This window comes from Thermomonospora echinospora (assembly GCF_900108175.1).
GTDB classification, from domain to species: Bacteria; Actinomycetota; Actinomycetes; order Streptosporangiales; family Streptosporangiaceae; genus Thermomonospora; species Thermomonospora echinospora.
Genome location: NZ_FNVO01000014.1, coordinates 55,950 through 169,275 on the forward strand (window position 1 = coordinate 55,950; position 113,326 = coordinate 169,275).

The 113,326-nt window shown below is 71.7% G+C and carries 102 protein-coding genes and 7 pseudogenes (1 of these 109 running past the window's edge); 54 read left to right on the forward strand and 55 right to left on the reverse strand.

Annotated elements, in window-relative coordinates:
* The 8 genes in view from C4U03_RS26805 to C4U03_RS26840 are tightly spaced (at most 9 nt apart) and all read right to left on the reverse strand, a layout consistent with a single transcriptional unit that may run on beyond the window.
* On the reverse strand, positions 1–1,141 hold the 5' portion of the coding sequence (locus C4U03_RS26805) for an MCE family protein (protein ID WP_103941356.1). Its footprint begins 203 nt before the window's first position; the window shows 1,141 of its 1,344 coding nt (coding positions 1–1,141); its start codon is at positions 1,139–1,141; its stop codon lies beyond the left edge, outside the window.
* Positions 1,142–1,150: 9 nt separating this feature from the next.
* Positions 1,151–2,143 (reverse strand): MCE family protein, encoded by a 993-nt coding sequence (locus C4U03_RS26810; protein WP_103941358.1) that lies wholly within the window; start codon positions 2,141–2,143, stop codon positions 1,151–1,153.
* Positions 2,140–3,186, reverse strand: coding sequence for an MCE family protein (locus C4U03_RS26815; protein WP_103941360.1), 1,047 nt, complete (start codon positions 3,184–3,186; stop codon positions 2,140–2,142). Before C4U03_RS26815 ends, C4U03_RS26810 begins: the two co-directional genes overlap by 4 nt.
* Positions 3,183–4,208, reverse strand: a complete 1,026-nt coding sequence (locus C4U03_RS26820; RefSeq protein WP_160147115.1) for an MCE family protein — start codon at positions 4,206–4,208, stop codon at positions 3,183–3,185. The genes C4U03_RS26815 and C4U03_RS26820 overlap by 4 nt, the downstream gene beginning before the upstream one ends.
* Positions 4,208–5,245 (reverse strand): MCE family protein, encoded by a 1,038-nt coding sequence (locus tag C4U03_RS26825; RefSeq protein ID WP_103941364.1) that lies wholly within the window; start codon positions 5,243–5,245, stop codon positions 4,208–4,210. The genes C4U03_RS26820 and C4U03_RS26825 overlap by 1 nt, the downstream gene beginning before the upstream one ends.
* A complete protein-coding gene (locus C4U03_RS26830) occupies positions 5,246–6,262 on the reverse strand; it encodes an MlaD family protein (RefSeq protein WP_103941366.1) in 1,017 nt (338 codons plus the stop codon). It lies immediately after the preceding gene.
* The gene (locus C4U03_RS26835; RefSeq protein WP_103941368.1) at positions 6,259–7,122 is read right to left on the reverse strand and encodes an ABC transporter permease; all 864 of its coding nucleotides are present in this window, start codon (positions 7,120–7,122) and stop codon (positions 6,259–6,261) included. Before C4U03_RS26835 ends, C4U03_RS26830 begins: the two co-directional genes overlap by 4 nt.
* A complete protein-coding gene (locus C4U03_RS26840; RefSeq protein ID WP_103941370.1) occupies positions 7,122–7,928 on the reverse strand; it encodes an MlaE family ABC transporter permease in 807 nt (268 codons plus the stop codon). The genes C4U03_RS26835 and C4U03_RS26840 overlap by 1 nt, the downstream gene beginning before the upstream one ends.
* Before the next feature lie 333 nt (positions 7,929–8,261).
* Between C4U03_RS26840 and C4U03_RS26845 the strand changes: the two genes are divergently transcribed.
* Positions 8,262–8,900, forward strand: a complete 639-nt coding sequence (locus tag C4U03_RS26845; RefSeq protein ID WP_103941372.1) for a TetR/AcrR family transcriptional regulator — start codon at positions 8,262–8,264, stop codon at positions 8,898–8,900.
* Positions 8,901–9,134: 234 nt separating this feature from the next.
* Positions 9,135–9,752, forward strand: coding sequence for a dihydrofolate reductase family protein (locus C4U03_RS26850; protein ID WP_103941374.1), 618 nt, complete (start codon positions 9,135–9,137; stop codon positions 9,750–9,752).
* Between the two features lie 114 nt (positions 9,753–9,866).
* Here C4U03_RS26850 and C4U03_RS26855 read toward each other — a convergent pair whose 3' ends face one another.
* The 3 genes from C4U03_RS26855 to C4U03_RS26865 form a co-directional block, all read right to left on the reverse strand.
* Positions 9,867–10,058, reverse strand: coding sequence for a hypothetical protein (locus C4U03_RS26855; protein ID WP_200827497.1), 192 nt, complete (start codon positions 10,056–10,058; stop codon positions 9,867–9,869).
* A gap of 93 nt (positions 10,059–10,151) precedes the next feature.
* A complete protein-coding gene (locus tag C4U03_RS26860) occupies positions 10,152–10,454 on the reverse strand; it encodes a hypothetical protein (RefSeq protein ID WP_103941376.1) in 303 nt (100 codons plus the stop codon).
* Between the two features lie 235 nt (positions 10,455–10,689).
* The gene (locus C4U03_RS26865; RefSeq protein ID WP_235018165.1) at positions 10,690–11,892 is read right to left on the reverse strand and encodes a vanadium-dependent haloperoxidase; all 1,203 of its coding nucleotides are present in this window, start codon (positions 11,890–11,892) and stop codon (positions 10,690–10,692) included.
* A gap of 507 nt (positions 11,893–12,399) precedes the next feature.
* Between C4U03_RS26865 and C4U03_RS26870 the strand changes: the two genes are divergently transcribed.
* Positions 12,400–12,861, forward strand: a complete 462-nt coding sequence (locus C4U03_RS26870; protein ID WP_146087542.1) for a hypothetical protein — start codon at positions 12,400–12,402, stop codon at positions 12,859–12,861.
* Between the two features lie 6 nt (positions 12,862–12,867).
* Here the strand turns inward: C4U03_RS26870 and C4U03_RS26875 are convergent, their stop codons facing one another.
* A complete protein-coding gene (locus C4U03_RS26875) occupies positions 12,868–13,434 on the reverse strand; it encodes a TetR/AcrR family transcriptional regulator C-terminal domain-containing protein (RefSeq protein WP_103941382.1) in 567 nt (188 codons plus the stop codon).
* A 141-nt stretch (positions 13,435–13,575) separates the two neighbouring features.
* Between C4U03_RS26875 and C4U03_RS26880 the strand changes: the two genes are divergently transcribed.
* From C4U03_RS26880 to C4U03_RS26890, 3 genes are all read left to right on the forward strand, one after another.
* Positions 13,576–14,004, forward strand: coding sequence for a plectin (locus C4U03_RS26880; RefSeq protein WP_103941384.1), 429 nt, complete (start codon positions 13,576–13,578; stop codon positions 14,002–14,004).
* A 305-nt stretch (positions 14,005–14,309) separates the two neighbouring features.
* Positions 14,310–14,972, forward strand: coding sequence for a maleylpyruvate isomerase N-terminal domain-containing protein (locus C4U03_RS26885; protein WP_103941386.1), 663 nt, complete (start codon positions 14,310–14,312; stop codon positions 14,970–14,972).
* A gap of 137 nt (positions 14,973–15,109) precedes the next feature.
* Positions 15,110–16,513, forward strand: coding sequence for an MFS transporter (locus tag C4U03_RS26890; RefSeq protein ID WP_103941388.1), 1,404 nt, complete (start codon positions 15,110–15,112; stop codon positions 16,511–16,513).
* Between the two features lie 181 nt (positions 16,514–16,694).
* On the opposite strand, the gene C4U03_RS26895 is transcribed toward C4U03_RS26890, so the two are convergent.
* Together C4U03_RS26895 and C4U03_RS26900 are read right to left on the reverse strand one after the other, a co-directional pair.
* On the reverse strand, positions 16,695–16,937 hold the full coding sequence (locus C4U03_RS26895; protein ID WP_103941390.1) for a hypothetical protein: 243 nt from the start codon (positions 16,935–16,937) through the stop codon (positions 16,695–16,697).
* 62 nt (positions 16,938–16,999) lie between these two features.
* Positions 17,000–17,500, reverse strand: coding sequence for an NUDIX domain-containing protein (locus C4U03_RS26900; protein ID WP_103941392.1), 501 nt, complete (start codon positions 17,498–17,500; stop codon positions 17,000–17,002).
* Between the two features lie 296 nt (positions 17,501–17,796).
* Between C4U03_RS26900 and C4U03_RS26905 the strand changes: the two genes are divergently transcribed.
* The 7 genes from C4U03_RS26905 (at position 17,797) to C4U03_RS42585 (ending at position 27,615) form a co-directional block, all read left to right on the forward strand.
* Complete coding sequence (locus tag C4U03_RS26905) at positions 17,797–19,935, forward strand: molybdopterin oxidoreductase family protein (protein WP_103941394.1); 2,139 nt, start codon at positions 17,797–17,799, stop codon at positions 19,933–19,935.
* Positions 19,932–21,488, forward strand: coding sequence for an FAD-dependent oxidoreductase (locus C4U03_RS26910; protein ID WP_235018167.1), 1,557 nt, complete (start codon positions 19,932–19,934; stop codon positions 21,486–21,488). Before C4U03_RS26905 ends, C4U03_RS26910 begins: the two co-directional genes overlap by 4 nt.
* A 211-nt stretch (positions 21,489–21,699) precedes the next feature.
* Positions 21,700–24,240: a nitrite reductase large subunit NirB gene (gene nirB / locus C4U03_RS26915; protein WP_103941398.1), complete on the forward strand. Its 2,541-nt coding sequence runs from the start codon at positions 21,700–21,702 to the stop codon at positions 24,238–24,240.
* The gene (gene nirD / locus C4U03_RS26920) at positions 24,237–24,614 is read left to right on the forward strand and encodes a nitrite reductase small subunit NirD (protein ID WP_103941400.1); all 378 of its coding nucleotides are present in this window, start codon (positions 24,237–24,239) and stop codon (positions 24,612–24,614) included. Before nirB ends, nirD begins: the two co-directional genes overlap by 4 nt.
* A 39-nt stretch (positions 24,615–24,653) precedes the next feature.
* Positions 24,654–25,829 (forward strand): uroporphyrinogen-III synthase, encoded by a 1,176-nt coding sequence (locus tag C4U03_RS26925; protein WP_103941402.1) that lies wholly within the window; start codon positions 24,654–24,656, stop codon positions 25,827–25,829.
* Positions 25,826–26,719 carry a sirohydrochlorin chelatase gene (locus tag C4U03_RS26930; protein WP_103941404.1) on the forward strand — a complete coding sequence of 298 codons (894 nt, stop codon included), beginning with the start codon at positions 25,826–25,828 and terminating at the stop codon, positions 26,717–26,719. Before C4U03_RS26925 ends, C4U03_RS26930 begins: the two co-directional genes overlap by 4 nt.
* Positions 26,720–26,835: 116 nt before the next feature.
* Complete coding sequence (locus C4U03_RS42585; RefSeq protein WP_103941406.1) at positions 26,836–27,615, forward strand: VOC family protein; 780 nt, start codon at positions 26,836–26,838, stop codon at positions 27,613–27,615.
* Here the strand turns inward: C4U03_RS42585 and C4U03_RS26940 are convergent.
* Positions 27,599–28,111 carry a MarR family winged helix-turn-helix transcriptional regulator gene (locus tag C4U03_RS26940; RefSeq protein WP_146087543.1) on the reverse strand — a complete coding sequence of 171 codons (513 nt, stop codon included), beginning with the start codon at positions 28,109–28,111 and terminating at the stop codon, positions 27,599–27,601. The genes C4U03_RS42585 and C4U03_RS26940 overlap by 17 nt on opposite strands.
* 98 nt (positions 28,112–28,209) lie before the next feature.
* On the opposite strand from C4U03_RS26940, the gene C4U03_RS26945 reads away from it, so the two are divergent.
* Positions 28,210–29,190, forward strand: a complete 981-nt coding sequence (locus C4U03_RS26945) for an ATP-binding cassette domain-containing protein (protein ID WP_103941410.1) — start codon at positions 28,210–28,212, stop codon at positions 29,188–29,190.
* 4 nt (positions 29,191–29,194) lie between these two features.
* A complete protein-coding gene (locus tag C4U03_RS26950; protein ID WP_103941412.1) occupies positions 29,195–30,061 on the forward strand; it encodes an ABC transporter permease in 867 nt (288 codons plus the stop codon).
* A 64-nt stretch (positions 30,062–30,125) separates the two neighbouring features.
* Here C4U03_RS26950 and C4U03_RS26955 read toward each other — a convergent pair whose 3' ends face one another.
* Entirely contained in the window at positions 30,126–31,481 is a 1,356-nt protein-coding gene (locus tag C4U03_RS26955) for an RNA polymerase sigma factor (protein ID WP_103941414.1), read from the reverse strand.
* Positions 31,482–31,756: 275 nt separating this feature from the next.
* On the opposite strand from C4U03_RS26955, the gene C4U03_RS26960 reads away from it, so the two are divergent.
* Both C4U03_RS26960 and C4U03_RS26965 read left to right on the forward strand, forming a co-directional pair.
* Positions 31,757–32,380 (forward strand): RNA polymerase sigma factor, encoded by a 624-nt coding sequence (locus C4U03_RS26960; protein ID WP_407701454.1) that lies wholly within the window; start codon positions 31,757–31,759, stop codon positions 32,378–32,380.
* Positions 32,377–33,408 (forward strand): CU044_5270 family protein, encoded by a 1,032-nt coding sequence (locus C4U03_RS26965; RefSeq protein WP_103941416.1) that lies wholly within the window; start codon positions 32,377–32,379, stop codon positions 33,406–33,408. Before C4U03_RS26960 ends, C4U03_RS26965 begins: the two co-directional genes overlap by 4 nt.
* A 123-nt stretch (positions 33,409–33,531) precedes the next feature.
* Here C4U03_RS26965 and C4U03_RS26970 read toward each other — a convergent pair whose 3' ends face one another.
* Entirely contained in the window at positions 33,532–34,695 is a 1,164-nt protein-coding gene (locus C4U03_RS26970) for an AMP-binding protein (protein ID WP_103941418.1), read from the reverse strand.
* Positions 34,696–34,792: 97 nt separating this feature from the next.
* Here C4U03_RS26970 and C4U03_RS26975 point away from each other — a divergent pair, with 97 nt between their 5' ends.
* From C4U03_RS26975 to menD, 3 genes are all read left to right on the forward strand, one after another.
* Positions 34,793–35,692 carry a 1,4-dihydroxy-2-naphthoyl-CoA synthase gene (locus C4U03_RS26975; RefSeq protein ID WP_103941420.1) on the forward strand — a complete coding sequence of 300 codons (900 nt, stop codon included), beginning with the start codon at positions 34,793–34,795 and terminating at the stop codon, positions 35,690–35,692.
* 94 nt (positions 35,693–35,786) lie between these two features.
* Positions 35,787–36,749 carry an o-succinylbenzoate synthase gene (locus C4U03_RS26980; RefSeq protein WP_235018171.1) on the forward strand — a complete coding sequence of 321 codons (963 nt, stop codon included), beginning with the start codon at positions 35,787–35,789 and terminating at the stop codon, positions 36,747–36,749.
* Positions 36,746–38,419 carry a 2-succinyl-5-enolpyruvyl-6-hydroxy-3-cyclohexene-1-carboxylic-acid synthase gene (gene menD, locus C4U03_RS26985; protein WP_103941424.1) on the forward strand — a complete coding sequence of 558 codons (1,674 nt, stop codon included), beginning with the start codon at positions 36,746–36,748 and terminating at the stop codon, positions 38,417–38,419. The genes C4U03_RS26980 and menD overlap by 4 nt, the downstream gene beginning before the upstream one ends.
* Positions 38,420–38,588: 169 nt before the next feature.
* Here the strand turns inward: menD and C4U03_RS26990 are convergent, their stop codons facing one another.
* The 7 genes from C4U03_RS26990 to C4U03_RS27025 all read right to left on the reverse strand — a co-directional run bounded on the left by C4U03_RS26990 (position 38,589) and on the right by C4U03_RS27025 (position 47,531).
* On the reverse strand, positions 38,589–39,407 hold the full coding sequence (locus C4U03_RS26990; RefSeq protein WP_103941426.1) for a tyrosine-protein phosphatase: 819 nt from the start codon (positions 39,405–39,407) through the stop codon (positions 38,589–38,591).
* A gap of 161 nt (positions 39,408–39,568) precedes the next feature.
* On the reverse strand, positions 39,569–41,629 hold the full coding sequence (locus C4U03_RS27000; RefSeq protein WP_103941430.1) for a catalase: 2,061 nt from the start codon (positions 41,627–41,629) through the stop codon (positions 39,569–39,571).
* 156 nt (positions 41,630–41,785) lie between these two features.
* Entirely contained in the window at positions 41,786–43,210 is a 1,425-nt protein-coding gene (pdxR, locus tag C4U03_RS27005) for a MocR-like pyridoxine biosynthesis transcription factor PdxR (protein WP_103941432.1), read from the reverse strand.
* A gap of 261 nt (positions 43,211–43,471) precedes the next feature.
* The gene (locus tag C4U03_RS27010; protein ID WP_103941434.1) at positions 43,472–44,518 is read right to left on the reverse strand and encodes a Gfo/Idh/MocA family oxidoreductase; all 1,047 of its coding nucleotides are present in this window, start codon (positions 44,516–44,518) and stop codon (positions 43,472–43,474) included.
* Positions 44,519–44,525: 7 nt separating this feature from the next.
* Positions 44,526–45,521: a helix-turn-helix transcriptional regulator gene (locus C4U03_RS27015; RefSeq protein WP_103941436.1), complete on the reverse strand. Its 996-nt coding sequence runs from the start codon at positions 45,519–45,521 to the stop codon at positions 44,526–44,528.
* Between the two features lie 24 nt (positions 45,522–45,545).
* Positions 45,546–46,799, reverse strand: a complete 1,254-nt coding sequence (locus tag C4U03_RS27020) for an isochorismate synthase (protein ID WP_103941568.1) — start codon at positions 46,797–46,799, stop codon at positions 45,546–45,548.
* 66 nt (positions 46,800–46,865) lie between these two features.
* On the reverse strand, positions 46,866–47,531 hold the full coding sequence (locus C4U03_RS27025; protein ID WP_146087544.1) for a spermine/spermidine synthase domain-containing protein: 666 nt from the start codon (positions 47,529–47,531) through the stop codon (positions 46,866–46,868).
* A gap of 373 nt (positions 47,532–47,904) precedes the next feature.
* Between C4U03_RS27025 and C4U03_RS27030 the strand changes: the two genes are divergently transcribed.
* From C4U03_RS27030 to C4U03_RS42075, 6 genes and pseudogenes are all read left to right on the forward strand, one after another.
* Positions 47,905–49,458, forward strand: coding sequence for a glycoside hydrolase family 10 protein (locus tag C4U03_RS27030; RefSeq protein WP_235018174.1), 1,554 nt, complete (start codon positions 47,905–47,907; stop codon positions 49,456–49,458).
* A gap of 54 nt (positions 49,459–49,512) precedes the next feature.
* Complete coding sequence (locus tag C4U03_RS27035) at positions 49,513–49,701, forward strand: DUF3040 domain-containing protein (RefSeq protein ID WP_103941442.1); 189 nt, start codon at positions 49,513–49,515, stop codon at positions 49,699–49,701.
* A gap of 672 nt (positions 49,702–50,373) precedes the next feature.
* Positions 50,374–50,985 carry an ATP-binding protein gene (locus C4U03_RS27040; protein WP_103941444.1) on the forward strand — a complete coding sequence of 204 codons (612 nt, stop codon included), beginning with the start codon at positions 50,374–50,376 and terminating at the stop codon, positions 50,983–50,985.
* 205 nt (positions 50,986–51,190) lie between these two features.
* Positions 51,191–51,847 carry a DedA family protein gene (locus C4U03_RS27045; RefSeq protein WP_103941446.1) on the forward strand — a complete coding sequence of 219 codons (657 nt, stop codon included), beginning with the start codon at positions 51,191–51,193 and terminating at the stop codon, positions 51,845–51,847.
* Positions 51,848–51,977: 130 nt separating this feature from the next.
* A pseudogene (locus C4U03_RS43035) lies at positions 51,978–52,573 on the forward strand (DUF4158 domain-containing protein).
* Positions 52,574–53,196: 623 nt separating this feature from the next.
* Positions 53,197–53,559, forward strand: a pseudogene (locus C4U03_RS42075) (Tn3 family transposase); the annotation flags it as partial.
* A 237-nt stretch (positions 53,560–53,796) separates the two neighbouring features.
* On the opposite strand, the gene C4U03_RS27070 reads toward C4U03_RS42075, so the two are convergent.
* Positions 53,797–54,492: a TetR/AcrR family transcriptional regulator gene (locus tag C4U03_RS27070; RefSeq protein WP_103941450.1), complete on the reverse strand. Its 696-nt coding sequence runs from the start codon at positions 54,490–54,492 to the stop codon at positions 53,797–53,799.
* Positions 54,493–54,691: 199 nt separating this feature from the next.
* Here C4U03_RS27070 and C4U03_RS27075 point away from each other — a divergent pair, with 199 nt between their 5' ends.
* A complete protein-coding gene (locus C4U03_RS27075) occupies positions 54,692–55,621 on the forward strand; it encodes an SDR family oxidoreductase (RefSeq protein ID WP_103941451.1) in 930 nt (309 codons plus the stop codon).
* Positions 55,622–55,709: 88 nt separating this feature from the next.
* Here C4U03_RS27075 and C4U03_RS43160 read toward each other — a convergent pair.
* Positions 55,710–56,604 (reverse strand): annotated as a pseudogene (locus C4U03_RS43160) (IS256 family transposase); the annotation flags it as partial.
* Here C4U03_RS43160 and C4U03_RS27090 point away from each other — a divergent pair.
* Positions 56,603–56,923, forward strand: a complete 321-nt coding sequence (locus tag C4U03_RS27090) for a cupin domain-containing protein (protein WP_103941453.1) — start codon at positions 56,603–56,605, stop codon at positions 56,921–56,923. The pseudogene C4U03_RS43160 and the gene C4U03_RS27090 sit on opposite strands and share 2 nt — an antisense overlap.
* Before the next feature lie 221 nt (positions 56,924–57,144).
* Here C4U03_RS27090 and C4U03_RS27095 read toward each other — a convergent pair whose 3' ends face one another.
* Positions 57,145–59,904 carry a hypothetical protein gene (locus tag C4U03_RS27095; protein WP_146087545.1) on the reverse strand — a complete coding sequence of 920 codons (2,760 nt, stop codon included), beginning with the start codon at positions 59,902–59,904 and terminating at the stop codon, positions 57,145–57,147.
* A gap of 131 nt (positions 59,905–60,035) precedes the next feature.
* On the opposite strand from C4U03_RS27095, the gene C4U03_RS27100 reads away from it, so the two are divergent.
* Both C4U03_RS27100 and C4U03_RS27105 read left to right on the forward strand, forming a co-directional pair.
* Complete coding sequence (locus tag C4U03_RS27100; protein WP_200827498.1) at positions 60,036–61,010, forward strand: EamA family transporter; 975 nt, start codon at positions 60,036–60,038, stop codon at positions 61,008–61,010.
* Positions 61,011–61,101: 91 nt separating this feature from the next.
* Positions 61,102–61,857 carry an SDR family NAD(P)-dependent oxidoreductase gene (locus C4U03_RS27105; RefSeq protein WP_103941457.1) on the forward strand — a complete coding sequence of 252 codons (756 nt, stop codon included), beginning with the start codon at positions 61,102–61,104 and terminating at the stop codon, positions 61,855–61,857.
* A gap of 45 nt (positions 61,858–61,902) precedes the next feature.
* Here C4U03_RS27105 and C4U03_RS27110 read toward each other — a convergent pair whose 3' ends face one another.
* Entirely contained in the window at positions 61,903–62,793 is an 891-nt protein-coding gene (locus C4U03_RS27110) for a hypothetical protein (protein ID WP_146087546.1), read from the reverse strand.
* Positions 62,794–63,022: 229 nt separating this feature from the next.
* Here C4U03_RS27110 and C4U03_RS27115 point away from each other — a divergent pair, with 229 nt between their 5' ends.
* A complete protein-coding gene (locus C4U03_RS27115) occupies positions 63,023–64,111 on the forward strand; it encodes an AI-2E family transporter (protein WP_235018176.1) in 1,089 nt (362 codons plus the stop codon).
* Between the two features lie 243 nt (positions 64,112–64,354).
* Here the strand turns inward: C4U03_RS27115 and C4U03_RS27120 are convergent, their stop codons facing one another.
* The 5 genes from C4U03_RS27120 to C4U03_RS41285 all read right to left on the reverse strand — a co-directional run bounded on the left by C4U03_RS27120 (position 64,355) and on the right by C4U03_RS41285 (position 71,696).
* Complete coding sequence (locus C4U03_RS27120) at positions 64,355–65,281, reverse strand: carbohydrate kinase family protein (RefSeq protein ID WP_103941463.1); 927 nt, start codon at positions 65,279–65,281, stop codon at positions 64,355–64,357.
* Positions 65,278–66,201: a pseudouridine-5'-phosphate glycosidase gene (locus C4U03_RS27125; protein WP_103941465.1), complete on the reverse strand. Its 924-nt coding sequence runs from the start codon at positions 66,199–66,201 to the stop codon at positions 65,278–65,280. The genes C4U03_RS27120 and C4U03_RS27125 overlap by 4 nt, the downstream gene beginning before the upstream one ends.
* Before the next feature lie 477 nt (positions 66,202–66,678).
* A complete protein-coding gene (locus C4U03_RS27130) occupies positions 66,679–68,394 on the reverse strand; it encodes an ABC transporter ATP-binding protein (RefSeq protein ID WP_103941467.1) in 1,716 nt (571 codons plus the stop codon).
* Positions 68,391–70,241, reverse strand: coding sequence for an ABC transporter ATP-binding protein (locus tag C4U03_RS41280; protein WP_200827499.1), 1,851 nt, complete (start codon positions 70,239–70,241; stop codon positions 68,391–68,393). Before C4U03_RS41280 ends, C4U03_RS27130 begins: the two co-directional genes overlap by 4 nt.
* A 57-nt stretch (positions 70,242–70,298) precedes the next feature.
* Entirely contained in the window at positions 70,299–71,696 is a 1,398-nt protein-coding gene (locus C4U03_RS41285) for an MFS transporter (RefSeq protein WP_235018177.1), read from the reverse strand.
* Between the two features lie 421 nt (positions 71,697–72,117).
* Here C4U03_RS41285 and C4U03_RS27140 point away from each other — a divergent pair, with 421 nt between their 5' ends.
* Positions 72,118–72,435 carry a hypothetical protein gene (locus C4U03_RS27140; protein ID WP_103941469.1) on the forward strand — a complete coding sequence of 106 codons (318 nt, stop codon included), beginning with the start codon at positions 72,118–72,120 and terminating at the stop codon, positions 72,433–72,435.
* A gap of 214 nt (positions 72,436–72,649) precedes the next feature.
* On the opposite strand, the gene C4U03_RS27145 is transcribed toward C4U03_RS27140, so the two are convergent.
* The 3 genes from C4U03_RS27145 to C4U03_RS27155 all read right to left on the reverse strand — a co-directional run bounded on the left by C4U03_RS27145 (position 72,650) and on the right by C4U03_RS27155 (position 74,392).
* Entirely contained in the window at positions 72,650–73,174 is a 525-nt protein-coding gene (locus C4U03_RS27145; protein WP_103941471.1) for an RICIN domain-containing protein, read from the reverse strand.
* Positions 73,175–73,237: 63 nt separating this feature from the next.
* Positions 73,238–73,543 carry a hypothetical protein gene (locus C4U03_RS42085; RefSeq protein WP_235018179.1) on the reverse strand — a complete coding sequence of 102 codons (306 nt, stop codon included), beginning with the start codon at positions 73,541–73,543 and terminating at the stop codon, positions 73,238–73,240.
* Between the two features lie 108 nt (positions 73,544–73,651).
* A complete protein-coding gene (locus tag C4U03_RS27155; RefSeq protein WP_103941473.1) occupies positions 73,652–74,392 on the reverse strand; it encodes an alpha/beta fold hydrolase in 741 nt (246 codons plus the stop codon).
* A gap of 93 nt (positions 74,393–74,485) precedes the next feature.
* Here C4U03_RS27155 and C4U03_RS27160 point away from each other — a divergent pair, with 93 nt between their 5' ends.
* Positions 74,486–75,442 (forward strand): helix-turn-helix transcriptional regulator, encoded by a 957-nt coding sequence (locus C4U03_RS27160; RefSeq protein ID WP_103941475.1) that lies wholly within the window; start codon positions 74,486–74,488, stop codon positions 75,440–75,442.
* 56 nt (positions 75,443–75,498) lie between these two features.
* Here C4U03_RS27160 and C4U03_RS27165 read toward each other — a convergent pair whose 3' ends face one another.
* Positions 75,499–76,149: a response regulator gene (locus C4U03_RS27165; RefSeq protein WP_103941572.1), complete on the reverse strand. Its 651-nt coding sequence runs from the start codon at positions 76,147–76,149 to the stop codon at positions 75,499–75,501.
* A gap of 32 nt (positions 76,150–76,181) precedes the next feature.
* Positions 76,182–78,320, reverse strand: coding sequence for a sensor histidine kinase (locus C4U03_RS42595; RefSeq protein WP_103941477.1), 2,139 nt, complete (start codon positions 78,318–78,320; stop codon positions 76,182–76,184).
* 317 nt (positions 78,321–78,637) lie between these two features.
* Between C4U03_RS42595 and C4U03_RS27175 the strand changes: the two genes are divergently transcribed.
* Positions 78,638–79,969 carry a sensor histidine kinase gene (locus C4U03_RS27175; RefSeq protein ID WP_160147118.1) on the forward strand — a complete coding sequence of 444 codons (1,332 nt, stop codon included), beginning with the start codon at positions 78,638–78,640 and terminating at the stop codon, positions 79,967–79,969.
* A gap of 71 nt (positions 79,970–80,040) precedes the next feature.
* Here C4U03_RS27175 and C4U03_RS27180 read toward each other — a convergent pair whose 3' ends face one another.
* From C4U03_RS27180 to C4U03_RS27190, 3 genes are all read right to left on the reverse strand, one after another.
* Positions 80,041–82,437: an NACHT domain-containing protein gene (locus C4U03_RS27180; protein WP_103941481.1), complete on the reverse strand. Its 2,397-nt coding sequence runs from the start codon at positions 82,435–82,437 to the stop codon at positions 80,041–80,043.
* 41 nt (positions 82,438–82,478) lie between these two features.
* Positions 82,479–82,946, reverse strand: coding sequence for a hypothetical protein (locus C4U03_RS27185; protein ID WP_103941483.1), 468 nt, complete (start codon positions 82,944–82,946; stop codon positions 82,479–82,481).
* Between the two features lie 284 nt (positions 82,947–83,230).
* Positions 83,231–83,728, reverse strand: a complete 498-nt coding sequence (locus tag C4U03_RS27190; RefSeq protein ID WP_103941486.1) for an FBP domain-containing protein — start codon at positions 83,726–83,728, stop codon at positions 83,231–83,233.
* Positions 83,729–83,797: 69 nt separating this feature from the next.
* Between C4U03_RS27190 and C4U03_RS27195 the strand changes: the two genes are divergently transcribed.
* From C4U03_RS27195 to C4U03_RS42095, 3 genes and pseudogenes are all read left to right on the forward strand, one after another.
* Complete coding sequence (locus C4U03_RS27195; RefSeq protein ID WP_103941487.1) at positions 83,798–84,367, forward strand: TetR/AcrR family transcriptional regulator; 570 nt, start codon at positions 83,798–83,800, stop codon at positions 84,365–84,367.
* Between the two features lie 225 nt (positions 84,368–84,592).
* The gene (locus C4U03_RS27200; protein WP_103941489.1) at positions 84,593–84,790 is read left to right on the forward strand and encodes a hypothetical protein; all 198 of its coding nucleotides are present in this window, start codon (positions 84,593–84,595) and stop codon (positions 84,788–84,790) included.
* Positions 84,791–84,988: 198 nt separating this feature from the next.
* A pseudogene (locus C4U03_RS42095) lies at positions 84,989–85,069 on the forward strand (TetR family transcriptional regulator); the annotation flags it as partial.
* Here the strand turns inward: C4U03_RS42095 and C4U03_RS27210 are convergent.
* Complete coding sequence (locus C4U03_RS27210) at positions 85,060–86,007, reverse strand: alpha/beta fold hydrolase (RefSeq protein ID WP_235018181.1); 948 nt, start codon at positions 86,005–86,007, stop codon at positions 85,060–85,062. The pseudogene C4U03_RS42095 and the gene C4U03_RS27210 sit on opposite strands and share 10 nt — an antisense overlap.
* A 59-nt stretch (positions 86,008–86,066) precedes the next feature.
* Between C4U03_RS27210 and C4U03_RS27215 the strand changes: the two genes are divergently transcribed.
* Entirely contained in the window at positions 86,067–86,459 is a 393-nt protein-coding gene (locus tag C4U03_RS27215) for a MerR family transcriptional regulator (protein WP_103941493.1), read from the forward strand.
* A 15-nt stretch (positions 86,460–86,474) separates the two neighbouring features.
* On the opposite strand, the gene C4U03_RS40650 is transcribed toward C4U03_RS27215, so the two are convergent.
* A complete protein-coding gene (locus C4U03_RS40650; RefSeq protein ID WP_160147119.1) occupies positions 86,475–86,651 on the reverse strand; it encodes a hypothetical protein in 177 nt (58 codons plus the stop codon).
* Positions 86,652–86,730: 79 nt separating this feature from the next.
* On the opposite strand from C4U03_RS40650, the gene C4U03_RS27220 reads away from it, so the two are divergent.
* Entirely contained in the window at positions 86,731–87,831 is a 1,101-nt protein-coding gene (locus tag C4U03_RS27220; RefSeq protein ID WP_146087547.1) for an IS630 family transposase, read from the forward strand.
* Positions 87,832–88,178: 347 nt separating this feature from the next.
* Positions 88,179–88,763 carry a dihydrofolate reductase family protein gene (locus tag C4U03_RS27225; RefSeq protein WP_103941497.1) on the forward strand — a complete coding sequence of 195 codons (585 nt, stop codon included), beginning with the start codon at positions 88,179–88,181 and terminating at the stop codon, positions 88,761–88,763.
* Between the two features lie 197 nt (positions 88,764–88,960).
* Here the strand turns inward: C4U03_RS27225 and C4U03_RS27230 are convergent, their stop codons facing one another.
* The gene (locus C4U03_RS27230) at positions 88,961–89,968 is read right to left on the reverse strand and encodes an RNA polymerase subunit sigma-70 (RefSeq protein WP_103941500.1); all 1,008 of its coding nucleotides are present in this window, start codon (positions 89,966–89,968) and stop codon (positions 88,961–88,963) included.
* Between the two features lie 441 nt (positions 89,969–90,409).
* On the opposite strand from C4U03_RS27230, the gene C4U03_RS27235 reads away from it, so the two are divergent.
* The gene (locus C4U03_RS27235) at positions 90,410–91,021 is read left to right on the forward strand and encodes a TetR/AcrR family transcriptional regulator (RefSeq protein ID WP_160147120.1); all 612 of its coding nucleotides are present in this window, start codon (positions 90,410–90,412) and stop codon (positions 91,019–91,021) included.
* Here the strand turns inward: C4U03_RS27235 and C4U03_RS27240 are convergent.
* Positions 90,948–91,727, reverse strand: coding sequence for a transposase (locus C4U03_RS27240; RefSeq protein WP_235018182.1), 780 nt, complete (start codon positions 91,725–91,727; stop codon positions 90,948–90,950). The genes C4U03_RS27235 and C4U03_RS27240 overlap by 74 nt on opposite strands.
* Before the next feature lie 254 nt (positions 91,728–91,981).
* Positions 91,982–93,232, reverse strand: coding sequence for a coiled-coil domain-containing protein (locus tag C4U03_RS27245; RefSeq protein WP_235018185.1), 1,251 nt, complete (start codon positions 93,230–93,232; stop codon positions 91,982–91,984).
* Positions 93,233–93,786: 554 nt separating this feature from the next.
* Here C4U03_RS27245 and C4U03_RS27250 point away from each other — a divergent pair.
* The 3 genes and pseudogenes from C4U03_RS27250 (at position 93,787) to C4U03_RS27260 (ending at position 99,750) form a co-directional block, all read left to right on the forward strand.
* Positions 93,787–94,884, forward strand: a complete 1,098-nt coding sequence (locus tag C4U03_RS27250; RefSeq protein WP_160147121.1) for a pentapeptide repeat-containing protein — start codon at positions 93,787–93,789, stop codon at positions 94,882–94,884.
* A 680-nt stretch (positions 94,885–95,564) separates the two neighbouring features.
* A complete protein-coding gene (locus tag C4U03_RS27255; protein ID WP_103941508.1) occupies positions 95,565–96,302 on the forward strand; it encodes a VOC family protein in 738 nt (245 codons plus the stop codon).
* A 315-nt stretch (positions 96,303–96,617) separates the two neighbouring features.
* Positions 96,618–99,750 (forward strand): annotated as a pseudogene (locus C4U03_RS27260) (Tn3 family transposase).
* Between the two features lie 49 nt (positions 99,751–99,799).
* On the opposite strand, the gene C4U03_RS27265 reads toward C4U03_RS27260, so the two are convergent.
* Positions 99,800–101,164: a tetratricopeptide repeat protein gene (locus C4U03_RS27265; protein ID WP_103941510.1), complete on the reverse strand. Its 1,365-nt coding sequence runs from the start codon at positions 101,162–101,164 to the stop codon at positions 99,800–99,802.
* Positions 101,165–101,357: 193 nt separating this feature from the next.
* Here C4U03_RS27265 and C4U03_RS27270 point away from each other — a divergent pair, with 193 nt between their 5' ends.
* Positions 101,358–102,590 (forward strand): PQQ-binding-like beta-propeller repeat protein, encoded by a 1,233-nt coding sequence (locus C4U03_RS27270; RefSeq protein ID WP_200827500.1) that lies wholly within the window; start codon positions 101,358–101,360, stop codon positions 102,588–102,590.
* A gap of 206 nt (positions 102,591–102,796) precedes the next feature.
* Here the strand turns inward: C4U03_RS27270 and C4U03_RS27275 are convergent, their stop codons facing one another.
* Positions 102,797–103,342: a hypothetical protein gene (locus tag C4U03_RS27275; protein WP_103941512.1), complete on the reverse strand. Its 546-nt coding sequence runs from the start codon at positions 103,340–103,342 to the stop codon at positions 102,797–102,799.
* 22 nt (positions 103,343–103,364) lie between these two features.
* Here C4U03_RS27275 and C4U03_RS27280 point away from each other — a divergent pair.
* A pseudogene (locus C4U03_RS27280) lies at positions 103,365–103,661 on the forward strand (Tn3 family transposase); the annotation flags it as partial.
* 113 nt (positions 103,662–103,774) lie between these two features.
* Here the strand turns inward: C4U03_RS27280 and C4U03_RS27285 are convergent.
* Positions 103,775–104,290, reverse strand: coding sequence for a putative immunity protein (locus tag C4U03_RS27285; protein ID WP_103941516.1), 516 nt, complete (start codon positions 104,288–104,290; stop codon positions 103,775–103,777).
* A 645-nt stretch (positions 104,291–104,935) separates the two neighbouring features.
* Here C4U03_RS27285 and C4U03_RS42600 point away from each other — a divergent pair.
* Together C4U03_RS42600 and C4U03_RS27295 are read left to right on the forward strand one after the other, a co-directional pair.
* A complete protein-coding gene (locus tag C4U03_RS42600; RefSeq protein WP_268817540.1) occupies positions 104,936–105,067 on the forward strand; it encodes a recombinase family protein in 132 nt (43 codons plus the stop codon).
* 95 nt (positions 105,068–105,162) lie between these two features.
* Positions 105,163–105,801, forward strand: coding sequence for a LysE family translocator (locus C4U03_RS27295; protein WP_103941517.1), 639 nt, complete (start codon positions 105,163–105,165; stop codon positions 105,799–105,801).
* A gap of 316 nt (positions 105,802–106,117) precedes the next feature.
* Here C4U03_RS27295 and C4U03_RS41290 read toward each other — a convergent pair whose 3' ends face one another.
* The 4 genes and pseudogenes from C4U03_RS41290 to C4U03_RS42610 form a co-directional block, all read right to left on the reverse strand.
* The gene (locus tag C4U03_RS41290) at positions 106,118–106,390 is read right to left on the reverse strand and encodes a hypothetical protein (RefSeq protein WP_200827501.1); all 273 of its coding nucleotides are present in this window, start codon (positions 106,388–106,390) and stop codon (positions 106,118–106,120) included.
* An 18-nt stretch (positions 106,391–106,408) separates the two neighbouring features.
* Positions 106,409–106,567: a hypothetical protein gene (locus tag C4U03_RS41295; RefSeq protein ID WP_200827502.1), complete on the reverse strand. Its 159-nt coding sequence runs from the start codon at positions 106,565–106,567 to the stop codon at positions 106,409–106,411.
* Positions 106,568–106,856: 289 nt separating this feature from the next.
* Positions 106,857–107,099 (reverse strand): DUF4158 domain-containing protein, encoded by a 243-nt coding sequence (locus tag C4U03_RS42605; protein WP_200827503.1) that lies wholly within the window; start codon positions 107,097–107,099, stop codon positions 106,857–106,859.
* A gap of 98 nt (positions 107,100–107,197) precedes the next feature.
* Positions 107,198–107,617: pseudogene (locus C4U03_RS42610) on the reverse strand (DUF4158 domain-containing protein); the annotation flags it as partial.
* Positions 107,618–107,632: 15 nt separating this feature from the next.
* On the opposite strand from C4U03_RS42610, the gene C4U03_RS27305 reads away from it, so the two are divergent.
* Positions 107,633–108,127, forward strand: coding sequence for a DUF1062 domain-containing protein (locus C4U03_RS27305; protein ID WP_235018195.1), 495 nt, complete (start codon positions 107,633–107,635; stop codon positions 108,125–108,127).
* 241 nt (positions 108,128–108,368) lie between these two features.
* On the opposite strand, the gene C4U03_RS27310 is transcribed toward C4U03_RS27305, so the two are convergent.
* Complete coding sequence (locus C4U03_RS27310; RefSeq protein ID WP_103941519.1) at positions 108,369–109,100, reverse strand: dienelactone hydrolase family protein; 732 nt, start codon at positions 109,098–109,100, stop codon at positions 108,369–108,371.
* An 801-nt stretch (positions 109,101–109,901) separates the two neighbouring features.
* On the opposite strand from C4U03_RS27310, the gene C4U03_RS27320 reads away from it, so the two are divergent.
* The 4 genes from C4U03_RS27320 to C4U03_RS40060 all read left to right on the forward strand — a co-directional run bounded on the left by C4U03_RS27320 (position 109,902) and on the right by C4U03_RS40060 (position 111,854).
* Complete coding sequence (locus C4U03_RS27320; RefSeq protein WP_103941523.1) at positions 109,902–110,654, forward strand: siderophore-interacting protein; 753 nt, start codon at positions 109,902–109,904, stop codon at positions 110,652–110,654.
* 79 nt (positions 110,655–110,733) lie between these two features.
* On the forward strand, positions 110,734–110,931 hold the full coding sequence (locus C4U03_RS41310; RefSeq protein ID WP_200827504.1) for an FAD-dependent monooxygenase: 198 nt from the start codon (positions 110,734–110,736) through the stop codon (positions 110,929–110,931).
* The gene (locus tag C4U03_RS41315) at positions 110,928–111,296 is read left to right on the forward strand and encodes a hypothetical protein (protein ID WP_200827505.1); all 369 of its coding nucleotides are present in this window, start codon (positions 110,928–110,930) and stop codon (positions 111,294–111,296) included. The genes C4U03_RS41310 and C4U03_RS41315 overlap by 4 nt, the downstream gene beginning before the upstream one ends.
* A gap of 213 nt (positions 111,297–111,509) precedes the next feature.
* Positions 111,510–111,854, forward strand: coding sequence for a Rossmann-fold NAD(P)-binding domain-containing protein (locus C4U03_RS40060; protein ID WP_146087548.1), 345 nt, complete (start codon positions 111,510–111,512; stop codon positions 111,852–111,854).
* Here the strand turns inward: C4U03_RS40060 and C4U03_RS27330 are convergent.
* Positions 111,814–112,425, reverse strand: a complete 612-nt coding sequence (locus C4U03_RS27330; protein WP_103941525.1) for a dihydrofolate reductase family protein — start codon at positions 112,423–112,425, stop codon at positions 111,814–111,816. The two genes, C4U03_RS40060 and C4U03_RS27330, sit on opposite strands and share 41 nt — an antisense overlap.
* 256 nt (positions 112,426–112,681) lie before the next feature.
* Here C4U03_RS27330 and C4U03_RS27335 point away from each other — a divergent pair, with 256 nt between their 5' ends.
* On the forward strand, positions 112,682–113,269 hold the full coding sequence (locus C4U03_RS27335; protein ID WP_103941526.1) for a TetR/AcrR family transcriptional regulator: 588 nt from the start codon (positions 112,682–112,684) through the stop codon (positions 113,267–113,269).
* Positions 113,270–113,326 lie beyond the last annotated feature (57 nt).

A 113,326-nucleotide genomic window follows, 5' to 3' on the forward strand; every position in this document is an offset into this window, starting at 1 on the left:
CGCCGGCCGGTTCCTCGGCCCGGCGGTCCGGGTTCCCGGAGCCGACCTCCCTGCTGTCCCGGCCGCTGTCCTGGCCCGTGTCCCGGGTGGTGGCCGCGTCGCGGCAGCGGTACAGCGGGGGCTCGTCGGGGCCGGTCAGGCGCTCGGGGTACTGCCGGGCGTTCGGGATCGGCCCCGCGGCGGTGATGACGGCCTTGAGCCGCAGGTAGGAGCCTTCGGGACGATCGGTGACAACGTCATCGATGATCGGGGGGAACGACCGGTCCAGGCGGTTCAGGATGTGGGTGACCTCCTGGGAGTTGCGTGCGGTGAAGACCGGTGCCCCCGGTGTGCCCAGCGCGGTGAACAGGCACCGCAGGCCGGGGCGTGACTCCTTCAGCAGCGCGTTCGTCTGGGCGAGGAACCCGGGCGCGCCGGCGAGGAGGCCGTCGATGCTCTTGCGGGAGTCGCGCAACGCGGCCGTGAAGGCCGCCAGGTCGTTGGTGCCGGAGGCGAGCTGCGGCCCCTTCGCGGAGAGGGTGCCGGCGAGGGCGGTCAGCTGGACCGACAGGGCGTCGAGCACGCCGGCCTCGTCGGCGATGGTCCTGGTGACCTGGTCGAGGTCGGCGAGGGTGTCGCGGAGATGGTGGCCCTGGCCGTTGAGGCCGATCGCCAGTTCCCGCGTGACCGTCTTCAGGTCGGCGGGGTCGGTCGCGCGCAGCATCCGCCCGGCGCGATCGAACAACCGCTGGTACTCCACGGTGGAGGTGGTGCGTGCGAGCGGGATGACGTCTCCGTCCGCCAGCGGCGGCGCCTCGGCGGCCGGGGACGGCGAGTTCAGTTCCACGTAGGGTTCGCCGACCGCGGATTTGCGGAGCACCTGGGCGGTCACGGTTCTGGGGACCTCGGTGCCGGCGTCCAGGAGCAGGGTGACGCTGACCCGGCCCGGACGCAGCCGCACCGTGTCGATGCGCCCGATCGACACGCCCAGGTAGTCGACCTCGAGGCCGGAGCGCAGGCCGGGCGAGGAGGCGAACTCGGCCTCGATCCGGATCGGCCGCTCGCCGAACCGGACCGGCAGCAGGGTCAGCGCCGCCCATGCGGTCATGACCGCGGCGACGGTGGCGAAGACGCCCAGGTTCAGCAGGATGCGAGGACTCATCACGGCCTCCTACTTCGGTGCCAGCAACCGTTCGAGCTGCTGCCCGAAGTCGCGACGGGGGGTGGTCCGGCCGGGCAGGAAACCGCCGATCCACGCGTAGGCCAGCGCCTGTCCCTCGTGGGTGATGCGGGGGGTCTTCAGGAGCTTGTTGAGGACGGCGCCGGTGGCGGCCTTGAGATCCTCCTTGCCGCGGATCATCGCGCCGAGCACGGCGTCGAGCCGCAGCAGCAGCTTCCGGAGCCGGGCGCCGTGCCGTTCCCCGATCACGGAGCCGGCCGACTCGGCGAGTTCGGTCAGCCCGGTCAGCGCCTGCTTCAGCTCGGCGCGGTCCTTGTCGACCCGTTCGGTCATCTCCAGCAGGGAGCCGGGCAGCCGGTCCAGGGCCGCCGAGTCCGCGGCCAGGTCCTCGCTCAGCCGCCCCATCCCGTCGAGCACCTCGCGCAGGTCCTCGCCGGCGGCGGCGTAGCCGGCGGAGATCTCCGCGGCCCGTTCGATGATCCGGTGCAGTCGCGGACCCGTCCCGCCGAGGCCGGAGGCGAGCCCGTCGATGATCTCGTTCAGGTTCTCCCCGCCGAGCGCGGCGAGCACCGGCCCGACCCGCTCGGTGATCCGCTCCAGGTCGGGCTGGACGCCCGTCCGGGTGATCTCCGAGCCGGCGGCCAGCAGGGGGGCGGTGCGCGGCGCGGAGCCGGGGGGCGGGGTCAGCCGGACGTAGTTCTCGCCGAGCAGGCTCGTCCTGGCGATGGTCGCGCCGGTTCCGGCCGGGACCCGCGTGCCGTCGACCAGGGAGAGCGTCACCCGCACGCGATAGCCCCGGAGCCGGATGCCGGTCACCGAGCCGACCCGGACGTCGTACATCTGGACGCCGTGCCCCACGACGAGGTTCTGCACGTCGTCGAAGACCGCGTACAGGGTCATGCCGCCCTTGGGGGCGCCCAGGGTCTGCAGGGAGCAGCCCGCCGTCGAGACGAGGGCGAGCAGCACAGCCAGAACGCCTCTCACCGTCGTGCCTTCCGCTCGATGGTCGTCGGGCAGCCGGGGACCGGCTGGTCCAGGCAGGGCACCCGGCCCCAGCCCATCTGGTCGAAGAGCGGCTGGAGCCAGATCCGCAGGGTCGCGTTCAGCTGGACCCGAGCGGTGATCGTGTGGGTTTCGGGGTCGTAGGAGTTCGTCACCAGGTCGCCGAAACGGGCCAGGCCGACCATCGCCTGCGCCATCGAGGCGCTGTTGGCCTTGAGGGTCATCACCAGCGACGAGGCCTGGGAGACCGTGCGGGGCAGCGTCTCGCGGTAGGCGGTGATGACCACCTGACCCTTGCGGATGAGCGTCTCCAGCCCGACGAGCAGGTTCTTCAGCCGGGTCCGCTCGTCGGCCAGTTGTGCGCTGGTCGTGCTGAACGCGTCGATGAGCCGGCGCAGGCCGGCGTCGTGCCGGTTCAGCGAGGTCGCCAGGTCGCGCAGCCCGGTCGCCGCCGCGACGATCTCCCTGTCCTGGGCGGCGAGGCCGTCGGCGAGGTCGGCGGTGGTCGTCAGCGCGTCGTTGAGGCTCTCGCCGCGGCCGTCCAGCAGCCGCGCCCCGGTGCGGACGAGCCCGCGCACCCTGGCCGGATCCAGGGACTCGGCCAGGGTGGTGAAGGAGCCCAGCACCTCGTCGATCTCGACGGGGGGCTCGGTGCGCTCGACCGGTACGACCGTGTCGGGGGCGGCCCGTGCCATCCCCGGTTTCCACGGCGGGTACAGGATGACGCTGCGTTCGCCGATCGCGCTCTCCGCGGCGATGGTGGCGCGCACGTCGGCCGGGACGGGCACGTGCTCGTCGATCAGCAGTTCCACCCGGACTCGGTGGTTTTCGACCCGGACGTCCTCCACGTCGCCGACGTCGGCTCCCATGACCTTCACCCGGGACTTCTCGTACAGCGACGGCGACTTGGCGAAGTACACGACGATCCGGTAGCCCCCGGAGGCGCCGAGGACGGAGCATCCTGTGGCGGACAGCGCCAGGCCGACGGCGAGCACGGCGGCCGTGATGACGCGCCGGGGCCTCATCGTCCCCCTCCGAGCTGCTCGGCGAGCCTGGCCAGGTCCTCTGGCGCCAGCGGGCCGATCTGGGTGCCGACCGCGTCGACCCAGGGGCCGTAGGAGTTGCTGCTGGCGAAGCCGCTCAGGGCCGGGCCCATCCAGGTCAGCATGGTGTTCATGTCGTCCAGCCGCGGGGTGAGCCGGGTGACGGTGGCGCTCAGGTCGTCCATCAGGTCGATCAGGCCCTGCTGCTGGGTGTCGATGAGATGGGAGATCCGGGTGACCGCGCTGCTGCCGCTGCCCAGCAGGACCGACAGCTCGGCCTGGCGGTCGCGCAGCCGGTCGAGGAGGGCCTGGATGGAGCGGGCGAGCCGGACCAGCTGGGCGTCCTTGGTACGGACCAGGGACAGCAGCCGGTTGCTGTTGGAGACGAGCTCGCGCAGCTGCGGGCCGGACTCCTGGACGGCGTCGGCCAGCCGCGCCAGGTCGTGCAGCGCCCGGGTGAGGCGCTGCCGGGTCTGCGGGGAGATCCCGCCGAGCTTGTCGATGACGTCCCCGACCAGCTTGGCGTCCAGTTGCCTGAGCGTGGTGGCGCCGGAGTTCACGACGTCGTTGGCGGTGACGGGCAGGCGGGTGCGCTGCTGCGGGATCCGGCGCCGTTCCTCGGGAAGGTCGGCCAGGTAGGGGCGGGCGACGGGGCCGCCGAGCCGCAGGTAGCGGCCGCCGAGGATGTTGGCGGTGGTGATCTCCGCACGGGTCTGGGGGCCCAGGTCGACGCCGTGGTCGACCTTCCAGGTGATCAGGACGATGCCGCGGGTGAAGTCGGGTTCGACCGCGGTGACCTCGCCGACCTTGACTCCGGCGACTCTGACCTCGTTGCCGGAGTGCAGCCCGCCCGTCCCGGCGAACACGCCGGTCACGGTGTACCGCTTCTCGAGCAGGCCCAGGCTGCCGGTGAGGAACACCGTGACCAGGGCCAGGGCGATGGCCGCCAGCGAGGCGACCCCGACCACCGCGGGGTTGCGGTCGCGGAAGGACTTCAGCGCCATCAGCCGCCCCCGACGACGAGGTCGGTGAGGGTGCGCTGTTCGGGCACCTTGGTCAGTCTCATGGGATAGGGGCAGGGGCCGGGCCCGGTGTTCATGCATACGAGGGCTCCGGTGACGAACTCACCCCTGTCGAACATGTGGAACATGTCCTGGAACTTCGGTCCGATGGTGGTCACGATGTCCTGCACTGTCGACAGGTTGCGGCGGGTGCCGCCCAGCACCACGGTCAGCCGGTCGAGCATCGCGTTCAGCTCGTCGGCGTTGTCACCGGCGACGAGGTCGGTGGTGCGCAGGGTGGCGGCCAGTTCGTCGATCGCCTCGTCGACGAGGGCGCTGTTGTCGTTGAAGGCCATGGTCAGGGTCGCCAGGTCGTCGGTGGCGGCGGCGATCTGCGCGTCGCGGCGGGCGAGGACGCCGGTGACGGTGGAGAAGTTGTCCAGCATCGTCTTGAAGGTCTGCCGGCGTCCGGCGATGGTGGACGACAGGTCGTCGATGTCGGCCAGCAGCCGCGACGCGTCGGCCTCGGTGCCGTCCAGGGCGGTGTAGACGGCGGTGAGGATGGTGTTGACCTGGGCCGGTTCCAGGCCCCGGGCCAGCGGTTCGAGCCGGTTGATCAGGTCGCCGATGTCGACGACCGCGCGGGTGCGGGCCACCCGGTCGCCGTCGTGCAGCATCGCCGGGTCGGTGCCGGGAATCAGGTAGACGACCCGCTGGCTGATGGCGTCGCGCCAGCGGATGGCCGCCTCGCTGTCGCGCGGCACCCGGTGCCCGGTGCCGACCCTCAGCTCGACCTCGGCCCGGCCGGCGCGGACGCGGATCTGGCCGACCTGGCCGACCGGAGCCCCGGCGATCTTCACCTTGTCGCCCTTGCGGAGCCCGCTGACGTCGGAGAACACCGCGACGAGCCGGTAGGTGTCCCCGAACCCGAGCCGCGCGATCTGGGCGGCGATGAAGAACGTGAGCGTTCCCGTCAGGGCCAGGAACGCCACCACCTGGACGGCCGAGGAGCGGGCGTTCTGGAACTGCGATCTGGCCATTCAACGGCCTCCGGAAGCGGGGGGACAGACGCCGACCAGCAACTGGCACGGGCTGGTCGGCAGCAGGACGTTGATCGCGAGCAGCCGCTTGTTCTGCGGACCCGGCACCCAGGCCATGGCCTGGTAGACGGGCATCAGCTCGACGACGCGGCGAACGCCCGGCCCGGCCAGGGGTAGTTGCGCGTGGAGGAAGGTGGCCGCGCCTTCCATGGAGTGGAAGGTCGCCCGCAGGTCGCCCTCGTACCCGCTCAGACCGCGCGCGAGCAGGGACGTGATCTCCGAGACGCCCTGCGCGGTCCGCAGCCCGCGCCCCCGCGGCCCGGCGGTGAGAGTGTCGAGCAGGGCGACGGACGAGGCGGCGGTGGTGCTCAGGTCGGCGCCCACACCGCGCAGCCGGGCGAGCCGCGCCAGGTCCGACAGCATCGTCCGCGCCCGTCCCCGCTGCCGGTGGGCGACGTCCACGAGGGTCCCGGTCTGGCGGACCAGACCGGCCAGGTTCGGGCCGGAGGACCCCAGCCCCTGTCCGAGCGCGTCCACGATCACCGCGACGTCCTGCGGATCGATCGCGGCCAGCACCGCCTCGGCGTCGCCGAGCATCGAGGTCAGATCGAGGCTTTCGGAGGTGCGTGCGATGTGGGCGCCGTCGGCGAGGAAGGGGCCGGTGGCCTCGTGCGGGCCGGGCAGCAGGTTGAGGAACTTGGGCCCGAACACCGACTCGGGCTCCAAGGACGCCGTCACGGTGTCGGGAATCCGGACGCCGTGGTCGATGCGCAACGTCAGCCGGGCGCCGCCGTCCGGGGCGAGTTCGATCCGGCTGATCCGGCCGACGGTGACGCCGCGCAGCTTGACCGGGGAGGCCGTGGTCAGGCTCTGGCCCGCGCCGGCGAAGTCGGCGGTCAGCCGCGTCCCGTCCGCGGCGAACGGCCTGGCGATCAGCAGGTGGCCGGCCGCGGCGAGCACCAGCGCGGTGAGCAGAACGACCGCGACCCGGCGGCCGGGGGACAGGGCCTGGTTCATCCGGCCAACCTCACCGTTCCGCCCTGTCCCCAGAACAGGTAGGACAGCAGCAGGTTCAGGGTGACGATCGTGACGATGGACAGCCGGATCGCCCGCCCGGCGGCCTGGCCCACCCCCGCCGGCCCGCCCGTGGCGTAGTAGCCGTAGTAGCAGTGGACGGTGATGACGGCGAAGGCGAACACCCCGACCTTCACGGCGCTGTAGAACAGGTCCCGGGGAGGCAGGTACAGGTAGAAGTAGTAGTCGTAGACGCCCGGCGCCAGGTTGAAGAACGAGGTGGAGATGAACCGGGTGGCGAAGAAGCTGGCGAACAGCGCGATCAGGTAGAGCGGCACCAGCGCGATCAGCGCCGCGACCACCCGGGTGCACACCAGGTAGACGAAGGAGTTGATGCCCATGACCTCCAGGGCGTCGATCTCCTCGCTGATGCGCATCGCGCCGAGTTCGGCGGTGAAGGACGAGCCGCACTGGGCGGCCAGGGCGATCGCGGCGATGATCGGCGTCGTCTCCCGGACGTTGATGAACGCGCCGATCAGGCCCATGAACGACTCGGCGCCGATGACCTCCAGCCCGGTGTAGGCCTGCAGGCCGACCTCGGTGCCTAGGAACAGCGACATGATGAAGATGACGAAGATCATGCCGCCGCCGACGACGGTCGCGCCGACGCCGATGACGATGTCGCTGACCTGCAGGGCGACCACCTTGGCGTAGCGCAGCCGCAGGACGATGTCGCGCACCGAGTGGAACAGGACCCGGCAGAGGAACACCGGCCACTCGGCCAGGTCGGCGGTGCGGGCGGCGGCCGCCGAGGAGATCCGGGCCAGCCGCGCCGACGCGGCGTGCGGGACGCTGATGTCCATCAGACCTCCGGCGGGAAGGCGAGGAAGTAGATGGTCGTGATCACGTAGTTGAAGGCGAAGACGAGCATGAACGCCACCACCGTGGACCGGTTGACCGCGCGGCCCACCCCGATCGGGCTCTGCGCGCAGTTCATGCCGGCGTGGCAGGCCACCAGCGCGGAGATCATCCCGAACAGCCAGGCCTTGAGCAGGGTCACCACCAGGTCCGAGACCCGCAGCAGGCCGAGCGCGCCGTCGAAGTAGGCGCCCGGGGTCACACCCTGCAGCAGCACGTTGAACACGAACCCGCCGACCGCCCCGGACACGATGACCAGGGAGGCGAGCATGGTGGACACCAGGCTCGCCGCCCACATGCGGGGGGTGACCAGCCGGTGCACCGGGTTGACGGCCATCACCTCCATCGCGGCCAGTTCGTCCCGGATCCGCCGGGCGCCCATGTCGGAGGTCATCGCCGAGCCCCCGGCCCCGGCGATGATCAGCGCCGCCGCCATCGGGGCGACCTCGCGGACGAGGCCGACGATCACGGCGCCGCCGGTGGCCGACTGGGCGCCCAGCTGACCTGCCAGGTCGCCGATCTGGAGCGCGACGGTGGCGCCGAGGGGAAGCGCGACCATGATGACCGGCAGGGTGGTGACGCGGGCCAGGAACGCGCACTGGTCGACGAACTCCCAGAACCAGGTCCGCACGTCCCAGGTGCGGCGCAGCGCCTCCAGGCCGATGGCGAACAGGTCGCCGAGGGAGACCAGGCCGCCGTACGCGCGGCGGGTGAACAGCCGGTCGCCGAGGGGTGAGACGGAGAAGGTCATGTCCGGGCCTCCTCTCCGGAGGAGGGGTCCACTGCGTCGAAGCCGCTCACTGCTGTCCTCCTCAGAGCATGGGCACGGCCCGCCCTGGCGATCGGCGCGGCGTCGGCCCAGGGACGGTGGCCATGGCCTCGCCGACCGATGCTGAGCATTTGCCCAGCATTGCTGGGCACATGCTTAGCATGGTGGAATCCTGTGGTCAAGGTCACACCAGAGGTCGATGGGGCGGGGCCGCCGCCCGCCGCACCGCCCGTTCGCGGCGTTTCCGAAGGTCATCGCCCGGCTACGATGAGCGGCGGGGGACAGAACGTCCTACGGTGTTGGGAGGCGAGCGGCATGGCAACGCGCCGTCGGATCGGTGCGCCGGACGCCAAGAACCGGGCCGTCCTCCTGGACGCGGCCGAGCGGCTCATGCTCGAAGAGGGCTACGCGGCGGTGAGCTCCCGCCGCGTCGCCCGGCAGGCCGGCCTGAAACCCCAGCTCGTCCACTACTACTTCCGCACGATGGACGAACTCTTCCTCGAGGTCTTCCGCCGCCGCGCCGAGGAGGGGCTGCGCGAACAGGCCCGGGCACTGGCCGGTGACCGGCCACTGCGGGCGCTGTGGGAGTTCGCCACCCAGCCGGAGGCCACCGGGCTGACGATGGAGTTCGCCGCCCTGGCCAACCATCGCAAGTCGGTCCGCGACGAGATCGCCCGCTACGCCGAACGGTTCCGCGCCCAGGAGATCCAGGCCCTGACCGGTGTGCTGGAACGCGCCGGCATCTCCGCCGACGACTGCCCGCCGGCCGCTGTGGCGATCTTCCTGACCAGCCTCTCCCGCGTGGTGGTGATGGAGAAGGCGCTCGGCATGTCCGCCGGACATGACGAGGCCTTCGCCTTCGTCGAACGGCGCATCCACGAGATCGAAAGCGGCCGGCAGTCGGTCGGCGCGCCCTCCGGCCGCACGGGAGCCCCGCCGCCGGCTTCCGGGTGAGGCTCCCGGCGTCTCCACCGCCGTGCACGCGGCCCGTCCACGGCCCTGACGGCCGCATCCTCCAGGAGCGGAGACCCGCGGAGCGCGTCCGTGGCAAGGCCGCCGTGACACCTCTCCGGTATGAGGGGAATCCCGAAGGAAGGCCGTAAACATTCCGTAAGGGGACTCGGCCAGGCTACAGACATCCGAAGACGACGGGGCCGGACGGACCCGCACCTGGATCGAGGAGCCACCATGAGGAAGATCGTCGCAGGCCTGTTCATCTCGCTCGACGGGGTCATCGAGGACCCGGCGGCGTGGCACTTCCCGTACTTCAACGACGAGATGGGCGTCGCTGTGACCGAGCAGTTGGCCACCGCCGACACCCTGCTGCTGGGGCGCCGGACCTATGACAGCTTCGCCGGGGCGTGGCCGGAGCGGGAGGCCGCCGGCGGCGAGGACGCCGGCATGGGCAAGGCGCTGGGCGACGCGCGGAAGATCGTCGTGTCGCGCCGGTCCCTGGAGTTCACCTGGCGGAACTCCGAGCAACTGCGCGGCGACCTGATCGAGGCCGTGACCGCGCTGAAGAACGAGCCGGGCGACACCCACATCGCCATGAGCGGCTCGGTCTCGATCGTTCGCCAGTTGCTGGCCGCGGGGCTGCTGGACGAGCTGCGCCTGCTGGTGCACCCGATCGCCGTCCGCAAGGGCGAGCGGCTGTTCGAGGAGGGGGAGCCCCCCATCCCGCTGACGCTGGTCTCGTCGGAGACCTTCAAGACGGGTGTGCTGCACCTGATCTACCGGCCTGCCGACGCCGTCGGCGAGGCCTCCTACGACGACGCCAAGGCCAACCTGCCCCAGGACGGGCAGTAGGGACGATCGGCGTTCCCTGGCCCGGCGGCCCTCGCCGTCACCGCGTTCCGCCAGGTCCGTCCCGGCGGCACGACCGACGGCGAGACGGCCCCGGCGGCCGCCCGGAATCCCGGGTCAGTCGCGGATCACGGCCTTGGTGCGCATCAGGAACTCGCCGAGGTAGGCGTCGTGCGGGACGCCCGGCGTCATCCAGTACGTCGGGTGGTCGCCGATGTACAGATTCTTGATGGTGGGCTCGGCGAGCAGGTCGTCCACCTGGTGCACGGCCGGCCGGAGCACGGCGCCGCCGGCGGCGAGTTCGTCCACCACTCCGTCGCCGCCGAGGTGGGGTGAGCCGCCGCATGCGGGTGAGGATGTGGCAACGGCATCCCTCCCGGCGTGCTCCCGCCGCAGGAACGGTCAGTGGTCGTCCCAGTGCCCATCGTGGAGCGCGTGGCGATGCCCGTCATGGAGATAGTCGACATGGTCGTCGTGCGGGACGGCGACGTGGCCGCAGCCGTGCCCGTGCTGGTGCTTGTGCTGCTCATGGATCACATGGCCCGTCTCGGCGCACTCGTACACATGGCCGTCGTGCACGTGGTGGATGTGGCCGTCGTGGAGATAGTCGACATGGCCGTCATGCGGGAACGCCACATGGCCGCAGGCCTCACCGTGGACGTGCGGATGGTTGCCGTGCGTGCGCTGCTGGGACGTGGTGGTCATCGCCGGACTCCTTGTCGTATCAGGGATTTTGTGTTCAATACGGAAGGCACCAGCGTGTTCCTGCCCGCAGGGGAACGGGACGTCCCCTGGCCGTACGTACTTAATGAGTAGCAATCTGTGCACGCTTTAGTGCGGCGGCCATGTCGCGGCGGGCGAGCTGCTGTTCGTGCGCCCCCACCGAGGAGCGGGGGCACACGAACGGCGCGTTCGGGTGCGGTGGGTGTCGTCCGCGGTGCTACCGGAACAGCCGGTCGGCGTGGCGAAGCGTGTGCCGGGCGACCTGGCGGCCGAGGTCGACGCCGACCGTGTCCGCGGATCGGGTGTGGATCCCCGACCAGACCCTTGCATCGACGTTTTCCTGGGTCAGTGTGCGCCAGTCGGTGTAGGTGCGGGTGACCCCGGGTGCGGTGGGGCTGGTGAGGGAGAACGGTGCGGTGCGGGGACCGACGAGGGCGGTCAGTATCTGCTCGGCCGCACCCGAGTAGGTGTTGTGGCCGCTCGGGTAGTCCGGATGTGCGGGCGTGGTGTGCAGCGGTGTCCAGTCCGGGTCGGGGGACGTGGCGGGGTCACCGTCGATGTCGGCCGACCGGATCGCGGTGACGGGCCGCCAGCGCAGATAGGCGTACTTGGTGTCGGAGGTGGCGATCTGGGTGTCCACCAGCGCGACATGGAACAGCGCCACGAGCGTCGCCCGCTCCGCCGCCGGCCGGTGCGACCGCGCCAGCGCGACGCGGAGCGGTCCGGTGTAGAGGGTCAGCGAGGAGCCCAGCCAGAAGGTGGCCGTCTCCGTCTGCCGCGGTGTCCGCGCCGTGCTGTCGGTGGAGCCGTAGGCGCGTACCTCGGCAAGGTCGGCCCGGTAACGACCGGAGCCGAGGGCGGGCGGCGGGCCGGGCCGGAACTGGTCGGCCCTCTCCAGCAGGAAGGGCCGCGCCGCCCGGTTGCCCGCCTGGACGGCCGGACTGTAGGTGGGCGGTGTGGGCTGCCAGATGCCGGGGCCGGGCTGGGGCGTCGGGTATGGGGAGTTGACCGAGGCCGGGTCGAGCCCGTCGCCCTCGCGGGACGCCAGCACCGTGCGGGCCCGACGTTGGCCGTCCGCGACACCTCGTTCCTCGGCTGGGCCGTCGGGAATCCGTTCCAGGGTGCGACGCAGGGCGGCGTCCAGCTCCTGGGCGCGGGCGGGAACCAGGGCGACCAGAGATGTGTGTACCGCACCGGCCAGCGCCGCGTCCTGGTAGTCGCGCCGGTTCACCCCCGCGGGCGCGGCACGCAGAGCGCGGGCGGCCGCCAGCCAGCTGATCGCCCAGGTGCGGCTGTTGGTGGACTGGGTCGGCGCTCCCGCGGCTGCGATCGTCGCGGCCGTGGTGTCGTACCACTCCAGGGCCGCGTCGACGCTCTCCCCGGCGGTCGCCGCCGGAGCGACCGCCACGGACAGCGCCATCAACGTCGCGGTGGAGGCCAGTGCGGCGGGGGTTCTTCGGACGTCCCGAAGGCGGCCCGCCCCGGGAACGGACCGGACCGGGTGTCGGGATCTCAATGCGGGCATGCTCGCTCCTTCGCAGGTCACAGGGGCACCGCCCGAAGGCCGGTGGGAGACGAGGGCACGCGAAGCCGCCGGACGTGCTCGTTCGCGTGCCGGGTGGGGCCGGAGAATGGATGGGCCGTGTGCGGCCGCTACCGACAGCGGGCGCTGCACACGCGCAGCAGGTCTATATGGCGGCGCGCCACGAGATCGCATCCCTGAGCCACGCGGTCATGCTCGCACGGGGTTAACTCTACTGTCCAGATAGATTAAGTGGACAAATGGGGAGAGGGTGCGCGATGCGGATCTGGTGGCGGTCGTCCTCGCCGGTGTCCCGGCCCTGCGGCCGGATCCGGCCATGCGCGGGGGAGCGCGTACATGATCGGCGCCGCTAGCGTTTGGGCCACCCGTCTCCAAGGAGTGGGCATGAGCAGACGACCGTTGGGCCCCCATCCCGGGATCGGATACGGACATCTGGTGTCCACGACCCCCGGCGCCTTCGTCACCAAGCGCGAGTGGCTGGTTCATCCCCTCCCGGTCGAGCGGCCGGAGCAGGGACGACAGGACCGGCAGGTGGGGTGCGCGACATGTGACCGGAAGATGACCGTGCGGGTGTCCTCCCTGGAGCGGGCGAGGCGACGGCAGCAGGTCTTGCGGATGCTGGTGGTGGCGGGGGCGGCGGTCGCGGTGCTGTGTGGGCTGTCGGCCGGCGTCACTGACGGCGAAGGGCTGAGACTGGCCTTGCTGTTCGGCATGGTGATCGCAGCCGTCGTCGCCTTCAACTTCTTCATGCGCCTGCGCCTGGAAGACGGGGTGACCATGCGCTGGCCGACCCTGACCCGCATGCACGGTCACATGCTCCGGTGGCCGCCCGACACCGGCGGGTGACCTGCGCTAGCGCCGGGACAGGCCGTTGATGACCAGGTCCACTCCGGCGGTGAAGCGGGTGTCCCAGTCCACGGCCTCCTCGGCGGCGGCCGAGCCCCGCACCTCCAGGGCAGCGTGGCCGATCACGTAGCCGAGTAGGGCGTGCGCGCCGTCGGCGGCGGCCTGTTCGGTCAGCCCGGCCTGCCGCAGGACCTCCCGCAGGGAGGCGGCGGTGCCGCCGAGCGCAGCCGGGTTGCGCCGGGTGACCACCAGTGGCAGCACCCCGGCGTGCGTGAGCAGCCGGGCCCGATAGTCGCCGGCCCAGCGGCGCAGCACGGCCTGCCAGTCCCCGGCGGCCCGGGTCGGGGCGGGATGCACCGCGACGTGGGCGACGAGGCCGTCCAGCAGTTCCTCCTTGCCGCGCGGTAGATGGTGGTAGATCGCCATCGCCTCGACCTCCAGGGCGTCACCGAGCCGGCGCATGGTGAGCCGGCCGAGGCCCTGGCCGTCGACGATGTGCAGTGCCGCCTCGATGATCCGGTCGCGGCTGAGCGGTTCCCGGTTCTGGGCCGCCACGCTGGGCTGTCTGACCATGCCTTGACCTTACTACGTAAAGGCGGTGGGCGGTGCGGTTCCCGGGCATCGGCCGCCGAATCGGGTGTCCAGTCCTCCCCCCACGCAGCGATCCGCGTACCCTGTCCTGCGGGATCGTCACAGCGAGAGGAAGGAACCGCCATGCCGCTGGGCCGCCGGGTGTCCAAGGACGTCATGGAGCGGTACGCCGCCGATCAGGAACTGGCCGGCACCTACCGTGCCAGGCTGGACGCGGCCGCCGAGGCGGAGGAGGCGTACCGGCGGGCGCGGGCCGCCGAGGCCGCGCACCCTGGCCAGGGGCTGCGCGACCTGGCGATCGCGCTGGACAAGGCGCTGACCGAGGCACTGCTGGCCGCCGAGGCCGCCGAGCGGGTGGCGATGGGGCCCAAGACGTACGCGCCCGAGGACGCCAAGGACAGCGGCAGGGCCCGGCGGGACGCCGAGATCGCCCGCCGCAAGGCCAAGGCCCGTCCGGCGGTGCGGCCCTGGACCGATGAGGTGGACCGGCTGCGCACCGCCCGCGAGGCGCACCGGCTCGGCCACCGGGTCGGCCCCGGCGTGGCGGCCTGACCGGCCCGGCCGACTTGGCCACTTGGTCAACTTGGCCGACCCGGCCGGGACGGCCGGCCCGGCCGGGACGGCCGGCCCGGCCGGGCCGTGCCGAGACGGGCCTGGAACGAGTCGTGACGCGCGGGTCGTGACGGCCCGGGCGGGCCGTCCGGCCGGCGGCGGCGCGATGCCCGGACCCCGACGCGACCGGACGGCGCCCGGGCCGGAGGCCGTTGAGGATCTACCCGCCCGGGGGTGCGCCGGGAGGCCGGGTGCAGGACGATGCTGTGACACGTCCGTGGACGATCGGGGGACGGGGAGGTCCATTGGAGTGCACGCCGCCTGACCGGCATCGCCTGCTGGAGTCCTACCAGGACGGGGTGCGGGCGATCCAGGGGCTGGCCGCCCGGGTCGAGGACTGGTCCGTGCCCACCCCCTGCGCCGAGTGGACGGCCCTGGACCTGGCCGGGCACCTGCGCTGCGTGGCCGAGAACCAGCTGGAGTACCTGCAGGACGCGCCCGACAGCCGGCTGGCCAAGCTGTTCGCGCAGAACGCGCCGTCGGCGGTGCTGATCCGCCAGCAGGCCCGGCAGAACGCCGCCGAGCTGGCGGTGCTGCCCGCCGAGTCCGGGCCGGAACGGATCATGACGTTCACCGTGTCGGCGGGCGCGTACGCCGACCTGGTGCCGGACGCCTGGGACCGCACCCATCTGATCTACCGGGGCACCAAGTACACCGTCGGCGATCACGTCGGCGCGACCTGCGTGGAATGGCACCTGCACGCCTGGGACCTGGCCCGCGCCCTCGGCCTGGACCACCGGCCCCGCGATCCGGAGGTGCTGGTGGCGGCCTGGCACTGGGGGGTGCCCCACCTGCCGCTGACCGGCGCCGACCCGTGGCGGTCGGTGCTGGGCTCGTCGGGCCGCTCGCCGCGGTGGCCCGCCGCCGACCGGGAACTGGGCAAGCGGCGGATCACCCGCGCGCGGTGACGGCCCCCGCCCGCCTTTCACAGGCGAATGTTTCGGCTGTGCGCAGGATGTATCACCACGGGCACACCGGCCGCGGCCGGCCGTAACGCGGCGTTCCTAACTTCCAGGTGTCCACTCAGACACCTGGAGGCAGAGCAATGACGGTTCTGACCGACCCTGGCAGGGGCCGGGCGGCCGCCGCGGCCACCCCCGAGACGAAGGGCGGCCGCTGGATCGACCACTGGGAGCCGGACGACGAGGGCTTCTGGGCACGGACCGGACGCCGGGTCGCCGCGCGCAACCTGGTCTTCTCCATCCTCACCGAGCACCTCGGGTTCTGCGTCTGGCTGCTGTGGAGCATCGCGGTGCTCAACCTGAACTCCGTCGGCATGCAACTGTCGGTGGGCCAGGTGCTGTGGCTGACCACGCTGCCCAACCTGGTCGGCGCGGCGATGCGCATCCCCTACACCTTCGCCCCGGCCCGGTTCGGCGGGCGCAACTGGACGATCGTCAGCGCCCTGCTGCTGGTGGTCCCGTGCGGGCTGTTCGTCTACGCGATCGAGAACCCCGACATCCCCTATTGGGCGCTGCTGGTGATCGCGGCGACCACCGGCCTGGGCGGCGGCAACTTCGCCTCCTCGATGGCCAACATCACCCACTTCTACCCGGCCGACAGGCAGGGCCTGCCGCTAGGGCTCAACGCGGCGGGTGGCAACCTGGGCACCAGCGTCACCCAACTGGCGATGCCGCCGCTGATCGTGGCGTTCGGCCTGGTGGCGGTCGGCTGGGTGTGGATGCCGTTCATCCTGCTGGCCGCCGTGTGCGCCTACTTCTTCATGAACAACCTGCGCCAGGCGACCTCCGCCTACACGCTGCGGGAGATGGGCGCGATCTGCCGGCAGCCGCAGACGGTCGTGATGTCGGTGCTCTACATCGGCACGTTCGGGTCGTTCATCGGCTACTCGTTCTCCTTCGGGGTGCTGATCAAGTCGCAGTTCCCCGACATCAAGGGGGCCGACTTCATCTGGCTGGGCGCGTTCGCCGGCTCGCTGGCCCGCCCGCTGGGCGGTTGGCTGGCCGACCGGTTCGGCGGGGCGCGGGTCACCGCGGTGGACTTCCTGCTGATGGCGGCGGGCATCGGCGCGGTGGCGGCGGCGGTGCGGGCCGGTAGCTGGCCGCTGTTCCTGGCGGCGTTCCTGCTGGTGTTCGTGACCACCGGCATCGGCAACGGCTCGACCTACAAGATGATCCCGGCGATCTTCAAGACCAAGGCGCTGGAGCGGGTGGACACCGCCGACCCCGCGGCGGTGGCACGGGCCATGGCCACGGCCCGGCGCAACGCGGCGGCGGCGATCGGCATCACCTCGTCGGTCGGCGCGTTCGGCGGGGTGCTCATCCAGCAGTCCTTCCGGATCTCGCTGGAGGAGACCTCGGGCATCGGCCCCGCCCTGGTCGGCCTGACGGTCTTCTACGGGCTGTGCATGCTGCTCACCTGGGCGGTCTACCTGCGCAAGGTCCGGGTCGGCGACACCAGGACGAGCCTGGCGCAGGCGGGGGTCTGACAGGCGGGCCCGGTTCCCGCGGCCGTCTCCGTCGCCGGGGCTCCCGACCCCCGCCGCGGTGGCGGGACGGCGGGACCGGGCGTGGGCGCGGCGCCGGTGACCTCACCGGCGCCGCGTCGCCGTGAACGGAGCGGACGAGCTTGAGGGGCCGAGGTCTGGGGGCGTTCCCGTGCGGAACGGGTCAGACGTGGTCGGCGACCAAGTCCGCGCTGTCGGGTTCGGCGGTGCGGGCACAGTGCGCGCAGCAGTAGAAGCGCCCGTTCACCTCCATGCCGTGGCCGAGGATCCGGCACGAGCAGTGCTCGCAGATCGGCGCCAGTTTGGTGACGGCACATTCGAACGAATCGAACGTGTGCACCGCTCCCTGCGCGTGCACTTCGAAGGACATCTCGTACTCGTTGCCGCAGACCTCGCACTCGGCCATGGCGTTCTCCCCCTGTTTCGCCTGTGGTGTACGCAGGCGACCTACCCGGCGGAGCCGCCTTACTACCGTGCGGAGCGCAGACCGGGGCCGAAGCTGGGCTCGTGGCCGTTCTCCAGGTAGATCGCCCGGCCCTCGGCGATGCCGCGCAGGCTGGGCTCCATGCGGCGGGCGATGTGCGGGGCGGCCAACTCGGGGATCTTCTCGGGGGAGACCAGCGTGTGGTCCGACAGCTCGTCGGCGGGCAGCCGGATGCCGGTGATCTCCTCGGCGGTGACGCTCCCGCCGAACACGAACACGTTGACCGCGTCGATCCCCTCCTGCGGCGGGCCCCAGTCCACGCAGGCCAGCCCGTCCAGCCGGGGTGTGAAGCCGAGCTCCTCCTGGCATTCGCGCAGGCAGGCGGCCAGCGGGGACTCGCCGTGTTCGATCACTCCGCCCGGCAGGAACCAGCCCTCCTTGTAGGTGGGCTTGACCAGCAGCACCCGGCCCAGGTCGTCCAGGAGCAGAGCCGCGGCGGCGCCTCGGGTGCGGGGGAGGGAGGCGTAGTAAGCAACGTCGGGCATGGGATGAGGCTAAGCCGTGCCCGGGACCCCCTTCCTAGGGGTCGGCCGCAATGATCCGCAGTGGCCGCCGGGGCCGTCGATCCGTTCGAGGCCGCTTTCCCGAGCGCCGAATGAAATTCTCACGCCGATGAGAACAGCGGACCCGCGACCGGTGTGCCGCCGCGGCGCCGCACCGGGGTGGAGCGTGCCAAAAGCAGGGCTCTGACCTCTGTGAACGCGGCCTCGTGAGCCGCTTTTAACACCAGGGACACCGGCGGGACCCACCCGCGAAACGCCCCCCGCACACGATCTGGGCCATGGCGGTGAGTGAACATCTGAGGGCGGACGGTCCCGCCGGCGCGCCGGCGACGGCCGACACGCCTACCCACTGCCCGTACTGCGCCCTGCAGTGCGGCATGACGGTGGGCGGCGGCCCGGTGCGGGTGGCGCCCCGCGAGGATGTCCCGGCCAACCGCGGCGGGCTGTGCCAGAAGGGCTGGACGGCCGCCGAGCTGCTGACCGTCCCCGACCGGCTGACCACGCCGCTGATGCGGGCGCACCTGGGCGCGCCGCTGGAGCCGTGTGGCTGGGACGAGGCGCTGGACCGGATCGCCGCCGAGATCGGCCGGCTGCAGGCCCGGCACGGCCGGGACGTGATCGGTGTCTTCGGCGGCGGCGGGCTCACCAACGAGAAGGCCTACCAGCTCGGCAAGTTCGCCCGGATCGCGCTGCGCACCTCGCAGATCGACTACAACGGCCGGTTCTGCATGTCCTCGGCCGCCGCCGCGCTGAACCGGGCGTTCGGGCTGGACCGGGGGTTGCCGGGGCCGATCACCGACGTGGCTCGGGCCGACGCGGTCATGCTGGTCGGCGGGAACGTGGCCGAGACCATGCCGCCGTTCATGCGGCACGTGACCGAGATGCGCGAGCGCGGCGGCGCGCTGATCGTCGTCGATCCGCGCCGCACCGCCACCGCCCGGCAGGCCGACCTGCACCTGCAGACGACGCCGGGTACCGACCTGGCGCTGGCCAACGGCATGCTGTACCTGGCCGTGGAGGAGGGCCTGCTCGACGAGACGTTCATCGCCGAGCGCACCGGCGGGTTCGAGGCGGTGCGCCGGTCGGTCAACACCTACTGGCCGGACCGGGTCGAGCGCATCACCGGGGTGCCGGTGCCGCAGCTGCGCGAGGCGGTCCGGCTGCTGGGGCGGGGCGTGCGGTCGCTGATCCTGACCGCGCGCGGCGCCGAGCAGCACGCCCGCGGCACCGACACCGTGACCGCCTTCATCAACCTGGCGCTGGCCCTAGGGCTGCCCGGCCGGGAAGGCGGCGGCTACGGCTGCCTGACCGGACAGGGCAACGGGCAGGGCGGGCGCGAGCACGGCCAGAAGGCCGACCAGCTGCCCGGCTACCGCCGGATCGACGACCCGGCGGCCCGCGCGCACGTCGCCGCCGTGTGGGGGGTGGATCCACAGATCATCCCCGGCCCCGGCCGTTCGGCCTACGAACTGCTGGACGCGCTCGGCACCGACGACGGGCCAAGGGCGCTGCTGCTGTTCGGCTCCAACCCGGTGGTGTCGGCGCCGCGCGCGGACCGGATCGAGGAACGGCTGAACGCGCTGGACCTGCTGGTGGTGTCGGACTTCGTGCTGTCGGAGACCGCGCGCCGCGCCGACGTCGTGCTGCCCACCATGCAGTGGGCCGAGGAGTCCGGGACGCTGACCAACCTGGAGGGCCGGGTGCTGCGGCGCCGGCGGGCGGTGCCGGCGCCGGCGGGGGTCCGCAGCGACCTGGAGATCCTCGCCGCGCTGGCCGGCCGGCTCGGCGCCCCGGGCACCTGGAGCACCGAGCCCGCCGAGGTGTTCGACGAGCTGCGGGCCGCCAGCGCCGGCGGGCCCGCCGACTACTCCGGCATCACCTACCAGCGGATCGAGAAGGAGGGCGGGGTGTTCTGGCCGTGCCCGGCCGAGGACCACCCCGGCACCCCCCGCCCGTTCCTAGACCGCTTCCACACCCCGGACGGGCGGGCCCGGTTCATCCCGGTCGAGCACGGCCGCGGCGCCGCCGAGGGCATCGATGAGGACTATCCCGTCTACCTGACGACGGGCCGGGTGCTGGCGCACTACCAGAGCGGCGCGCAGACCCGGCGGATCGGCCCGCTGGTGGAGGCCTCGCCCGAGCCGTTCGCCGAGATGCATCCCGATCTGGCCGACCGGCTCGGCGTGACCGACGGCATGGACGTGCGGGTGACCAGCAGGCGCGGCACCGTCGTCGTCCGGGCGCGGCTGGTGGAGTCGATCCGGCACGACACCGTGTTCATCCCCTTCCACTGGGCGGGGGAGGGCCGCGCCAACCTGCTGACCAACCCCGCGCTCGACCCGACGTCACGGATGCCGGAGTTCAAGGTGTGCGCCGTGCGGGTCGAGCCGCATGAGCCGAACGGAGCCGATCAGTGACCCAGCCATCGGGGAGCCAGGGGAACGAGGGAATCGTCGTCGTCGGGAACGGCATGGCCGGATCCCGGTTCGTCACCGAGATGCGCGAGCGCGACCCGCGCGTGCCGCTGACGGTGTTCGGCGCCGAGCCGCAGCAGCCCTACAACCGGGTGCTGCTGTCGAACGTGCTGGCGGGGGCGGCGCGGCCGGACCAGATCGGGCTGGTGGACCCGGCCTGGTACGCCGCCCACGACGTGGACGCCCGGCTCGGCGTCGAGGTCACCCGCATCGACCGGCGGGCCCGGCTGGTGTACTCCGGCGACGGCGGCGTCACCCCCTACGGGACGCTGGTGATCGCCACCGGCAGCACCGCGTTCGTGCCGCCGATCCCCGGCACCGGGGACGGACTGCCCGCCGGGGCGCTGGTCTTCCGCACCCTGGACGACTGCCGCCGGATCCTGGAGGCCGCCGGTACCACCGGGCGCGCCGTGGTGGTCGGCGGCGGCCTGCTGGGCATCGAGGCGGCCCGCGGGCTGGCCGGGCGCGGCCTGGCGGTGACGGTGGTGCACCTGGCCGGGCACCTCATGGAACGTCAGCTCGACCCCGGTGCCGGGAGGGTACTGGCGCGGACCCTCGCGCGCCTGGGCGTCCACACCCGCCTGGAGGCCCAGGTCTCCGCGCTGCGGACCGAGCCGGTCCCACAGGGCGACGACGTCGGCGGAGCGCGGACCCCGTCCCAGGGGCAGGCCGCCCGCTCCGGTGCGGACGGCGGGCCGGGGGCGCGGGTCACCGGGGTCGAACTGGCCACCGGCGAGTTCCTGCCGGGAGACCTGGTGATCCTGGCCTGCGGGGTGCGCCCGGACGTGGCGCTGGCGCGCGAGGCGGGGCTGGCCGTGGACCGCGGGATCGTGGTGGACGAGATGCTGCGTTCGGTCACCGACCCGTCGGTGCGGGCGATCGGCGAGTGCTCCCAGTACGGCGGGACGGTGTACGGGCTGGTGGCTCCGGCCTGGGAGCAGGCGGCCGTCCTCGCCGACCTGCTCGCCGGGACCGACGAGGCGGCCCGCTTCACCGGCGCCCGGCAGATCACCCGGCTCAAGGCCGCCAGCGTGGAACTGGCGGCGATGGGGGAGACCCAGCACGGCGACGAGGACCCGGAGGTGGAGGTGGTGCAGTTCGCCGACCCCGCCCGCGGCACCTACAAGAAGGTCGTCATCAAGGACGACCGGCTGATCGGCGCGATCCTGCTGGGGGAGACCGGCACCGCGGGCATGCTCACCCAGCTGTACGACCGGGCGGCGCCGCTGCCGTCGGACCGCCTCAGCCTGCTGTTCCCGGGCGTGAACGGCGCCGCGGTCAGCGACTCGCCGGTGCGGATGCCCGACGCGGCGACGGTCTGCCACTGCAACAACGTCTCCAAGGGGCAGATCCGCGCCTGCTGGGAGCAGGGCGCCCGCACCGCCGAGGAGGTGGCCGCGCGCACCCGGGCGAGCACGGGCTGCGGAAGCTGCCGCGACGCGGTGGAGGGCATCGTCTGCTGGCTGGACGAGCAGGAGGCGGCCCCCGCCGGGTGAGCCGCCGGCCACCGAACCCGTCATGTCGCCATGAAGGTCCCGAACCCGTCATGTCTCCATGAACGCCCCCGAACCCGCCGATTACCGGCGGGTTCTCTCTTTTGTGGCAGGTCACAGGATGACCACGAAAGGATTTCAAGGTGAGCGGCTTTTAACATGCCGGTGACAAAGGAGACGCAGCCGCGAAACGCCTCCTGCTGAGTATCGGCGCATGGACGTCGGAGGGGATACCCGCAGAAGACTGGTCGTGATCGGCCATGGCCCGGCCGGCCACCGGCTGGTGGAGGCCCTGCGCGAGCGGGACACCGCGGGCGCCTGGCAGATCACCGTGATCGGGGAGGAGACCCGTCCCGCCTATGACCGGGTGGCGCTGACCTCGTACCTGACCGAGGACGCCGAGCTGGCGTTCCCGGCCCACGGCCCCGGGGTGAGGCTGCACACCGGCGACCCGGTCACCGGGATCGACCGCGCCGCCCGCACCGTGACCACCGCCTCCGGGGCGGTCGTCGGCTACGACGCGCTGGTGCTGGCCACTGGCTCGTCCCCGTTCGTGCCACCGGTGCCGGGCCGCGACCTGCCCGGTGTGTTCGTCTACCGCACCATCGACGACCTGGACGCGCTGCGCGCCCATTGCGCCGCCCGGCCCGACGCCGGCGGCGTGGTCGTCGGCGGCGGCCTGCTGGGCCTGGAGGCGGCCCGCGCGCTGCAGGGCCTGGGCGTCGACACCCATGTGGTCGAGGTGGCGCCCTGGCTGATGCCGCGCCAGCTCGACGAGGGCGGCGGCGCCATGCTGCGCCGCCACATCGAGTCGCTGGGCCTGACGGTGCACGCGGGCACGCCGATGGCGGGTCTGGAGGCCGGCCCGGACGGCGGGGTCGCCCGGGTGAGGCTGAGCGACGGGTCGGCGATCGAGTCCTCAGTGGTGGTCTTCTCCGCCGGCATCCGGCCCCGCGACGAGCTGGCCCGCGGCTGTGGGCTGCCGGTCGGCGAGCGCGGCGGCATCGTCGTCGACGCGACCTGCCGCACCGCGGACCCGGCCGTGTGGGCCGTCGGCGAGTGCGCCCTGGTGGACGGCCAGGTCTACGGGCTGGTCGGGCCGTGCTTCACGATGGCCGAGGTGGTGGCCGACCGGCTGCTGGCCGAGGCGACCGGCGGCCCCGGGCAGGCCGCCTTCGGCGGCGCCGACACCTCTACCAAGCTCAAGCTGATGGGCGTGGACGTGGCCAGTTTCGGCGACCCGTTCGCCGACCGGGCCGAGGGGACCCTGGGCGTCACCTACACCGACCCGGTCGGCGGCGTCTACAAGAAGCTCGTCGTCAGTGACGACGCCCGCACCCTGCTGGGCGGCGTGCTGGTGGGCGACGCCACGACGTACCCGACGCTGCGCGCCTACGTCGGCGCCGAGCTGCCCGGCAGCCCCGAGCAGACGCTGTTCGGCGGCACCGAGCCGGCCGGCGGCGACCTGCCCGGCGCCACCGTCATCTGCAGTTGCAACAACGTCTCCGCCGAGACCATCCGCTGCTCGATCCGCGACGAGGGCCTCACCGACGTGGCCGCCGTCAAGGGCTGCACCCGGGCCGGCAGCTCGTGCGGCAGCTGCGTCCCGCTGGTCAAGAAGCTGCTGGACGCCGAGCTGGTCGCGGCCGGCATCGAGGTCAGCAAGGCGATCTGCGAGCACTTCGAGCACAGCCGCGCCGAGCTGTTCGACATCGTGCGGGTCCGCCGGATCACCACGTTCACCCAGCTGATCAACGAGCACGGGCGGGGCCGGGGCTGCGACATCTGCAAACCCGCGGTCGCCTCCATCCTGGCCAGTCTGGGCAACGGCCACATCCTGGACGGCGAGCAGGCCGCGCTGCAGGACACCAACGACCACTTCCTGGCGAACCTGCAAAAGAACGGCACCTACTCGGTGGTGCCGCGCATCCCCGGCGGGGAGATCACCCCAGACAAGCTGATCGTGATCGGCGAGGTGGCCCGCGACTTCGGCCTCTACACCAAGATCACCGGCGGGCAGCGGATCGACCTGTTCGGCGCCCGGGTCGACCAGCTCCCGCAGATCTGGAAGCGGCTGGTGGACGCCGGGTTCGAGTCCGGCCACGCCTACGGCAAGGCGCTGCGCACGGTCAAGTCGTGCGTCGGGTCCACCTGGTGCCGCTTCGGCGTGCAGGACTCGGTCGCCATGGCGATCCGGCTGGAGCTGCGCTACCGGGGGCTGCGCGCCCCACACAAGCTCAAGTCCGCAGTATCGGGCTGCGCCCGCGAGTGCGCCGAGGCGCAGAGCAAGGACTTCGGCGTCATCGCCACCGAGCGGGGCTGGAACCTGTACCTGGCCGGCAACGGCGGGATGCGGCCCCGGCACGCCGACCTGTTCGCCTCCGACCTCGACGACGAGACCCTGATCCGCTACATCGACCGCTTCCTGATGTTCTACATCCGCACCGCCGACCGGCTGCAACGCACCGCGAGCTGGCTGGAGGGCCTGGACGGCGGGATCGACTACCTGCGGGAAGTGATCGTGGAGGACCGGCTGGGCATCTGCGCCGAGCTGGACGCGGCGATGGAGCGGCACGTGGCCGCCTACTCCGACGAGTGGCGCGACACCCTGGCCGACCCCGACAAGCTGCGCCGCTTCGTGTCCTTCGTCAACGCCCCCACAGTGCCCGATCCGAGCATCGCCTTCGCACCCGAACGAGACCAGATCAAGCCGGTACTGCTGGCCGGACCGCAGCTGGAGGTAGTGAGCCGATGACCGCCGACGTGCAGACCGGGCCCGCGCACGCCGTCCCGGCACCGACGACGACCCGCTGGCACGAGGTGTGCGCCTACGAGGATCTGCTGCCCGAACGCGGCGCCTGCGCGCTGCTGGAGGGCATCCAGGTGGCGATCTTCCGGACCTTCGACGGCGAGCTGTTCGCGCTGTCCAACTTTGACCCGTTCAGCGGGGCCTACGTGATCGCCCGGGGCATCCTCGGCACCCGCGGCGGCACCCCCACCGTGGCGTCCCCCATGTACAAACAGGTCTTCGACCTGCGCACGGGCCGCTGCCTGGACGACACCGAGGTGGCGCTGCCGACGTTCGGCGTCCGCCGCACCCCGGCCGGCCGGGTGGAGGTGGCGCTGTGAACGCACCGGACGATCTGGCGGAGGCGGGCTCGGCCGGCCATGAACACTGACAGTGAGCCGCTGGCCGGGTTCGCGGTCGGGGTGACCGCGGCGCGGCGGCACGAGGAACTGGCCGCGCTGCTGGAGCGGCGCGGGGCGCGGGTGGTGCACGCCCCCGCGATCCGGCTGGTGCCGCTGTCCGACGACGCCGAGCTGCTGCACGCCACCAACGTATGCCTCGGCGAACGGCTCGACCATGTGGTCGTCACCACCGGCATCGGGTTCCGCGCCTGGCTGGAGACGGCCGACGGGTGGGGGCTGCGCGAGGAGCTGATCGACCGGCTGCACAAGGTCCGCATCCTGGCCCGCGGCCCCAAGGCGCGCGGCGCCATCCGCTCGGCCGGTCTGCAGGAGGACTGGTCGCCGGACTCCGAGAGCTGCGAGGAGGTGCTGCGGCACCTGCTGGCCGAGGATTTGACCGGCGCCCGGATCGCCGTCCAGCTGTACGGCGAGCCGCTGCCGGACTTCACCGGCGCGCTGCGCCGCGCCGGGGCCGAGGTGATCGAGGTGCCGGTCTACCGCTGGTCGCGCACCGACGACTCCACGCCGCTGCGCCGGCTGGTCGGGCAGGCCGTGGCCGGCACCGTGGACGCCATCACCTTCACCAGCGCGCCCGCGGTCACCGCCACGCTGGCGGTGGCCGCCGAGGACGGGCTGGAGGAGGCGCTGCTGGAGGCGCTGCGCACCCACGCGGTGGCCGCCTGCGTCGGGCCGGTCACCGCCCAGCCGCTCACTGAACGGGGCGTGCCCACCGTCCAGCCCGAACGGGCCCGGATCGGGGCGCTGGTCCGCGCCATCGTCTCTGACCTGCCTCGGCGGCGGGCCCGGCTGATCAACGTCCGCGGGCACGCCCTGGAGCTGCGCGGGCACGCCGTGGTGCTGGACGGGCAGCTGCGGCCGATCGCCCCGGCACCGATGGCGATCCTGCGGGCGCTGGCCCGCCGGCCCGGCCATGTGGTGTCCCGGGCCGAGCTGTGCACGGTGCTGCCCAGCCGGATGATCACGGGCGGCGGCCTCTGGGCGCGCGACGGTCGCCCGCAGGCCGACGAGCATGCGGTAGAGATGGCGGTGGCCCGGCTGCGGCGCGGCCTCGGCCGCTCCGGCATCATCGAGACGGTGGTCAAACGCGGCTACCGGCTGGCCTGCGACCCGGTGCGGATGGAGATCCCGCGATGACCCCGGCCACCCTCCTTGCCGTGGCGCACGGCACCCACGACCCGGCGGGCCCGGCCACCGTGCGGGCACTGCTGGACCGGGTGCGCGCGTTGCGTCCCGGGCTGCGGGTCGCCGAGGCGTACGCGGAGCTCGCCTCCCCCTCGCTGGAGGAGGCGGTGCGACAGACCCGCGGGCCGGTGGTGGCGGTGCCGCTGCTGCTGGCCCGCGGCTACCACGCCCTGATCGACATCCCCGGCCGTCTCCAGGAGGCCTGCGGCTCCCGCGTCGTCACGGTCGCCCGCCCGCTGGGCCCGCACCCCCTGCTGAGCGAGGCCCTGGCCGACCGCCTGGCCGCCGCCTGCCTCATCGGCCCCTCATCCGTCCCGGACGGCGACAGCCAGGACCGTCCGGAGCACCCGTTCGCCGCCATGCCGGGCGGCCCCGGCCGCCTCGGGCCGGGGCGCTCCCTGCCGCGGCCGGCGCGGCCGGGGATCGCGGGGGCGAGTCTTGCCGGGATGGGGCTTGCCGGGGTGGATGCGGTGGTGCTGGGGGCGGCCGGGTCGTCCGATCCGGCCGGGGTCGCCGACGTGCGGGCGGCGGCGCGGCTGCTGACCCGGCGGCTGCGGCGGCCGGTCCGCCACGGGTTCGTGGCGGCGGGGGAGCCGGGGCTGGCCGAGGCGGTCGCCCGGCTGCGCGAGCACGGCGCCGAGCGGGTGGCGGTGGCCGCGTACCTGCTGGCGCCCGGCTTCTTCCACGACCGGATGAGCGGGGCCGGGGCGGATCTGGTCAGCCCGCCGCTCGGGGCGCACGACGCGGTTGCCCGCCTGGTGCTGCGCCGCTTTGACGAGGCTCGGGCCCGTACGGGCGGATGGCGGTCGCCGCGGGAGATGGCGGGCCGGGCGGCCCGCTGAGCGGCTCTCGGAGCGGCCCCCGAAACGGCCTTGGCGATGCCGATTCCGCCGGTGACCTGAGCATTTACCGTCACTCGGCGTAACCTGGCGGCACACCTCGATGGAGGGGGCCGGCGATGCCCGAGATGACGTCCTACGAGCCCGGCGAGCCCTGCTGGGCCGACCTGGCCAGCCCTGATCCGGAGGCGGCCAAGGTCTTTTACGGGGGGCTGTTCGGCTGGGGCTCATCCACCCCGGCGGACCCCGGGTTCGGCGGCTACACCAGTTTCACCCTCGGCGGGGTCGAGGGCGACGAGGTGGCCGGGCTGATGGAGCTCATGGACGAGCGGCAGCCGCCGGCCTGGACCTGCTACATCAGCGTGGCCGACGCCGACGAGACCGCTGACGCGGTGACGGCCGCGGGCGGGCAGGTGTACACCCCGCCGATGGACGTGGCGGGTCTGGGGCGCATGGCGGTCTTCGGCGACTCCCAGGGCGCGGTGTTCGGGGTCTGGGAGCCGGGCGACTTCGCCGGCGCCCGGCGGGTCAACGAGCCCGGCGCGCTGTGCTGGACGGAGCTGGCCTGCCGCGACATCGAGGCCGCCAAGGCCTTCTACGGCAGCGTCATCGGCTGGGAGTCCGTCACCGAGCCGGCCGGCACCACCACCTACACCGAGTGGACGACCGACGGTCGTTCCATCGCCGGCATGGTGCAGATGAACGAGGAGTGGCCCGACGACGCCCCGCCCTACTGGATGCCCTACTTCGCCGTCGAGGACTGCGATGCCGCGGCCGACAAGGCGGTCGCGCTGGGCGGGAGGGTGCCGGTGCCGCCCACCGACATCCCGCCCGGCCGTTTCGCCGTCGTGGCGGACCCGGATGGGGCGTACCTGTCCATCATCAGGTTGACCGGCTGACCCGGTCCGGCTCCTGGTGCCGTACCGCCGGTGCGAAGCGGGGGTCGTGGTGGACGAGCACCTTGAGCAGCAGTTCCTGGAGCGTGTCCCGCTCGTGCGGCGCCAGCGGGGCGAACACGGTGTCGTTGAGCCGCTCGCCCCGCGCCCGCCAGTCGTGCAGCGCCCGCCGTCCGGAATCGGTCAGGTGCAGCGCATAGCGCCTGCGGTCGCGGGGGTCGCGCCGCCGCTCCACATGGCCGAGCCGCTCCAGCTCGTCGACGACCCCCACCATGTCGGCCGGGTTCACCCGCATCCGCTCGCTGACCTGGCGCTGCGACATCGGGCCGTGGCCGTCCAGCCAGGCCAGCGCCACCACATGGGGTGGCCGCAGCCCCCCGGTCGGGAACAGCTCCGCCGAGGTCCGCCGGGCCAGCTTGAGCAGCTCGGCCATCAGGTGGGTCGGCAGCAGCAGCACCGGGTCGGGCGCCACCGGGCCCGCACCGCACCGATCGTGCACGGGGATCGCCTTACCCATCTCGACCTATCTCGCTTGACCGAGATATAGGGAATTCCTACTGTTGGGGAGCCTAATCCATTCTGTCGAGGAGGTCGCCCATGACCACGGGGGAGCCCGCGGTCGCCGTTGCCGGGCTGGTCAAGCGCTTCGGCGACGTCACGGCGGTGCAGGGCATCGACTTCACGGTGGCGTCCGGCGAGATCTTCGGCTTTCTCGGCCCCAACGGGGCGGGCAAGTCCACGACGATCAGCATGCTGTGCACCCTGCTGCGGCCCACCGCGGGCACCGCGCAGGTGGCCGGGCACGACGTACTGCGCGAGCGCGACGACGTGCGGCGCAACATCGGGCTGGTGTTCCAGGACCCCACCCTGGACGGCTACCTGTCCGGTGAGCAGAACCTGCGCTTCCACGCCGAGCTGTACGGGGTGCCCCGCGCGGCGGTCGCCGACCGGATGCGCCAGGTGCTGGAGATGGTCGGGCTGTGGGAACGGCGGCGCGACAAGGTCCAGACCTACTCCGGCGGCATGAAGCGCCGGCTGGAGATCGCCCGCGGGCTGCTGCACTCCCCGCGGGTGCTGTTCCTGGACGAGCCCACCGTGGGGCTGGACCCGCAGACGCGGGCGTCCATCTGGGACTACATCCGCCAGCTCCAGGCCGCCGAGCAGATCACGATCTTCATGACCACCCACTACATGGAGGAGGCGGAGTTCTGCGACCGCATCGCGATCATGGACTCCGGACGGATCGTGGCGCTGGACACCCCCGAGGCGCTCAAGGCCAGCGTCGGCAAGGACCGGGTGCAGCTGCACACCGATGACGCCGAGGCCGCCATCGCCGCGCTCAAGGAGCGCTTCGACCTTGACGCCGCCGTCCGCGAGGGCGCGGTCACCTTCGCCGTCCCCGGCGGCGAGGAGTTCGTGCCCCGGCTGTTCGCCGAGCTGGGCATGCCGATCCGGTCCGTGAGCGTGGCCCGGCCCTCGCTGGACGATGTGTTCATGTCCTACACGGGCACCACCATCAGGGACGCCGAGGGCTCGTCCCGGGACTGGATGCGGATGGCCGCGCGGGGGAGGGCGTGAGGCGATGACGGCGACGACGGCCACCGAGGTGGTGCGGGTCCAGGTGCCCGAGCGCAGCGTCCGGCACGACCTGCGCGCGGTGAAGATCGTCTTCCATCGGGAGCTGCTGCGGTTCTGGTCGGACCGGATGCGGATGATCTCCGGGCTGATCCAGCCCGCGCTGTGGCTGCTGGTGATGGGCACCGGCCTGTCCAGCCTGATGGCCACCGGCGGCGGGGAGGTGGACCTGAAGACGTTCATCTATCCCGGCGTGTGCGCGATGACGGTGATGTTCACCGCGATGTTCTCGGCCGCCTCGATCGTGTGGGACCGCGAGTTTGGCTTCCTGCGGGAGATGCTGGTGGCTCCGGTCAGCCGCGGCGCCATCGTGGTGGGCAAGTGCCTGGGCGGAGCGTTCGTGGCCACCGCCCAGGGGGTGGTGATCGTCGCGATGGCGGGGCTGGCCGGCGTGCCCTACGATCCGCTGCTGATGCTGACGCTGGTGGGCGAGCTGTTCCTGGGAGCGTTCGCGCTGACGGCGTTCGGGGTGCTGCTGGCGGCCCGGATCACCAACATGCAGTCCTTCTTCGCCATCATGCAGATGGCGATGATGCCGATGTTGTTCCTGTCCGGGGCGCTGTACCCGCTGTCGGGCCTGCCGGGCTGGCTGGCGGTGCTGACGAAGCTGAACCCGCTGACCTACGCCGTCGAGCCGATGCGGCAGGCGGTGTTCAGTCGCCTGGACCTGTCGCCGGAGCTGGAACGGGCGTTCAACTCGGGCGTGACCTGGAACGGCTGGCCGGTGCCGGTCTGGCTGCAGCTGGTCATGGTGGCGGTCATGGGGCTGGGCCTGCTCGGGGTGGCCGTCGTCCAGTTCCGCCGCGGCGACTGAGCCGGACGGCCCCGCCACGCCGAACGCCCCCGGAGGATCTTCCTCCGGGGGCGTTCTCGGGCGGTCAGACCGCGAAGTCCAGCAGCGGCATCGCGTTGCTGGGGTGCCGCAGCTTGGACAGCGACTCCTTCTCCAGCTGGCGGATCCGCTCCCGGGTCAGCCCGAGATGCCGGCCGATCTCGTCGAGGGTGCGGGGCGTCCCGTCGTAGAGCCCGAACCGCATCGACATGATCGTCTCCTCCCGCGGCGAGAGGATCGACAGGGTGCGGCGCAGCTGGTCGGCCATCAGCTGCCGGTCGACCATCTCCGAGGCCTCGGGGCTGTCGATGTCCTCGATCAGGTCGCCGATGCGGGTCTCGCCGTCCTCGCCGATGGTGGAGTCCAGGCTGATCGGCTGGCGGCTGGTGCGCAGCAGCTCGCGTACCTGCGCCGGGCTCTTGTCCAGCTCGGCGGCCAGCTCCTCGGGGGTGGGCTCGCGGCCCAGCCGCTGGTGCATGTCGCGCTCGACCCGGCTCAGCTTGCTGAGCATCTCCAGCACGTGCACCGGCAGCCGGATGGTGCGGGCCGAGTCGGCGAAGCCGCGCTGGATCGCCTGCCGGATCCACCACATGGCGTAGGTGGAGAACTTGAAGCCCTTGGTGTAGTCGAACTTTTCCACCGCGCGGATCAGGCCCAGGTTGCCCTCCTGGACGACGTCCAGCAGGGACAGCCCGCGGTCGGAGTACTTCTTGGCCACCGACACCACGAGCCGCAGGTTGGCCTCCAGCATGTGCGACTTGGCGCGGCGGCCGTCCTCGGCCACCCACTCCAGGGCCTCGCGCATGTCGGGGGACAGGCCGACCTCGTTCTCCAGCTTGTACTCGGCGTACAGCCCGGCCTCGATGCGCTTGGCCAGCTCGACCTCCTGCTCGGCGGTGAGCAGCTGCCGGCGGCCGATCGACTTCAGGTAGGTGTGCACCGAGTCGCCCATGGAGCTCGACACGTCGTCGAGGTCGGCGGGCTCGGTCTCGGCCTCGGCCGCCTCGATCGGCTCGGTGGGCTCGACCGCCTCGATCTGGAAGGCGTCGTCGTCGGCCACGCTCACCGGGGCGTCCGCCGGGCCGCCGGGCTCCTGTGCGGCGGCGTCGGCCTTGGCCCTGGCGGTGCGGCGCTTGCCCGCGGCGGCCTTGCCGCGGGCGGGCCTGCGGGCGGTGGCGGACGCGGCCGCCGGGGTCTCGTCCTCGGAGGCCAGGCTCACGCCGGCCTCGGAGATCTCGCGCAGGATCGAGCGGCCCTGGGCCGGACTGATCCCGGCGGCCTCGAAGGCCGCGCGCACTTCGCCGAGGGAGAGGTGACCCTGGGCACGGCCACGCTCCAGAAGGTCTTCGAGCGGTGCGGTTGTCGCCTCCTGGGGCGGGGCCTGTACGGCGGTTCGCGGCATGAGGACACCCCCCTCCCTTCCATATGACGTACGTGATGGACGCATACCTCACCTGTGGGCGGATGCGTTCTTTGCTGGTGGTTTGCGCTGCTGTGCGCACTATTCGAAACGCCCCACGGGGCCGATGTTGTTCCCGGCCGGGGTGGCGTCCCAGCTCATCCCCGACCTTACTTTGTCAAGGTGGCAGGCTGAAAAACACCGGGAACCGCTCGACGACCACGGACGGAGTAGGAGTGAATCCACGAGAGAGGACTCCCCATGAACGGACGTGGTAGGTGTTGACCGCCCCCACGGACACGGAGCCGTCCATCCCCCTGTCCGGCGGGCCGCCCACCGACGCGGTCCTGGTGCAGGAGTCGTGGCGGATGCCCGAACGGTTCGCCGTGCTCTTTGACCGGCACGGCGACGAGATCCACCGCTATGTCGCCCGGCTGCTCGGGGCGCAGGCGGCCGAGGACGTCGTCGCCGAGACCTTCCTGACGGCCTTCCGCAAGCGCACCTCCTACGACACCTCGCGGCCCGATGCCCGCCCCTGGCTGTACGGGATCGCGACCCTGGCCGCACGGCAGCAGCGGCGGGCGGAGATGCGCCGGCACCGGGTGCTGGCCTGGGCCCGGGCCGACCACCCGGCGGACACGTTCGACGACCGCAGCGCCGAGCGGGTGACCGCCCAGCGGCTGCAGCCCAGGCTGGCCAAGGTGCTGGCCGGGCTGCCGGCCGCCGACCGCGATCTGCTGCTGCTCATCGCCTGGGCGGAGCTGAGCTACGAGGAGGCCGCCGAGGCGCTCGGCATCCCCATCGGAACGGTGAAATCGCGCCTGCACCGGATCCGCAAGAAGGTGCGCCGAGCGTTCGGTGACATCGATCCCCTGGCGACCTACGAGGAGCCCCGGTCATGACCCGTGACGAGATCATGCTCTTCCGGGAGGCGCGCCCCGACGTGCCCCCCTACGACCCCCACGCCAAGGCTCAGGCCCGTGCGAGGCTGCTGGCGGCCGCCGGCGGCGAGGCCAAGACGACGCCGGCCAGGCAGGCCAGGCGCCGCAGCGGACCGATGACGACCCGCAGGCGCTTCCTGGCGGTCGCCGCCCTGACCACGGGAGTGGCGGTCGGCGTCACGGTGGTGCAGGGCGTGGAACTGCCTGGCGGAGCCGAGCCGGGCGGGTCCGGCGGCCGTGTGTCGCTCAGGCCGGTCGCCGACGCCGAGGACCTGGCCGCCAACGCGGCGCTCAAGGCCGCCGCCGAGCCGGACGACCGTCCCCGGCCCGGTCAGTGGTCGTACGTCAAGACAGTCCTGGCATCTTCGTCCAAGGGGAGCGGGGGAAGGCTGTTCGGGCCTCCCGACCGGCGACTCACCATTGAGCGCTGGACCAGCGCGGACGGCAGGCGTATAGCGATCAGCCAGGACGGCGGGCCGCTGGAGTTCGGGGAGGACGGCCCGGCCCATGGGGTGTCGCCGAGGAGCGACTACCCGTACCTGCTGTCTCTGCCCACGGACACCGGCGCGTTGCTCGCGGAGATCCACCGGGGGATCGAGCGGGAGGGCGGCTGGCCGAGCGAGCGCAGGGACCAGCGGGCCTTCGAAGTCATCGAGATCTACCTGCGCGACGTCGTGCTGCCGGCCAGGGTCCGGGCCGCCATGTACGGGGCGCTGACCAAGATCCCTGGGGTGGAGTACGAGGCCGGGGCCGCCGACATTGTCGGGCGTCCCGGAGTGACGCTTCACCTCCTGGCGGAGGGCTACCTCCGCTACGAGGTCATGATCGACCCCAGGACCTACGAGTACCTGGGCTTCCGCTATGTCGCCGTACGCGACCACCGTACGCAGGGCCTGGACGGGGAGTCGCACGTCAGGAAGGGGCAGATTCTCGGCTGGGGCGGCATGGCGGAGTCCGGCATCGTCGACGAGGCCGGTCGGCGGCCTTGACCGCGATGCCCCGCCCGGCGGCCTTGACCGCCGTGCCTCCTGTGGTGGCCTGTGGGGTGCCCGTGGCGTGATCACGGGCGGGCCGGGCGGCCGCCTCGGGGGCCGTGCGCCCTGCCGCCGCGGTCAGGCCCGTGCGGTGCTCGCCGTCCGGAGCGCCTGGCGGTCGGGTTTGCCGGAGGGTAGCAACGGGATGGCCTCCAGCAGTTCCAGCTCGCGGGGGGCGGCGTACACCGGCAGGGTCCGGCGGACCAGGTCGCGCAGTTCGCCGAGGGTGGGCGGGTCACCGGCCGGGACGACCACGGCGGTGATCCGCTCGCCCCACTCGGGGTCCGGGCGGCCCACCACCACGACGTCCTTGACCTGCGGATGCCCGGCCAGCACCGCGGCGACCTCGGTGGCCAGCACCTTCTCCCCGCCGGTGTTGACGACGTCGTCCATCCGGCCCAGCACGCGCAGCCGGCCGTCCTCGACGGCGCCGAGGTCCTGGGTGAGGAACCAGTCCCCGTCTCGTGCCTCGGCGGTGGCCTGGGGCCGGAGCCGGTATCGGGAGAACAGCACCGGCCCCGCCAGCCGGATCCGCCCGTCCGGGCCGAGGTCGGCGCGCACCCCGTCCAGCGGGACGCCGTCGTAGACGCAGCCGCCGCTGGTCTCGCTCATGCCGTAGGTGGTGAAGATCCGCGCGCCCCGGGCGCGGGCCTCGGTCAGCAGCCCCGGTGCGGCCGCGGCGCCGCCCAGCAGGATCGACCCGAAGCGCGACAGGTCCACTCCCGCGTCCATCAGGCGGCGCAGCTGGGTGGGTACCACCGACAGGTGACGGGCCCGTGCCTGCGCGACGGCCGCGGTGTCGAAGCGCGGCATGATCACCGGCTCGGTCCCGGAGACCAGGGAGCGCACCAGCACCTGGAGACCGGCGATGTGGCTGGTGGGCAGGCAGCACAGCCAGCGGTCGCCGTCGGCGGCGCCGATCCGCTCCAGGGTGGCGGCGGCCGAGTGGCGCAGCGCGCCCGCCGGCAGCTCCGCGATCTTGGGGACGCCGGTGGAGCCGGAGGTGGCGATCAGCACCGCGGTGTCCGCGGCCACCGGCTCGCCGGCACGGTGCGGGCGCACGCCGTCGGCGGTCTCGACGGTGGCCGGGGCGAGCGCGTCCAGCAGCGTCCGCAGCGCCGGGCGCGGCAGCTCGGGGGACAGCGGGCAGATGGCCGGGCCGGTGCCGTCGAGGGCGGCGGCCAGCGCCCGCCACAGCCGGGGGCCGGGCGGGAGGACGAGGGCGTGCACCTGGCGATCCATGTCGCGGCCAGCCTAGACCGCCCCTTCGAACGCGTTCGAATCGGCGGGGCGGTTGAATGGACGCGGCCGGCGAGCGGCGCCGGCGAGAGAGGGACACATGGTTTCGGAGCTGTTCGATCCTTCCGCCTGGAAGGAAGTCGAGGGATTCTCCTTCACCGACATCACCTACCACCGGGCGGTCGACCAGGGCACCGTGCGGATCGCCTTCGACCGGCCCGAGGTGCGCAACGCGTTCCGGCCGCACACGGTCGACGAGCTGTACCGAGCGCTGGACCACGCCCGCATGTCCAGCGACGTGGGCTGCGTGCTGCTCACCGGCAACGGGCCGTCTCCCAAGGACGGGGAGTGGGCGTTCTGCTCCGGCGGTGACCAGCGGATCCGCGGCCGGGACGGCTACCGGTACGCCGAGGGGGAGACCGGTGAGACGATCGACCCGGCCCGCACGGGGCGGCTGCACATCCTGGAGGTGCAGCGGCTGATCCGGTTCATGCCCAAGGTCGTCATCTGCGTGGTGCCGGGCTGGGCGGCCGGCGGCGGGCACAGCCTGCACGTGGTGTCCGACCTCACGCTGGCCAGCCGTGAGCACGCCCGCTTCAAGCAGACCGACGCGGATGTGGGCAGCTTCGACGGCGGGTTCGGCTCGGCGTATCTGGCCCGGCAGGTGGGGCAGAAGTTCGCCCGGGAGATCTTCTTCCTGGGCGACGAGTACGACGCCGAGGCTGCGCACCGGATGGGCATGGTGAACGCGGTGGTGCCGCATGCCGACCTGGAGCGCACCGCGCTGGAGTGGGGCCGTAAGATCAACGGCAAGAGCCCGACCGCGCAGCGGATGCTGAAGTTCGCCTTCAACCTGATCGACGATGGGCTGGTCGGCCAGCAGGTGTTCGCCGGTGAGACCACCCGGCTGGCGTACATGACCGACGAGGCGGCCGAGGGACGGGACTCCTTCCTGGAGAAGCGCGACCCCGACTGGTCGCGTTTCCCCTGGTACTACTAGGCCGGTACGGTTCGGTACGGGCTGATACGAGGCGAGGCGGCGCGGGCGCGCATAGGGGCAGGGGGTCGAGCGGGTGCGGGTCTACTCCATCCCGATGCGGACGCGGTTTCGCGGCATCACGCGCCGGGAGGGCGTGCTGATCCAGGGCCCCGCGGGCTGGGGGGAGTTCTCCCCGTTCGCCGAGTACGGTCCCGGTGAGTGCGCCCGCTGGCTGGCGGCGGCGCGCGAGGCCGCCCATGACGGGTGGCCCGCCCCGCTGCGCGAGACGATCCCGGTGAACGTGACGATCCCGGCGGTTGACCCCGAGCGGGCGCATGAGATGACCCGGGTGTCGGGCTGCCGGACCGCCAAGGTGAAGGTGGCCGAGCGGGGGATCGACCCGGCCCGTTCCGACGCCGAGGACCTGGCCCGCGTGGAGGCGGTGCGGGACGCGCTCGGCCCGGACGGCCGGGTGCGCGTCGACGTCAACGGCGCCTGGGATGTCGACCGTGCGGCACGGATGATCAGACGGCTGGACCGGTTCGACCTGGAGTACGTCGAGCAGCCCTGCGCCACGCTGGAGGAGCTGGCCCGGGTGCGGCGGCTGGTGGACGTGCCGGTCGCGGCCGACGAGTCGATCCGCCGGGCGGAGGATCCGCTGAAGGTGCGCGCGGCCGGGGCCGCCGACATCGCCGTGCTCAAGGTGCAGCCGCTGGGCGGGGTGCGGGCCGCGCTGCGGGTGGCCGAGCAGACCGGGCTGCCGGTGGTGGTGTCCAGCGCGGTGGAGACCTCGGTGGGGCTGGCGGCCGGGCTCGCCCTGGCCGCCGCGCTGCCCGAGTTGCCGTACGCCTGCGGGCTGGCCACGCTGTCGCTGCTGGAGGGCGATGTGGTCGTCGACCCGCTGGTGCCGGTGGACGGCCGTATCCCGGTGCGGCGGCCGGAGCCGGACCCCGGCGCGCTGCGCCGTTACGAGGCCGGCGCGGACGAGGGGGCGGGCTGGCGGCGCCGGGTCGCCGACGCCCAGGCCCTGATGGACGCGCCGCCGGTGATCGCAGTCACCCGAGGAGTCATGCCATGAACCCCGCGACCGCCCTGGCCACGGTGCTGGTCGACGAGCTGCTGCGCTGCGGCATGACCGACGCGGTGCTGGCCCCCGGCTCGCGGTCGGCCCCCCTGGCACTGGCGCTGCACGCGGCGGCCAGGGCCGGACGGATGCGGCTGCATGTGCGCGTCGACGAGCGGTCGGCGTCGTTCCTGGGGCTGGGGCTGGCCAAACGGTCGGGCCGCCCGGTGGCGCTGGTGTGCACCTCGGGCACGGCGGCGGCCAACTTCCATCCGGCGGTGATCGAGGCCCACCAGTCGGGGGTGCCGCTGGTCGTGCTGACCGCCGACCGGCCGCCGGAGCTGCGCGACACCGGCGCCAACCAGACCATCGACCAGCTGCGGCTGTACGGGACGGCGGTCCGCTGGAGCTGCGAGATCGGGGTGCCCGAGGACCGCCCCGGCATGGTGGCGTACTGGCGGTCGCTGGTGAGCCGGGCGTGGGGGCTGGCGCTGGCGCCGTCGCCGGGTCCGGTGCACCTGAACGCCTCCTTCCGCGAGCCGCTGATCCCGGACGGCGACGACGGCTGGTGCGAGCCGCTGGACGGCGACGCCACCGGTGCGTGGACCCGGGTGCGGGCGGCCACGCCCGGGTCGGTGCTGCACGTGCCGCCGACCCGGCGGGGTGTGCTGGTCGTGGGGGACGGGGCGGCCAACGTCAAGCGGTACGTGGCGGCGGCGTCGATGGCCGGCTGGCCGGTGTTGGCCGAGCCGAACGGCAACGCCCGCTACGGCGACCACGCCCTGTCCTCGCATCACTTCCTGCTGGGGACACCGGAGTTCATGGAGCGGCACCGGCCCGAGGTGGTGGTGACGCTGGGCAAGCCGGGCCTGTCGCGGCCGCTGCTGTCGCTGCTGCGCCGTGCCGAGGAGCACATCGTGGTCGCCCCGGACCTGACGCGCTGGCCCGACCCGGTGCGCTCGGCCACCCAGGTCGCCCAGGAGGTGGAGATCCCGGTGGTGTCCGGCGACGACGGCTGGCTGCGGTCGTGGCGGACGGCGGATCTGGCGGCCACCCGGGCGGTGGACGCGGTGCTGGACGCCGGGGACGAGGTGAGCGAGCCGCGGCTGGCGCGCGACCTGGTGGCCTCGATGCCGGGCGGGTCGCTGCTGTTCTGCGCGGCGAGCATGCCGATCCGGGACCTGGACCAGACGATGCGGCCGCGGCGGGGCATCCGGATCATGGTCAACCGGGGGGCCAGCGGCATCGACGGGCTGGTGTCCACGGCGATGGGGGCGGCGCTGGCGCACAGCGGCCGCTCGTACGCGCTGCTGGGCGACCTGGCGTTCCTGCACGATCAGAACGGGCTGATCCTGGGGCCGCACGAGCCCCGGCCGGACCTGGCGATCGTGGTGGTCAACAACCAGGGGGGCGGGATCTTCTCGCTGCTGCCGCAGGCGGCGCTGCCCGACGACCCTTTCGAGCGGGTCTTCGGTACCCCGCACGAGGCGGACCTGGCCTATCTGGCGGCCGCGCACCGGCTGCCGTACACGCTGCTGGAGTCGGCCTCGGACCTGCCGAAGGCGATCTCGGGGCAGGGGCTGCGGATCGTGGAGGCGCGGACCGACCGGGAGGCCAACGCCGCGCTGCACGCGCGGATGCGCCGCGCTGCCCAGGAGGCGGTCCGCGCCGTCATGGGCGGCTGACCGCCTCCCGCCTCCCAGCGCCCGGTTCGCTCCGGTCGGCCAGTATGTGATCTACAACGTAAAGGCGCTGGCCGGGATAAAGAGACGACCCCCTCGATCCGGTGACCGCAACGAGACGGCGAACGTCTAAGGTGTACTGCGCGGGCCTGGCGGCCGTCCCGAAGACGGTTCAGTCGAGGAGGCGGGACCGCAGCGCTGCGGTGTCGTCCTCGGTCCACCCGTGGTCGGCGAGCCAGCCGAGGGTGCCGCCGAACCGCTCGTCCAGGGTGGTCAGGAACTTCTCCATGATGGCCGGCTCGGGGCGGTGGCTGTCGGCGGGGCGGGAGTCCAGGTCGGCGGCGTAGGTCTCGCTGGCCCGCAGCCGGTCGAGGATGGCCTCCAGCCGCAGGCCGGTCTCGGCGTAGTCGGCGACGATGTGCTCACGGTGCACCCCGGCCACGTCCAGGGCCAGCGCGCAGACCACGCCGGTGCGGTCCTTGCCGGCGGCGCAGTGCACCAGGGCCGCTCCGCGGGTGCGGGCCATGACCCGCAGCGCGGCGACCACCGAGTCGGCGCGGTCCTGGAGGTAGCCCAGGTAGTGGCCGACCGACCGGTCGTGCTCGGGCCCGCGGTCGGTGCGGGACTGCCAGGGCAGCACCTTGTCGATGTCCAGGTCGGGGTCCGCACCATCGGGGGTGTCGGCGGCGACGTCGGTGTTCCGGCCGCCCTCGGCGAACAGCGACAGGTGGTGGATGGTCACCGCCAGCACCCGGGTCAGCGGCCCGGGCCCCTCCAGTCGCACCTCGGCGTCGCTGCGCAGGTCGATGACGTCGCTCAGGGCGAAGTCGCCGAGGAGCGTCCGCAGATCGCCGTGCGTCAGTCCCTGCAGGTTGTCGGAGCGGAGGACCCTGCCGAACCGGGTGGCCCGCCCATCCGTCGTGATCAGTCCGCCCAGGTCGCGGACGTTGACCGCACCGTCCAGTTCGATCCACCGTATGCGCGCGCTCATCACCGTGCACCCTATATGCCGGGTATGTTCTGGATGTCTGGCGGGGTGGCCAGATCGCGCTCACCGGCGGCTACGGGCGGCCTCGAAAGCAGGGCCCCGCACGGCCGGGGGCCCGCACCCGGCCCGTGCGGGGCCCCGGCCGGCGACGGCTCCTGCGGCGCTCAGGCGGAGAAGCCGGCCACCTCCCGGTCGTAGTGGCGGTGGACGGCGACTGCGTCGGCGAACCGCTGGGTGAACCCTTCGTCGTCCGGCCCGACCACGCCCTGGCGGTCGGGCAGGGCGGCCGCCTCCAGCAGGGCCCGGCCGGCGCCCAGCGCGCCGATGGCCTTGCCGTGCTTGAACGCCTCGCGGACGAAGTGGACCGCGTGGCCGTCGCCGGTCAGCTCGTCGCCGGCCGCCAGCAGCACGGCGTCGTACAGCACCGACGCGGCGGCGCCGAGCCGCCGGTCGACGTCGAGCGGGCCGACGGTGCCCTCGTGGGAGGCGAGCGTCTCGCAGACCGCGCCCCTGGCCTGCAGTTCCCGGCGGACCGCGGCCACCTGGTCGGCGTCGGTGTCGTCGGCCACCAGGATGGCGATCTTGCGGGTGGCGATCGACTCGCGTGGGGCGTTGGCCTGGCTCAGCGCCGGCGAGGCCTTGCCGTGGTCGGTCCGGACGGCCTGGGGCTCGGGCAGGCCGAGGCCCCGGGCGACCTCGGCGGCCAGGTCGCCGTCGACGTGGGCGAGGTGACCGACGACGTTCTCCTTGATGTAGCGCCGTTCCACATGCCCGAGCTCGAACAGGAACGCCTCGGTGATGTGCCGCTTCTCCCAGTCGGACATGCTGTTCCAGAACAGGGCGGCCTGGCTGTAGTGGTCCTCGAAGCTGGGGCTGCGCCTGCGGATCTTCTCGCCCTCGACCCGCTCGGTGTAGTGCCGGAACACCCCCTCCATCCGGCCGCTCAGCACGCCGCTCATGGGGCAGCCCTCGCTGATGGAGTTCTTGGTGTAGCTGGTGCGGCTCTGGTGGATCGCGTCCTGGTGGAAGCCGTCGCGCTGGTCGTTGTGGACCGGGGCGACCGGCCGGTTGATCGGGATCTGCATGAAGTTGGGCCCGCCGAGCCGCAGCAGCTGGGTGTCCAGGTAGGAGAAGTTGCGGCCCTGCAGCAGCGGGTCGTTGGTGAAGTCGATGCCCGGCACCACGTTGCCGGTGCAGAAGGCGATCTGCTCGGTCTCGGCGAAGAAGTTGTCGGGGTTGCGGTCGAGGGTCAGCCTGCCGATCGGGCGGACCGGCACGTCCTCCTCCGGAATGATCTTGGTGGGGTCCAGCAGGTCGAAGTCGAAGGAGTGCTCCTCGGACTCGGGGACGAGCTGGACGCCGAGCTCGTACTCGGGGTGGTCGCCGCGCTCGATCGCCTCCCACAGGTCGCGCCGGTTGAAGTCGGGGTCGTTGCCCTGGATGCGCAGCACCTCGTCCCACACCAGCGAGTGGGTGCCCAGCACGGGCTTCCAGTGGAACTTCACGAACGTGCCGCGTCCCTCGGCGTTGACGAAGCGGAAGGTGTGCACCCCGAAGCCCTGCATCATCCGGAAGCTGCGCGGCAGCGCCCGGTCCGACATCAGCCACATGACCATGTGCATGGTCTCCGGCTGGAGCTGCACGAAGTCCCAGAAGGTGTCGTGCGCGGACTGGGCCTGCGGTATCTCGTTGTGCGGCTCGGGCTTGACCGCGTGCACGAAGTCGGGGAACTTGACCGCGTCCTGGATGAAGAACACCGGGATGTTGTTGCCGACGAGGTCGTAGTTGCCCTCCCGGGTGTAGAACTTGGTGGCGAAGCCCCGCACGTCGCGTACGGTGTCGGCCGATCCCCGCGAGCCCGCCACGGTGGAGAAGCGGACGAACACCGGTGTGCGCAGCGACGGGTCGGTCAGGAAGTCCGCACAGGTGTACTCCTCCAGCGACTCGTGGACCTGGAAGAAGCCGTAGGCTCCGGAGCCGCGCGCATGCACCACTCGCTCGGGGATCCGCTCGTGGTCGAACCGCATGACCTTCTCGCGGAAGTGGAAGTCCTCCAGGAGCGTCGGCCCCCGGTCGCCCACCGCCAGTGAGTTGTCGGTGTCCTCGACCCGGACGCCCTGGTCCGTGGTGAGCCGGTCGCCCTGCTCGACTCGGTACCGGTCGAGCTGCTGCTGCTTGTCGTTTTCGTTCGTCACCGGGTCCCCCAACGGGATCAAATGCCTCATGTTCGTCCATAGGGGGAGCGAAGCGGTACGTACCCGGCTTCACCTGCTTGAACAGCCTCCGGCGTCTGCGGCGGGCGGCTGCCGTGCGGGACGCTCGAAGCCGGATCACGAGCCTAATAATGATCTACGCTGTAAAGGTGGTGGGTTTTTGGCCGCTCACGTTCGACCGGGTGCACGATGATGCCGGAGGGCGTCGATGAGCGTGTCCAGGGCGTTGCCGTAGGCGTGGTCGGGCGGGCTGCCGTAGCCGATGACGATGCCGAGCGGGTGGTCGTCCCTGCGGTGGTGGAACGACGACAGCCCATCCACGGCGACTTCGTTGGCGGCCAGATGGCCCAGCAGGCGGGGTTCCTGGGCGGGGTCGCCGGGCAGTTCGAGGACGGCGTGCAGACCGGCGGCGATGCCGGTCAGGCGCGCGTGGGGGAGGTGCCCGGCGACGGCCTCCTGCAGGCGGTCCCGCCGCCGGCGGTAGCGGGAGCGGCAGCGGCGCAGGTGCCGGTCGAGTTCGCCGGTACGGATGAGGTGGGCCAGGACGAGCTGGTCGATCACGCTGACATGGCCCTCCTCGGCCCGGATGGTGTCCCGCAGCGGCGCCACGAGGTCGGCGGGCAGGACGATCCAGGCGATCCTCAGGCCGGGCGCCATGGTCTTGCTGGCGGTGCCCGCGTAGATGACGCGGTCGGGGGCCAGCTGCTGCAGGGCCCCGACGGGCTGGCGGTCGTAGCGGAACTCGCCGTCGTAGTCGTCCTCGACGACGAAGGACTCGTGCCGCCGGGCCCAGGTGAGCAGCCGGGTGCGGCGGGCCGGGCCGAGGGTCATGCCGAGGGGGTACTGGTGGGCCGGGGTGACGGTGACGGCGGCCTCGTCGGTGAGGGCGTCGACCACCAGTCCGTCACGGTCGACGGGGGCGTATCCGACCGTGAGCCCGCACTCCTCCGCCAGCAGGGGGAACCACGGCTCGGAGGGGTCCTCGAAGGCGACCGCCGTGGCCCCTCGCCGCCGGAGCGTCCGGCTGATCAGCCGTATCGCGTGGGAGTACCCCGCGCAGACGATGACGCGGTCCGGCGTGGCCACGACGCCGCGGGACCGGCCGAGGTATTCGGCCAGCGCCTGGCGGAGTTCGAGGCATCCGGTGGGGTCGCCGTACCCGAACGCGGTGTTGGGGGCGGTCTGCAGGACGTGTCGTGTCGCGGCCAGCCATGGGCGGCGCGGGAAGGCCGACAGGTCCGGCAGCCCCGGCCGCAGGTCCGCTCCCCGTACCGGCGGCAGGGAGGCCGGTACGGGCGGGGCCGTGTCCTCGGCCTGCGGGGGAGTGGGCTGTGGGGCGACGCGGACGCCTGACCGTGGTCTGGACGTCAGATATCCCTCGGCCACGAGCTGTTCGTACGCCTGGGTGACGGTGCCGCGGGCGATGCCGAGGTCTCGGGCCAGTGCCCGGGAGGAGGGGAGCGGGGCGCCCGAGGAGAGCCGGCCGTCGCGCACGGCGTCGCGCAGCGCCTGCTCCAGCCCGGCCCGTTTTCCCCGTCCCGCGCTGAGCCTGAGGTGGAGGTCCAGTTCGGATCTGGTCCAGTGATTTGGCATGAATCTGGACTATATGCCTGAGCCAGATCGTCCCTAGGTTCCTGGGGCATGAGACACCTCGCCATGGCCGTCGGCCTCACGATCTGCCACCTGCCGCCCGTTCCCGCCCGGACGGGGGAGCCGCGGGACGGGCGGGCCTTCGCGCCGGGCGCCGCCGGTGAGCCGGTCGTGCCCGGGCGCCGCCGCCGATGGCGCCGCCGCCCGCTTCGCCTCCGGTCCGAGCGTTAATGATCTACAATGTAAAGGTGGTGGGTTTGAAGACTAAACAAGATCAACAACAGAACACTCAGCCGAGCGGAGAGCCGCTTCGATGACCCCAAGACCTTGGACGGCGTCGCTCATGGTGACGGGTGGGGGAGCCTCGCCGCGCAGGGCCTGAGCTGTGGCGATGTAGAAATCCTGGTAGGCGCCGGGTTCGGTGGGGACGGGGCGGCCGTCGCCCGGGGTGCCGAGCAGTCCGTAGGACTTCGGTGGCGTTCGTCCCCAGTCCTCATCACGGGGAGTGCGGCCGGCGCGGAGCGCGGCCTCCTGGCCGTCCATGCCGTGGGTGACGTAGGACGCGCGGCTGCCGAGGACGCGGAAGCGGGGGCCGAGGTGGGCGGCGGTGGCGCTCATCCACAGGTGGCTGCGGGTGCCGCCGGGGTGTTCGAGGGCGAGGAAGGCGTCGTCGTGGGTGAGTGCGCCGGGCCGGCGGAGGTCGAGTTCGGCGTAGACGCGGGTGGGCGGGCCGAACAGGCTCAGGGCCTGGTCGATGAGGTGGGATCCCAGGTCGTACAGGATGCTTCCGGCGTCGGCGAGGTCGGCGCTTTCCTTCCAGCCGGATTTGATGGCGGGGCGCCAGCGTTCGAAGCGGGATTCCAGCCGTTGGACGTCGCCGAGCACGCCTTGGCCGATGAGCTTGCGGACGGTGCGGAAGTCGCCGTCCCAGCGGCGGTTGTGGAAGGGGATGGCGGCCAGGCCGCGTTCGTCGGCGAGTGCGGCCAGGTCGCGGGCCTGGGCGGCGGTGACGGCGACGGGTTTGTCGATGACGACGGGCAGGCCGGCGTGCAGGGCGGCCTGGGCGAGGGGGACGTGGTGGCGGTTGGGTGCGGTGATGACGGCCAGGTCGTAGGAGGCGGCGGTGTCCCAGAGGCGTTCGGGGGTGTCGAGGATTTGGGCGGTGGGGTGGCGGGTGAGGGCGTCTTTCTGCCGTTGCGGGTTGCTGGTGACGATGGCCGACAGGGTGAGGCCGGGGACGGAGTCGATGAGGGGCGCGTGGAAGACCGCGCCTCCGGTGCCGTAGCCGATGAGCGCGACGTGGAGTGTCATGGGCTGATCATCGCCGGTCGGAGGTGGGGGGTGCCTGGTAGAGGCGGGCGAGTCCGCAGGCGGTGGCGGTCATGAGGTCGCGGAGTTCGGGTGGGGCGAGGACTTCGGCGTCGGTGCCGAGTTTGAGGAGTTCGGAGTGGGCGTGGCGGACGGATTCGGTGGGGATGGTGGCCTGGATCCAGCCGTCGGGGTCGGGTGGGCCGGCGTTGTCGTGGGCGGCGCGGGCCATGACGGGGGGTAGGAGGAACTGGGCGCGGCGTTGGCCTTCGGGGGACAGCCGGATGGTGGCGGTGCCGGGGTAGGAGTCGGCTTCGAAGCGTTCGGCCCATTGGCGCCAGTAGGCGGCGAGGTCGAAGTCGTGGGGGCGGTCGAAGCGTTCGGGGAGGGTGTGCAGGTCGAGGATGCGGGCGACGCGGTAGGTGCGGATGCGGTCGTCGGCCTGGGCGATGAGGTACCAGCGGCCTGCTTTGAGGACGAGGCCGAGGGGTTCGAGGGTGCGGGTGACTTCGCGGGGGTGTTGCCAGCGTTGGTAGCGGATGGTGATGCGGTGGCGTTCCCAGACTGCTTGGGCGGTGGCGGCGAGGTGGGGGGTGTCCTCGCGGTGGTGGAACCAGCCTTGGGGGTCGAGGTGGAAGCGTTCGCGGACGCGTTCGGCTCGGGTGCGCAGTGGGGGTGGGAGGGCGGCCAGGAGTTTGAGTTCGGCGGTGGCGAGGTCGGCGCCGAGGCCGAGTTCGGTGGCGGGGCCGGGGATGCCGGTCAGGAAGAGGGTGTCGGCTTCGTCGGTGGTGAGGCCGGTCAGGCGGGTGCGGTAGCCGTCGAGGAGCTGGTAGCCGCCGTCGGGGCCGCGGTCGGCGTAGACGGGGACGCCGGCGGCCGACAGGGATTCGACGTCGCGGTAGATGGTGCGGAGGGAGACCTCGAGTTCGTCGGCGAGTTGCCGTGCGGTCATGCGTCCGCGGGTCTGCAGCAGGAGGAGCAGGGAAAGGAGCCGGCTGGCGCGCACGTGTCCAGTGTGGGGGGTGTGGGGTCAGCCTTGGAGGGCTTCTTGCATGGGGCGGAATTTGGCCTGGGCTTCGGCGAGTTCGGTGGCGGGGTCGGAGTCGGCGACGATGCCGCAGCCGGCGAAGAGGCGGGCGCGGGTGGGGTCGGTTTTGTCGAGTTCGGCGCAGCGTAGGGCGATGCCCCATTCGCCGTCGCCGTGGGCGTCGATCCAGCCGACGGGGCCTGCGTAGCGTCCGCGGTCCATGACTTCGAGTTCGCGGATGAGGTTGAGGGCGGGTGTGGTGGGGGTGCCGCAGACGGCTGGGGTGGGGTGGAGGGCGGCGAGGACGTCGAGGACGGAGCGTTGCCGGTCGAGGGTGCCGTGGACGGGGGAGGCGAGGTGGATGACGTTGGGGAGGGTGAGGATTTCGGGTTGGTGGGGGACGTGCAGGTCGGTGCACAGGGGGGTGAGGGCGTCGCGGACCATGTCGGCGGCGTAGGCGTGTTCTTGGCGGTCTTTGGTGGAGTGGTAGAGGTGCTGGGCGCGGGTGTGGTCGTCGGTGGGGGTGGCGCCGCGGGGGGTGGTGCCGGCGAGGACGAGGGAGTCGATGTGGTCGCCGGTGCGGCGGATGAGGAGTTCGGGGGTGGCTCCGATGAGTCCGTCGACGGCGAAGGTGAAGCAGGCGGGGTAGCGGGTGGCCAGGCGGGCGAGTAGGACGCGGGTGTCGATGGGTTCGGCGGCCTGGACGGTGAGGTCGCGGGCGAGGACGGTTTTGCCGAGGTGGCCGTGGCGGATGCGGTCGACGGCGGTGGCGACGGCTTGTTGCCAGGCGGGTGCGGTGAGGGTGCCGTCGCTCCAGCGTAGGTGGGTGGGTGGGGTGGGGGGGTGGGCGAGGGTGAGGGGGTCGCCGGTGTGGGGGTGGGTGCCGATGGTGGTGAGCCAGGCTTGTCCGTTGCGGCGGCCGAGGATGTGGCGGGGGATGATGAGGACGGAGTCGCTGGATTCGGGGTCGAAGGTGAAGCTGCCGAAGGCGACGGGGCCGGTGCCGGGTTGGTCGACGGGGTCGTCGATGGTGGCGTCGGCGAACAGGTGGCGCAGGCATTGGTCGGCGTGGGTGAAGCGGTCTTGGCCGCCGGGGATGGTGATGCGGGCGGTTTCGCCCCAGCCGACGATTCCTTCGCCGTGGTGGACCCAGGCCAGGGCGGTGGGGTGGGGGAGCCTGGCGGGCAGGTCGCCGGGGTCGGCGATGGGTTCGGTGCGGACGTTGAGGGGGCCTGGGGCTTCGACCGCGAGCTTCACGCGGTCCACTCTACGGCAGAGTTGAACCCGTTCAAAAGGTGGTCGGTGTGGGGTGGGCCACGCGGTTCAGGGGTGGGGGCGGCGGGCCAGGTAGATGAGGTCGGGTTCGCCGTGGGGGACGGGGACGGGGTGGGTGGTGACGTGGGTGAAGCGGGTGCGCAGGCGTTGTTCGAAGGCAGGGGAGGCGGCGGCGCTCCAGACGGCGAGGGTGCCGTGGGGGGTTAGGCGGGTGGTGAGGAGGGCGAGTCCGGCGGGTTCGTAGAGTTCGGCGTTGCCTTCGGTGACGGTCCAGTCGGGGCCGTTGTCGATGTCGAGGCAGATGGCGTCGTAGGTGTGGGTGGTGGTGCGCAGCCAGGTGAGTAGGTCGGCGCGGTGGAGGTGGACGCGGGGGTCGTCGAGGGCGCCGGCGGAGTGGGGGCGTAGGTGGGTGTCGTGCCAGGCGATGACGGCGGGTTCGCGTTCGATGACGGTGATGGTGCCGGCGGCGGGGTGGGTGGTGGCCTCGGCGAGGGAGAAGCCGACGCCGAGGCCGCCGATGAGCAGGTGGGCGGGTGCGATGTGGTGGTCGAGGGCGGTGCTGACGAGGAGGCGTTCGGAGGTGCCGTCGCGGGTGTCCATGAGGAAGACGCCGTTGCTGATGATCTCGTAGTGGGGGCCGTTGCGGCGGAGGGCGAGTTCTCCGGCGATGCCTGGTGCGCGGTCGACGGTGACCGGGGTGTGGGCCTCGTGCATTGGGGTCAGGGTAGCGGAGCGGTGTGGGTGGGGTGCGGGGCTTGGTTGGTCGGGTCTGCCGGCGGCCGTCGGGTCGGTGGCGGAGTGTGGTTCTTGTGGGATGCCGTGTCGGATGTCGTGTCGGATGTTGTGCGGAGTGCGCTGAGGGTGCGGGCGTGGGTGGGGTTTACGGCGGAAGCGCTTCTACCTGCGCTTTTGGTGGGTTTGAAGGGTGGGGGCTGTTGTTGTGATGTGGTGATTTTTCTCTCTGTCGGGCTTCATGGTGGGCGGGGTCGCGGGGCGTTGTGTCGGTGGATCGGCGGTCCGTCGGTAAGAATCGGGGGCTATGGCATGGCTAACGGGGAACAAAGGGCGCATAAAGGTCATATCGGCCATGGTGGCGTCGGGCCTGCTGACGGGGTGCACGTCGGACGCGGGGGGTACGGACGGCGGCCGCGGCGCGCATGCGCAGGCACCGGTCGCCGTCGGCGGCGCCGAATGCACGACCGTCAAGGCTCCCGGCGACTCGCGGGGGCGGCAGTTGCGCGGGATGTGGATCGCAACGGTGTCGGACCTGGACTGGCCGGGCAGCCCCGCGGACTCGGTGGAGCGCAAGAAGGCCGACTACCGCAGGCTGTTGGACGGGGCCCGGCAGGTGGGCCTGAACGCGGTCTTCGTACAGGTGCGCCCGGCCGCCGATGCCTTCTACGACTCCCCCTACGAGCCGTGGTCGCAGTGGATCGCCGGCAAGCAGGGCAGGGATCCCGGGTTCGATGTGCTGGACTTCTTCGTCAAGGAGGCGCACGCCCGCAATCTGGAGTTCCACGCCTGGTTCAACCCGTACCGGGTCAGTCTCCGCGCCGACCGGGGCAAGCTGCACCCGGATAATCCGGCCCGCCGGAATCCCTCGTGGGTGCGCGAGTACGACGGCAAGCTGTGGTACGACCCGGGGCTCCCGCAGGTGCAGGAGTTGGCCACCAAGGTCGTGCTGGACGTGGTGAACAAGTACGACATCGACGCCGTTCACTTCGACGACTACTTCTACCCCTATCCATCGGGCGGGGACTTTCCCGATAAGGCCACCCATGCCAAGTACGGCCGTGGCAAGAGCAAGGCCGCCTGGCGCCGCGCCAATGTGGACGCGCTGGTCAGGGGGCTGCACAAGAAGGTCCATGAGGCCAAGCCGCACGTGCGGTTCGGGATCAGCCCGTTCGGGGTGTGGCGCAACCGCACCAGCGATCCCGGCGGCTCGGCGACCAAGGCGCTGCAGAGCTACGACGATGTGTACGCCGACACCCGCAAGTGGGTGAAGGAAGGCTGGGTCGACTACATCACCCCGCAGCTGTACTGGAACATCGGCAATTCCGCCGCCGACTACCGGACGCTGGTGGAGTGGTGGGCCCGGCAGGTCCGGGGCACCGGTGTGGAGCTGACGATCGGCCAGGCGTCCTACCGGGTGGGCGAGGCCGGGTTCGGCGCGTCCGAGCTGTCGAAGCACCTGACGCTCAACGCCAGGCATCCGGAGGTGCGCGGGGATGTGTACTTCAGCGCCACGGACCTGGTCGGTAACAGGGGCGGCGCCACCGCCCGGCTGCGCAAGGACCACTACAAGGCCGCGGCGATCCCGCCTCCGGCCGGCGGCGGCAAGGCGCCGGCCCCGGCCGGGGCTGTCAAGGCCACCGCCACCGGCAAGGGCGTGCAGGTCGGCTGGCGCCCGTCTCCGTCCCAGCGGGCCACCTCGTACGCGGTGTACCGGGTGGAGGGCAAGGGCCGGGCCTGTGCCCCGGTCGATCCCAGGCGGCTGCTGACGACCGTGCGGGGCACCGGGATCGTGGACCCGACCGCCAGGCCGGGCAGGACCTACACCTACTACGTCACCGCGCTGGACCGCCTCCACCACGAGAGCGCCCCGGCGCGTGGTGCGACGGTGACCGTCGGGGACGGCTAACGATCTTGATGTCGGGGGAGGAAGAAGTCACCCGCCCCACCCCCGGAGGTTTGCATGGCGCTGTCGATGGAGGAGCAGCGGATCCTCGCCGAGATCGAGACGCACCTGGTGCAGGACGACCCGAAGCTGGCCGACCGGTTGTCGGGACTGAGCCGGGCGCGGTGGCGCCGCCGGATGCGGCTGGCCACCGCGATGGTCACCGCCCTGGCGGTCGTCGCGATGGTGGCGATGGCGGTGACGTAGGCGCAGGAGGTGCCGTGCGGTCCGCCGGGTCCGGTGACGGTCCCGGCGGCACGGTGACGGCAGGGTGACGGCAAGGACGGGTCCCGAAGACGGCGAAGCCCCGGCGAGATCTCTCTCGCCGGGGCTTTCGCCTGAGCCGGTGTGGTGGTCGCCTCACGGCGAAAGGCACAACGTGGCTCCTGCCCGTTCCTTGCGGACCGGCGGTATTCCACGAAGGCGGTAGTTGCGGCCCGGGGGACACATGCCACACCGGCATCACTTACCTTAACGGCATCCCGGCAGTGCCTATTCCGCGCCCGGCCCGGCACCTCTCCTCGGCGGGAGGTGATCATCTCGCCGTCGGCGCTCGGACGGCGGACCGTCCCGGCGGCCGGGGGCGGCCCCCGGCCATCGCCCGGGGTATGGCCTGGAGGTGAGGCTGCCGTAGACGCGGGGTGTGCCCGGCCCTTCTCGGGCGCACCGCGGCCGGGCGTGCCGCGTCCCTGTTGGCGACCGACAACACCATGGCCGGGCGCCGGAAGCAGGCAGGCGGGATCGACCTTCCGTTCACGGAACGTCGATCTTTCCTCTTCGCCAGTTCTGGTCGCCGGCCCCCATCGCCGGGCCCGCACCGGGAACAAGCCGGTGTGGAGCCGTCGACCTGCGGCGCCAAGCGAGGGTGAGGAGTACGGATTGGGAATCAAGCGGCTCGGGGCCGACGGGCGGGCCCCGCACGGCGAATGGGCCGGCGGGCAGGCCACCGAGCAGGCTATGGGGCAGGCCGCGGGGCACCACGGGGCGGTGGGCGCGCCGGGCGGGCACGTGCTGGCGTGGGAACTGGCCGGCGACACCACCGCGGCGGCCCGCGCCAGGGCCCTCACCCGCCGGACGCTGATCCTGTGGCGGGTGGAGGATCCCGCCGACGTCGACGACGTGGTGCTGATGGTGGACGAGCTGGTCACCAACGCGATCGTGCACGGTACCGGGCCGGTGCGGCTGCGGCTGCGGCTGGAGGGGCGTGAGCTGCTGGCCGAGGTCGGTGACGACAGCCCGCTGGTGCCACGGCCCCGCCGGGCCGACCCGGCGGCGGTGGACTGGTCGGAGACCGGCCGGGGGCTGCTGCTGGTGACCGCGCTGGCCGGTGACCACGGCACCCGGCAGTCCGGGCACGGCAAGGTCGTGTGGTTCAGCAGGCTGCTGCGGCGGGCCGGCTGCCAGGACGTGCCCGCCGGGGCGCGGGACGGGCGGCAGGGCCGGCAGCACGGGGCGGGCGGCCAGCCCGGGGATCTGCGCGCACACCGGTGACGCCTCGGTGACGGCCGTCCGGTGTGGGCGTCCACCGGGCTCGGCGGACCCCGTGGCCGGTGGTCATCGGGGCGGCCGCCCGCAGCAGGGGTGGCAACGTGCGGTCCAGATGCCGGTCGGCGGGTAGGGGGAGGGAGCGGCGCGCTGTCAGGCCCCGCCGGGCATCGCCGCCGTGTCGGCCGAGCCGGGGGGAGGCGCGACCGGGATGCCGTCTTCGATCACCGGCTGGCTCGGCGGACTGTCCGGCCCGGTCGTCTACGGGGTGGTCGCCGCCCTAGTGTTCTGTGAGGACGCCCTGTTCTTCGGGTTCGTGGTGCCCGGTGAGACCGCCGTGGTCGTCGGCGGGGCGCTGGCCGGTCACGGGGAGGTCTCCGTCTGGTGGCTGGCGGCGGTCGTGGTGCTGGCCGCCGTCACCGGAGACTCCGTCGGCTACGAGATCGGCCGCCGGTTCGGGCCCGTGCTCCTCACCGTCCGCCCGTTGCGGTCCCATCTGGACCGCGTCGAGGCCGCCCGCAACTTCTACCGCCGCCGGGGAGCCATGGCGGTGTTCCTGGGCCGGTTCGTGGCCTTCCTGCGCGCGATGGTGCCGGCCCTGGCCGGTATCTCGGGCATGCGTTACCGCACCTTCCTGGTCTTCAACGCCCTCGGCGGCCTGATCTGGGGGGTGGGGTTCACCCTGCTCGGCTACTTCGTCGGCGCCGCCTACGGGCGGATCGAGCATCTGGTGGGCCGGGCCGCCGCCGGGCTGACCGCCACCGTCGCCATCATCGCCTTCCTGCTGTGGCGCCTGCGGCACCACCGCTCGACCAAGAACGCAGGCAAGAAGGCCCGCGAGGAGGATCGGACCGGATTTTGGCGGTAGCCCGGATGGGTTGACGACGGTTCGATGACGGCGGGGCTGGCGTGGTCGGTGGACCTCTACGTTCCTGGGCATGCCAGTTGATTTTTTATCGGATGAGTAGGTCGCGCGGTATCGGCGGTTCCGTGGTGAGGTGACGGTCGGCGAGCTGGAGCAGTTTTTCCGCCTTGACGCCAAGGCGCGGGCGGTGGTGGAGGGCAAGCGGCGCCCGGCGACCAAGCTGGGGTGGGCGGTGCAGTGGGGCACGGTCCGGATGTTGGGGACGTTTCTGGCGGACACTCCGCTGAAGGTGCCGGCGGAGGTGGTCGAGTTCGCCGCCGAGCAGGTGGGGGTGGATTCGGCGTGCGCGCCGGACTACCTGGCCCGGCCCAAGACCGCTCATGAGCATTCCTGGAGATCCGTGACCTGCTAGGGCTGGCGGAGTTCTCCGACCGGGAGCAGGACGTGCGGGCGTTCATCGCGGCGCGGGTGTGGGCTTCGGTCGAGGGGCCGCGCGCGCTGTTCGACCGGGCCGTGGTGTACATGCTGGAGGCCGGGATCTTGCTGCCTGCCGGGGTCACGACGCTGACCAGGCTGGTCAGCGAGGTGCGTCGGGCCGAGAACGCTCGGCTGTACGGGCGTTGGCCGAGCGGACGCCGACCGAGACCGCTGTGGCGCTGCGGGGCCTGCTGCGGGTGCCGGAGGATCGGCGGGTGCCGGAGCTGGAGCGGCTGCGGACGTCGCCGGTGAAGGCCTCGGGCCGGGTGCTGGTGCGGGAGCTGGACCGGGTCGCCGAGATCGGCGGGCTGGGCGCTGGGCGGGTGGAGACCGAGCCGGTGCCGGCGGTGACGCTGGCGTCGCTGGCCCAGTACGGGATAGCGTCCAAGGCCCCGATGCTGCGGGACCTGGAGGAGCGGCGGCAAACGGCGACGCTGCTGGCCACGGTCCGGCATCTTCAGACCGCGTCGATCGACGACACCCTGGACCTGCTGGACCTGCTGGCGCGGGCCGAACGGGCGGGCAAGGCCGCGTTCACGTTGTGCGCGGTGATGCACCTGCACACAGCGCTGCGCCGCCGGGACGTGTTCGCCGCTGGCGCGGACCGGTGGAGCGACCCGCGTGCCCGGCTGCTGGAAGGCGCGGGTTGGGAGGCGGCGCGGCCTGGGGTGCTGGCGGCGCTGGAGCTGGGGGAGGAACCGGCCGGGCATCTGGCCGAGCTCGCCTCGGCGTTGGAGGGCGCCTATACCCGGGTACTGGACGGGCTCGGGGGTAACACCTCGGTGCAGTTCGTCGGCGGCCGGCTGCAGGTCGAAAAGCTGGGGCCGCTGGCCGAGCCGCCGCTGATGGGCGAGTTCCGCGCGCTGATCGACGGGATGCTGCCGCGGGTGAACTTCCCCGAACTGCTGCTGGAGGTGTTCGACCGCACCAGGCTGGCGGCCGACTTCACTCACATCTCCGGTGCGGACACAGCCATGGAGGACTTCGCGGTGAGCCTGTGCGGGCTGCTGGTGGCCGAGGTGTGCAACGTCGGTCTGATCCCGGTCGAGAAGCCGAACGTGCCCGCGCTGACCCGCGCCCGCCTGCAGCAGGTCGACCAGGGCTACCTGTGCGCCGAGACGATCTCAGCGGCCAACGCCCAACTGATCGCGGCGCAGGCCGGGATCGACATCGTGAACTGCTGGGGCGGCGGGCAGATCGCCTCGGCGGACGGGCTGCGGTTCGTGGTCCCGGTTGCCAACCTGCACATAGGAGCGGAGCATGTGGCCGGCCAGGCGTTTCCAGGTGTCGGGGGCGGCGTCGGGCGGCGTGGATCTCGACGGCGTCGTTCAGGAGGTGTAGAGCTGGGTGGCCTCGGTGGAGGCGTGGCCGAGGTGGAGGCGGATCGCTTCGATGGAGACGCCGGCGTTGATGAGTCGGGGCCGCCTGCCGTGGTGGTGTGCAGGGGCCGGGGATCTTACTGGCCGGTATTAACGCTAAGGACCGATCGGCTGATCGCGAGGCTCGGCGCGGCTGAGCGTGCCGGCGATGAGGGTGGCGACGGTCTCTTGGAGGGCGGGGGCGAAGTCCATGCTGAGGGCGGCGAGGGCGGGGTCTTTCGCGTAGGCCTCGAGCATGGCGGGTGAGGGGCGTGAGTGGGTCCAGATGGCGCCGGTGGCCATGAGGATCTGGGCGCACGCCTGCTGTGTGGTGTCGCCGAGTTCGGGCAGGTGGTGGCGGGTGAGGGCGGTCAGCGCGGTGAGGTTGACGGCGGCGGCCCTCTTGTAGCGGGCGGCGACATCGGGTGAGACGTTGTGTTCCAGGACGCCGGCTTGGGCGCTGAACAGGTCGCACAGGACTTTCCGGTCGGCCAGGGAGACCGCGTACACCTGCGCGTACACCTCTGCGCGCCGTGCGACGGGGGCGGCGGGGTCGATGGCGGCGTCCAGGAGGGCGGGCAGGGCGGAGTTCCACTCGCTCCAGGCCCGGTCCAGCAGTTCCAGCAGGATGGCCTCGCGGGATTCGAAGTAGCGCAGGACGTTGGACTTGGCCATGCCCGCCTGCCGGCTGAGCTCGTTCAAGCCGATCTTGGCGGCCGGCATCTGGGCGAGCATCCCGGCGGTGGTGTCCAGGATCGTTCTTCGCCGTTCCTCCTGTTGCTCGGGGCTGCGGGCCCGCTGGAAACCTGTCATGTCCCCAGTTTAGCGACCGACGGTCCTTTGACAAGAGACCGGTGGTCGCCTAACTTGGGGAGCGTGCAAGCGACCGCCGGTCGCTAACGATGTGAAGTGCGGTACCGCGGCCGCCTCGCCTGGTCAGTACCCGCCTGCGGTGAACACCATCTCACCCACGGCATCCGACCGAACCCCGCCCTCCGAAGGAGCAGCGAACATGTACCAGGTCCCCGACCAGACCGGGCGCCTCGCCATCGTCACCGGCGCCAACAGCGGCACCGGCAAAGAAGCGGCCGCACGCCTCGCCGCGGCCGGCGCCCACGTCGTCTTGGCGGTGCGGACGCCCGCCAAGGGCGAGCAGGCCCGCACCGACATCCTCGCCCAGCACCCCAAAGCACGACTGGAGGTCCGCCGCGTCGACCTCGCCGACCTCGCCTCGGTGCGGACGTTCACCGATAGCCTCCTCGCCGACGGCACCCCGGTCGACGTCCTGGTCAATAACGCCGGAGTGATGGCCCCGCCGACCCGGATGACGACCGCCGACGGCTTCGAGCTCCAGTTCGGCAGCAACTTCCTCGGCCCGTTCGCGCTGACCGTCCAGTTGCTCCCACTGCTGCTCGCCGCGCAGGCGCCCCGGGTGGCGACCATGACCAGCGGAACCGCGAGCTACGGCCGAATTCACTGGGACGACCTGCAGTCCGAACGCCGGTACTCGGCCCACCGCGCCTATGCCCAGTCCAAACTCGCCGACCTCATGATGACCCGCCAGCTCGCCGCCCTCGCCCACCAGCACCGCTGGAACCTGCGCAGCACCGCCGCCCACCCCGGCTACACCCGCACCAACCTGCAGAGCGCCGGACCGAGCCTCGGCCGTGACCGGCCCAAGCGCTCGTTCCTCAACAGCCTGACCTTCCTGCCCAGCCAGAGCCCCGACACCGGCGCCGAACCCCTCCTGTACGCCGCCACCGACCCCGGCGCCGCCAACGGCGGCTACTACGGGCCCAGCGGCCGGTTCAACCTGGTCGGGCCCACCGGCCCCGCCCGGCTACCCCGCCGCGCCCGGGACGCCGACGCCACCGCCCGGCTCTGGACCCTCGCCCAGGACCTCACCGAGACCCACCTCGCCCAAGACCTGCATCAGCCCTGAACAGCAGACCGACCCGCGGGGAGGCGACCAGGTCGTCCGGCGCTATTCGGGAGTGTCTGAAAATCTGTGGGTGAGGCGGTGATCGCCTTCAGTTCAGGGTGATGCGGTCACCGTAGTAGAGCGCCAGCGTGTTCAGGGCCGTCTTCCAGCCGGGGGTTCGGCCGGTCACGTTGGGCCGGTTCTTCAAGGGTTGCCGGATGACCAGGTAGAGGACCTTGAGAGCGGCCTGCTCGGTAGGAAAGTGGCCCCGGCGGCGGGCCGCCTGGCGGAACCGGGCGCCCAGGCTCTCGATCGCGTTGGTGGTGTAGATGACCCGCCGGATCTCGGCCGGGAACGCCAGGAACGGGGTGAACGTCGGCCATGCCTCCCGCCAGAGCCGGATCACCGCGGGGTAGCGGTCGCCCCATTCGGCCTCGAACTCGGCGAAGCGCTGCTCGGCCGCCGTCTCGGTCGGGGCGGTGTAGATCCGGCGCAGGTCCTTGGTGAGCCGGCTCCAGTGCGCCTTGGAGGCATACCGCAGCAAGGAGCGGATCAGGTGGACCACGCACTGCTGGACGGTGGCCTGCGGCCAGATCTCCACGGGTCGCCTCCGGCAGGCCCTTGAGGCCGTCACAACAGGCGATGCACACGTCGGCGACGCCGCGGTTGCGCAGTTCGGCCAGCACGCTCATCCAGTGCTTGGCGCCTTCGCCGCCGGTGCCGACCCACATGCCCAGCACGTCCCGCTCACCGGCGCAGTTGATGCCCAGCGCCACGTAGATCGGCCGGTTGGCGACCTGACCTTCGCGGATCTTGACGTAGATGGCATCGATCAACAGCACCGGGTAGACGCCGTCCAGCGGACGGGCTCGCCAGGCCTCCATCTCCTCGACGACCTGGTCGGTGACCCTGGAAATCAGGTCCTTGGACACCTCCACCTGGTAGATCTCCGCCGGGTGCGCGCGGATCTGTCCGGTGGTCAGTCCCTTGGCATACAGCGAGATGACCGAATCGTTCTACGTTGTGGCCGGCACCCTGCGGGTCTGCGACGGCCGACGATGGTTCGACGCGTCAGCGGGAGACTGCTTCCACGTGCCGCCGGGCGGCCTGCACTCCTTCGGGAACCAGTCCGGCGAGCCGGTCGACTTCCTGATGCTCTTCATCCCCGGCGCGGCCCGGGAAGGCTACTTCGAAGGAATCAGCCACCTCGCCGGCATGAGCGACGAGGAACGGATCGCCTTCTTCGTCCACCACGACAGCTACTTCACCGACATGGCCAAGGGACCGGCGGCGCAGTCTTGGCAAGCCGGTAGCCCACGGTGATACAAACCCGGCCCTGAGACGGGGTGAAGGCCGCTGCTGACACCGAGAAACCGGATCCGGCGCTCAGAGCACGATCCTCCGGAGCGCCGGATTCGGCCCCGCTGTTCCTCCTACCGGTAGCTTCGAAGACTCCAAGCCGCGTCTCCGGCCGCACCCTCACCACCGCCAAAATCCGGTCCGATCCTCCTCTCGGGCCAGAACGGGGCGGCGGCGCCGTCCGGTCACGGTGAGGACAGCTCCGCGGCCAGGCCGTGGAAGTCGGCGCCGGTCAGCACCAGCATGCCGGTGCTGCCGATCGCCTGGGTGGCCACCGCCCGGCCCAGATGCCGGGCGGTGGCCCGGTCCAGGTACGTCTCGATCAGCCGGGCGCCGGTCAGCCGGCCCCGCCCGCGCAGCGCCGGCAGGTCCCCGGCGGCGACCTGCCAGGCCTCGGCGTCCAGCCGTAGCCGCCGTTCCTCGGCCAGCAGCGCCAGCAGCGCCCGCCGCAGCCCCGGGTCCGACAGGTCCGGCATCCGCACCGCCCGCAGGTCGGTGACCACCTCGGGGGCGGCGGCCGACAGGTCGGCCAGGCGGGCCGGCTCACAGGTGGCCAGCAGCGTGGTGTCGCTGACGCCCTCGGCCCGCGCCCGGTACAGCGCGGCGGCATAGGCGCCTGCCTGGGGACCCTCCAGCAGTAGCCCGTCCAGGCCCTCCAGCAGCAGCGCGTGCCCGGAGTGGGCGGCCAGCGCCGCCCGCAGCCCCTCGGGGCCGCGTTCGCGCAGCTCCTCGGCGTGGACCTCGTGCAGCTCCCCGCTGCTGACGTCCACGTCGGCCAGAGCCCGCGCCACCATCCGGCCCAGCCGCCGCTGCCCGCTGGACGGGCCGCCGATCAGCAGCAGCGCCGGCATCGACGCGCTGGAGACCTCCTGGCCGCGCAGCCGCTGCGCCCACTTGCCGCGGCGGCGGACCTCGGTGACCAGCCGCTCGATGTCGTCCTCGCCGCACAGGAACCGGACCCCGTACGCCTCGGCCACCGGCGCGTCCGCGAGCACGTCCGGCACCACGTCCGGTGCCGCGGCCGACGTCGCAAGCGGCTCGGGCACAGGCGGCGGCTCCTCGGCCTGAGTGGCCTGGGTGGCCTGGGGGAGGTACGGGGCGGTCTGCGGGCCCGGGTACGGCGGAGGCGTGGTCTGCCCGGCCGTCTGCCCGATCGTCGTTCCGGCCGGCGGCCACGAAGGTGACTGCGGATACAGCGGCGGATATGGCGGCGGCGCGGGTAGGGGCGGTGCCGCAGGATACGGGTCGGGGCCCGGGGCGGCGGGGGGTACCAGGCCCGGAGTGGTCGTGGCCGACGGCGGCACCGGCGGCGCGGGCGGGCCGTCCTGGGCGAACGCCGCCGGGGAGGCGGCCTCCTGCGGGCCGTCGGTCGTCGTCGGGCCGGGCGAAGCCGCAGGAGGCGGGATCCGGGGGAGACCGGCCTCGCCCGCCGCCGTCTCGACCACCGGCGGCATCGGCGGGGCGGGCGGGGGGACCGGCTCGGGCGAGGGGGCGGAGACCGGGGCGGCGGGCGGCTCGGGCGCGGCGGGTGCGGTGGCGCGTTCGGAGGCCATGTGCGCGCGGGCCGCCTCGATGATCTGCCAGGGCGTGGGCCCCGTGGCGGCCGGCGGCGGCACGGCCGCCTGGCCGGGCGTTTCGGTGAGCGCCGCGGCGGCGGCCGCGGCCACCGCGAACCCGGTCGGCGGCGGCGCGCTGTGCGCCAGCCGGCACCAGGTCAGCCCGAGCGTGTAGGAGGTGGCCAGCAGGGCTTGCAGCGCGGCGGTGTCGCCGCGCAGCTCCTCGGGCAGCCGCCCGTCGCGGGGCCACCACCGCCGTCCGGGATGTCCGGCGTCGGCCAGCGTCAGCTGGAGGGTGCGGGCGCTGTCGGGGTCCAGCCACGGCAGCACCGCGTGCGCGGCGGCCGGGGCGGCGTGCAGATCGGCGGCCAGCAGCGCGACGGCGGTGCGGCGGACCTCGTTGTGGTCCATCGGGTGGCCGTGCAGCTGCGCGACGATCTGCTGCAGGTCGTACAGGCCCAGCCGCAGGAACTCCCCCGGCGCCGCGTCGCGGACCAGGGGCAGGGCGAACTCGGCCGGGCAGCGGCGCCGCCACTCGGTGATGAGGGCGGCCGGGCCGTAGCGGGCGGTGGCCATGTCGTGCTGCACCAGGGGCAGGGAGGCGGCGGTGATGGCGGCCAGCGCGTCGGCGCCGGGCCGGAACCGCGCGTCGCCGCGCAGTGCGGAGGCCACGTCGTGCATGACGCGGACGATCAGGGAGGCGCCGGACCAGTCGCCGGCGCCCAGCCGCGCGGCGTAGTAGCCGACCAGTGTGCCGAAGTCGGGCGGGGTCATCCAGCGCAGCCGGTCGGCGGGGGTGGTCAGGTAGGGGACGAACAGCCCGATCAGCGGGTGGGCGTCCAGGGCCACCGGGGCCCCGGCGCACCACAGCAGCGTGCTCCAGGCGGCGGCCAGCGTGCTGGGGGTGTTGGCCTGGAAGGCGGGATCGGCCAGCGCGAACTGTGCGAGGTTGACGCTGAGGGCGTTGATCTGGGCCTGTTCCAGGCGGGCCACCACGGCCGGTTCGGGCGGCGGGCCCAGGAACCCGCCGGAGGCGATGCGGCCGGCGGCCAGGTCGGGCCCGGTGGGCAGCAGCTGCGGGGGGACCGGCGGGTTGCCGGCGCCGCGGGGGGCGGTGAAGGCGCGGCGGCGCGCCGACGGGTCGGCCGGCGGCGGGCACGGCTGCCAGCCGCCGTCCAGGCCGCAGCGGTACCAGCGGGCCCAGGCGCCGAACAGCCACCACTCGCCGGCGCCCGCCAGCATCCGGGAGGTGATCGCCTCGGCCCGCTGCGGGGGCGGTGCGGCGTTCCACCACGGGGCCGAGACCATGGCGCGGACCTCCGCCTCCACCGTCGAGAAGGGGTCGTCCGTCCCGGTGCCCCTGCCGGGCCCGCCCAACTGCCAGCTCACGTGGTGATAGTAGTCGCCCGGGCGCGGGCGCCGGGGCGGCCGCATGATCCCCATAGATGTAATGAGCGTTATGCCGCTATGCTCATGTTCGGTTCGGTGTGATCGGGTCGGCGGGAACGGGAGATGCGGCGGTGACGGGTGCGAAGTCCTGGGGACTGGTGCTGGCGTTGGTCTCCTCGGTGTGCTTCGGCGCCTCCGGACCGTTCGGCAAGGCGCTGATCGGCGCCGGCCTGGACCCGCTGCAGGCGGTGTGGGTGCGGGTCACCGGCGCCGCGCTGGTGCTGGTCCCGCTGGTGCTGGCGGTGCGCGGTCGCCGGGCCTTGGCCGCCGCCGGCCCGTACTGGCCGCAGCTGGCGGCCTACGGCGCCGTCGCCATCGCCGCCTGCCAGGCGCTGTACTTCGTGGCCGCCTCCCGGCTACCGGTCGGCATCGCGATCCTGCTGGAGTTCACTGGGCCGGTGCTGGTGCTGGCGTGGATCTGGCTGGTACGCCGCACCCGGGTGCACCCCGGCGCCGCCGCCGGGGTGGGGGTGGCCATGGCGGGACTGGCGATCGTGGTGGAGATCTGGTCCGGGATGAGCCTGGACCCCCTCGGCCTGGTCGCCGGGCTCGGCGCCGCCGCCTGTCAGGCCGCCTACTTCCTGCTGGTCGAACGGCTCACCGGGCAGGTGGACCCGCTGGTGATGACCGCCGCCGGCACCGTCGTCGGCGCCGCGCTGCTGACCGGCCTGGCCTCCCCCTGGGCCCTGCCCTGGCACGTGCTGGGCGACGGCGTGGCCGTCGGCGAGCACACCGCCCCCGGCTGGCTGCTGGCCGCCTGGATCATCGTGGTCAGCACCGTGCTGGCCTACCTGACCGGGGTGGCCGCGGTGCAGCGGCTGTCGGCGCAGGTGGCCGGCGGGATCTGCTACGTCGAGGCGGTCGCGGCCACCCTCATCGCCTGGGCCGCCCTCGGCGAACGCCTCACCGCCCCGCAGCTGATCGGCGGCGCCATCGTGCTGACCGGGGCGTTCCTGGCCCAGCGTGCCGCCTCCGCCCCATCGAGACCGCCGGTCACCGCCCCGCCTGCCCTGCCCACCGTCGCCGACGCGGCCCTCACCCCCTGACCGGCTCCCGGCCCGCCCTCCCGCGGGCGATTCCTTTCACGCTCCCGCGCCGTCCGTACCGGGGTAGACCCCCGTGAACAGGAGGCAGGACATGCTGCTGGAAGGAAAGAACGCCGTCATCTATGGAGCGGCCGGGATGATCGGGCGGGCGGTGGCCAGCGCCTTCGCCCGTGAGGGCGCCGTCGTCCACCTCGCCGGCCGTACCCCCGCGACGCTGCGGGAGGTGGCCGAACGGATCCGCGCCGCCGGCGGGACCGCCCACACCGCCCAGGTCGACGCCCTCGACGCGGCCCAGATCGACGCGCACGCCGACACGGTCGCCGCCACCGCCGGGAGCCTCGACGTCTCCATCAACCTCATCGCGCACGGCGACGTCCAGGGCACCCCGCTGGCCGAGATACCGCTGGAGGACTTCGAACGCCCCGTCCACACCGCCGTCCGCACCACGTTCCTGACCGCGCGGGCGGCCGCCCGCCACATGATCCGGCAGCGGTCCGGGGTGATCTTGATGTTCGGCGGCGACGGCGACCCGCTGCCCGGCCAGCACCTGGGCGGCCTGCAGGTCGCCTTCACCGCCATGGAGGCCCTGCGCCGTAGCCTGGCCTGCGAACTGGGCCCGCACGGCGTGCGGGTGCTGACCCTGCAGACCGGCGGGATCCCCGAGGTGATCCCGCCGGAGTTCGCCGAACGCGCGGCCATCACCGACAGCATCGTCACACGGACCCTGCTGGGCCGTGCGGCCACCTTGGAAGACGTCGGCAACGTGGCCGCCTTCGCCGCCTCCGACCTGGCCCGCAGCATGACCGCCACCAAGCTGAACATCACCTGCGGCGCCGAAGTCGACTGAGGTGGACTGAGGTCGACTAGGGCGGCGACCGCTCACCTCACCGGCTCACCGGCCGGGCGGCTCACCCTCTGCTGCGCCCGCCTCCCCGGCGGGCGCGGCGGAGGCGGAGGCAGCAGGAGTCTGGGGTTCGGCGGAAGGGGCCACGGGCCGAGGGGGCTCGGCTGGCGGCCCGTTCACGGCCTGCTCGGCGGACGACCCCACCCCGGGCGCGTCCCGCGGGCTCTCCTGTGGCGTCTCCTGCGGTACGGCGGGGGAGGGGAGCGGCCCGGCGGCGGGCGGGAGGGCCGCAGGCCCGGGCGGGGACGGCGGCCGGGCCGGCAGCGACGGCAGCGGCCCGGTCTGGTCCGGCGGCTCCAGGCCCGCCGCCGGTGGGAACGCCCCCGACAACGCCAGCGCCGCCTCACTGACCACCCGCTGCGGCCCCGAGGCCGTCGGCGACGGCCACAGCTGGATCAGATAGTGCTCCACCCCCTGCAACTCCCGAAGCGCCGCCTGGAACTCCAGGCTGAACCCGTCACGGAACCGGTCCAGCAGCGCGTCGTACAGCCCGGCGATCGCCGCGCGGTGCTGCGCGCGGATCCGCATCCGGTATCGGCCCACCCCGCCCAGCAGCCGCACCCCGTGCACCACCGGTTCGGCGGTGGCGGTGCTCACCGCCACCGCCCCCCGCAGGTAGATCTCCCCGCTGCTCTCCTGCTCCCAGGCGCCCCGGCCCGACGGCGGCTCGCCGTCCCACTCCTCCAGCAGCACCGTCACCTCGACGTCGTCCTGCAGGCTGGCCACCCACATCTGGTCATAGCCGACGCTGACCAACTCGCCGTTCTGGGGCGGGGCCGGGGCCTGCAGGCCGGCGGGGTCGGCGCCGCGGTCGTGGACGCGGAAGGCGGCCTTGTCGGGGTGCAGCCGGACCCCCAGCCGCGCAAGCCTTCGGCTCACCGCACAACCCTCCCCAGACCACCACCAAGTCGGCTGCAGGTATCCTGCCGCATCCCGCGGGCGGATCCGGGCCGGATCGCCCACCCGCCGGTCCCGAGTGTCGATCCGCGGCCCCGATCCCAGGTCGGGCTAGGTTTCGGGCATGTCGCAACCGCAGCCCGAAGCGGCGACCGAACCCGCGACGGCACCCGCGGCGGAACCGGCGATGGGACCGACGATGGGACCGACGATGGGACCGACGGCGGAGCGGATGCCGCCCTGGCTGCCGCGGGCGTTCGCGCTGGCCGCCGCGATCGCGGCGGCGTCGTGGGCCGGGCTGTGGCTGCTGGCCCGCCTCAAGGGCCTGCTGATCCTGCTGCTGCTGTCGATGTTCCTGGCGCTGGCCATCGAACCGGCCGTCAACCGGCTGGCCGGACACGGCTGGCGGCGCGGCCCGGCCACCGGCGCGATCCTGGCGCTGATCCTCGCGGCCACCGGGCTGTTCTTCGGCGTGCTGGGGTCGCTGCTGGTCGCCCAGGCCGGCGCGCTGGTACGCAACATCCCCGGCTACAGCGACACCGTCATCGGGTGGGTCAACCACACCTTCGGCACCAACCTGTCGCAGACCACCCTGCTGGACCGGCTGCCCGACCTGGCCGGCGAACTCGGCCGCCACCTGTCCCAGGTCGCCGGGAACGTGTGGGGGATCGGCGCCACCGCCGTCGGCCTGCTGTTCCAGGGTCTGGCCGTGCTGCTGTTCACCTACTACCTGACGGCCCAGGGCCCCCGGTTCCGCCGCCAGGTGTGCGCGGTGCTGCCGCCGCACCGCCAGCGCGAGGTGCTGCGCGCCTGGCAGATCGCCCTCGACAAGACCGGCGGCTACCTGTACTCGCGGGCGCTGCTAGCGGTGGTCTCGGCGGCCGCGCACGCGGTGACGCTGACGCTGCTGGACGTACCGTCGGCGCTAGCGCTGGCGGTGTGGGCCGGGGCGGTGTCCCAGTTCATCCCCACCGTCGGCACCTACCTGGCCGGGGTGCTGCCGGTGCTGGTCGCCCTAGCCGCAGACCCCGGCACCGCGCTGTGGGTACTGGCGTTCACCATCGCCTACCAGCAGGTGGAGAACTACGTGCTGCAGCCGCGGATCACCGCCAGGGCCCTGGCCATGCACCCGGCCGTCGCGTTCGGTCTCGTGCTGGCCGGCGTCGCGGTCCTCGGCCCGGTCGGGGCGCTGCTGGCGCTGCCCCTGGGCGCCAGCCTCCAGGTGCTGCTGAGCGCCTGCGTGCGGCGCTACACCGTCGAGGAACATCCCCTGACCACCGAGGCGCCCGCCCGCCGCTGACCCGCCCGCCGCCCGCCCGGCGTCGCTTCAACATCTGAAAAGGCGGCGCGTGTCACGGCCTCGACCCGGCCCCCGATCCCGCGCACACTCGAAGGCATCCGCGTGCAGGGCGCCGTACCTCCGGGCGACCTGACGCAGGCCCCGCCACGTCCCCCCCTCACGTGGCGGGGCCGCATCCCAACTGCCCACCCCGTCCCTGCATCGAGTGCACAGTCCAGGCATGCCGATCCCGCGGATATCACATCAACGGGCCGGATCAGCGGGTGAGCCGGGTGGTCCCGGGCGGCCCCCGACGCGGGCGACGGCCAGGGCGCCCGCCCGGCAGCCCGCCGCAGCCGCCGCCTCGGCGCCCCGCCCGGCCAGCGCCGCGGCCAGGAAACCGGCGGCGAAGGCGTCCCCGGCGCCGGTGGAGTCCACCGCCCGCGCCGTCACCGCCGGGACACGGGCCACCAACCGGCCCTCCCGCGCCACCACCGCCCCCCGCGCGCCCAGCTTGCACACCACCAGGCCGAAGTGCCCGCTCAGCCGCGCAGCCGCCGTACCGGCGTCCTGGCAGCCGGTCAGCAGCGCCGCCTCATCCCGGTTGGGGAACAGCACCGCCGCGCCCCCGGCCGCCTCAAGGAACCGCTCGGCGCCCAACTCCGCCAGGAACCCCGTCGACGCCGGATCCACGCTGACGCGCACGCCGCGGTCGGCGGCCCGCTCCAGCGCCAGCCGGGCCAGCGCCCGGCCCGGCGCGGTGAACAGCGTGTAGCCCGACAGGTGCAGCCACCCCACGCCCTCCAGCAGCGCGTCGTCCCAGTCGTCCGGCCCCAGCAGGGCTCCGGCGCCCCGGCTGGTGAGCATCGTCCGCTCGCCCGAGGCGTCCACCAGCACGATGATCACCGCGCCCGGGCGGCCCGGATCGGTCCGCAGATGCGGGCGCACCCCCGCCGCGCGCAGCCGCGCGGCGTGCCAGCCGCCGGTGTCGGCGCCCACCCGCGCCAGCAGCCGGACGTCGGCGCCCAGCTCCGCCGCCCATGCGGCGGTGTTGGCCGCCGACCCGCCCGGCGCCACCACGATGTCGGCCGCGGTGTCGGTGCCCGGGCGCGGCGGCTGGCCGTGCAGCGCCAGCACGTCGGTGACCACGTCCCCGACCACCAGCAGCCCGGCGGGCGCCGGGACGTTCATCGCGGCCCGGCCGCCCAGCAGCGGGCGATCTCGGCGGCCAGCGCCACGTTGCCGCGCACCGCCGCCAGATTGGCCTCCAGCGACGCGCCGCCGGTGCCCCGCACCAGGTAGTCGAGCAGGAACGGCGTGGTGGCCTGGCCCGTCACCGCCTGGCGTTCGGCCGCCGCCAGTGCCTCGCCCAGCACCCGGTCGTGCAGGCCCGGATCCAGCTGCCGCTCGACCGGCACCGGGTTGGCCACCACCAGCGCCGCCGCCGGCCCGTCCAGGGCGTCCTGGGCGCGCATCGCCGCGGCCACCTGCTCGGGCTCGGTCAGCGTCCAGTCCACCGGCTCACCGGAGGAGTGCAGGTAGAAGCCGGGGAAGGTGGAGGTGCGGTAGCCGGCGACCGTCACGTTCAGCGTCTCCAGCCGCTGCAGCGTGGCCGGCACGTCCAGGATCGACTTCACGCCCGCGCACACCACCGTGATCCGGGTACGGCTCAGCAACGCCAGGTCCGCCGACTCGTCCCAACTGTCGGCCCAGCCCCGGTGCACCCCGCCCAGCCCGCCGGTGGCGAACACCCGGATCCCGGCGCGGGCGGCCAGGAACGCCGTCGCCGACACCGTGGTGGCGCCGCCGGCCCCCGTGGCCGCGGCCGGCGGCAGGTCCCGGTATCCCAGCTTGCGCAGATCCGGGTCGCAGGCCACCCGCTCCAGGGCGGCGTCGTCCAGGCCAACGTGCGCCACCCCGTCCAGCACCGCGATCGTCGCCGGCACCGCCCCGCCGGCGCGCACCAGCTCCTCCAGTTCCCGCGCCACCTCCAGATTGCGGGGCCGCGGCAGCCCATGAGAGATGATCGTCGACTCCAGCGCCACCACCGGCGACCGGCCCTCCAGCGCGTCGGCGACCTCCGGCGACAACCGCAGCAACGGCTCTGGCATAGGGGTACCTCACCTCATCGGACCGAACCGAAAGAACATGATCAAAACGGCTGTGAGCAGGACGAACAGAAACTACAGGCGCAGGGTGATCTTGTCCAAGAGCAGCGTGCCGAACCTGCGCCAGCCCCCCGCCTGACGACAGCGGCCCACCGGGCCTGCAGAGCCCCGTAGACGACGAAACCCTCCGCGCAACCCTCCCCGAGGAGAACACCAAACGACTACCCGGCCGGCTGCAAACGCGGCCGGGTCACGGTCCGCAAGGTGGGCGAGCGGGAGGTCACCTACACCGACCGGCGCACCGGCGCACCGGCCAGGAGGTGACCACGACGGCGGTTCGGTCGTGGTGGGAGACCGGCGCCGCCCCGCACTTCACTGCCGCCCCTGACGGCTGGCTCGCCACCACGATCCCTGCCCTGCCGCCGATCGGCGATCGGCGAACCTCATGATCTGCCGGAAAGGATCGAGCGGCATGCCGGCTCATTCGCCCGCTGCCGAGGCCGGGGACACGCTCCAGAAGTCGGCGTAGCGGCCGCCGCGGCGCAGCAACTCATCGTGGGTGCCCTCCTCCACGATGCGGCCGCCGTCGACGAAGACGACGCGATCGGCGTGTTGGACGGTCCGCATTCGATGCGCCACCATCACCACCGTCCGGCCCGCCATCAGGCGCTCGATGCCCTCGTGGACGGCCGCCTCGTTCACCGGGTCCAGCGCGGAGGTCACCTCGTCCAGCAGCACGACGGGCGCGTTTTTCAGCAGCGCCCGCGCGATCGAGACCCGCTGGCGCTCACCACCCGACAACAGTGCGCCGCCCTCGCCGACGTTCGTCGCCCATCCGCCGGGCAGCCGCTCGATCACCTCGTCCAACCGCGCCGCGGCCGCCACCGCCCGCACCTGGGCTTCGTCGGCGTCGGGACGGCCCAGACGTACGTTCTCCTCGATCGTGCCGTCGAAGAGATAGACGTCCTGGAAGACGATGGCGATCTGCGCCATCAGCGCCTCGGTGCTGATGGCGCGCACGTCCACACCCCCCACGCGCACCGCGCCCGCCTCCACGTCGTGGAACCGCGCCAGCAACTGCAGCAGGGTGCTCTTGCCCGCGCCCGACGGCCCGACAACGGCCAGGCGCTGTCCCGCCGGCACCGACAACGAAACGTCGTCGAGCACCGTGCGGCCGCCGTGGCGGAAGGTGACCGACGCCAACTCCACGTCATGGCCCGCCGGCTGGATCGGTTCGCGGGCCTGCGGCAGCGGCTCGGTGCGCAGCAGCGCATCGAGCCTGGCCAACTCGGCGCGTGCGCCGCGCAGCCTGCCGCCGATGTCCGACAGCGACAGCAGCGGGTCCGCGCAGCGGGCGGCCAGCACCAGGATCGCCAGGACCTCCGCCGTGCCGATGGCCCCGCCGAGCGCGAGGTAGGCGCCCAAGATCAACAGTACGGTGAACATCGCCTGCACCGTGAGGGTCAGCCCCACCACGCCGGGCAGCGCCGACAGCACGGTACGGCGGGAGGCGCGCTGGAGCCCATGCAGCGCGTCGTCGAGCAGCCCGAAGCGTTCGGCGGTCCGGCCGCCGGCCCGCAGCACCGGCTGGGCCTGGAGATATTCGATGACCCGCCCGGTGGCCTCACGGTCGCGTTCGGCGCGCTCGGCGTCGGCGGCGGCCATCGAGCGTCCCGTCCACCTCCACAGCCCCGCCACGACCGGTACGGCGGCCAACGCGGCCAGCCCCATGCGCGCATCGAAGGCGAACATCACCACGACGATCGTCAGGGGAGTCACACAGGCGGAGACGAACGGTGCCAGCAGATGCGCGATCACGCTCATCGCCTGCAGGAGGCCGCGGCCGGCCAGGACGGACACCTCCCCGACGCGGTCCGTGCCGTACCAGCCGAGGGGCAACCGGGCCAGATGGTCGCCGAGACGGTGGTACATGCCGCGCAACAGCGTGGTCCCGACGCGGAAACCGGACAGATCGCTGACATAGCGCAGCACCGCGTAGACCGCGACCGCGGCCCCGAACGCGATCAGCCAGGGCCAGGCGTCTTCGGGCGTGCTCCCCAGCAGTGCCCGCAGCACGGGGACCAACAGCGCGTAGGACAACCCCTCGGCCACCGCGGTCGTCGTCATCAGGGCCAGGGTGCGGCGCACCGGCCGGGCGTACTGGTGTCCCAGCACGCGCAGCAGCATTCCGATCATCGGGATTCGTCTCCTTGCGATACGCCACCGTGGGGTGTGGTCTCATCGGCGAGCAACGGTCGGAGCGCCGATCGGTGGGCCTGCCAGAACGCGGCGAACCTTCCGCCTCGTGCCAGCAGCTCGGCGGGCTCGCCGCGCTCGACGATCGACCCGTTGTCCAGCATCACGACGAGGTCGGCGTCGGCGACCGTCTCCAGGCGATGGGCGATGACCACGATCGTCCGATCGCCCTTCAGCGCCGCCAGGGTCCGGCGCACCGCCCGTTCGGTCTGCGGGTCGGCGAAGGCGGTCGCCTCGTCGAGCACCACGACGGGCGCGTCGGCGAGCAGCGCGCGGGCGAGCGAGATCCGCTGGGCCTCGCCCCCCGACAGCCCGGCCTCCTCACCGATCACCGTTGCGTATCCGCGCGGCAGCTGGAGAATGCGGTCGTGGATGTTCGCCTGCCAGGCGGCGCGGACCACGTCGTCGAGGTCGGCGTGCGGTACCGCCAGCGCGATGTTGTCGGCGACCGATGCGCGCAGCAGGCGAACGTCCTGGAAGACGAAGGAGACCATCCGGTGCAGCCGCCGGCTGCCGAGCTCGCGTAGATCGACACCGCCCAGGGTGACCGAACCGCGAGTCGGGTCGAAGAACCGCGGCAACAGCTGGACCAGCGTGGACTTCCCGCTTCCCGACGGCCCGACGAGCGCGGTGACCGTCCCCGGCTCGAGCACCAGGTCGATGCCGCGCAGCACCTCGTGATCGGCTTCGTAACCGAAGTGGACGCCACGCAGTTCCACCCGGTGTCCCCGTGGCGCGGCCGGGTGCGCGGGCTCCGGGAGCGGCCGCACCGCGAGCACGTCCCCGATCCTGCCGACCGCGCGCCGGGCGGCCTGCAGATCGTCGAAGCCGTGGCCCAGAGCCGCCACCGGAGCGGTCAGTCCCAGCCCCAGCAGCAGGAAGGGCAACAGGTCGGCGGGGGCCATGCCACCGGTCGTGATCAGCGCCGCACCGCCGATCAGCACGACCAGCAGCACGAACGGGGGCGACAGCGCCAGCTGCATCCCGGCGGCGATCGCGGAGACACCGCGCACCCACCGGTAGAAAACGCCGACGAAGTCGTCGGCGGCCGCGCGGAACCTGCGGTGGGCGCGCTCGCCTCCGCCGAACGCCTTGACCACCGCAATGCCCTGGACGAACTCCACGGCCGCACTCGAGAGCCGCCCCATGGCCCCGTCGAACTCCTGCTGCTCGCGCAGCCGGGCCGGGATCATCATCAAAGGGACCAACGCCACCGCCAGCACCACCGGTATCAGCGTGATGAGCGTGAGCCGCCAGTCGACGGCGAACAAGTAGACCAGCGACACCAGCGGCACCACGAACGCGGCGACGAGCTCGCCGGGGGTGTGGGCGATGAACGGATGCACGGCGCTCACGTCCTCGCCCACGACCTTCGCCAGCTCACCCGTCCGGCGCCCGGAGAACCAGCCGATCGGTGCGCGCCCCAACCTTGCGGCCAGCCGCCGGCGGAACGACAGCTGCACCCGGACGTCGAGAAGATGCCCGATTCCCGACGATGCGGCCGTGCACACCAGCCGGACGAACAAGCCGACCACGCCCGCGAGCACGGTGAACCGGACATGGCCGTGATCGATCGGGCCGGGTGACAGCAGGGTGCGGCCCAACTCGACGACCGCCAACAGCGGCGCCAGACCCGCGAGGGCACCGATCATCTGCAGGACGACAACGGCGGCGAAACTCCACAGAAAAGGGCGCAGCAGTCCTGCCGGGCGCTGTCCCGCCGCGGAGTCGCCCCCCGGTGGTGGTGTGGAACGCTCCCTCGCCTCGGCGAGTTCGGTGGTGGTCATCGTTGTCTGGTCTCCGTCTGGTGGATGAGGACAGGCGGTATAGGGGCGTGCTGCCGGTCAGTCCCGGGCGGGGAGCAGATCGCGGTCATCGGTCCGTTCGGTCTGCGCCGGTGGGCCGGTCCGGCGCAGGACGGTGAGGGCGATAAGGGCGGCGGCGGCCAGCAGCGCGGCGCTGAGGGCCAGGCCGAGGGCGTATCCGTCGTTGAGGGCCTCGGGCGTGGCGGTCCGGCCGGTGCGGTTGTGCGCGACAGTGCCCAGGGCGGCGAGCCCGAGCGAGGCGCCGATCTGGCGTGAGCTGTTGAGCAGGCCCGAGGCGACGCCGCTCTCGTGGGCCGCGACGCCGGCCGTGGCGGTGGAGACCAGCGGCCCCAGGCAGAGCCCGAAGCCGACGCTGGCGATGACGGAGGGCCCCAGGACGTCGGTGGCGAAGGCGCCGTCGGGGCTGATCAGGCCGAACCAGGCGAACCCGGCCGCGGTCAGCGCCGCACCGAAGACCAGCAGGGTCCGGGGAGCCAGCCGGTAGCCGAGTCTGATGGCCAGCACGGAGCCGGCGACCACGCCGAGGGCGAACGGCAGGAACATCAGCCCCGTCAGCGCCGGCCCGGTCCCCAGGACCCGCTGGAGGTAGAGGGACATGAAATAGAAGGCCGCGGCCATGGCCGCACCGACCAGGAGGTTGTAGGCGTTGGCGCCGGCGACCGAACGGTTGGCGAACAGGCCGAGCCGGATCAGCGGGTCGCGGGCGGTGGTCCGCTCCACGTGGACGAACGCGGCCAGCAGCACGACGGCGACCGCCAGGGTCGTCAAGGTGACCGGCGAGGTCCAGGCGTACTGGTCGGTGCGGACGATGCCGAACACCAGCAGGGTCATGCCCGCCGTGGCCAGGACGGCACCGAGCACGTCCGGACGGCCACTGCGGACCGGCGGCGGGCCGGCGGCGACACCTCGCCAGGCCAGGACCAGCGCGCACACGGCCATCGGCACGTTGACGAACATCACCCAGCGCCAGCCGGCGTACTCGGTGAGCAGGCCGCCGATCAGGACGCCGAGGGCGCCTCCGGCGGCGTTCATCGCGCTCCACACGCCAAAGGCCCGGACCCGGGCCCGGCCCCCGGGGAACGTCGCGGTCAGCAGCGCCAGCGCGGCCGGAGCCAGCGCCGCGGCCCCGACGCCCTGCGCGGCTCGGGCGGCGACCAGATGGCCGGGTTCCTGGGCGAAGCCGCCGATGAGAGAGGCCAGGCCGAACAGGCCGAGCCCGAGCAGCAGGACCCGCCTGCGGCCGTACCGGTCGGCGGCCTTGCCGCCCAGCAGGAGCAGCCCACCGAAAGCGAGGGCGTAGGCGTGGATCACCCAGGTCAGGCCCACCGCCCCGAAGCCGAGGCCGGTGGCGATCTGGGGGAGCCCGACGTTCACCACCGACAGGTCCAGCGACACCATGAACTGCACGACGGCCACCGTGGCGAGGGTGATCCCCGGCCGAGCGGTCGGCCCGCTGACCGGCCGCCGGCCTGCCGGCCGCCCGCGTGTCAACACGGCTCGGTCCTCTGCGCCGCTGCCGCGGACGTGCTCGTGCCGGGTTTCGGCGCGCGGGGCGAGGGCCGGCGGCTCTCCGGACTCACGGAACGGAACCCGCCCTTGACTCGGATCATGTGCATGCCGGACATCGTGATGTCCGGGCCGGTCGGCGGTCATCATGCCCAGGCAGACTCCTCCGCCTACTACCGGGGACGCAGGATCGGCACCGCTACACCGGCAGGAGTAGTGATGTATGACGCCATGCCGCGGAGGACCGCGGGTGGCAAAGACCTTGACCTGCACGAACAAGGCTCACGGAAAAGTAGCCGCTTAGCGACCATGAGTGACGGAAGGGGGGAAGATGGGAGAGCAGGGGCAACGGGGTGCTACCGCCCCGCTCGTCCTGCACATCCTGATCGTCACCGTCTACGAAGGGATCATCCTCATGGCGTTCTCCTCCACGCGTTCACCTGTGCGCCGCCGCAGTGCCCGGGTCCTGGCCGTTGGCGCGCTGGCCATCCCGGTCGTCGCCGTCACCACGCCGACGGCCACCGCAGCCCCGCACGTCGTCGACCCCGTCGCTCTCCTCACCTGCGTGAGCGAATCCGCAAGCCTCAACGTCGATCCCGCCGGCCTGTCGGCGGAACTCCCCCTTACTTCCTGCTTGACGGGACCGTGACAGCTGCCTGCGCCAGGGGCCGTGCCCCCGTCCGGGGACGCGGCCCCTGGCCCGCGTGTGCCGGGTGCGGGGGGCAGCCTCCAGCTCGACCGGTGAGCGCCCGGCCCGACAGCCCGGCCTGCCTGACGTCGGCGATCGCCGTCCGGATCTGTGCCGTCAGCGTCCGAGGGCCCCGTCAATCCCGAACGGCTGGAGAGCGAGCGTCACCAGGCTGCTACGGCTGCGTGACGACCGACTCTCCGGGGATGAGGAGGAAGGCGTGGTAGAAGGTGAACTCGCCGTCCCAGGCGCGGTCCAGGTGAATCTCGGCGTCCCGGTTGAGGAGATTCCCGGCCGTGGCCATGGCGAAGTTGGTGCCGCGCAGCCGCAGCGCGCGTACCACCGGGTGGCCCGGGATGTCGGGCAGGCCCGGGATGGGGACGGGCTCCCACAGCCCGGCGTTGCTCTGGTTCATCCGCAGGGTCACCACCGCGTCGGCTCTGGCCAGGTTTCCCCGCACACCGAGGTAGCGCCGGTTGGGCTGGGAGCGGATGTAGTAGGCCCCGGGGCGGCCCCGTGCGGGCTCGAACTCCCAGTAGACCGATGCGTTGTTGGGCCAGGGGTCGGCCCGGTAGGTCTGGAGCTCGTCGTTGTCGCTGGTCTCGGCGTCGCTGACGCCGTCGGGCATGAGGTAGGCGTTGATCATCTTGTGCACGATCAAGACGTTGCCGGCCGGGACGGCGCCGGTGTAGTCGAGCATTGCGTCTCCTGGGGGGTTGGGAGCATCTCCCAACCCGTGCCCTCACCCAGGGAAATCAATTGACTACCAAAAGTAGATAGTTGGTATATCTTCGGGCGAGCAGGCCCTCCGCCCAGTCGCCGCCTCCGATGGCCTCCTGCAGCACCTGGCCGCGAGAGCCGGCCGAGGCGGGGTCAGGGTGGGGTTGTCCGGCTCGCGCGCATTCCAGGTGTTGACCGCCGCACCACCCCACAACAACTCCAGCGCTTCGCCGATCTCCTCCTCGGTCACCGACGCCAGCGGCCGCGCCTCGCCCAGCCGCTCGGCGGTCTTGCCGATCCCTATCCCGTAGTTGCGCACCGTAGATAAGTAGGCCGTTATCCGGGCCAAGACTTCAAGATCCTCCCTGCCCGCCAACCTCGCCGGCCGCTGACCAGGAGCGGCCGGCGAGGTTGGCGCACGATCTCGCAGAGATGTTCCTCAACCCCCGTCTCCTCCTCAGGCCAGCTCGTCCAGCAGGGCCGCCAGCTCCACCGGCCGGGACAACATCGGCCAGTGACCGGTGGGCAGCTCCCGGTAGCTCCACTGCGGGCCCGTCATCATCGAGAACACCGGGTTCCCGCCGGCGGCCAGCTCCTCCACCAGCGCCACCGGCATCGTCGTCATGATCAGCGTCTTGGGCGTGTCGGGGATCTCGGCCGGCCGCGTCAGCGGCTGCGCGGCCGGTCCGTAGGGCTGCGGGGTGGCCCGCTTGCGCAGCTCGGCCAGCCGCTCCTCGTCCAGGCCCGCCAGGTTGTCGGGGTCGGCTGCCGGGTCGAACGGCGGCGGCGGGATCAGCCGGCCCCCGCCCAGCTCGCGGACCTGCCGCTCGATCTCGGCGCGCTCGTCGGGGTCCTGGAAGTCCAGCATCGCCATCCCCGACGGCAGCGGCGCGGTGTCCAGGTAGACCACCCGCGCCAGCCGCCCGGGGACGCGGTCGGCCGCGCCGGTGACCGCCATGTTCGCGCCGCTGTGCCCGACCAGCACCACCTCGCGCAGGTCCCGGCCCTCGATCAGCTCGACCAGGTCGGCGATGTGGGTGTCCAGATCCACCTCGGCGGTAGCCTCGGCGGCCCGCTCGGCCAGCCCGGTCAGCGTCACCGCGAACACCTCGTGCCCGGCCGCGCGCAACTCGCCGGCCACCTCCCGCCACGCCCACCCGCCGAGCCAGTGACCGGGGACCAGTACGAACGTCGCCATCTGCAAAATCCTTCCGTGCCGTTCACGCCCTTGGACGACTTCGACCCTAGGATCGATACCGGACAGAAACCGCCCGGATTAAGTGAGTGACCCGTGTCACATCCCACGACCCGCGTGCTGGCGATGCTCGAACTGCTGCAGGCCCACCCCCGCATGGGCGGCGCCGAGCTGGCCGCCCGCCTGGGCGTCGACCAGCGCACCGTGCGCCGCTACGCCGCCCGCCTGGAGGAACTCGGCGTCCCCGTCGTCGCCGACCGCGGCCGCTACGGCGGCTACCGGCTGATGCCCGGCTACCGGCTGCCGCCCCTGATGCTCACCGACGACGAGGCCACCGCCGTCGTGCTCGGCCTGCTGGCCGGGCGGCGGACGGGCCTGCCCGGCGAGGCCACCGAAAGCGCGCTGGCCAAGGTCCAGCGGGTGCTGCCGGCCGCGCTGCGCGACCGCGTCCAGGCCCTCGCCGAGACCCTCGCCTTCACCACGGCCGCCCGTCCCGGCACCGCCCCCGCCACCGACGCCGTGCTGACCCTGGCCGCCGCCGCCCGCCGGCGCCGCCGCGTCCGGCTGGGCTACCGTTCCTGGAAGGGCGAGACGAGCGAACGCGACCTGGACCCCTACGGGCTGGTCTTCCACTCCGGCCGCTGGTACGTCACCGGCCACGACCACCTCAGCGGTCAGATCCGCACCTTCCGCGTGGACCGGGTGCGCTCGGTCGGGCAGCTCCCGCACACCTACCAGGTCCCCGACGGCGTCGACCCCGTCGAGCACGTCACCCGCTCCCTGGCTGCCGTCCCCTACGCCCACGAGGTCGAGGTGCTGCTGGAGACCGGCCTGCAGGAGGCCCGCCGCCGCATCCCGTCGACCACCGCCACTCTCACACCCGCCGACGGGGGAGTGTTGCTGACCACCCGCGCCCAGCGGCTGGATGGGATGGCCCTCATGCTCGCCGGGCTCGGCTGGCCGTTCGTCGTCCGCAGGCCCCCCGAACTGCGCGAGGCCGTCCGCCACCTGGCCGACACCCTGCGCGCCCAGGCCGCCCGCGCCCCCTCCTGATCCCCGGGCGGCCCCGCCGGAATCGCACAGGGACCGTGCAGGGACGGGCCCGCCCGTCAGCGGCCCAGACCGGCCTCACGGGCCCGCAGGATCGCCTGGGTGCGGTCGGCCACCTGCAGCTTGCCGAACACGTTGGAGACGTTGTTGCGCACCGTCTTGGGCGACAGCGACAGCCGGGCGGCGATCTGCCCATTGCTCAGCCCCGCCGCGATCAGCTCCAGCACCTGCCGCTCCCGCGCGGTCAGCTGCGGGAACGGCCGCTCGTCGGCCGGGCGCCCGGAGCCGGCCAGCCGCGCGAAGTAGGCGCTGATCCGGTCCGCCAGCGCCGGCCCGAAGATCACCTCACCGCGGGCCACCGCCGTGATCGCCCGCAGGATCTCCTCCTGGTCGGCGCCCTTGACCAGGTAGCCGCGCGCCCCCGCCAGCATCGCCGCCAGCACGCTGTCGTCGTCATCGTGCATGGTCAGCGCCAGTGCCCCGGTCTGTGGGCGGGCCGCCACGATTCGCCGGATCGCCTCGGTGCCCTCCAGCCGCGGCATCTGCAGGTCCATCACCACCACGTCCGGCCGCAGCCGCCCCGCCAGCCGCACCGCCTGCTCGCCGTCGGCCGCCGTGCCCACCACTTCCACCAGCCCGGTGGACTCCAGCATCATCCGCAGCCCGTCCCGGTAGACCGGATGGTCATCGGCCAGCAGCACACGCGGCATCGTCGCCTCCCTCACCTCCGTCACCACCTCCGTCACCGCCGTCCTCCCTGCACCGGCACCGGCACCCGACCGGCCGCCCCATCCGGACCCGAACCTGCGAGCGGGATCACCGCGTGCACCCTCGTACCTCCCTCCCGGGGCCGCGACACCGTGCAGCGGCCCCCCAGTTCCTCGGCCCGCTCACGCATCCCGACCAGCCCCACCCCGGCCGCGGCGCCCAGCGCGATCCCGCCGCCGTCGTCGGTCACCTCCACCTCCAGCCCATCCGGCCCGGCCGCCAGCCGCACCACGCACCGCCGCGCCCCCGCATGCCGGACCGTGTTCGACAACGCCTCCGACACGATCCGGTACGCCGCCACCTCCGGCGCCGCCGGCAGACCCGACAGCTCCCCCTCGGCGTGCACGCTCACCCGCAGCCCGTCGCCGGTGAACCGCTCGGCCTGCCGGCGCACCGCCCCCTCCAACCCGAACTGGTCCAGCGCGGGTGGCCGCAGATCGTGCACCAGCCGCCGCACGTCGGCCAGCACCGTCCGCAGATCCCCGCGCACCTGCGCCAGCGTCCCGTCGGCCGCCGCCGGATCCCGCCCGGCCAGATTGCGGGCCGTCTCGATCTTCAGCGCGGCCGCCGCCAGCGCCGGGCCCAGCCCGTCGTGCAGGTCCCGGCGCAGCCGACGGCGCTCCTCGGCGATCCCCGTCACCAACTGCTCACGGCTGCGCTGCAGCTCCTCGGTCAGCGCCGTGGCGCGGGCTGCGGCAGCCGCCTGCCGCACCACGTCGGCCAGCAGCCGCTGGTCGGCCTCCGACAGCCGCGCCCCCATCCGCGGCACCAGCGCCAGCCGCCCGATCGGCACCTCCCGGTAGGCGAACGGCAGCACCACCAGCCCTCGCCCGCCCGCCGGCGGCGACCCGTGCTCCACCACCGTCACCTCCCCGCCGGGCCGCTCCAGCTCCACCCGCACGTACGGGGACCCGAACGCCTGCGACAGCACCCCGGCCACCTCCCGCAGCAGCTCGTCCGGGCCCACCGAGGCCTCCAGCCGCAGCGCCAGCGCCGACACCACGTCATACGGCTCGCCCCGCCCGGTCAGCACCCGGTTCACCCACCGCTGCAGCCGCAGCCGCAGCGGTGCGTACAGCACGGCCACCACCCCGGCGGCGGCCACCGCCGCCAGCGGCTCCTGGATGAACGCCCCCACCCCGGTGAACACCGCGATGTCGATCCCGACCACCGCCGCCGCCAGCGACCCGTACAGCAGGGTCCGGCCCAGCAGCAGGTCCACGTCGTACAGGCGGTACCGCGCCACCGCCACCAAGATCGCCGCGGCCAGCAGCGCGTGCATCGCCACCAGCGACAGGTCGCTGACCCACCAGCTCACCTGCGGCGGCGCCCACCGCTGCACCGCCGACACCAACAGCACCAGCAGCAACTCGGCCACACCGGCCAGCAGCATCCACCGCAGCTGCGCCCGCCGCTCGGGCGGCGAACGCCGGAACCGGGTCGCGAACGCCGCCATCGCGGTGATCACCGCACCCAGGTAGCCCACTATGAACACCGGCTGCGTCGCCTCCCAGAACGCATCCGGCAGCGGAGGCGTCAGCGGATCCAGCGGCAGCCCCCGCAACCCGGGCACCAGCGGCTCGCCCTGGGAGAACACCTGCCACGGCACCGTCATGATGTGCAGCACCCCGAAGGCCAGCACACCCAGCACCAGCCCCGCCGGCCACCGCCACCGCCGCGACGGCAGCCGCCCGTCAGGGAAGAACAGCAGCAGCACCGGCAGGATCACGTTGATCATCGGACCCCAGCGCGCCCCCACCTGCAGCGCGATGGCCGTCAGCGGCAGGTCCCCGTCATGGCGCAGCACCGACAGCTCGGCGTACCCGGCGGCCGACCCGTCGGCGACCGCCACGAACCCGCCCGCCAGCAGCAGCCACGTCAGCGGATGCCGCGGCATCCGGGTCGCCAGCACCGCCCCGGCCAGCACCAGCGGCATCCCCGACAGCGACGAGCCCCAGTGCGGCCAGTCCAGCGGATTCGGCGGCTTTTGCGGGCCGGTCAGCGCGTCGGCCCACAGCCCGCCGGCCGTCGCGGCGGTGCACAGCGCGGCGACCAGCGCGGCGGTCAACACCAGGCGCCGGTCGGCGCCCGAGACGGGAGCGGGCAGGTTCACACCGCCAGGGTGACAGCGCCGGTGTCCCGCGGTCGCGGGTGCGGTGTCCCGGATCCGGCGGGACACCCGCACCCGGCCGCTCCCGCGACCCGGGACGGTCCCGTACACCCGCGGCCCGGGACGGCCGTTCGCCCCGGGACGTGCCGCCGCCTACCCCGGGCGGGACACACCCCGCACGGCCTCATGGCCGGCCGGTTCCCGGCACGGTGACGTACATTTTGGGGCAACGTTTGACGATGGCCGGGTGTGTGGCCGGTGACCTAGGGCACAAGAAAGCGGTGTGGTGGAGTCAACTGCCACTTCGGGTTAGTTCGGCCTTGATCACCGCAGGCGTCACCGCGGTGGAGGCGGCCGGAGTCAGCGTGCTGTTCCTTCGCCTGAGGGGCAAGGAACAGGCGGCCGAGGCCCGCAACCGCGCCCAGTTCGCGATTGACAGGCTGTTCTTCCAGCTGTGCAAGGGCCAGCTACCGAAGATCCTGCCCACCGGGTACGGGCATGCGGTCCAGGTCCTGGACGCCCGCGGCCGGGTGCTGTCGTCGACCCGGGCTCTGCACGGCAGACCGCGCATGGCCACCTTCGTCCCCGCCCCCGGCCGGATGCACGCCGAACGCACGCTGCCGTTGCCCGGCGGGCCGGACGGGCGCATGACCGTCCGGGCGGTGAGCATCGTCTCCGAGCTGTGCCGCCACCAGCGCGGGCGCGGCCCGCTGCTGATCTACCTGGCGGCCCCCTCCGTCCCCTGGTACGGATCCCGGCGCCTGGCGATGGCGGCGGCCGGGGCCTCGGTGCTGGTCACCGCCATCGCGGTCGTGGGCGCCTACTGGTCGACGGCCAGGGCGCTGACCCCCGCCGAAGAGGTCCGCAAGGAGTTCGCCGAGATCACTGCCACCGACCTGAGCCGGCGGGTCCCGGTGCCCGGCCACCAGGAGCTCAAGGCCCTGGCCCGCACCATGAACGACACCCTGGGCCGGCTGGAGGTCGCGGTCGCCAACCTGCGTCACCTCGCCTCCGACGCCTCCCACGACCTGCGCGGCCCGCTGACCGGCATCCGCACCCGCATGGAGGAGGCGCTCACCCACCCCGAGGAGGCCGACTGGCCCCAGGCCGCCGCCGACGTGCTGGCCGGAGTGGAACGCCAACAGGCGATCGTGGCCGACCTGCTGACCCTGACCCGCCTGGACACCGGCCAGCCCCTGCGCCTGCAGCGCACCGACCTGGCCGACCTGGTCGCCGACGAACTACGGGGCCGCACCACCGACCGGATCCCCATCGCCTCCAGCCTGCGGCGGCGCGTGATGGTCGACTGCGACCGGCTGCTCATCGACCGGCTGCTGGCCAACCTGCTCGACAACGCCCAGCGCCACGCCAACGACACGGTCACCGTCACCGTCACCGCCCAGAACTCCACCGCGATCCTAGAGGTCACCGACGACGGCGACGGCATCCCGCCCGATCAGCGCGAGAAGGTCTTCGAACGCTTCACCCGCCTGAAGTCCTCCCGTGACCGCGACCCCCACGGCAGCGGGATGGGCCTGCCCATCAGCCGGCAGATCGCCCAGGCCCACAACGGCACCCTCAACATCGAAACCCACCCCCAGCACCACACGGCCACCTGTTTCGTCCTGCGCCTGCCCCTGCGCAGCCACTGAGCCCGTCGGTCCCGGTCAACAAGGTCATGTTCTGCGGTCCAGGGACGAGCGGGGGAGGAATCAGGTCTTCGTCACCAAGGCGGCGGGGCGCCTTCGACGCCTTGGCCGGGCACCTCCGCGTCCAGATTGGCCAGGTAACCGGAGGCCCAGTCGCGGAATCTGCCGCTCGTCGCAGTGTCGTCGATGATGCGGTGCAGGAACGCGATACCGGTCGGACGGTCCAGCCTGACCAGGGCTTCGATCGCCCACGGGTAGTCGATTTCTCTTTCGAAGGTGACGCTGTTCTGCGCGAACGCGGCCATCAGGTCGAGGGCGATCTGACGGAGATCGCCGAGGCCGGCGAGGGCTTCGACCGCCTGCACCCGGTATCGATCACCGACGGTCTCCTGCCCGGAGAACGTGATCAGGGCGAGGGCTCCGGCAGGTCCGTCGATCCGCGCGAGTTCCTTGGCCGCGGTCAGGCGCTCCGCGTTCGACATGCGCCTGTTCCCGGCGACGCGGGTCAGCCGGGCGACATGGGCTTGACGGCGGGCCTCGCCGGCCAGCCACTCCTGCAGCTCGCGGTGACGGAACTGATACGCCCGCCCGGTGACCCGCAGCAGGCCGGCACGGTGCGCCCAGGCCAGGAACCGGGCCGGGCGAAGCGGAAGTCTGCCTCTCGCCCTGCCGACCAGGGCGGCCACGAGGTAACGCATCCAGGCCCTGCTGGTGGCGAACGGCGTGGCCAGGCCGACAAAGGCTGCCATCTGCGCGGGCCAGGGCGTCGTGCACACGGCGACCGCCGCGAGTCCGGTCAGGCTGACGATGGCATCCTGCCTCAGCGGATCCGCCGGTCGCTGGACCGGCAGGACGTCCGCCTCGGAGAACCACGAGGAGATGACGGTCAGGGGAAGCACGATGACGCAGTGGAGAAGCCACCCGAGCAACTGCAGTGATAGACCGAGTACGCAGCAGATGAGGGCCCAAAGGAAGGCCTCCGCCCACGTCGTCGAGGAGATCCACGCCTTCGTCGCGAGTGCGGCCAAAGGCGCCACGGCGATCGTCACGACCGCGGCGGCCTTCACCAGGGTCTTGGCCTTGTGGCCTCCCCTGCGGACATCGGTCCACCAGGCGTCCGCGAGTTCCCCTCGCAGGGCTTTCCCTGTCACTCTGGGCCGGAACCGCCGTGGTGTGATCCGCAGGGGCGGAACCTCCCTCCGAAGGAGGAGCCCTCCCCACAGAGCGCCCCAGACCAGGCCACCGGCGACCACCGCCACCACGGCTGCGGTCATCGAGGCGCTCCCGGAAAAGATCGTCGCCATGGCGCAGACGAGGGCCGTGACCAGGGCGGTCACAATCCAGTGGACGGCCATTACGGTCTTGGTGCCCGCGACCGGCGTGAGGCGGTCCACGAGGATGTCGGCGGCGGTAGTCCCGTCAGGCCCCGCGTGCTCCAGGTGTTCCGCGAGCGCCGCCAACCATGTGACCGGATCCCCTTCCCGATAGCGGTGGCGCGCAGACGCCTCCGCAGCCGCCGGGACCAGCCGCGCCATCAGCACCGCATCAACCTCGGCGAGATCGCCGAACCCCAGAAGATCTCTTGGATCTCGTCCACCCGTGTAGACGGTCGTGGCCAGGTACAGGCGCCACGGAGTCGACAAGGCGCCGCAGGGAACGCGATCGAGGTTCCCCAGCACCTCCGACCAGGCCCGCTTCTCGCCGGCGGGACGAGAGGCGAGCGTACGCTCGAGATAGGCACGGATCTGGTCGGCGGTGAGTTCCTCGATGGACGCGACAGCGGAGTCGGTCAACGTTCCGTGATCACGGCTCAGGTGCTCGTACGTCTGCGTACGGCAGGTCAACACCAGCGGTGTGCTGCCCTGGAGGCCGTGGTAGCGGTTGATCTGGTCGAGCGCTCTGACTTCTCGCCGCAGCGGCCCGGAGCCGCCGTCCATCTCGTCCAGCCCGTCGAGGATGGGGACGATACGCCGCTGGTCGACCAGTGCGGCCGCCGCGCTCCGGCGCATCCCGTAGACCTCGGTGATCTGCGTGACCAGCCAGGAGTCCAAGGGCGTTTCAGGGTCCCATTCGGCCAGGGAGAACCGTACGGGAACGACCTGGCCGCGCTCTCGCCGCGCCAAGAGGAGCAACACGAGCTCCAGCGTGAGCACGGTCTTTCCCGCACCGGGCCCACCGATGATCACCATCCGTCGGGCGGGGAGCGACAGATAGGTGTCAGCGAGCGCGCCGAGGGTGCTCGGGATCGGCTCACCCGGCCCCTCGAACCGTGTCATCCGCACGGTGAAGGGAATCTGGGCGACCGCATGTGACGCACCCAGCAGGCTGTCGCGGGTGCCCCGCTCCACCACCATCACCTTCTCGGCCAGCCGGTCCGCGAGGCTCTCAAGCTCAGACGGTGAGACGACGTAGGAGACGACCTCCCGCGCATAGCCGACGGCGATCCCGCTGCCGGATGCCGTGATGACCATGCCGCCCGTGATCAGAGGACCCTGTGCATGGCCGGACGCGCTCAGGCCCGGTTCGCGTCCGGCGGCTGAGGGTTGCCGGTCGAGACGGTTCCGATCTTGACCGCGGCGACGGCCTGGTCGTGGGCATTGACCTTGATGTCACCCCCGACCGCGATTCCCTCCGGCCCTGCCGACGCCCCGCCCCCGTGAGCGTGCAGGTTGAGAAGCTGCCGTAGCTCGGCGACAGCGGTCTGCCGCTCCTGCGGCTCCATCCCCTCCAACGTCGCCTCGACGAGCGCACGCCACGCTGCCCGCTCACCGATCCTGGCCTCGGCGACATCGTCAGCGCCGCTGGTCAGCGCCGCCGCAGTACGCTCAAGCCGCGCCCGGGTGTGCTGTTCGGCCACCGCGTTCCCGCGGCCGAACCAGCGAACGAGCGCCTGCTGGAACGCCTGCCATGAACTGGTTCCCGCAGCCTCCACCACCGAGGTCCCGGCGGCCGCAGCCAGCGCAAGGAGAATATCGTCCATACAACTCCCTCCACCGATGTCCGTAAACACACCTTTCGCGACATGCTCATCGATGACACGCCTCAAGACAATGGGAAGTTCCCATGCTAGAAGGGGCCTCGATAGTGCGGGCCGAAAAGCAACGGACATCCCTGGCCTGCACTGATACAGAGATCGGGGCGACCATGAGGAACAGAATCCCGGGTTTCAGGGGCTGGGAATAAGAGCCCTCCAACGCCGCCGGCCTGCCGTGATCACGCGGCGGCCCGGGCCAGGGCCGCGTCGGCGGCGCCGTCCGGCACGGGTCATTGGGTGATCTTGTCGAGGAAGGCGTGAAGGTTGGCCCGGATGCGGGCGATCTTGGCGTCCTGAGTGAGGGATTCGTCGAGATCGCCGCCGACGGCGGCGTCCCTCCGGCCGCGGACGTACAGCGAGCAGGCCAGGTCGCCGCACAGGTACTGGCCGATGGTGTTGCCCTGGCGGCCGGCCTCGCCGGTGCGGCGGGCGGTCATGAGGGCGACGCCGCCGCCGGTGTGGACGGTCAGGCACAGCGAACACATGCTGCGCGCGGTGAAGCCGCGTGATCCGCCGGACACCGCCCGCAGCGCGACCCCGACGAGCCGGCCGTCGCGTTCGGCCACCAGGTAGGCGCGGCCGGGGGCCCCCGGATCTCGCCAGCCGAGGAAGTCCAGAGCCTCCCAGGGCTGGTCGGCCAGGTCCTTGGGCAGGCCGGCGCGGTGGGCCTCGCCCTTGGAGCAGTTGACGAAGCAGGCGCGGATGTCGCGCTCGGTGATGGGGTCCATGTGCGGCGAGGCTAATCTTCCTAATAGAGTTAGGCAAATCCTTAAATCATGTAGCCGGGGGAGGGGAGCATGGCCCGTGCGGGGGTGACCGCCGAACGCCTGACCAGGGCGGCGGCGGAGCTGGCCGACGAGATCGGCTTCGACAAGGTGACCGTGACGGTGCTGGCACGCCACTTCGGCGTCAAGGAGCCGAGCCTGTACTCCCACGTCCGCAACGTGCGTGAGTTGCGGTTGCGGGTGGCCGAACTGGCCCTGACCGAACTCGCCGACCAGGTCGTCGCCGCGCTGGCCGGCCAGGCGGGCAAGGACGCGCTCGTGGCCTTCGCCACCACCTACCGCGACTACGCCCGCCGGCACCCCGGCCGCTACGCCGCCGGGCAGATCCCGATCGACCCACAGTCGGCGGCCGCCGACGCCGCACGCCGCCACTCGGAGCTGATCCGCGCGATCCTGCGCGGCTACGGCCTGCAGGACCCCGACCAGACCGACGCCGTCCGTTTCCTGGGCGGCGCCCTGCACGGCTACGTCAGCCTGGAGGCCGCCGGCGGGTTCGGCCACCACCCGCGCGACGCCGAGACCTCGTGGCGGAAAACCCTGGACGCCCTCGACGTCGCCTTGCGCAACTGGCCCTCAACCTGACGGCGCCCCCAGGACCCGGGCAGTGATCCGACCGGTTCGCCGCGACCGGGGGAGCCTACGCCTACCCGGCAGAGTCGGCGGCTACGGCCGGTCCCTGGTTCGCGGGCCGGCAGGTGGCCTACCGGCCCGTCCCGGCCGTGTCGGGCTCGCGCATTAGCCGGACGACCGGCCCAGCGACCCGGTGCTGCGGCTCGGCGACGACCGGTGGAAGTCCGGAGATGCCGGATGACCGAGTGGCTGAGCTCGATGCAAGGGCTCGCCGCCGACCCGGAGGGCGGGCAGCGGGTGGCCGCCCTCCGGTGGAGCCTGGCGAATACCACCGGCAACCGCTCCGGCCGCCCCCACGCGCGCTCGGTGAACTCGGCGAGCAACGCACGGCCCGGCGGGTTGGCCTCCAGCTCGGTCTTGGAAGGCTCGTCGTAGCCGACGGCGTCATGGAACGTCCGGGTCACGGCCCTGAACTCCTATAGCTAGAACGAGCCGCAAAGCAGGCCCGGAATCCCACGACAGCTGTCATGGGGTACACGCGATCGTGTGGAGGGATTCGGCGTTACTCGTTGCGGGCGGTCTCGGGGCCGGTGATCCGGCTGAGGAGCGGGAGGGCGGAGGCGATGGACGGTCAGGGCGGGCAAGGACGCCCTCGTGGCCTTCGCCACCACCTACCGCGACTACGCCCGCCGGCACCCCGGCCGCTACGCCGCCGGGTAGATCCCGATCGAGCTGTTCTCGCGCAGGAAGTCGCGGATGAGGGTGGCCCATTCCTCCGGCTGCTCGATGAAGGGGAGATGCCCGGTTGCGATCTCGGCGTAGCGCGCCCCGGGGATGGCATCGGCGAGCTGCCGGTGGTGGTGCGGGGTGACGAGCTGATCGAGCGTGGTGGAGATGACGAGGGTCGGCACGGCGATCGCGGCAAGGTCGGCCCGGACGTCGATGTGCTCGATGAGCAGATCGAGGTGCTCCGGCGTGCCGGGCGGGATCGTGGCTGCGGTCATTTTGACCGCGGAGTCGAGGTCGTCCTGGGCCATGACGTCCAGGGCCGGGGCACTGAGACCGATCAGGGACAGATAGCCGGCCAGGCGCTCCGGGTCGCCCGCGCGGAGCAGGTCGCGCCACAGCCGCACAGCGAGCAGAAACCGTGGGTTGGGATGGGCGAAGCCCGCAGTGAGGACCAGAGCGGTGACGCGGTCGGGGTGGCGGGTGGCGGCCCGGATGGCGAGCGGGCTGCCCAGCGAGTACCCGGCGATGGCGAAGGTCTGCAGACCTTCCTCGACGGCGGTGGCGACCAGCTCGTCGGCCAGGGCGTTCAGCGCGAGCGGCGCATCGGCGCGCTTAGTGCGGCCGGTGCCGGGGTAGTCCGGGCCGACGACGGTGTGCTGTGCAGCCAGCGTGTCCATGATGGGGCCGTAGTTGGCATCGATGCCACCGCCGGCGCCATGGGCGAGCAGCAGGCCCGGACCGTTGCCGCGTACCATGCGGCCGAGGCTGGAGGCGGGCAGGGCAGTGGACATGTTCTCTCCCTCGGATTCGGGCAGTGGGCGATCACTGCTGGGGGCGGCGGCGAGCACCGCCAAGGCGGCTGTGCGGTGCGGCGCAGAGGGGAAAGGGGTCCCGGTCGCCGACCCCGCCGTGTTGGTGGTCACGACCGGAACGTTAAAGTCTCACATCAATGTGAGAGTCAATGCGATGAGGTGCAGGTCACGTGCGCATCGGGGAGATGGTCCGCCGTACCGGAGTGAGTGAGCGACTGCTGCGCTACTACGAAGAACAGGGTCTGCTGGCGCCGACACGGCTGTCGAGCGGCTACCGCGTCTACAACGATGCGGACGTGGACACGGTCCGGCGCATCCGAACCCTGCTCGCAGCCGGCCTGTCGACCACCACCATCGCGCAGGTTCTGCCATGCGTCCGCGACGACGGCCCGAATCTCGCGCCAGTGTGCCCTGATCTGGTGGCGACACTGCGCCGCGAACGCGAGCGCATCGCCCACGCGATCAAGAACCTGCAGGTGTCACAGGACATGCTCGACGCCGTCATCGCCGCCGGCCCGGCCGAAACCGATGCGACGGTCCACCAACCGCTGCCAGCACGATAAACGGGGAGACCCTGGTCACGGCGACACCTCGGGTGGGCTGCCGGCCCTGAGAGCCTGGAGTTCGGCGACGGCCGCGCGTTCGCGCTGCGCGGTGGCCTCCGCCCTGGCCTGGTCGCGGTCGCGTTCCAGACCGTCGGCGCGCAGCCGTTCGGCCCGCAGTTCGGCCCAGGTCTCCGCTAAGCGCGTATCCAAAGGTTCTGCGTGTAACCGGGTGTGAGATCGCCGGGGTGGGAGGGCGTTGACACCGGCCTCGCCGGGGGGTGGATCGAAGTTGCCCGCAACGTCCATCCCGCCCGGCGAGGTCGTGGCCGGTATGCGCCCGTCCAGTGGGTTCGCCAACCGTTCGGACGTCCAGGTGCACCAGTTGCGCCGCGATCTGCGGGGCCGGTGGCGGGTGGCGGTGCGGGCGGTGATGGTGCTGCTGTCGCTGCACGGTTTGTCGGCGGCGCAGATCGCCGTGCCGCTGGACTGTGATGCGGGCACGGTGCGCCGCTGGATCGCCCGGTTCAACGATCGTGGGGTGGCCGCCCTGGCCGACCGGCCGCGCAGTGGGCGGCCACCGTTGGGCGGGCCGCTGTCACCGGCGCGGATCGCCGGCCTGCTGCAACGGCCGGGACCGCGGACGGTGCCGCGGGTGTGGCGGTATCTGGGGCGGCCCCAGGTCAGCCTGCGCACGGTGTATCGACATCTTCGGCAGATCGCCATCTGGCGGCGGCCCAAGCTGATTGCCCGCGGTGACCCGGCCCGTGCCGGGGGTGGTGGCGGCGATCGCCGCCCGGCTGCGCCGGTTGCCGCCTGGCACGGTGGTGTGGGCGGCCAACGAGACCCACCTGCACCTGCTGCCCCAGGTGCGTGCGACCCGGACGCTGCACGGGCACCGTCCCCAGATCGCCCCAGATCGCACGCACCCGGTAAGAACCGGCAGATCACGGTGCTGGGGGCGTTGGAGGTGACCACCGGACGGTGGGCGTATCGGCTGGGCCGCCGCAGCGCGGCCGACTTCCTGGCCCTGCTGCAGCAGGTGATGGCGGCGTTCCCGGCCGCGCCGGCGGTCGTGGTGATCTGCGACAACGACAGCATCCACCACGCCCGCGCGGTGCGGGAGTTCGTGGCCGCCCATCCGGGCGTGCACCTGTGGTTCGGGGCGCGGTACAGCCCGCACGACAACCCGGTCGAGCGGCACAGCCGTTCCGCCTCCTGTCCGGCGGTCGCTGCCTCGGCGCGGTACCGCTCGGCCGCACGCGTCGCGTCCTGGGCCATCGCCTGCGCCCGTTCGGCCTCGGCGACCGCACCGTGTGATGTGTCATATCGTCGACCTGTGGTTTTGTCAGATGCTGTCACCATGGTTGCCACCTGGTGTCACCAGCTCTGACCTGCGGGCTCTCTGGGTTTGCTGCACCGAATGCGGCTCATTGAAGTTGGTGAACTTGTGTGCACTATCTTGGGGCCGTCTCTGGTGCTAATCGGCGCGACTCGCCCTGGAGTTTCCCTGCTGTCCTTCTCGAGGAAATTCGAGGCATCGCCGTCGAAGCTGATACGTCCGTAGACCTTCGCCAGCGGGCTTGAGGCATTGATCGGCTGGCGGACGGGGAGGGGGCTGGGCCCGCCGAGCTGAGTCCGGAACGCGAGGACTACCTGCGGACGCAGATCGCGCACCGATGAGGTTTCCGCGCCGCGCCCGTCCGTACATGTGAGATCGACTCACAGGAGGCTGACACGATGCGGAAACTGACCTTCGCCATGAACCTGAGCCTGGACGGCTACATCGCCGCGCCCGGCGACGATCTCGGCTGGAGTGGGGGGGAGGGACCGGACTCATCGCCGAGCGCCGAGCTGTTCCAGTGGTGGTCCGACCGGGTGGGGGCGACGGGCCTGGCGCTGTACGGGCGCAAATTGTGGGAGACGATGAGCCCCCACTGGCCGACCGCCGACCAGCAGCCCAACGCTACCCCGGCGGAGATCGAGTTCGCCCGCCGCTGGCGGGACATGCCGAAGGTGGTGTTCTCCTCGACGATCGACAAGGTCGACTGGAACACCCGCCTGGTCACCGGCGACGCGGTCGCCGAGATCGCCCGGCTCAGGGCCGAGGACGGCGGCCCGATGGACATCAGCGGCGCGACGCTCGCCGGGGCGGCCATGCGAGCCGGGCTGATCGACGAGTACGTGCTGGTCACCGTGCCGGTCCTGGTGGGCGGCGGCACGCCGTTCTTCACCGCGCTGGACAACTGGGTGAACCTGAACCTGGTCGAGACGCGGACATTTCCCGGCGGCGTGGTGCTGACCCGATACGAGACGAGGCGATGAGCACGGGCCACATGCTCGGCTCGTAAGGCCAGGTCGAAATTCTTCCTGGCGTGCTCACCGTGACCCTCGGCGATGAGGGAACCTTTTCCCGGCCCTTCCTTGCGTTCCGAGTGAGCTGTTGACCGACTCGCTGAAGATGAGGACGACGGTGACGCCTGCCCGTGCGCTGGACTCGTCGACGATGGGGACTTGTCTGATCACAGCGTCGCGGGCAGGCTCAGCCATGGTTTGTCGGTGGCGTCGAATCCGGTGAGCTCGGCGACCTTCCCGTCGACGATGTGCAGGACTGCGATGTTGAACAAACGGTATTCCGGGTCGTCGGGGGTGCGGAGGTACAGCACGGCGGCAGGCATGCGGTTGACCGTCGTGGCGATGCAGCGCCAGTCGTCGTAGCCGCGCTGGAAGAGCCCACTGGAGACCCAGCCGTCCACCGCGTCCTTGGCCGTGACGATCAAGGTGCCCGGCTCGGGCAGCATCGCGAAGCGCAGGTCGTCGCGCAGCAGGGCCATCAGCCCGTTGAGGTCGTTGCGCTCATGGGCGTCCATATACGACTTCACCACGCCGCGCTCGTCATCCGACAGCTCGTGCGTGGCAGGGCTCCGCCAGTCGAGGCGGCGGTCGGGCAACTGCTCGCGCATCGTCACGCGCGCCCGCTGCAGTGCGCTGGTCACTGATGCGACGGTCAGCTCGAGGGCGTTGGCGGCCTTCGACGCCGGCCAGCCGAGGACGTCGCGCAAGATGAACACCGCCCGCTGCCGCGGCGGCAGGTGCTGGACGGCGACGATGAACGCCAGCTCGATCGTCTCCCGCGCCACCACCGATTCCTGCGGGTCCTCCGGGAGCATCCGGTCCGGGTAGGGCTGCAGGTAACGCACTTCCGAGCCCGCGCCCGGCAGCCCGGCAGGCACGGGTATGCGGTCGTTGCGCTTCTCCAGGAAGTCGAGGCAGGCGTTCGTCGCGATCCGGTACAGCCAGGTCCGCAGCGCAGCGTGGCCCTTGAACGACTCCCGCTTGTTCCACGCCCGCAGGAACGTCTCCTGCGTCATGTCCTGGGCGTCCTCGTAGTTCGCTAGCATCCGGTAGCAGTGCACCTGCAGCTCACGCCGGTAGCGCTCCGTGATGAGCGCGAACTGTGCTGCGTCATTTGAGCGGGCCGCCGCGATGAACGCGGCCTCGTCGTCGCCTAGCAGTCTGGCGTCGGTCATGGTCGTCCATCCTTCCGCGGGTGGCGAGGGGCTACCAGAACTGACGACGTGGCGGAGGATTTCTGAGCGGTGAAGCCGCTGACACCGGGCCGTTCGTCAGGCCGGATGGGTCGGGTCGATCCGGGGGACGTGTTCGGGTCGGGCACACCCTCGATGTCGAGGTGGGGTCCCCGTAGTACTGGGGAAAGATCGGGCGGATATGGCCGGTCTGGCTGATCGCCCAGTGCAGCGGCCGATCCCGGCCGGCCAGCGGCAAGCCCTATGCGTCGTCTTCGGCGTCCGGGTCATGCAACGGACGGTGGCTGCCGCCGAGGTCGGGTAGGTGAAAGCGCTTGTTGAAGACATGGAGAACTCCGACACGAAGAAAAAGCGGACCAGCTGGTCCGTTTCTCGACGATAGTAGAAACGGACCAGTGGTTCCGTATCGGGTACGATCGTGATGTGACCGCCGCCGTGAGCCCCCCGACCAGGAAGGATGCCGCGCGCAACCGCGCTCGGCTGCTGGAGGCTGCGGAGCAGCTCTTCTCCACCGAAGGGCTGAGCGTGACGCTGAAGGACATCGCCGCCCGGGCCGGCGTGGGTGTCGGCACCGTCTACCGGCACTTCCCGACGAAGGGCGACGTGCTGGACGCGCTCTTCGCCGACCGGCTGGCCTGCGCGACCGAGAGCGCCCGAGCGGCGGCGGCCGATGCGGACGGGTGGCGCGGTCTGGTCCGCTACCTCGAGGACGCGATGGACATGCAGGCGAACAACTGCGGCCTCCGAGGGCTGGTGATGGAAACCGAGCCCAGCAGCCCGCTAGTGGTCAAGACCCGGCAGGAGATCACCGTGCTGGTGCAGCAGATGGTCGCCAAGGCCCGAGAGCAGGGCACGCTCCGCCCCGACTTCGACGCCACCGACCTCACCTTTGTCCAGGTCGCGCTGGCGGCGATCATGGACGCGACCCGGGACACCGACCCGGACCTGTACCGCCGCCACCTCAAGCTGTTCCTCGACGGCATGCGCTCAGCGGGGCACCGGGAACCGCTGGAAGCCAGGGCAGCCACGCACTGACCTTCCCCATGCCGGCCCCGCCCGGCGCCCGGCAGCAACGAGCCCGGCGGTCGGTGTAGTTCGCCTCGATGTCGGCGTCGGTGCCGTGCCGCAGCAGCCCTTCGATCATCGCCGCGACCTCCGAGGAGGAGCACGACTTGAGCTGGGAGTACACGCACAGGCGGCCTTTGTCGACATGCCAGTAGATCATGACGCCGTGGCCGCCGTAGCGGGCGTGGAACTCTGTCATCAGGTTGGAGTCCCACGAGGCGAACCGCTTGGAGTCCGACGCCGTTGACGTCGCTGTCCCCCACCAGGTGGGCTCGCGGGCTTTCAGGGTGGCGTTGACAACCGTGACGATCGCCTCGCGCAGGTTCTCGCGGGTGACGTAGGTGGCGCGCACGCGGCGCAGGGCGGCTTCGTCCTGGCCGTGCTCGCCGGTCGCGGCCATCTGCCGGATTCCCATGTTGGTGCCGAGCGCGAACAGCACCAGCAGCAGCCGCCGGTTGAGCGTGGCCTTGTCGAGGACCTCGCGGGTGGCGACCGAGGTGAATGCATCGGGGAAGCCGGTGATGAACGCGATGTCCTTCAGGATGTCGAGCAGGTCGATCGTGCCCCACCGGCGCTGCACCTCGGCCTTCAGCGCACCCGGGTTCTTCGGCTCAGGCAGCTTGTCGAGCTTGGGGACGCTCACCCACGGCTTGCCCGCCCGGGTGATGACCCGCACCCCGCCCGTGCTCTGCGTCGCCAGGCCGGTGTTCAGCCGGTCCAGGGCCTCGCCGCTTCTTCAGGCCGGCGACGAACTCGGCCGGATCCAGCGGCTTGGCCAGGGCGGCGTAGTTGGACATCGTGGTTGGCCTCGAACTCGCCCGGCAGATCCTCCTACCAGCCGGTATGGCCCCTTGAAACCATCACGTAGCGGATCCGAGAAGCAGCTCACCGCTACTTTGCGGCTCGTCGTAGCTATAAGAGTTCGGACCCTCATGGCGCCGCCTCGGGCCGGTCGCGGGCCCGGAGGGCCTGGAGTTCGGCGACGACCGCGCGTTCGCGCTGCGCGGTGGCCTCCGCCCTGGCCTGGTCGCGGTCGCGTTCCAGACCGTCGGCGCGCAGCCGTTCGGCCCGCAGTTCGGCCCGGGTCTCCTCCAGTTCCCGGCGCAGCCGTTCCGCCTCCTGTCCGGCGGTCGCCGCCTCGGCGCGGTACCGCTCGGCCGCACGCGTTGCGTCCTGGACCATCGCCTGCGCCCGTTCGGCTTCGGCGACCGCACCGGCCCGCAACGTCGTTTCCTCCTGGGCTCGTGCCTCGGCCCGCTCCCGTGACTCCTCGGCCGCCTGCATGCGGGCCTCGGCTCGTTCGCGGGCCTCCTCGGCGGCCTGCGCCCGCGCCTGTGCCACGGCCTGCTCCCGGTCGGCCCGGGCCGCCTCCTCTCTGGCCGCCTCGGCCTGCGTCCGTGCCTGCCGCGCCTGCCGCAAAGCGGCGTCCGCTTCCCGGCGCGCCTCCTGGGCGTCCCGGCTCGCCGCGGCGGCCTCGGTCTGGGCCTGTTCGGCGGCCGCCCGCGCCTCGGCCACGGCGCGTTCGGCCTCCTGACGCGCGGCACGCACCAACCCGTCGGCCTCACGCCGCACGGCCTGGACCGTACGCTCGGCCTCTTCATGGGCCGCCTGCACACTCGCTGCGGCTTCGGCCCGTTCGCGTTCGGCGGTCTCCAGGGCCGCGTCCCGTTCCCGTTCGGCCTCCTGAGCCCGCTGCCGTGCGGCGCGGGCGCGCTCACGCGCCTTGTCGGCGGCCTCCTCGGCCTGGACGGCCCGGTCGGTGGCCTCCTCCCGCCCGGCCATCGCGGCGGCCACCTGCGCCTGTGCCTCGGCGCGGACGGCACTCACGCGCGCCTCGACCCCCCGCGGCGACAGCTCCGACTCCAGGGCCTGCGCCAACGGGGCCAGCACCGCGGCCAGCCCCTGCTCCATCCGCTCGTACAGATCCTCGGCCCTGGCCAGCGCGCCCTCCAGCCCGGGCGTCGCACGCCGCAACTCGCGCTCACGCTTGGCCCGCGCCTGGCAGTCGCTTCCGGCGCAGTATTCCCGGGGCCGCCCCCGCCCCGGCCGCTGCGGCACCGGCCGCCCGCAGTATCCGCAGGGCCGCTCACTCACCTCGGGCTCGGCGCTCCTTTCGGGCGTCGTCCGCTCATCGCCGTCCTCGCCGAGCCGGCCCCGCTCCGCCGGGATCGATGAAGTCACAGGCCAGTGCCTCCCAGATGACGCAACAGACCTCTGGGCACCTCCGCGCCCAGAGCACGGCCCGCCCTCGGGCCCGCCGCCCGATGATCTCAAACCCGGTCCCTCGGCCTCCACCTCTTCTCTCATTTTCTAGATTTCTGTTTCCAGAAAATATTAATCCATCAAAAAGAGATCCCCCCTAACTGACGGGAATGTTCGTTCCCAGTAGTCACTGCAGACGGCTGTCGAGACTGCGACTCGTCATGACGTCCTGTCTCGGCGAAGCTGAGGCCGTCTCACCGAACTTGATGTGGGCCACCGTGAACCCGATGCCGGTCTCAACGAAGGTGATGCCGCCCCGGGTGAGCGCCGCGGCGGCCGGTCATCGGTCAGGCGGGCCGCACAAGACGAGACAGGTCCCTTGATGGCCCGAAGCGGACGTAGTCCATGAGGGCGGTGCGCACGTCTGAGCTGATGTGAGCGCGTCCCACGTTTCCGAGCCGTCCCCGTCCTCTGGCGCCCCGGCCCCACCCGCCGACCGGGCCGACGACGCTTCCCCGCCCGCGCCGTCGGCGGTGCCGCAGATCCCCGAGCCCACCCCAGAGGAACTGCGGAACATCCCCGCCGACCGGCGGCTGGAACTGCTGGAGCTGCAGCGCCAGCGCCTGGACGCCGAACGAGACCGGCGGCGGCACAGCAAGCACCAGTGGTTCAACAGCATCGGCATCCTGATCGGCGTCCTGGCCGCCGTCGCCGGCCTGGTCGCCACCGTCCTCACCTGGCGCGCCGGTCAGGACGAACTGCACATCGCCAAGGAAGGCCAGGTCACCGATCGCTATACCAAGGCCGTCGAACAGCTCGGCTCCGACAAACGCGAGGTCCGTACCGCCGCCGTCTACGCCCTGGAACGCATCGCCCGCGACTCGGCCCGCGACCGGCCCACCATCATCGACGTCCTGGCCGCCTGCACCCGCGAACACGATCCCGCACCGGCGATCAAAGACGACGCGCTTCCTCCCGAGCCCGACACCGACGTCGCCGCCGCCCTCACCGTCCTCGGACGCCTGCCCCGCCCAGCCCCCGCCCCTTCCTCCCGACGCATCCTCATTCCTTCGTCCATTCACACCCTCGATCTACACTCCATCCGCGTACCCCACAGCCAGCTCTCCCGCGCGAACCTGAACGACGCGGACCTGACCGGCGCGAACCTAAGCGAGGCAAACCTGCGCGAAGCGACCCTGATTGACGCAGACCTGAACGACGTAGACCTGACCGGCGCGGACCTGAACGACGCAGACCTGACCCTCGTGGATCTGGTTGACGCAGACCTGAGCGGTGCGACCCTGAGCGATGCGAACCTGCGCCGCGCGATTCTGGCCGACGCGGACCTGCGCGACGTGATCCTGAGCGATGCGAGCCTGACCGGCGCGTTCCTAAGCCGCGCGGACCTGAACGGCGCGATCCTGAGCCTCGCGGATCTGACCGGCGCGGATCTGACCGGTGCAGACCTGACCGACGCTTACCTGCTCGACGCGAACCTGACCGGCGCAGACCTAACCGACACTGACCTGACCGGAGCAAACCTGACCGGCGCGGACCTACGGAAAATCAAGGGGAAGTCAGCAGACGAGGTGCGCCGGGTTGCGCGGACTGACGCGACCACCCGGTTCTGAGAACTCGTGTGGCAGGTCGAACGGCTCTTCCCGACAGGTCCGAACCGGCCGGCGCCCTTCCACCGGCATCATGTTCACCGAGAACCAGGCGGCCAGAGCCATCTCACCCGACCTGATGCCATGCAGGTCATGGCCTCGGACTCGCATCACCTTCGCTGAGACAGGACAACCGGGGAAGGAGAACATCCTGCTCCCATCACCGAGACCGCCTTGGCCGCCCCGACGAGCAGGTCTGCGACGTGGTGTTCCCTGCGGTGGCTAGGGACGAGCAGGCGTTGCGGGAACTGGTGCACGAGCTCCGGACCAAAGCCGCAAGGCGGTCTCGTGGCCGGCCGCGAACGTGTGCGGCAAGGGGCGGCAGACCGACCGGGTTCGAGCAGCGCTGCTGGCTGACCTGTGAGGACAAGCTCGAACAGCCTGCTCCGGACCGGATCCGCCGCATCACCGGCCGATCCGGTGGGACATCATCGCCAAGCGCTCGGCCCTCAGTGACGTCGATACGCCTCAGCCGCCGACCGACTCGTAGGGGATCGGTTCCCGATCCTTACCCCACAGCCGGGCGGTGCTTGTCGGTGGATGCAGGGATGCCTGGAGGGGGGTTCCGGCTGTCGCGGACGAATTCACCTGCGGCAGGCGAACGCGGGCGGTTCCTTGATCCGCGCGAGCGTAGGATCGGCGGCATGGCAACGCGGCTCGTTCAGATCCATATGAAGGCTCAGGATGACGCGGCGCTCGGCCGGTTCTGGGCGCAGGCGCTTGGCTGGGGTATCTCCAGCGAGGAGCCCGGCGTGACCAACCTTGAGCCCGTGGACTTCGTCTATCCCGATCCCGCCGCCGTCTGCATCGACATCGTTGCCGACCCGGCACCCAAAACGGTGAAGAACCGCGTGCACATCGACCTTGCCACCACCTCGGCGGACCATCAGGCGGACCTGGTCGCGCGCCTGAAGGATCTCGGTGCGACGCCCACCGACGTGGGCCAGGGCGACGTGCCGTGGACGGTCCTGGCCGATCCGGAGGGCAACGAGTTCTGTGTGCTGGAGCCTCGATCGATTCACCGAGACACCGGGCCGATCGCCGTGGTGGTGGTCGACTGCGCGGATCCGCGGGCCATGGCCCGGTTCTGGGGCGAGGTGATGGACTGGACCCTGCACGAGGTGACCGACGAGCATGCGGTGCTGCGCTCCGCCAAGGGGGTCGGCCCGTATCTGGAGTTCCTGCGCACGCCCGGCGTGAAGACCGTGAGGAACCGCGTCCATCTCGACCTGCGGCCGTACCCCGGTGATGATCAAGCGGCGGAGGCGGCCCGGCTGCGGGCTCTCGGCGCCACCGACATCGACGTCGGCCAGGGCGATGTCCCGTGGACGGTCCTGGCCGATCCGGAGGGCAACGAGTTCTGCGTCCTCACCCCGCTCTGACGCAGAGCCAAGCTGACCCTCCCGTCGGCTCTGCCGGGCTGCCCATGTGCGCCTGGTCATACAGCGTTTGAGGCCGCGCGCAATCCGGGTGTCGGTAAGACTCGTGCAACCAGGTACAAGGGTTTGAGTTAGCCCAGGTCAGCGCAGGTTCCGGGGCATCGGGTGGACGCTTCGGAGGCTACCGGGTGTGAGTAGTTGCGGTACAGAAAGTGCCGCTGAGATTGATCTCGGTTGGCCAGCACATCTGCCGGGGGTGCCGCCGGGCTTCATGGAAAGATCGTCCGGCGGGCGTCGGCGCTGGCTACGGTCCGCCTCGTGCCGGTGGAGTTTCTGACTGATGAGCAGGCCGAGGCGTACGGGGCGTTCACCGAAGTGCCCACGCGCCCGGAGCTGGAGCGGTTCTTCTTCCTCGACGATGACGACCGCGATCTAATCGCCCTGCGTCGCACGGACGCGCACCGGCTGGGCATGGCGGTGCAGATCTGCACGGTCCGCTACATCGGCCGGTTCCTGGATGAGGACCCGCTCGCGGTGCCCTGGGAGGCCGTGGAGTACCTGGCCGGGCAACTCGGCATCGCCGATGCCTCGTGCGTGAAGCGGTACCCGGAGCGGCGCAGGACGCCGTACGAGCACGCGGCAGAGATCCAGGAGCGGTTCAAGTACCGCGACTTCACCGACCGGCGGTGGGGTCGGGAGTTCCGCGGCTTCCTGTACGGGCGGGCGTGGACGCACGCCGAGGGGCCGGTGGCGCTGTTCAACCACGCGGTGACGTGGCTGCGGAAGAACCGGGTGCTGCTGCCCGGGGTGCCGGTGCTGGCCCGGCAGGTGTCCGAGGCCCGTACGGCGGCCGAGCGGCGTCTGTACGAGGCGGTGACACGGGCTGCGCACCGGGCCGATCCTGCGCTCGCGCGGCGCTGGCTGAGCTGCTGGTGGTGCCGGAGGGCAGGCGGGTCTCGGAGCTGGAGCGGCTGCGCACGCCGCCGGTGAAGTCGACGGGGACCGCGATGGTGCGGGCCATGGAGCGGGTGGAGGAGATCTCCGCGTTCGCGCTGGGCCGGGTGAACCTGTCGCGGGTGCCGGTGAACCGGCTGTCCGCGCTGGCCCGGTACGGGCAGCTGAGCAAGGCGCAGACGATCGAGCGGGCGCCGGAGCCGCGGCGGACCGCGCTGCTGACGGCGGTGGTGCGGCAGCTGGAGGCGCAGGCGGTCGACGACGCGCTGGACTTGTTCGGGGTGCTGATGGCGAACCGGCTGATCAGCCCGGCCCGGCGGGCGTCGGACCGGGAGCGGCTGGCGAGGCTGCCGCAGCTGGAGAAGGCGGCGCGCATCTTGGCGAAGGCGTCGAAGATCCTCACCGAGGAACTGGACCTGGTCGCCGAGCACGAGGCGGACCTGGACGTCGGTGCGCTGTGGGCGGCGGTGGAGGAGGCCGTGCCGCGTACGGCAGTGGCCGGCGCGGTTGCAACCATTGAGGCCCTGGTGCCCGAGGACAACGGGTCGGCCGAGGCGGCGATGCGCGAGAAGCTAGCCCTGCGCTACAACACGGTGCGCCCGTTTCTGTCGCTGCTGGGCGAGTCGGACGCGCTCGGTGCCGCCCCGGCCGGGCGGCGCATCCTGAAGGCGGTGCGCCACCTGCCCGCGCTGTTGCGCCGCCGGGTCAAGGATCGGCCGCTGCTGCCCTGGGAGATCGACGCCGAGCTGGTCCCGGCGATGTGGAAGCGCGCGGTGTTCTCCAATGCCAAGCTGCCGCAGGGCGCGGTCGACCGCGACGCGTACGTGGTGTGCGTGCTGGAGCAGCTGCATCGCGCGCTGAATCGGCGCGACGTGTTCGCCTCGCCGTCGAACCGGTGGGCGGACCCGCGCGCCCGGCTGCTGGACGGTCCGCGGTGGGAGGTGATGCGCGCGGACGTCCTGGCGGGCCTGTCCTTGACCGAGGAGGCCAGCGAGCACCTGGCCCAGCTCACGCGCGGTCTGGATGCGGCATGGCGGCAGATGGCCGACCGCTTGGAGGGGGCCGGCGACGACGCGAAGGTGGAGATTGTCGTCCCCGAGGGCGGCGGACGCGCCCGCCTGTCGGTGGACAAGCTCGGCGCTGTGGGCGAGCCGGAGTCGCTGACCTGGCTGAAGACCACCACGGAGACGATGCTCCCTCGGATCGACCTGCCGGATCTGCTGTTCGAGGTCCGCTCCTGGACTGGGTTCCTCGACGCCTTCGGCCACGTCTCCGAGCGGCGCACCCGCATGGAGGGGCTGCTCGTTTCCCTGGTCGCGCTGTTGGTGGCGGAGAGCTGCAACATCGGCTTGACCCCGGTCATCGACCCGGAGAACAAGGCGCTGACCCGCTCGCGCCTGTCCCATGTCGACCAGAACTACCTGCGCGCCGACACCATCGCGGCGGCGAACGCCGCGCTGATCGGCGCCCAGTCCCGCATCGAGCTGGCCCAGATGTGGGGCGGCGGGCTGCTCGCCTCCGTCGACGGCCTGCGCTTTGTCGTCCCGGTCAAGAGCATCAACACCGGCCCGTCGCCCAAGTACTACGGCTACAAACGCGGCGTGACCTGGCTGAACGCCGTCAACGACCAGGTCGCGGGGATCGGTGCGACGGTCGTGCGCGGCACCCCGCGCGACAGCCTCTACACGCTGGACACGCTGCTGAACCTCGATGGCGGGGTGAAGCCGGAGATGGTCGCGACCGACAACGCCTCGTACTTCGACATGGCCTTCGGTCTGTACAAGATGCTCGGCTTCCGCTTCGCCCCCGCTTCCGCGATCTTCAGGACCAGAGGTTCTGGCGAGCCGACCTGCCCGACGGGGAGGCGCCGGCCGCCGGGTACGGGCCGCTGGAGGTCGTCGCGTGCAACAAGGTGAACCTCAAGCGGATCGCCACGCACTGGCCGGACATGCTCCGCGTCGCCGGGTCGCTCATCACGAACCAGGTTCGCGCCTACGACCTGCTGCGCATGTTCGGCCGCGAGGGCCACCCGACCCCGCTCGGCGCCGCGTTCGCCGAGTATGGGCGGATCGACAAGACCATGCACCTGCTTGCCCTGGTCGACCCGGTCGACGACACCTACCGCCGACTGATGAACCGGCAGCTGACCGTGCAGGAGTCCCGCCACCGCCTGGCCCGCGCGATCTGCCACGGCGGCCGGGGCCAGATCCGCCAGGCGTACCGCGAGGGCCAGGAGGACCAGCTCGCCGCCCTCGGCCTAGTCCTCAACGCCGTGGTCCTGTGGAACACCCGCTACCTGGACGCCGCCGTTGCCCAGCTTTGGGCCGAGGGCCGTGAGATCAAGGACGAGGACGTCGCCCGGCTCTCCCCGCTCAAGGACCGGCACATCAACTTCCTGGGCCGCTACCTGTTCAACATCAAGGCCAGCGGCCCCGGTCAGGGCCTGCGTCCTCTCCGGGACCCGGGCGCCGTCGAAGACGACGAGGACAACGACTGAACCGGCCCGCGACGTACGGTGGAGACGTGGCACGTACCAGCCCGAGCTGTCAGAACGGTGGTTCGGTGGAGTAGGCACCGTCCCAGGCGGGTGTGATCGGTTTGGTCCTCGGCTGCCGGAGGACTCGTACAGCGTCTTCGATGCGGCCGAGGTCGATGAGGCGCTCGGCACGGAGAGAGCTATTGAATGTCGGGTGCTGTTCGAGGACTGCGGCGGCTTCCTCGGTGCGGCCGGCTTCGGCGAGCACGTCGGACAGTGCCCAGGCCGCATACCAGGTGTCGCCCTCGGCGTGCGCCCGCGCCTGCTCAATCGCTTCATCGAGCAGGCCGCAGTCGGCCATGAGCGGAAGCCGCATCCGGAAGAAGTCCCATTCCTCCTTGCCGCCGCTTCGCGCCTTGAGGGCATCGAGGTAGGCCAGGCCGTCCCGGGGCCGGCCGTGGTCGGCGTACAGGGTGCAAAGAGTGTGGACAATCCAGTCCTCCGCGCCGCCGGGCCGTTCGGCGAGCGCGCGCATCACCTCGATCGTCTCGTCGCCCCGTCCGTGCCGGACCAGGAGCTCGGACAGCGGGACAGCCACATGCCACATACCGTCCGGCGTAGCACCGAACGTGCGGTAGGCGGCGATCGCGCCTTCCACGTCGCCGCGTTCCTCCAGCACTTCGGCAAGGCGCTGCACGGCGTGCCCGTGGAACTCGGACGCCGCGTACGCACGCAGTTCCGTGATCCGATCGTGCCTGGCCAGCAGGTCGGCCAGCTGGTCACGGCCGTTGACGGAGGTGGCCTCGCGGGTGTGCAGCAGGGCGATCGCCTCCTCGATCCGGCCCTGGCGTTCCCTGATCGTGGCGAGCAGGTCGACTGCGTTGGACGGTTCCATCCGGAGGTTGTTGCAGTCGGGGTCGTTGCAAGCGGGGACCGCCGCTTCTACCCGGGACTCCAACAGGGCCGCCGCTTCCTCGTCCATGCCCGCCGCTTCGGCGACGTCGACCAGGCACTCGGCGAGGAACCAGTCCTGGATCCCGGCGCGCAGCAGCATGAACGCCTCGCCGCTGTGGCCGTGGCGGGCCAGCAGGCGCGCGAAGAAGACCAGCGCCAGCCGGTCACCGGCCTCCGCGTACGGGCGGGACACCGCGATCGCCTCCTCCACCCGGCCCCAGCCCTCCAGCAGCTCCGCTCGGGCTCGGGCCGCCGGCCACCAATTCGTGGCGATGTACGGAGCGAGCACCTCCAACGCCTGCTCGCGCTGGCCCCGATGCCCGAGCAGCCGTGCCCACTCCAGCGCGCAGAACCACTCCCCGCGGCCGGCCTGGAACTCCACTTCCCGCTCATGACCGAGTTCGAGAAGCCGCGCCACCAGCAGCGGAGGAATGCAGCCCGTCAACGTTCGAGCCCGGTAGTCAAGATCAGCAGCGTCCACGACAGCGCACCTTAGCCCTCGCCACCGACACGGCCCGCACGTCGGAGCCATCGCACGGGAAGACAGGCGTCAAAAAACCTTGGTTTCTTGAAGACCGCGAGGGGCGTTAGCCTACGCCGGGATGCGGTCGAATCGGGGCTCACTGCCCACGAGCCGAGGTAAGGGCTGCATAGCTGACATATGGGGAACGTGCGTGGTCGCGCTGCGGACAGTACGGCTGCCGGGACAGGTGTGGGGCTTGGCGGCGCCCGACCAGTCCGGCCCGCTTTTCGTCACCAGCTATCGCGGCCGCGATCCACTGGGGACGGTGCTCACCGCGCTGGATGTCTCCGGACAGGTTCTCTGGCAGCGGGAGTTCGAGGGCCATCCCGGCCCGCCTCGAGTCAGCAGCGACACCGGGAACGTCTGGATCGCCCATCGAACGCCAGGCCATGACGTGGTCTGTGAGATCGACGCTTCGGGCACCGTTGTCCAGAAGATCGCACCGATACGTGAGCGAAGCGAGCGGCTCTGCGCTTTCGCGGTGCTCGGGCAGCAGGTCATCACTGCATGGCTCCGGGTCGAGCGCGGACGATTGGTTCTCGCCGGCCGCGCACCCCGGATCGCGCTCCACGACCACGACGGCGGGATCCGCTGGTCCACTCCAACGGCTCTGGGCAAGATCTCTTACCCGGGAGTCGTCGAAGTCGGCGTCGATACCGGTTGGGAGGTTCGGCCGATGCGGCCCTGGTCGCCGCGCTCCATCCGGGCTCACCGCCGGACACCGCTGATGGTCGCGGGAGATCGGGTGGCGGCCACGTTCAGCGACGACAGCAGCGGCATCGCCGTCACGTTCTTCCTCGATGCCGGGGACGGGCGCCTGATCGCGGCCACACCACCGGGGCCAACCGAGCACAAGGCGATCCTTGGCCCGGGTGAGTTCCTGATCGGCTCGCAAGGCTACGGAGCGTTCTCCACCAGCCACTACGACGTGGATGGCACCGTCGTGCGCCGGTGGCCCACGCACACGATGCCGCTCGTCGACAGCAAGGGCCGCATCCGCGGACCGGAGTTCGAGAACGTGACGCCGTCGCGTTCTCACTTCATCGCCCTCGAATCGGACGGCACGGTACGCAAGGGCCCGCACCTGTCGGGCTATTACACCTCTTACCCGGTCCTGGACCGCGATGGCACCGCGGTCTTCTGGCGTGACGGCCGGCTCTTGGCCGTCTCTGCTGAGCTTCAGTCACGGGAGCTGCTCGCATCCCCGGATGATCGGCGCAACGTCATGAGCCGTACCGTCCTGCTCGAACGCGGACAGATCGCGTTCGCTCTGGGTGACGAGCTTCTGCTGGTGTCAGACACGGGGCTGAGCACCATGGACGATGGACCCTGGCCCTGCGCCAACGGAGGGCTGCACAGCAATCCTGTTCTGCAGGCGGAATGACGACACCGATTCGAGCGCTAACCTGCCCGCCATGGTCAAGTTCCGTCCGTCCCAGGATGTTCGATAATGCCGCTGCCCGGTTCCCGCACCAAGTCCACCGACCTGTGGCTACTGCCGTCGGACGAAGAGCTGCTGGACGCCGGTGTCGACCGAGCGCTTCCCGGTGCCGGATGGATGTGCAGCCATCCCGGCCCGGTCGGGCTCCATCATGTGCACCTACACCGGTCCGTTCGGCAGGTGATGGAATACGGCGGCCGCCAGTCCTTCATCCCGCTGCCGGCGCGGGCCTTGATGTCGTGCGGGTGGACCCGCAGATGCGACGGCGCCTCGGCTGACACGCGCGCCCGCCACCCTTGAAGGACCTTCGGCGCGACATCCGCGAACAGACCGTCTGGAAGACCGATCGCGCTGATCGAGCGGAGCTTGAACACCTCCTTCTCGATCGTCTTCACGCTCACGTTCCCCGGCTCCTCACGGATCTTCGCGAAGAGGTCGACACCCGTCACCTCCTCGGCGTCGAACAGAGCACCGTCCTCAGTTCCGGCCTGGTCCTCCTCGGTGCCCGGGTCGGCGGACTGCGCGATCAACGCGAGCATCCGCGCCACCGCCTCAGCCGGCACCCTGCTCGCGATCAGAGCGGTCTGAGCCTTCTCCGCCTGGCTGATCGCCTTCCCCACGATCCGGCGGATCCGGTCCGCCGCAGGCTGCTCGACCTTCTCCTCCCGCAGGTGCGCCAGCAGCTCCGCCCGCACCCGGTCAGTTTGACGCTCCTTCCACCAGGCGTACCGCGACGGGAGGGAAGACCAACTCGGCGCCCTCGGCCTGGTCCTCAACACCGTGGTGCTGTGGACGACCCGGTACATCGACGCCGCCGTCGACCAACTCCGCGCCGAGGGCCACGAGATCGTGGGCGAGGACGTCGCCCGGCTCTCCCCGCTCAAGCATCGCAACCTCAACGTGCTCGGCCGCTACAGCTTCACCGCCTCCACCGCGGCCGGAGGCGACTTGCGGCCCCTGCGCGACCTGGCCGCGCCGGAACTGGACGAGGACGACGACGGCGGGCAGGAGTGAGCGTCAGGAGCCGACCAGGGCAATGATCAGCTTGTGCGCGGCGTCTTACTCAGCCGCTTCGCGGCGGTCGCGGTCCGCCCCCGCAGAGGCGGTACTGACAGTCCGACGTTCGCTCAGCAGTCGAACACCGACCAGCAGATGTCATTCCGCAATCGCTGATCGTCAAGTACGAGCTCGCGAATCGCCTCCGGGAGCTGGTCGCGCTGCCACTGACATTCGAGTCGCCCGGCGGCCTCGCCCTCGCCTTCCGGCGCGGCGGCCCGTGCGGCCTTAATCGCATAGGCGGCCGCGCCGAGCTCGTGCGCGGCGACGTGTGCGACGACACCGGCCTGGCCGGCGGCGTACGCGGCATGCCGCGCCGCCCCACGCAGATCCCTTGCCGCACCCATTGCATGGCCGCCCGCCGCGCGAGCTTCCATCATCTTGACCTCGCCACGCACCCAGGCACGGGCATACTCGATCGCCTGACGCGGCCGCGGGTCCTCGGGCTGAACCGATTCGAAAAGGTCGAGGACGTGCTCCGCGCAAGATGCCGCCCAAAGAGCGAGGAGGTGGTGATCCGCATCGGTGAGGGTCCCACCGCGGCGGATCGTCACGAAGCGAGGGTCCCGGACCTTCGGGAGGATCATGGCTGGCGCTCCTTTGCTTGCATCCACCCAACCCCCACGGCACGCACGCGTGCCGGGCACCCACAAGTAAAGCCTGGAAACCCCGTGGTTGGCTCTGTAGAGAGTTGTCGGCCCACACCTGTCAGCAAACGTTCGTTTGACGACAGGTGTCGCACACTCAACGAACCAGGACAATCCAGGACACTAGGACGGCGCCGATCCAATGAGATCCGAAGGCGATTGATGACAGGGTTTGGCGACAGATAAGGCCCGGTCACCTTTGAGGAGGAGGGCCGGCACCTCCAGCCGCCTCCACCCGCTCCAGCGGCCGAAGGTCGGCGAGCTGCTGGCGTATGCGCGGCCCGGCGACATCGTGCATATCTCCGAGATGTTCCGCCTCGTGCGCGGTACCTAGCACATCCTCGACGTCCTGCACACGGCCGTCTCGCCCTGCGCATCCACGACGGCGCGTTCTCCGGGGTTGAGGAATCCAGGAACAGCGGTTGGCGCTTATAATGATCTTGGGTGGGGTGCTCCGTCTGGGGATCCCCCACCGGAACACCGGCCAGCCGGGACGGCGCCCCAGGTCGAGGTGTTCCGTAAGAGTGTTCCGCGAGCTGTCCCGGTGACGGGGCCCTATCCGGAACACTGGAGGGCGTGAACGCCGTGAACGCCACAACCCCCGGCACTGCCCGGGTCGGCTACGCCCGCTGCTCTACCGACGAGCAGGACGTCGTGATCCAGACCGAGCAACTGCTCGCGCTCGGCGTGCCCGCCGACGCCGCAGACCAGGACTGACCGCCGTCCATCACGGCCCGGGACTCGGGTCCATGTCACCGGCCCCAAAGTAGCTCCGCGTATGAACCCGTGGAGGTCACGGCGATAATGCGTTCATGCCGTCGATTCTGGCCTTCTCGGCCCTATCCGTGGTCTTGGTCATCATTCCTGGACCCGCGGTCATGCTGGTCCTCAAGAGCGCGGTCGCTCGTGGCCGGGGCCCGGCCCTGCTGACCGCGTTGGGGGTGCTGGCCGCCGATCTAGTGTGGGCCGGGGCCTCGGTCGCCGGCCTGACCGCGCTGCTGGTGTCCTCGCAGGTGGCGTTCGATGTGGTGCGGTACCTGGGAGCCGCCTACCTGGTCTACCTCGGCATCAAACTCATGCTGACCCGTGCTGCCGCCGCCTCGCCCGAGCACGGCGTGACGCCCTCGGGGGCCGCCAAGTCGCGCAGCCGACGGCGCGCGTTCCGGGAAGGACTTCTCAGCGACCTGTCCAACCCCAAGACCGTGATCGTCTTCACCAGCGTCATCCCCCAGTTCCTTCACCACGGCGCGCGCCCTGCCGACACTCTGATCCTCGGGGCGGCGTTCGCGGTCATCGGTTTTCTGTCCCTGGCCGCCTACGCCCTGGTCTTCAGCGCCGCTGCCACAATGCTGCGCGACGCGCGAGTGACCCGCGTCATCCTCCGCGCCGGAGGCGCGATCCTGACGACGTTCGGTGTCGGACTCGCCATCGAACGCCCCGCCGCCGCGTGAACGGCTCAGCGCTCCTCACGCGCCCAGGTCAGCTCCGCTGATCCGGTCGGCGTCGGCCAGCGCCCGGTACAGCGTGGCGACCGACGGCGACCTGCCCGCAGTTCGTATCTACCCGCCCAATCTCGCAAAAGGCCCTCGCGCAAACCCCTGGTTGTGCGAGAGGTTCTGCGAGATCTGACCTGCGACGACGCGCGCCCTCGCCGGTCTCGCAGAACCGACCACTTACGCGAGCACACACCGTCACCTTCGTCACACAGAGCTACTTTAGGGCCGGCGACACGGACCCGAGTCCCGGGCCATCACCGAATCGGCCTGCTCACCAACTGAACCCGCCCAGCACCGCTACGCCCCCGACGCCCGAGCCGAACGCTCGGGCGTCCTTGCATCCCCGCTCCAACCAGCTACGCGGCAGGCCGGTCATCCGGGTGGAGATGTCGGCAAGGTGGGTGTAGGCGTCCAGGAAACCGGTCCAGGAATGGACCTCCAGCAGCAGTTCTGGCGGGTCGACGCGCGGCAACATCGCCGCGCACATCGCCCGCAGTTCCCCGAGCGTGGCCGACTCGCCCAGCGACCCCAGCGGTTCCACCACCAGCCGGGCCCGCCCCGGCTAGGTGAAGGTGCCGGGCGAGGCGGCGACCTTCACCAGCGAGTCGTCGCCCGCCTCGGCGAGGCGGGCGGCCATCTGCCTCCAGGCCGCGTCCAACGCCGCCACCTTGCCGTTCAAGTGCGCCTCGACCGGGTCGGTGAGCGACAGCGACGCCAGCACGTCCTCGCGGATGGCCTCCCACGCGGGCCCGGCGAGCAGGTGTGCCCCGAGGATCTGCCCACCGCAGCGACGGCGTGGCGAACACGTCGCGGATCTGCAGAGCGCGGTGCAGGTGCTCCAGCACGCACACCACGTAGGCGTCCCGGTCCACCGTGCCCCTGGGAAGATCGGGGCTGGAGTACACCGCCCGCTTCCACGCCCGGCTCACCAGACGCGCGTCGATCTCCCTGGGCAGCAGCGGCTTCTTTCACCTGCCGTCGCGACAGCTCCGGAAGGGCCCGCACCGCCTTCAGCAGCCGCGACAGCCGCCTACCGGGCGGCACCACCGGCAGCTGCGCCAACCGGCCCGGCAGGCCCGCCTCGCCCGTACCGCCTGCCGGGCCACCACCGCATACAGACGCTCGTCGGCCTGCTCACGCACACTGGCCACCAGCCGCTCCAGCACCCGCACACCCGGCAGCAGGACCCGGTGCCGGCGCAGCCACGCCACCGACACCTCAAACAACGCCCCGGCCCCTCCGCATGCGTCCACGCCCGACCATGCAGGAACGCCAAGAACCCCTTGTTGAGCTGCCGAGCCTCCCAACCCTCACGGCCGCCGAACGACACGAACCCATAGGCGTCCCGGATCATCCGCGCGTGCTCATAGGCGGTCTTGGGCCGCTCGGTGTACCTCTTCACCGCCGACGGATCACCGATCCCCAACTGCTCGGCCAAGTGATCCACCACTGGCCACGGCACGTCCAGGGGATCCTCCAAGAACAGGCCCTTGTAGCGGACCGTGCGCAGCTGAACCGCCACCCCCAGCCGATGCGAATCAGCCCGCGACCTGGCGATCACATCCCGATCGAACGCATCCAGGAAGAAGAACTTCTCCAGATCCGACAACGACGGCACCTCAGCGAACGAGCCATACGCCGTGGCCTGCTCATCAGACAAGAACTCCACCGGCATACGCCGCAATGTAGGAGCGACCCACCGGCAATCAACCCACAGCGACCAGTCCGTTACGAAACGAACGGACCAGTACTGCACCCCACCCAAGATCATTCTCAGCGCCAACCGCTGTTCCCGGATTCCTCAACCCCGGAGTCGGCCACCACCGGCGAGGGCAGGTTCCGCGTCAACGCCAACGGCAAGCTGCTGGACGTGTGGCTGCTGGTCCGCTGCGTATCCTGCGATCGGACGAGCAAGCTCACCGTGCACGAGCGAGCACCGGTCAGATCCTTCGATCCGGCCGAGCTCCACGGCTACCGCGTCAAAGATCCGGAACTGGTGGCCTCCAGGCTGTTGGATCCGCTGCTCGCCCGGCGCAACCGCTTCACCCTGGACTGGACGGATGCCTGGCGGCTGCACACCTCATCGGCACGGCTCGACGAGGCGTGGCCGATCCAGGTGGAGGTCGTCTTCGAGGATCCGGTAGCGGTGCGTCCGGAACGGCTCATCGCGCAAGGGCTCGGCCTCAGCAGGAACGAGGTACTGCGCCGGATCAAGTGCGACATTCCGCTGCGCCGTCCGACGAGCGCCGGATTCACCTTCACCGTGATCGCCGGGGACTAGCGGGGGAGTGGCCGCGGCGCGATCCCCTCAAGCATCCGCGCGAAATACGCCTCATCCGGGGGCGGCTCCGATGGCCGGGCGCCGCCCCGATCGGCCGTACCGCCGATGGCCGGTACGGCCGCGATCGGGGCGGCTGTGCATCTGCGGGCCACCGCCATCGAGGAGAGCCGGGACCTGTCCTCGATGAGCGGCGTTCTGGCCGGAGCCGCCTACCGTCTGCTGCCGGCCTGTCGGCCCGGCCTTACTTCAGGTGCCGGGTGAAAAACTGGGCCGCGGCGTCCCCCGCGAACTGCGGGACGCCGGTGTGCCCGCCCAGATTGGCGTGCAGCGTCTTCTCCTTGGAGCCGAAGGCATCGAACAGGTCCAGGGCCAACTGCCGGTCGTTCCCTTCGTCGTCCCACTGCAGCAGGACGTGCAGCGGAATGGTGACCTGCCGGGCCTCCTCGAACAGGGCGCGAGGCACGAAACTCCCGGCGAACAGAACGGCGGCCGAGATGCGCGGCTCGACCACCGCCAGCCGGATCCCGATGGAGATCACTCCTCCCGAGTACCCGACCGGACCGCCGATCTCGGGCAGCGAAAGGAGGGCGTCCAGGGCGGCCTGCCATTCCGGGACTGCCTTTTCGACCAGCGGGAGGACGAGCCGGTCCACGATCTCCTCGTCGACCGGCTCGCCGGCTTCCAGCGCCCGGCGCAGGTCGGCGCGGGCCTGCTCGGTGGCGACCGAGCTGGGCCGGTCACCGCTTCCGGGGAGCTCGATGGTGGCCGCGGCGAAGCCGTCCGCCGCGGAGTGCCGGGCCCGGCCCACCAGCCGGGGGTACATCTTGCGCAGTCCGCCGGGGTGACCGATCAGGACCAGCGGGGCCGGTGCGGATGCGGATGCAGGTGTCCACAGGATGCCGGGGATCTCGCCGAGGGCGAATTCGCGTTCGAGGACGCCGTCGTCGAGGCGCTGCTCGGAGGTGAATTGCATGGTCGTGCCTTTCGGGAGTGCTCTTGAACGGCGCTCCCGGACGACCTATCGTCCGACCGTGACCCCAGAGGGGAGCACCCATGTCGATACTGTGTTCACGGGTACCACCTCCTCGTTCTCTGGCACGGCCTCCGGAAAGGTAGCAGTGGTCGCCGTGGTCCGCCAACGGGTTTTTGCGGAGGCTCCGTGGCTGGATGCCACGGAGCCACTCGCCTAAGGGCCAAGGCCGTGTAGTGGAGGGCCGTTTAGTGCATGATCCGCCCGTTCGCTGGGGTTCGGCGAAACCCCGTCGGGCGCTCTCTGAGGTTGGCTGAGGTTCGGTCGTGCCGGTGGAGTTTCTGAGTGATGAGCAGGCCGAGGCGTACGGGACGTTCGCCGAGGAGCCGACGAGGCCGAGCTGGAGCCCAACGGGCGGTCCGCGCTCGACCACGGCGTGACCGTACGGCGCGGCCAGGGCTACACCCTGCGCGTCAGCGCCGCGCCCGCAGTTCACCGCCGGCTCCTCGAACGCCGCCGGCCCCTCGGTGGCCAGCAGCTGGCGGGCGGCCCCGCGGATCTCGGTGAGCGTGGCCTGGCGGAGTTTCTCGCGTCGGCGGGCGGGGGGAGCGGCCAAGGCAGTCCTTTCATTACGGCGTTGACAGCCTAGAGCCTCTATGCTTCCTTAGAGTCTCTAAAGCTTCTAGAGACTCTAAGGAGATGTCATGGGATGGAGGCTGCTCGTCGTCCTGGCCGTCCTGACGACTGCGGTGTGGTGGGGCCTGTCCCGCCGTGCTCACCGGTGCAGCGCGCGGAAGGCCTGAGATGCCGAAGCGCACCCGCAACCCGCTGGCCGGCGCGTTCGCCAAGTACCGGCTGGAGACCACCGTCACCGCCGCCGAGGCGGTCACGCCGACAATGCGGCGGATCCGCCTGGTGGCCGACGAACCGATCGGCTTCCCGTACGTTCCGGGGCAGCATGTGCGGGTCGAGCTCAACGATCCGCTGTCGGTGTCGGGGCTGCTGCGCCCCGGCGAGACCCTGCGCACCTACACCATCTGGGAGCTCGATCCCGGCGAGCGCGCGATCGAGTTGCGCGCGCACCTGTACGACGGGGACGGCATCGGGCTGAGGTGGGCGCGCGCGGCGGCTCCGGGCGACCGGGTGCCGATCTGGTGGCCGCAGGGCGACCTGTTCACCCGGGACGCCCCGTTCCACCTGTTCGCCGGTGAGGAGACCGCGAGTGCGGCGTTCGGGCCGATGCTGAGGGCGCTGGGTCCGAAGGCCCGCGTGTACGGGGCGCTGGAGAGCGAGTCCCCCGAGCATGACCTACCGATGCCCGGCCCGCACCGGCTGCACCGCGTGCACCGCCACGGCGCCCCGGCCCACTCCTCGGCCACACTGGCGGCCGCGGTGGCCGAACTGGACCTGCCCGCCGGCGACGGCGCGGCCTACCTGGCGGGGGAGGCGCGCACCTGCCAGATGATCCGCGATCACCTGGTCCGCGACCGCGGCTGGGAGCGCCGCTCGATCAAGGTCAAGCCGTTCTGGACGCCGGGCAAACGCGGCCTGCACTGACCCGCGCGGCCGACTGGTGAACGGCTGGCGCTGCCTGCCGCCCCCCGGCAGGCGACACCTCATGGATGAAAGAAAACAGATGCAAGCGCTCATCACCGGCGGCGGGATCGGCGGTCTCACCACCGCCATCGCCCTGCACCGATCCGGCTGGCGGGTACGGGTGCTGGAACAGGCGGCCGAATTCACCGAGGTCGGTGCCGGCCTGTCGATCCAGCCCAACGCACTGCGCACGCTGGATGCCCTCGGGCTGGCGACCAGGTCCGCGCCCGGGCCGTGACCGACATCCCGGTCGGCACCCGGCGCGCCGACGGCGCCTGGCTGATCCGCAACGACGTCGGCCCGCTCGCCCACCGCTACGGTTCTTGGGCGACGCTGCACCGCACCGACCTGCTCACCCTGCTGCATCGGGCACTGCCGCCCGAGGTGCTGCAGGCCAGCGTCCAGGTCGACCAGGTGCGCCCGGACGGCACCGTGGTGCACACCGGCGGAACCAGCGGCGCCGATGTGGTGGTCGGCGCCGACGGCCAGCGCAGCGGCACCCGGCGATCGCTGTGGCCGGACGCGGTGCTCCAGCACGACACCTATGAACTCCCCGACCTGAGCACCTATGCGGCCGACCGCGCCCGCCGGCCCCGTACCTAGATGATCGCTCGCCGCTCCCGGCAACTCGGTGTGATGGCCAACCCGACCCGTCCTCTCTTGGCCGCCACTCGCGACGCCGCCCTGCGGATGGCACCCGCCTCGGTCTTCGTCCGCTCCATGCACCCGGTCCTGAGCTGGAGCGGATGACACTCGCCGGCCTTCACCGGCCCCACAACCACCAGCACACCGTTCCACCACATCCATGGAGACACCATGACGATCCTGGTCACCGGCGCCACCGGCAAGGTCGGCCACAACGTGCTCACAGAACTGCTCGCGGCAGGACGCGCTGTACGGGCGATTTTCCGGCCCTCCGAGCAGGCCGGTTTACCCGAGGAGGTCGAGGTTCTGCACGCCGAAGCGCTCAATATCGGGTACGCCCCGGTCGCCCAACGCGGCGTGCCGGCGCTGGAGCCGTCCCGGCTGGCGCATGTGTCGTGCGCCTACCTGTCGGCTGAGACATTCTCGCCGGACCCGGCATGGATGGATGGGTCAGCGGTCCGAGACCGTGCGGCGGTCACGCGGGCTCGTGCTCGGCCGGGATGCGGGTGTAGGTGAGGAAGAGGGCGCCGCTGCTCAGGGCTGTCTGGTCGGTGAGTTGCCAGGTGCGCGGGTCGAAGGTGGCGGCGCGGCCGAACAGCGGGATGCCGGTGCCGACGGTCAGCGGTGCCAGCTTGATCACGAGCTGGTCGATCTCCGGGTACAGGGCGCCCGCCAGCGTGCCACCGCCGACCAGCCAGATGTCCTTGCCGTCCTGCTCCTTCAACTCGTGCACGGCGGCGACCGGGTCGCCGGACACGATCTGGACGGCCGGGTCCGGGCTCTTGGACAGGGTGCGGGAGAACACCAGGTGACGCAGATGCGGGTAGGCATCGGTGACGCCGGCCTTGAGCCCGATCTCATAGGAGTGCCGCCCTTCCAGGACGGTGTCGAAGCGGGTGCCCTCGGCGGTGATGCCCAGGGCCTGCCGGGCGGGGCCGGGCAGGGTCTCGGGGTACTCGGCGATGAGGTGCTGCAGGTAGTCGTCCGGAATCGGCCAGAAACCGCCGGGGCCGGTGGGGTCGGCGCCGTCGGGGCCGGCGATGAAGCCGTCGAGGGTGGCGGCGATGTAGTACACGAGCTTGCGCATGCGGGGCCTTTCTTTCGGTCGGGCTTGGTGCTGGGCCGCGGTCGGTCAGCGACGGGTGCCGGGCTTGGGAAGCGGGCGAGGCCGGGGCAGGGAGCGCGGCATCGGAGGGTGCGGCGGGAGGTGTCGGCGCTTGGGTTGAACTCGCATCTCGGGATTCCTCTCATCAAACTTCAACTGATGTACTCTGCATGAAGTGGTACGAACGTAGTACTGTATTCGCAGTGGTGTCAACCGCTGGACGAATCCGGGAGATGAGATGCGACAGAACACCGCCCGCCGCACCGCGCTGCTCGACGCCGCCATCGAGGTCCTCGCCAAGGAGGGGTCGCGCGGGCTCACCCTGCGCGCGGTCGATAAGGAGGCCGGCGTCCCCACCGGCACCACCACCAACTACTTCGCCAACCGCGCCGAGTTGCTCCGCCAGATCATGGCCCGCACCCACGAGCGCCTCACCCCGGACCCGGCCGCGCTGGCCGAGACCATGAAGGCCAAGCCCACCCCCGAGCTGACCGCCACCTTGCTGCGCCAGCTGCTGGACAGGATGCGCGCCGACCGCAGCAGCCATCTCGCCATGCTGGAGCTGCGTCTGGAGGCCACCCGCCGCCCGGAGCTGCAGGAGGATCTCACCCGTACTTTCACCGCGATGCTGGAGGCCAACATCGCCTGGCACCTGGACGCCGGCCTCCCCGGCGACCACGACACCGTGCTGCTCCTGTACATCGCCATGCTCGGCGTGATCGTGGACGACCTGACGGTCCCGGGGCTGCTGGAACCGTACGGCATCGAGAAAATCATCGACGTACTGGTGCAGCGAAGCCTGCCCCGACAACAACCCACGACCTGACCGGGCGCCGGGCCTTCTACCTCACCGCACCCGACACGGTCAAAGGTGGTGTCCTCA

Bases quoted from the DNA above. Each gene is read 5' to 3' on its own strand.
- C4U03_RS27285 (WP_103941516.1), bottom strand. From the start codon at position 104,290: ATGATCCTCCCGAAGGTCCGGGACCCTCGCTTCGTGACGATCCGCCGC.
- C4U03_RS26860 (WP_103941376.1), bottom strand. From the start codon at position 10,454: ATGACCACCACGTCCCAGCAGCGCACGCACGGCAACCATCCGCACGTC.
- C4U03_RS26930 (WP_103941404.1), top strand. From the start codon at position 25,826: ATGACCCCGGCCACCCTCCTTGCCGTGGCGCACGGCACCCACGACCCG.
- C4U03_RS27190 (WP_103941486.1), bottom strand. From the start codon at position 83,728: ATGGACCCCATCACCGAGCGCGACATCCGCGCCTGCTTCGTCAACTGC.
- C4U03_RS41310 (WP_200827504.1), top strand. From the start codon at position 110,734: ATGCAAGCGCTCATCACCGGCGGCGGGATCGGCGGTCTCACCACCGCC.
- C4U03_RS40060 (WP_146087548.1), top strand. From the start codon at position 111,510: ATGACGATCCTGGTCACCGGCGCCACCGGCAAGGTCGGCCACAACGTG.
- C4U03_RS41280 (WP_200827499.1), bottom strand. From the start codon at position 70,241: ATGACCACCACCGAACTCGCCGAGGCGAGGGAGCGTTCCACACCACCA.
- C4U03_RS26950 (WP_103941412.1), top strand. From the start codon at position 29,195: ATGACGGCGACGACGGCCACCGAGGTGGTGCGGGTCCAGGTGCCCGAG.
- C4U03_RS27310 (WP_103941519.1), bottom strand. From the start codon at position 109,100: ATGCAATTCACCTCCGAGCAGCGCCTCGACGACGGCGTCCTCGAACGC.
- menD (WP_103941424.1), top strand. From the start codon at position 36,746: ATGAACCCCGCGACCGCCCTGGCCACGGTGCTGGTCGACGAGCTGCTG.
- C4U03_RS27225 (WP_103941497.1), top strand. From the start codon at position 88,179: ATGCGGAAACTGACCTTCGCCATGAACCTGAGCCTGGACGGCTACATC.
- C4U03_RS26980 (WP_235018171.1), top strand. From the start codon at position 35,787: ATGCGGACGCGGTTTCGCGGCATCACGCGCCGGGAGGGCGTGCTGATC.
- C4U03_RS27140 (WP_103941469.1), top strand. From the start codon at position 72,118: ATGGGAGAGCAGGGGCAACGGGGTGCTACCGCCCCGCTCGTCCTGCAC.
- C4U03_RS26965 (WP_103941416.1), top strand. From the start codon at position 32,377: ATGACCCGTGACGAGATCATGCTCTTCCGGGAGGCGCGCCCCGACGTG.
- C4U03_RS26820 (WP_160147115.1), bottom strand. From the start codon at position 4,208: ATGGCGCTGAAGTCCTTCCGCGACCGCAACCCCGCGGTGGTCGGGGTC.
- C4U03_RS26945 (WP_103941410.1), top strand. From the start codon at position 28,210: ATGACCACGGGGGAGCCCGCGGTCGCCGTTGCCGGGCTGGTCAAGCGC.
- C4U03_RS27165 (WP_103941572.1), bottom strand. From the start codon at position 76,149: ATGCCGCGTGTGCTGCTGGCCGATGACCATCCGGTCTACCGGGACGGG.
- C4U03_RS26905 (WP_103941394.1), top strand. From the start codon at position 17,797: ATGGCGGTGAGTGAACATCTGAGGGCGGACGGTCCCGCCGGCGCGCCG.
- C4U03_RS27070 (WP_103941450.1), bottom strand. From the start codon at position 54,492: ATGACAGGTTTCCAGCGGGCCCGCAGCCCCGAGCAACAGGAGGAACGG.
- C4U03_RS27230 (WP_103941500.1), bottom strand. From the start codon at position 89,968: ATGACCGACGCCAGACTGCTAGGCGACGACGAGGCCGCGTTCATCGCG.
- nirD (WP_103941400.1), top strand. From the start codon at position 24,237: ATGACCGCCGACGTGCAGACCGGGCCCGCGCACGCCGTCCCGGCACCG.
- C4U03_RS27330 (WP_103941525.1), bottom strand. From the start codon at position 112,425: ATGCGCAAGCTCGTGTACTACATCGCCGCCACCCTCGACGGCTTCATC.
- C4U03_RS26845 (WP_103941372.1), top strand. From the start codon at position 8,262: ATGGCAACGCGCCGTCGGATCGGTGCGCCGGACGCCAAGAACCGGGCC.
- C4U03_RS27125 (WP_103941465.1), bottom strand. From the start codon at position 66,201: ATGCCAGAGCCGTTGCTGCGGTTGTCGCCGGAGGTCGCCGACGCGCTG.
- C4U03_RS26865 (WP_235018165.1), bottom strand. From the start codon at position 11,892: ATGGCGCTGTCCGTGGCGGTCGCTCCGGCGGCGACCGCCGGGGAGAGC.
- C4U03_RS26900 (WP_103941392.1), bottom strand. From the start codon at position 17,500: ATGCCCGACGTTGCTTACTACGCCTCCCTCCCCCGCACCCGAGGCGCC.
- C4U03_RS26825 (WP_103941364.1), bottom strand. From the start codon at position 5,245: ATGGCCAGATCGCAGTTCCAGAACGCCCGCTCCTCGGCCGTCCAGGTG.
- C4U03_RS27075 (WP_103941451.1), top strand. From the start codon at position 54,692: ATGTACCAGGTCCCCGACCAGACCGGGCGCCTCGCCATCGTCACCGGC.
- pdxR (WP_103941432.1), bottom strand. From the start codon at position 43,210: ATGCCAAATCACTGGACCAGATCCGAACTGGACCTCCACCTCAGGCTC.
- C4U03_RS27180 (WP_103941481.1), bottom strand. From the start codon at position 82,437: ATGGTCATCACGGCATCCGGCAGCGGGATCGCCGTCGGCTATGCGCGG.
- C4U03_RS42585 (WP_103941406.1), top strand. From the start codon at position 26,836: ATGCCCGAGATGACGTCCTACGAGCCCGGCGAGCCCTGCTGGGCCGAC.
- C4U03_RS27295 (WP_103941517.1), top strand. From the start codon at position 105,163: ATGCCGTCGATTCTGGCCTTCTCGGCCCTATCCGTGGTCTTGGTCATC.
- C4U03_RS26815 (WP_103941360.1), bottom strand. From the start codon at position 3,186: ATGAGGCCCCGGCGCGTCATCACGGCCGCCGTGCTCGCCGTCGGCCTG.
- C4U03_RS27115 (WP_235018176.1), top strand. From the start codon at position 63,023: ATGGGACCGACGGCGGAGCGGATGCCGCCCTGGCTGCCGCGGGCGTTC.
- C4U03_RS26880 (WP_103941384.1), top strand. From the start codon at position 13,576: ATGCCGCTGGGCCGCCGGGTGTCCAAGGACGTCATGGAGCGGTACGCC.
- C4U03_RS26955 (WP_103941414.1), bottom strand. From the start codon at position 31,481: ATGCCGCGAACCGCCGTACAGGCCCCGCCCCAGGAGGCGACAACCGCA.
- C4U03_RS26895 (WP_103941390.1), bottom strand. From the start codon at position 16,937: ATGGCCGAGTGCGAGGTCTGCGGCAACGAGTACGAGATGTCCTTCGAA.
- C4U03_RS27320 (WP_103941523.1), top strand. From the start codon at position 109,902: ATGCCGAAGCGCACCCGCAACCCGCTGGCCGGCGCGTTCGCCAAGTAC.
- C4U03_RS27335 (WP_103941526.1), top strand. From the start codon at position 112,682: ATGCGACAGAACACCGCCCGCCGCACCGCGCTGCTCGACGCCGCCATC.
- C4U03_RS27195 (WP_103941487.1), top strand. From the start codon at position 83,798: ATGGCCCGTGCGGGGGTGACCGCCGAACGCCTGACCAGGGCGGCGGCG.
- C4U03_RS27035 (WP_103941442.1), top strand. From the start codon at position 49,513: ATGGCGCTGTCGATGGAGGAGCAGCGGATCCTCGCCGAGATCGAGACG.
- C4U03_RS27155 (WP_103941473.1), bottom strand. From the start codon at position 74,392: ATGGCGACGTTCGTACTGGTCCCCGGTCACTGGCTCGGCGGGTGGGCG.
- C4U03_RS27090 (WP_103941453.1), top strand. From the start codon at position 56,603: ATGACCGAATCGTTCTACGTTGTGGCCGGCACCCTGCGGGTCTGCGAC.
- C4U03_RS26890 (WP_103941388.1), top strand. From the start codon at position 15,110: ATGACGGTTCTGACCGACCCTGGCAGGGGCCGGGCGGCCGCCGCGGCC.
- C4U03_RS27030 (WP_235018174.1), top strand. From the start codon at position 47,905: ATGGTGGCGTCGGGCCTGCTGACGGGGTGCACGTCGGACGCGGGGGGT.
- C4U03_RS26925 (WP_103941402.1), top strand. From the start codon at position 24,654: ATGAACACTGACAGTGAGCCGCTGGCCGGGTTCGCGGTCGGGGTGACC.
- C4U03_RS27120 (WP_103941463.1), bottom strand. From the start codon at position 65,281: ATGAACGTCCCGGCGCCCGCCGGGCTGCTGGTGGTCGGGGACGTGGTC.
- C4U03_RS26850 (WP_103941374.1), top strand. From the start codon at position 9,135: ATGAGGAAGATCGTCGCAGGCCTGTTCATCTCGCTCGACGGGGTCATC.
- C4U03_RS26840 (WP_103941370.1), bottom strand. From the start codon at position 7,928: ATGACCTTCTCCGTCTCACCCCTCGGCGACCGGCTGTTCACCCGCCGC.
- C4U03_RS26835 (WP_103941368.1), bottom strand. From the start codon at position 7,122: ATGGACATCAGCGTCCCGCACGCCGCGTCGGCGCGGCTGGCCCGGATC.
- C4U03_RS26830 (WP_103941366.1), bottom strand. From the start codon at position 6,262: ATGAACCAGGCCCTGTCCCCCGGCCGCCGGGTCGCGGTCGTTCTGCTC.
- C4U03_RS27025 (WP_146087544.1), bottom strand. From the start codon at position 47,531: ATGCACGAGGCCCACACCCCGGTCACCGTCGACCGCGCACCAGGCATC.
- C4U03_RS27185 (WP_103941483.1), bottom strand. From the start codon at position 82,946: ATGGACGATATTCTCCTTGCGCTGGCTGCGGCCGCCGGGACCTCGGTG.
- C4U03_RS27010 (WP_103941434.1), bottom strand. From the start codon at position 44,518: ATGACACTCCACGTCGCGCTCATCGGCTACGGCACCGGAGGCGCGGTC.
- C4U03_RS27105 (WP_103941457.1), top strand. From the start codon at position 61,102: ATGCTGCTGGAAGGAAAGAACGCCGTCATCTATGGAGCGGCCGGGATG.
- C4U03_RS26990 (WP_103941426.1), bottom strand. From the start codon at position 39,407: ATGAGCGCGCGCATACGGTGGATCGAACTGGACGGTGCGGTCAACGTC.
- C4U03_RS26975 (WP_103941420.1), top strand. From the start codon at position 34,793: ATGGTTTCGGAGCTGTTCGATCCTTCCGCCTGGAAGGAAGTCGAGGGA.
- C4U03_RS27200 (WP_103941489.1), top strand. From the start codon at position 84,593: ATGACCGAGTGGCTGAGCTCGATGCAAGGGCTCGCCGCCGACCCGGAG.
- C4U03_RS27145 (WP_103941471.1), bottom strand. From the start codon at position 73,174: ATGCTCGACTACACCGGCGCCGTCCCGGCCGGCAACGTCTTGATCGTG.
- C4U03_RS26970 (WP_103941418.1), bottom strand. From the start codon at position 34,695: ATGGATCGCCAGGTGCACGCCCTCGTCCTCCCGCCCGGCCCCCGGCTG.
- nirB (WP_103941398.1), top strand. From the start codon at position 21,700: ATGGACGTCGGAGGGGATACCCGCAGAAGACTGGTCGTGATCGGCCAT.
- C4U03_RS26875 (WP_103941382.1), bottom strand. From the start codon at position 13,434: ATGGTCAGACAGCCCAGCGTGGCGGCCCAGAACCGGGAACCGCTCAGC.
- C4U03_RS27000 (WP_103941430.1), bottom strand. From the start codon at position 41,629: ATGAGGCATTTGATCCCGTTGGGGGACCCGGTGACGAACGAAAACGAC.
- C4U03_RS27045 (WP_103941446.1), top strand. From the start codon at position 51,191: ATGCCGTCTTCGATCACCGGCTGGCTCGGCGGACTGTCCGGCCCGGTC.
- C4U03_RS27130 (WP_103941467.1), bottom strand. From the start codon at position 68,394: ATGATCGGAATGCTGCTGCGCGTGCTGGGACACCAGTACGCCCGGCCG.
- C4U03_RS27255 (WP_103941508.1), top strand. From the start codon at position 95,565: ATGGCAACGCGGCTCGTTCAGATCCATATGAAGGCTCAGGATGACGCG.
- C4U03_RS26870 (WP_146087542.1), top strand. From the start codon at position 12,400: ATGAGCAGACGACCGTTGGGCCCCCATCCCGGGATCGGATACGGACAT.